A 111,557-nucleotide genomic window follows, 5' to 3' on the forward strand; every position below is an offset into this window, starting at 1 on the left:
CAGCACCAGGCCGGCCACCATGCCTGTATCCAGGGTCTGGGCCGCGGCCAGCGTCGCCATGACGCCGCCGAAGGAATGGCCGAACCAGAATGCCGGGCGCGGATTGTGGTGATGCACCGCGGCCTGAACCTGCGGGAGGTCCTGCCCGATGTGCTCCTGCAGGCCGCGGCGGCCGGGGGAGCCGGCGGCCAGGCCAATGCCGCGGCGCTCCACCAGCCAGGGTTCGTAGCCGGCGCGGCAGAGGAAGCCGGCCAGGCCCACGCCCTTGGGCGAAAGCCAGAAGTGGCGGTTGCTGAACATGCCCGGCAGCATCACCAGCGGCACGCCGCCGTCCTGTCCGGGCAGGCTGACGCGCAGCAGCGAGCAGTGGCCGCCGTCCGCAGCCAGGGGCAGCAGGGCCTGCACATGGAAGTCGCCCCACGGCGCGGTGCTCATCGGGTGCTGGTCTTGCCGGGCATATGTGATAACGTCCGTTATCAAATCATCCGGTAACGATCGTTGTCAATGTCAAAGCAGACACAGGCGCTGTCCGGCGGGTCGGGGCGCACCTACCGCGGCGTCAGCGAAGAGGCGCGCCGCGCGGAGCGCCAGCAGAAGCTGATCGAGACCGCCATCGAGGCCTTCGGCACCCGCGGCATCCGCCATGTCTCCCTGCGCGATATCTGCGCCGCCGCCGGCTACACGCCGCGCTACTTCTACGAGTCCTTCGCCGATCTCGACGAACTGATGGCGGCGATGGTGGAGGTGCTGCTGCAGCGCCTGGTCGATGAACTGCGGGGCGCCCTGCTGACGGGCCCGCGCGACGACCCCGCCCAGCTTGCGCGGCGGATGGTGCGCGCCTACCTGGAGTTCCTGCGCAAGGATGCGCGCGTCACGCGCATCCTGATGATCGAGATCTACGGCATCGGCCTGGACATGGACCGCCTGGCCAACCGCTTCATGCTGACCCTGGGGCCTGAGTTCGGTCCGCTGCTCGAACTGCAGAAGCAGTGGGACCTGCCGCGCCGTGCGAGCAAGGGCCTGGTGGCCACGGGCGTGCTCGGCGCCATGGTGTTCATCGGCACGCGCTGGGTGTCCACCGGCTTCGGTGCGCCGATCGAGGCCGTGACCGATAGCTGCATGGCCTTCCTGCGCGGCTGACCAGCGCCGCCGCGCCAGCCCCGGCTGTCGCCGGCACCAAGGCCGGCGGGCGGCGCAGGCGACAGACTGCGGGCCGTATCCATTGCAATGAGCCGTCCGCAGAACGGCCGGGGAGCCCGTCAATGAGCAGGAAGCAGTCCGGCCAGCCCGCGCTGGCGCCGGTGCGCAGCGGCTATCTGGCCTATGGCCAGTACCGCCTGGCCTATGAGACCTGGGGCGAGGCCGGCGGCGTGCCGGCACTGCTGGTGCACGGCATCCTGCTGGATGCCGGCATCAATCGCGGCATCGCCCGGCGCATGGCCGCCGAGGGTTACCGCGTGATCCTGCTGGACCTGCTGGGCCACGGCCGCAGCGACCGCACCACCGACCCCAAGGAGCATCGCGCCGAGTTCTATGCCGACCAGGTGATCGCCGCGCTGGATCATTTCGGCATCGACAAGGCCTTGGTCGGCGGCATGTCGCTGGGTTCGATCACCGCCCTGCATGTCGCGCAGAAGGCGCCGCAGCGGCTGCTGGGGCTGTTCCTGGAGATGCCGGTGATGGAGTGGTCCATGCCCTGGGCAGCCTTCCTGCTGGGCCCGGTGCTGATCGCTACGCGCTACGCGGAGCGGCCCTATGCCTGGATGGCCAGGCGCTTCGCCGCCATGAAGCGGCCGCGCAACGACCTGCTGGCGACGCTGCACAGCGCCGCCAGCCTGCCGCCGCGCAACGTGGCGGCAATCCTGCATGGCGTGCTGGTGGGGCCCCTGGTGCCGCCGGTGGCGATGCGCCGGGCCATTTCCGTACCGACCCTGGTGATCGGCCATGGCGGCGACAAGCTGCATGGCTACCGGGATTCCGAGTCCCTGGCGCGCCAGATTCCCGGGGCCCGGCTGCTGCCCGCCCGGCACATCCTGGAAATGCGCCTCCACCCCGAGCGGGTCTGGCCCGAGATCAGCGACTTCCTGCGGGAAGTCGCGCAGGGGCGGGCGGCCCCGGCCCCGCGGCGCAAGGGACGGCGCCGGCAGGGCTGACAGGCGCGGCTGTCGAGAAAGCCATTGGCCACTGTTGCATTGGTGGCAGAATCCCGGGGCATTACTACGAATGCGCCTCGAGCCTCTTCCGGCCGATGGACGCCCGGGAGGAGAACAACGATGAGAACCCTGTCGCGGGCCTTGCTGGCCCTGGGCCTGGGCTTTGCCGTGGCCCCGGTGCTGGCGGCGGTGCCTGCCGCCGAATACGCGACCCTGGGCGCCAGCCTCACGCCCGTGGGAGCCGAGCGCGCCGGCAATGCCGACGGAACGCTACCGGCCTGGGTGCTCGACCGTGGCCAGCAGGCCGCTGCCGGCAAGCTGATGGAACTGGGCGATGCCGAGCCGGGTGCGCCGATGTTCGTCATCACCATCGACAACATGAACCGCTTCCGTGACTGGCTCACGGAAGGGCACATGAAGCTGCTGCAGGAGTACAACACCTACTCCATGCGCGTGTATCCCTCGCGCCGCACGGTGCGCTGGCCGGAGACCATCGAGAAGGCCAGCCTGCTCAACGCCCAGCGCTGCAAGCTCGTCGGCAGCGACGACCCCGAAGGCTGCATGGCCGGCTTTCCGTTCCCGATTCCCAAGAGCGGCGCCGAGGCGATCTGGAACCACAAGCTGCGCTGGCGCGGAGAGACCCTGTCGCGCATCAACAACAACCTCGTGGTGGATCCCAAGGGCCAGTTCCAGGCCACGCGGGTGCGCGAGGACTTCCGCTTCAGCTACGCCAACCCGGGACGTCCGCAATTGCTGGATCCGAACAGCCGCGATCTCTGGCAGCTCGCCACCGAAACCCTGGCGCCGCCGCGGCTGGCGGGTACGGAACTGCTGATCCGAGAGCGCAGCGGTACCGGCACCGAGGGCCGCATGGCCTGGATCGCCAGCCAGAAGCAGCCGCGCATGCGCCGCGAACCCAATGCCTGCTGTGACAATTTCACGCCGGGTGCCGAGGGCCTGCAGTTCTACGACCAGATGGACATGTTCAATGGCACGCTGGAGCGCTACAGCTGGAAGCTGGCCGGCAAGCGTGAGCTGCTGATTCCCTACAACAGCCCGCGCAGCGTTGCCGGTGCCGACAAGGGGGATTTCAGCCGGCTGGTGAAGCCCTGGCATATCGACCAGGCCTGGCCGCACTACGAGCTGCACCGAGTCTGGGTGGTCGAGGCAGCGCTGAAGAAGGGCTCCGCCCATCCGGTGCGAAAGCGCATCTTCTACATCGACGAGGACAGCTGGCAGATCGCCGCGGTGGACCTGCTGGACGTCTACGACCAGGCCTACCAGTTCCAGGAGGCGCACCTCGGCTATGACCCGCAGCTCAAGGCCACGGTGGCCTCGGCGGAACTGGTCTACCAGTTCGATATCGGCCGTTACCTGGTGTCCGGGCTGGTGTCGCCCGGAGCCGGCGCGACGCCGGGAGCGGAGTACTTCACGCCGGAGGCGCTGCAGAAGCGGGTGAAGCAAAGCGACTAGGAGAGGTGCCATCCCGTTCTCCTCCGCCGGTGGGAGAAGGAGGCGGGCAGAGAGCGGACGGAAAAAAGGCGGGCCATCACTGGCCCGCCTTTTTCCTTCCTATGCCTGCGCAGCTGCTGCAAGAGAGGTCGAATCCGCCGCCCACTCGCTGCGCTAGTTAAGCGATGGGGCTGCCATCCATGGCGAGACATTGGCTCGCCCATTGCAGCCCCGCCCGGCCATCCGTGGCCGGGCGTTCGGCGACGCAGGCCTGCCCTTCAAGGCATCGCCAAAGCGCATCGCCTCATCCCTCCATGCGGCTCGGGGCTTACTGCACCTGCACCGGGCCCGCCAGCTTCTTGCCCAGCGCGCGGTTGTTGCGGTCGGTGACGCCGCTGCCGACGGTCACGGTGTAGCGGCCGTTCTTGGCCACCGGGAACACCAGCATCTTCTTGTTGCTAGCGCCCAGTTCCCACTTGCCGGACACGGCGTTGCCGGCGGCATCCTTCACCTTGATGTTCTGGTCGGCGCTGGCGGCGCTATCGAACGTGCCGTTGAACATCAGCACCACGGCCTTCTTGTAGGCGGCGGAGCCGGCGTACACCAGCGACAGCTCGTTGGGCGACTCGGCGCCCCACCAGGGGCCGACCGGCTTGGCCGGGGCCGGCTTCTTCTTTTCGGCCGGCTTGGCGGCGGGCTTGGGGGCTTCGGCGACCGGGGCAGGGGCCGGTTCGGCGGCCGGAGGCGGCTCGGCCGCGGGCGGCGGTTCCACGGCAGCCGGAGCAGGCTCGGCGGCCGGCGCCGGGGCGGCGGCGGCGTCCACGGCGCCCATGTCGCCGTTGCCGGCGTCGGAAGTGTCCGCGGGGGCCTCGGCGGCGGCCGGATCGGCGGAGGCCTCCACCGGCGCCGCTTCATCGGCGGCAGCCGTGTCTCCGGCAGGGGCGGCCTCTGCGGGCGCGGCGGCGGGCGCCTCCGCGGAGTCGATCGCGGCGAGATTCAGCTCGCTGGCGAAGACTTCCTCCACCGTCGGGCCTTGCTGCTGGCGCTTCTCCTCCACGTGACGCTGCGGCGCGATGGCATGCAGGACGAAGTAGGTTCCGGCGGTGATCGCGACGGAAACGACGCCAAGCGTCAGGGCTTTGTTCATCTGGTCCAACCCTCCAGAAATACGGTTTCGTTATGGGCGCCGCAAGGAATCAGCCGTGGAGCGGCTGGGGCGCGAATTATGACGAGCATCAGGTCGGAAAACTATCCGACAGCCGCCTGCGCGCCGTCAATGCGGCGGCGGAAAGCCCTGATTTCAACGGCGCAAAGCGGTGTCAGCGCGGCCAAGGACGCTACGGCGGCGATGGGTTAGCTTGGTTGTCTTGGCGGAGCTTTCTTGGCTCCCACCCCCTTCGTTACGGCAAAGCAATCAGGAGCAGCGATGAGCGATCGCTTGATGGAATTCACCCAGACCCCCTTCGGCAAGAGCCTGGCCAACCTGCTTGGCCTGCCGCAGCCGCCGCGCCTGAACCGCGCCAAGGCCGCCTGGGCCGACCGTCCGCTCGACGGCAAGTTCGTCACCGTGGGCTCCGGCAACGGCGCCGCCCTGGCCAAGCCCCTGCTGGAAACCCTGGCCGCCGCCGGTGCCGTGGTCCGCATCGTTCCGGAGCATGCCGGCCTGGCGCCCGTGAAGCAGGCCGCCGCCGAGCTGGGCATCGCCGTCACCGGCAATCCGGCGGCCGAGTCGGGCGCCCCGCGCAGCCATGCCCTGCTGTTCGATGCCTCCGGCATCGCCAGCGCCGAGCAGCTGCGCGAGCTCTATGACTTCTTCCAGCCGCTGGTGCGCAGCCTGCCGTCCAACGGCCGCGTCGTGGTCCTGTCGCGTGCCCCGGACGAGATCGAGGAGATCGGCCTGAAGACCGCTCAGACCGCGCTGCGCGGCTTCGTGCGCTCGCTGGGCAAGGAAATCGGCAAGAACGGCACCACCGCCAACCTGCTGGAAGTGGCCGACGGCGGCGCGGAATGGCTGTCGGCGCCGCTGCGCTTCTTCCTGTCCGAGCACTCGGCCTACGTCACCGGCCAGCTGCTGCGCGTGGGCAAGGGCCCCAAGGGCGGCGAGCCGCAGCCCCTGACCGGCTCGCTGGCCGGCAAGGTGGCCCTGGTGACCGGCGCCGCCCGCGGCATCGGTGCCTCCATCGCCGAGACGCTGGCCCGCGAGGGCGCCACCGTGATCGGCATGGATCACCCCTCGGCCGAGGGCGGCCTGGGGGAGACCATGTCGCGCATCGGCGGCCATGGCCTGGCGCTGGATGTGACCGCCCCGGATGCGGCCGACCGCATCGCCCAGGAGGTCGTCGGCAAGTTCGGCGGCCTGGACATCGTCGTCCACAACGCCGGCGTGACCCGCGACAAGATGCTGCGCAACATGTCCCCGCAGCAGTGGGACCTGGTGCTCAACATCAACCTGGGCGCCATCCTGCGCATCAACGAGGGCCTGCTGAAGAACGGTCTCAAGGACGGTGCGCGCATCGTCTGCATCTCGTCCATCGGCGGCATCGCCGGCAATGCCGGCCAGACCAACTACGGTTCGACCAAGGCCGGCGTCATCGGCTACGCCCAGGCCCTGGCCGCCACCATGGCCAAGCGTGGCGGTGCGATCAACGCCGTTGCCCCGGGCTTCATCGAGACCGCCATGACCGCCGCCATGCCGCTGGGCCCGCGCGAAGTCGGCCGCCGCATCAACTCCCTGTCGCAGGCCGGCCTGCCGCAGGACATCGCCGAGACGGTGGCCTTCCTGGCCTCTCCGGCGGCGGGCGGCGTGAACGGCTCGACGCTGCGGGTCTGCGGCCAGAACTGGATGGGCGCGTAAGGAACCCAATAGGCCTGCTGCGCGACCCGATCTTGCATCTGCGGTGCTCGCCGTACTTCAGTACGGCTGTGCTCCTCGCTGCAACCTCGGGCCGCTCGCGACGGCCTCTTGGGCTCCTTGGAGAGCGCGGTTGAGGCATGGGGAGGGCCGCAAGGCCCTCCCCATTTCTTTGCAAAGCCGTCACAATGCGCCGAATGCCACCTGGCTTCCTGGCCGGGCGGTAAAAAAGATAACGACTTCAATGCATTCCGGGCGGCTGAGACCGGAAGGCCCGATAATCTGCCGCATGACTCTCCAACGGATCGCCGAATCCAAGCTGCCGACCCCCTTCGCCGAGTTCCGCATCACCGTGTTCCAGTCCGACGACGGCAAGGAACATGTGGTGGTGTCGCTCGGCGAACTGGCGGGTGAACCGCCGCTGATCCGCATTCACTCCGAGTGCCTGACGGGGGATGCGCTGTTTTCGCTGCGCTGCGACTGCGGGGCGCAGCTGAACGCTGCGCTGCAGAAGATCGCCGAGGACGGGCGGGGCGCGGTGCTGTACCTGCGCCAGGAAGGCCGCGGCATCGGCCTGGGCAACAAGATCCGGGCCTACGCGCTGCAGGACAAGGGGGCGGACACGGTGGAAGCCAACCACCAGCTGGGTTTCCCGGCCGACGCCCGCGAGTATGGCCTCGCCATCGACCTGCTCAAGGAGCTGGATCTCTGCCATATCCGCCTGATGACCAACAACCCGCGCAAGCTCGACGCGCTGGAGCAGGCGGGGGTGACCATCGTCGAGCGGGTGCCGCTGGAAAGCGGCCGCAATCCGCATAACGAATCCTACCTGGCCACCAAGGCCGCCAAGCTGGGGCACCTGCTGGGCCTGCCGTGAACCACTCCGAGCCCTCCGATCTCGCTGACAAGCAGCTCGGCCTGCTGCGCGGGCTCGGAGCGTTCACGACGTCCACCTACCGCCTGACCAAGGGCTTTGCGCCGCTGCTGAAGCTGCTGGCGTCGGAGCCGGATGTCACCCGCGACGAGCTGACCCTCGCCATCGACAAGGCCTTCGAGGGCCTGTACCAGCACCCGCTGCTGCGCCAGACCGAGAAGCTGACCAGCTACCTGCGCAAGCGGCACCTGATCCCCAACGAGCAGTCCACCGAGGACCTGATCCGCTTCCTGGTGGAACAGGTGACGGCACGCTCGCCGGTACCGGTGCCCGAGGCGCTGGTGCAGGAGTTCTGGCTGTTCTTCAACGAGCTGTTCTCCTCGCCGGACCTCAAGGGCCTGGGCGAGCTGACGCTGGACATGGTGCGGCTGGTGCTGCGCACCTACGAGCCGCAGCTGGTGGAGATCGTCAACCTGCTCAAGGCCGGCCGCCGCTTCAACCAGTGGCAGCTCAACGAAATCCTGCGGCGCGCGGCGATCATCCGAAACGATGCCACCATCGTGCGGCGCCAGATCCGCGCGCTGCGCCACATCAAGCCGTTCTTCCAGGCCGACCCGCGCGACTTCGGCGCGCAGGCGCAGATCGTGGCGGCGATGGTGCGGGAGTTCGGTCCGTTCTTCATCAAGATGGCGCAGGTGGCGGCCGCCAACACGGACTTCCTGCCCGAGGAGATCGCCAGGGAGCTGGCGGTCTTCCACGAGGACGTGCCGGCCATGACCGAGGAGGAGGTGACCTCCGCCTTCCTGGAATGCTACGGCAAGCCGGCGCACAAGCTGTTCATGGACTTCGACCCGGCGCGGCCGGTGAAGTCCGGCTCCATCGGCAGCGTGTACTTCGCCAAGAAGCCCTTCATCGAGGACGGCAAGGAAGTCCTGAAGCCGGTGGTGATCAAGGTCGGCCGCCACAACATCGACCGCGAGTTCATCATCGGCAAGCTGGTGCTGGGCCTGGCGATCATGTCGTCGCAGTACTGGGCGCCGCATACCAAGCTGGCGCCGTTCCTGCGGGCGATGCAGGAGCAGATCGACGAGTTCGTCGCCGGCTTCGTGGAGGAGCTGGACTTCGAGAGCGAGGCTCGCCACCACCTGCGTTTCTACGAGCGCAGCCTCAAGTCCAACATGTGGAAGGTGCCCGCGATCTACCATCACACGCGGCGCATCATCGAGATGGAATACCTCTCCGACGCCACCAGCCTGACGCGCGCCCTGCGCCGCATGCCACTGTCGGAGCGCTGCCGCTTCCAGCGCCAGATCTCGGAGCGCCTGCTGTATACGCTGCTGTACCACGTGATGGTGCACGGCGAGATGCACGGCGACCTGCACCCGGGCAACATCATGATCGGCTCGGACGGTTCGCTGCACCTGATCGACTGGGGCAATGTCGTGCCGCTGGACGGCAAATGGAACCTGGTCTGGGACTACCTGGCCGGCGCCATCCTCGCGGATACCGACCTGCTGGCGGACACGCTGATCCGCGTCAGCACCCAGCCGGAGGCCAATGCCGTGCGCCGCGCGGAGATCAAGGCGCTGCTGGACGAGACGCTGGCCAAGAAGAACATCCGGCCGCTGACGCTCGGCAACTTCATCCCGGAACTGAAGCGGGAAGGGGCCGACGGCCTCTACCGCCGTGGCCAGGCGATCCTGCAACTGATGTCCAACACCCAGCATGCCGGCGTGGTGCTCAAGCGCGACTACCTGCACCTGTCGCGCGCGCTGTTCGCCGCCGCCGGCAGCTTCGGCTCGCTGTACGAGAACGAATCCAAGAAGAAGCTGGCCGCCGACGTGGCCCGCGGCCTGCTGCGCCTGCCGGTGACCTTCACGCAGGATCGCCTGTACGAAGAGAGCCGCAGCCTGCGGGCCCGTCTGGCCCGCGTGCTGCCGCTGCCCGGAATCATCAAGCAACGCCTGGCGCCGCCCGCGCGTCCGGCCCTCAACGCCCCGTAGTCCCAGTCCCCATGCTCTATTCGCTGGCGCGCAGCGCGCTGTTCCAGCTCGATGCCGAACGCGCGCACGAGCTGACGATTACTTCCTTCAAGCACTGGCCGCGCCTGGCCACGGCGCCCTTCGCCGGCCGCGCCCCGGACGATCCGGTGAAGCTGCTCGGCCTTCATTTCCCCAATCGCGTGGGCCTGGCGGCCGGGCTGGACAAGAACGGCGAATGCATCGAGGCCTGGGCGCGCCTGGGATTCGGCTTCATCGAGGTGGGGACGGTCACGCCGCGGCCGCAGCCGGGCAACCCGCGCCCGCGCATGTTCCGCCTGGTGGAGCAGCAGGCCCTGATCAATCGCCTGGGCTTCAATAACAAGGGCGTGGACTACCTGCTGCAGCAGGTGGCCAAGGCCGACTACCAAGGCATCCTCGGCATCAACATCGGCAAGAACGCCGACACGCCGATCGACCGCGCGGCGGACGATTACCTGATCTGCCTGCGCAAGGTCTATCAGGCGGCCAGCTACGTCACGGTCAACATTTCCTCCCCCAACACCAAGAACCTGCGCGACCTGCAGGACGAGGCCAAGCTGGAGGCCCTGCTCAAGACGCTGAAGGCCGAGCACCGGGAACTGGCGCAGCGCCACGGCAAGCACACGCCGCTGCTGGTGAAGATCGCGCCGGACGTCAGCCCGGCGCAGCTGGACCATATCGCCCGCCTGGCCGTGGAACTGGGCATCGACGGCCTGATCGCCACCAACACCACGCTGTCGCGCCCGGGACTGGAACGGGAAGCGCTGGCGAAGGAGCAGGGCGGCCTGTCGGGCGCGCCGCTGGAGAGCCTGGCCTGCGAGACCCTGCGCCAGCTGCGTGCGCGCGTCGGCAAGGACTACCCGCTGGTGGGCGTGGGCGGCATCTGCTCGGGCGAGGATGCCCGGGCACGGCGCCGGGCCGGTGCCGACCTGCTGCAGATCTATACCGGCTTCATCTACCAGGGCCCGCGGCTGATCGGCGACTGCGCCCAGGCATGAATGAGGGCCGGAAAAGGGCCCATCCGGAAGGGGTAGCTAGGAGAAATTGCCCATAACATGGGCAAGGTTGCCGCTGTCATCGGCAATACATTATATTCGACGAATAATCACTCCAAGTTGCGATAGTGCTTGGATTTTTTCTTTTCGGCGGTTCATAACAGGGGAAGAGCGATGCGCATGCGGATCATCAGCGCGGCGGCCTTGGCGATGTTCAGTGTCGCCCCGGCTTACGCGGTTACCACGGACGGCTACGAGATTCCGTATGTCGGAGCGTTCTATTCCTACGAGATCGGCGACAGCGCGCGCGATTCCGATGACGGCCAGGGCTTCCAGCTCAACATCGGCATGCCGATCGACTGGGGCAGCAACAATGCGCTCGAACTGAGCTTCCTTGATGTCGGCCGCGAGCGCGAGATCGACGGCAACAAGGACTACCAGTCGGCCCTGTCGCTGGACCTGGTGCACCACTACGGCGAGCCGCAGACCGGCGTGAAGTACGTGCCGCGCTTCAAGCCCTTCGTGCTGGCGGGCGTCAACCTGATCCAGGAAGACGTGCGCGGTGACGACCACGTCCACGGCGGCCTCAACGTCGGTGCCGGCCTGCTGTTCCCGCTGCCCTGGTACGGCCTGGGCATCCGCACGGAAGCCCGCGCCCAGGCGCAGTACAACGACGAGTCGGTCTCGGGCGAGGACTACCTGATCGACTACCGCTTCAACGTCGGCCTGCAGGTGCCGCTGACGCCGTTCTTCGCCGAGCGCAGCGAGCCGGTCGGCAAGCCGGGCGAGTGCGAGATTTCCGTGGTCGATCCGGTCACCGGCCGCAGCGACTGCGCCGTGGACACCGATGCCGACGGCATCTTCGACAGCGTCGACCAGTGCCCCGGCACGCCTCCGGGCACGCCGGTCAACACCAACGGCTGCCCGGTCGCCAGTACCGGCACCGACACCGACGGCGACGGCGTTCCCGACGTGGCGGACCGCTGCCCCGAGACCAAGCGCGGCCTGACCGTGGACGTGGCCGGTTGCGTGGTGGGCCAGACCATGACCCTTCAGGGCGTCAAGTTCCACAACAACTCCGCCGAGCTGACCGAGGATTCCCGCGGCATCCTCGACGGCGTGGCCCGTACCCTCAGCAGCCAGAAGAACCTGGCCGTGGAGATCGGCGGCCACACCGACGCCATCGGTACCGAGGCCTTCAACCTGCTGCTCTCGCAGCAGCGCGCCGAGTCGGTGCGCCAGTACCTGATCGGCCGCGGCATCGACAGCGGCCGCATGACCGCGCAGGGCTACGGCGAGTTCCAGCCGGTGGCTTCCAACGAGAACGAGGCCGGCCGCGAGAGCAACCGCCGCGTCGAGTTCAAGATCATCGTCGAGTAATCCTCTTCGATCATCTTCCGGTACCAGACCGCGTGCTACCCTCCGGTGGCACGCGGTTTTCCGTTTTCTGCCTCCCTGGAGAGGGGTGATTCATGTTCAAGCGCCTGCTTATTGCTACTGCACTGGTCCTCTCGGGATGTCAGGGCGGCTCCGACGAGATCGGCTCCGGCGGCGGCTCCTCCGGGGGCGTCGTCCGCTTCATCGTCCTGGGGGACTCGGGTGCGCCGCCCGAATCCGGCGACGTGGCCAAGATCGTCGAGAAGGTCTGCGCCCAGCGCGGCTGCGACTTTGCCGTGGGTGCCGGCGACAACATCTACGACCAGGGCGCCGACTCGGTCGATGACCCGATCTTCCAGTCCGCCTTCGAGGAGCCCTACAAGAACCTGGACTTCCCGTTCTTCATGGCCCTGGGCAACCACGACAACTCCAATTCGCCCCTGGGCGGCGGCGGCACCAACGAGCGCGGCGACCACGAGGTGGCCTATACCGCCAAGTCCTCGAAGTGGACCATGCCGGCGCGCTACTACACGCAGGGCTGGCCGCGCGGCAGCAGCAAGCCGGTGGTCGAACTGTTCGTGCTCGACTCCAGCCCGATCACCCATTTCTTCAATGACCTGAACCCGGCCTGGAACGGTGCCAACCTCGAGACCTACATCGCCGAGCAGAAGACCGACATGCAGGCGGCGCTGGCGGCGAGCAAGGCCACCTGGAAGTTTGCGCTGGCTCACCATCCCTACGTGTCCAACGGCATGCATGGCAATGCCGGCAACTACGAGGGCGGCGCCCAGCCGGACCTCTGCGCACTGGCCGGCCTGATCAGCCCCAGCTGCCGCGGTGCCGACTACAAGCTCTTCCTCGAGCAGACGATCTGCGACAAGGTGGACGTCTTCTTCAATGGCCATGACCACGAGCTGTACTGGCTCAAGCCGGTGGCCTCCTGCGGCAAGACCCACCACATCCTCTCCGGTGCCGCCTCCAAGCACCGCAGCATCCAGGACCAGGCGCGCAACGAGGCCTTCTATCAGGTCGGCGACACGCATGGCTTCTTCTGGGTGGAGCTGCGCGGCAACCGCTTCACCGGTGCGGCTTACCGCGTCGGCGCCGGCGGCATCGCCACCGACGTGGACGACAAGGGCGAGCCCAAGCCGGCCTTCGAGATGAGCTTCACCAAGTGAGGCTGCTGCTGGCCGCCTTGCTGCTGCTGGGCCTGGCGGCCTGCCAGCGCCAGCCGCCGCCGCAGGCCGTGGACGTGCCGGCGGCAGGCCTGCAGCTGCGCGTGCCGGCCGGCTGGCGGACGGATACCAGCCCCGGCAGCCTGTTCTTTGCGCTGCCGACGGAGCAGGGGCAGCTGGTCGGGCGCAGCTTCTTCCTGGTGGCGAGCGACCCGATGCGGCCGCAGCCCAGCGGCCGCCCGGCGAGCCTGGACAGCTATGTCCGCTACAAGGAAGAGCAGGGCAGGGCCCAGGCCCGCGCGTATCGCGTGGTGCATTCCGAGCGCCTGGCCCTGGATGGCGTCGAGGCGGAGCTGCGCGAGATCGAGCTGTCCGGCCAGATGGAACCGCGGCGCAGCCTCGCGGCCCTGCTGGTGCGCGGCCACGAGGGACTGCTGCTGGTAGGGTCGGCGCCGATCGATGATTTCCCCCGGCTGCGCCGCGACTTCGAGGCTGTGATCCGCAGCCTGCGCTGGCAGGCGCCGGCACCTTGACCGTGGGCGAGGACGACGAGATCGAGTCGCCCTGCGTGGGCGTCTGCCGGCTGGACCCGCAGCATGTCTGCGTGGGCTGCCATCGCAGCATGGACGAGATTTCCGAGTGGCCCTACGCCACCGATCCGCGCAAGCGCGAGATCCTGCGGCTGGCCCAGCTGCGGCTGGCGGGGCTGGAGCAGAAGCGCAAGCCGTTCTGGCGCCGATAACCCCCATTTCCCTGTGCGGCAGGGCAGAATCCGGGACATCTTCCGGAGTCTTTCCATGAGCACCCCGCAGCGCAGCGATTACGGCCACTTCCTCCAGATTCCCACCCGCTGGGGTGACCTGGATGCACTGGGTCACGTCAACAACACCAATTTCTTCGTCTTCGACGAGTCCGTGCGCCTGGACTACTTCGAGATGTTCAGCCGCGACAACCCGCGCTTCTGGAAGGAAGAGGGGCTGATCCTGGCCAATCTCGGCTGCGACTTCGTCGCGCAGCTGCACCACCCCTCGGTGGTCGACGCCGGCTTCCGCATCGCGCGCCTGGGCCGCTCCAGCATGAAGACCGAGGCCGGCATGTTCGTCGGCGAGAAACTGGTGGCTGTCACGCGCGGCACGCTGGTGTGGTTCGACTACACCCAGCAGAAGCCTGCGCCCATCCCCGATCATGTGCGTGCCGGCATCCGCTCGCGGGAGCGCGTCGCGCCGGAAGAGGGCTAGCCGCTCTCCGGGAACCGGAAAGAAAACGGCCCGCTTGCGCGGGCCGAATGGCTCAAGAGTACAGCGGGAAGCTTCAGATGCCGATGACGCCACCGTCGTCGCGGGTGACCACGACCGTGGACGAACGCGGGCGGGTGACGCCGCCGTCCGGCCAGTGGCTGAGCGGGGCTGCGAGGGAGCCGCTCTCACCCGGGTGCTGGATGTTGACGAACATGGTCTTGCCATCCGGCGTCATGGCGATGCCGGTGATCTCGCAGTCCTTCGGACCCACCAGGAAGCGGCGCAGGTCATTGGACGTGGGGTTCTTGCCCTTGTAGGTCGTCTGGCCCGCCACGGTGATGTCGCCGCCATCGCCCACGGCACCGGGCGCGGCCGCCAGCATCATGCAGTTGGTGGTGTCGGTGTAGGCGCCGTCGTCGGTCTGGATCCACAGCACGCCGCGCGGGTCGAACCACAGGCCGTCGGGGCTGGACAGGTCATTGTTGGCGCCGAGGTTGGAGAGGTTGACGTCGGCCGGATAGGTGGAACGCGAACCGAACAGGTAGATATCCCATTCGAAAGTCGTGGCCGCCGGGCTGTCGCCGTCCTCGTGCCAGCGGATGATGTGGCCGTTGACATTGCCGTTGAGGCTGCTGCTGGTGCTGCCGGTATCGGCGTCGTAGTTGCGCGGGTTGGCGGCGTTGACCGGCTGCGAGGCGGAACCGCGGTTGGAGTTGTTGGTGAGGGTCAGGTAGACCTCGCCGTTGATCGGGTTCACCGCGCCCCATTCCGGACGGTCCATCTTGGTCGCGCCCACGGCGTCGCCGGCCAGGCGCGTGTTGAGGCAGACGTCCGCCTGGTTGGCAAAGGGGTAGTTGGGGCTGGTGGCGTTCAGGCCGTTCTTGTCGAACGTCAGTTCCACCCACTCGCCGGTGCCGTTGGCATTGAACTTGGCGACGTACAGCTTGCCGCTGTCCATGTACTTGTCGCCCACCGCCATGCGGTCGGCCTTGTTGGCGTCCGCCGGATCCCAGTTCGCGGTGGAGACGAACTTGTAGATGTAGTCGCCGCGGTTGTCGTCGCCCATGTAGAACACGACCGGCTTGCCGGCCTTGACCGGACCGGGCCAGCAGCCTTCGTGGGCGAAGCGGCCCAGCGCGGTGCGCTTCTTCGGCGTCTTGGTCGTGTCGTAGGGATCGATCTCGACCACGAAGCCGAAGGTATTGATCACGTTGCGGTAGTCGGCGGTGGCGGCATCGCCGGTCACGCCGGTGATCCAGCGGGCGAACTGGTCGTCCGCGCCTGCGGTTTCCCAGAGGTGGCGGCCGGCCGCGCCCTGCGCGTTGCCGTAGCGGGCCAGCGAGGTGGCCTGCTTGGCGATATCGCCGGTGCGCTTGGAGTTGTCATCGGCCGCGCGGGCGAAATAGCCCGCCCAGTTCTCCTCGCAGGTCAGGTAGGTGCCCCAGGGCGTGTAGCCGTTGGCGCAATTGTTGACCGTGCCGCGGGTCTTGGTGCCGTTGGTCGAGAACTTGGTCACGACCTGCGAGTCGCCGCGCACAGGGCCTGAAAGTTCCATCTCGGTGAAGGTGGTGATGCGGCGGTTGAGGCTGCCCTTGGTCACCGCGAACTTGCCCGCCGCGTTCTTCTTGACCTCGATCACGGAAACGCCGTGGGCGTTCATTTCCTTGATGCACTCGTCGGGCACCGTGCGCTTGCCGCTGACGCGGGTTTCGCCGGCGGCGTGCAGGTAGGTCGTCGTCAGCGCCTCGTGGTTCATGCAGAGGATGCCGCGATCGGAGGCCTTCGGATCGGGGGTGGCACCGGTGGCGGCCAGGCCGAAGAAATACATGCCGTCGTGATGGTCGCCGGCGCGGTCCACGTAGGAGGCGCCCGTTTCGCTGCCGTTGTCGGCCCAGGCCGGGACGCCTTCCTTGATCGGATCGCCCAGCGAGTACAGCACCTGGGCGGTGTAGCCATCCGGTACCGTAAGCACGTCCGCCGTGCTCTTGGGCACGGGCACGAAGCTCAGCTTCGGCGTCGGAATCGGCTCCTCGACCGGGGGGGTAGCGGGTTCATCGTTGTCGTCGTCATCGCAGCCGGCGAGGCTCAGGCTGCCGAACAGCGCAGCGGTGGTCGCGGAGAGACCACCGAACAGCGTCTGGCGACGGGTAAAGCGCGTCTCCGCGATCTCCATGATGTGGGGGTTGGCGGAGGTATTGGTGACGACATCGTCGTCATGGTCATGGTGACTCATGCGCTGGCGTTCCTTGGCTTGGGGGTAGTGGCTGGGATAAACCGGCCTGAGCCTAGGCGGCTGATGTGACGCTCGTCTGACCGTTTTGTTACGTTTGCCTGCCCGTGCCGGGGGACAGGCGGCGGTTTTCGCCTAGAATGGCGCCATACGGAGGGTTTCATGATCAAGATCATGCTGGTGGACGACCATCGCCTGGTGCGGGCGGGCCTGAAGCGCGTGCTGCAGGAGGTGCCGGACATGGAGGTCATCGCCGAAGCCTCCAGCGGCGAGGAAGCCCTGGACCTGCTGCGCAGCCACACCCCGGACGTGGTCCTGATGGACATCAACATGCCGGGCATCGGTGGCCTGGAGGCCACCCGGCGCCTGCTGCAGAAGCTGCCGGCCGCCCGGGTGATCGTGGTGTCCATGCATCTGGAGGAGCCGTATCCCAGCCGCATGCTGGCGGCCGGTGCCGCCGGCTACATCAGCAAGGACTCCGCGGCCGACGAGGTCGTGGCGGCGATCCGCCGCGTCAATACCGGCGGCCACTACGTGGCCGCGGATGTCGCCGGCAACCTGGCGGCCTCCCTGGTCAAGGGCAACAACGGCGGTTCGCCCTTCGAGCAGCTGTCACAGCGAGAGACCCAGGTCATGCTGATGGTGACCAAGGGGTACTCCACCCAGGAAATCTCCGACCGGCTGCACCTGTCGCCCAAGACGGTGAGCACCTACCGCTACCGCCTGTTCGAGAAGCTGAACGTCACCAACGACGTGGAGCTGACCCGCATGGCGATGCGCTACGGCCTGCTGGACGAGAAGTCCTCGGAGCCCGCCGCCGGGGCCTGAGAGCCTTAAAATAGGGGCATGAAGCCCCAGACGGAGTCCTTCGACTCCCGCAGTTTCCTTTCGCAGCTCACCACCCAGCCGGGTGTCTACCGCATGTACGGTGCGGAAGGGGAGCTGCTGTACGTGGGCAAGGCGCGCAACCTGAAGAAGCGCGTCGGCAGCTATTTCCTGCGCGCCAGCGGCAATCCGCGCATCGAGAGCATGGTGTCGCAGATCCGCCGGATCGAGGTGACGGTCACCCGCACCGAGGACGAGGCGCTGCTGCTGGAAAACAACCTGATCAAGGAGCAGTCGCCGCGGTACAACATCTCGTACCGCGACGACAAGAGCTATCCCTACGTCCGCTTCACCGCCCACCGCTTCCCGCGCATCGCCTACTACCGCGGCGCCAAGATCGGCCAGGATCGCTACATCGGTCCGTTTCCCTCGGCCAGCTCGGTGCGCGACACCCTGGGCACGCTGCAGAAGCTGTTCCGCCTGCGGCCCTGCCGTGACACCTTCTACAACCACCGCGAGCGTCCCTGCCTGCAGCACCAGATCAAGCGCTGCAGCGCCCCCTGCGTGGGCCTGATCGGCGAGGAGGAGTATGCGCGCGACGTCGCCAATGCCCAGCGCATGCTGGAGGGCCGGGCCGACGAGCTGGCCAAGGATCTCGGGGCCGAGATGGAGCAGGCGGCGGAGGTGCTGGACTTCGAGCGGGCCGCGCGCCTGCGCGACCAGATCTCGGCGCTGCAGCGGGTACGCGAAAGCCGTGCGCTGACCGGCGGCGCCGAGGACCTGGACGTGATCGCCGTGGCGCCGCACGCCTCTAGCAGCTGCCTGGCGGTGGTCAGCGTGCGCGACGGCGTCAACCTGGGCCACAGCAGCCACTTCCCCCGGCATCCGCCGCAGGTGGAGCCGGAGGAGCTGCTGGAGAGCTTCCTCAGCCAGCACTACCTGGAGCAGCCGGCGCCACCGGAGATCCTGGTCAGCCACGAGCTGGAGGATGCGGAACTGCTGGAGGCCGCGCTGGCGCAGCGGGCGGGCCGCAAGGTCACCATCAATCGTCCGCAGCGGGGCCCCAAGCTGCGCCTGCTGGAAATGGCGCAAAGCACGGTGCAGCAGGCCCTGACCACACGCCTGACCGAGATGGCCAGCATGGACGAGCGCATGCTGGAACTGCAGCGCGCCCTGGACCTGGAGAGCCCGCCGCGGCGCCTGGAGTGCTTCGACATCTCCCATACGCAGGGGGAGCGCGCAGTGGCCTCCTGCGTGGTGTTCAACGACCAGGGGCCGCTGAAGTCGGCCTACCGCAAGTTCAACATCGACGGCATCACGCCTGGCGACGACTACGCCGCCATCAAGCAGGCCGTCGGCAGGCGCTTCGCCAGGGTCAAGAGCGGCGAGGTCCAGCGGCCGGACCTGCTGTTCATCGACGGCGGCAAGGGGCAGCTCAATGCGGCCCTGGAAGCACTGGACGAAACCGGGATCGAGGACCTGCGCATCGTGGCCATCGCCAAGGGGCCGACGCGCCGGCCGGGGCTGGAGGAACTGATCCTGCCGGAGCGGGAGTTTCCGCTGCGGCTGCCGGGCGATTCGCCGGCCCTGCACCTGATCCAGCGCATCCGCGACGAGGCCCATCGCTTCGCCATCACCGGCCACCGCGGCCGCCGCGAGAAAGCCCGCCTCGGATCCGACCTGGACAGCATCGAGGGCTTGGGGGCCACCCGGCGGCGCGCGCTGCTGAGGAGCTTCGGCGGCCTGGCGCAGCTCAAGCGCGCCAGCGTCGACGACCTGGCACGGGTGGAAGGCATCTCCCGCACGCTGGCGGAACGCATCTACGCCCATTTCCACTAGGGCCGGTTTTTTCACCCCGTGGCTTGCCGGCCAGGCGTTGGAGTCGGGTAATCTGTCGGACATGACAACCAGGACGACTGCGTGAAGCTCACCCTGCCTTTGGCCCTGACCCTGGGCCGCGTGGCCGCCATCCCGGTCGTGCTGGCCCTGTTCTACATTCCCGTGCATATCGCCGGGCATGAGGTCTCGCGGCAGCTCGCCACGGTCATCTACGCCGCCGCCGCCATCACCGACTGGCTCGACGGCTACCTGGCGCGCAAGTGGAACCAGACCAGCAAGTTCGGCGCCTTCCTGGATCCTGTGGCGGACAAGCTGCTCGTGGCGGTCTGCCTGGTGATGCTGCTCCAGGACCAGCCGGGCGGCATGCTCGCCGCCCTGGTGGCCGTGATCATCGGCCGCGAGATCACCATCTCGGCACTGCGCGAGTGGATGGCCGAACTGGGAGCCCGGACCCATGTGGCGGTGAGCTGGATCGGCAAGGTCAAGACCGGCTTCCAGATGACCGCCATCGGCATGATGATCTGGGAGATTCCTACCTTCCATCTGCCGATCTACCAGCTCGGCTACGGCCTGCTGTTCATCGCCGCCGTACTGACGATCTGGAGCATGGCGGTCTATCTGCGGGCGGCCTGGCCGCTGATGGCGGACAATAATTGAGCAATTTGGGACGTTTGAAGAAAACCCGCGCAAAAAGCTTGACTTGCCCTCACTTCTCTATAAAATGCGCGCTCTCAAGACGCGGGAATAGCTCAGTTGGTAGAGCGCAACCTTGCCAAGGTTGAGGTCGCGAGTTCGAGCCTCGTTTCCCGCTCCAGTTTCAAGAAAACCCTTGCAGCAATGCCGGGGTTTTTTAGTCTCAGCGGCTGGTAGAATCCCAGCCGTCCGGTGGCCAGGTGGCAGAGTGGTTATGCAGCGGACTGCAAATCCGCGTACGCCGGTTCAATTCCGACCCTGGCCTCCACCTTCTTCTTTTTCCGACCCTTCTTCTTACCGCCAGCAGTTGCCGTGGCGGTAGCTGCCTGCGCGCTCGCGTGAGCCCTGGCCATGTCGGCCAGCTTCGCGAACGCATCACGCGCAAACGTTGATTTGGCGCGGGCTGCGGACACATCGGCGAAAACCAACACCGGGTCCATCCCAGCAAGTTCGGCGATTCGAGGGATTAACTCCTCGTCAAAATCTGCCCGCCCTGTACGCCAGTTGCTGACGCGCGACTGAGACACCCCCAGCAGCTTTTTTACCGCGTAATCCGAGGGTAGGTTGTGACGCGCGCGAATGGCGTCGAGATAGCCAGCAGAGTTCATTTTCCGGTGCCTCCAACCGAAAACACAGCTAATGCAGGGTAGTTGAAGCAAGAAAGGGTCTTCAAGCAACAAAGGTGGTTGATAAATCAACCATAGTTGATCTAGCGTCCGCTCCAACCCGGGTAGCTCCCGGGCCAGCCACGCCTCCGGTGGAAAGGGGCCCCAAACGGGGCCCCGATCTGGACCGGGGAGGGCTGAACCAACCGGAGATGACGCGATGGACACTGTTGCAGCTACACCCCAGACCCAGCCTGAACAGCGCAAGCCGCTGTACCAGCGCTTCCCCGTCCTGACGATCGAGTCGGGCCCCGTGCAATGGTCGGTGTCGATCGGCTACAGCACCATCCAGCCGCCCGTGGCGCTGCAGACCGGAGGGTTGACGGCCATCCTGGCGCCGGACGTCGCCCGCGAGATCGCCCGCGCTCTGTACGCCGCGGCCGATGCCATCGACGCCGAGCGCGCCGAAACCACCCTGGGCTTCACCTCGTGAACGCCCTGGCCCTGTTCCCCAATCTCCCCGAGCCGGCGCCGCGCGCCCCGTGCACCCACGGCAGCCACCACTGGCTGCGCGTGGGTGACACCCTGATCGAAGGCGACACCGCCACGGGTCAGGTGCACGTGTCCGGCCCGATCCCCGCCGGCATCGCCGCCCAGGTCGCCATGGCCGTGCGCGCCGTCGGCACGTGCGTGGGGTTCTCGTCGTGATGGGCTCCCCCCACGTCCCCCTGTCCGAGTACGCCGCGTTCCGCCGTGCCGCCGCTGCACGTGCACGTGCCACCGAGAAGCGCCGCCGCGCCCTGGAACGTGCCGGCTGGTCCTTCGCCACGTTCACCGTGGGCGTGGTGACCGGGTTCCTGCTGCACGGGGTGACCCCGTGACAGGCGATCTGCTGGGGCTGTTGCTGTCGCTGGCCCTAGGGCTGGGCCTCGGCCTGCTGATCGGGCCTAGCCTTTCGAGGCGTGGTGATAGCCGACGCCCCCCACAAACCCCGCCGCCGCCGCCAGGGCATGGGTCACAACGTCCCAGCGACCCGAAAACATCGCCACCGCAATCACAGCAGCGACCACCCCAAGACCGAACATCTCTTTTCTGTGTGTCGCTCGGTCCTGCTTCTCGCCCCGGTCCGTCGCAATCCGCAGACGCTCTGTTTCTTCTCGCGCTTGCTGCGTTCGCTCTTTCTCTTGACGGACGTTACCGTCTGACACTATCCGCGCCCCCTCTACCACCATCATCCGGAACACCTCCACGTTCGGATCAATCTGCTGGGCAGGAGGCGGGGGAGACTGCTGGTCAAGATCGGTCATCGGTGGCTCCGGTTACGCCGGAGAGTTTGCCATGACCCCCGCCCAGATCGCCCACGACCGCGCCGCCCACCACGTGAAGGCACGGCACCGCCTGGACGCCATGGGCGACGTGCCGCCCGTGACCGACGCCGAGGGCACCCGCAACTACGCCGAAGCCTTCCTGCACGCTGCCTCCTGCAGCGAGTGCGCGTTCTGGTGCCGTGGGCAGGGCCAGTGCCGCCGCCATGCCCCCCGTGTCACACGGTCGGCCGGCGTCACAGAGTCCATCTGGCCCCGCACGGGTGCCGGCGACTGGTGCGGGGATTGGGCGCAGGCGTAATGGGCTATATCAATCCCCTGCTGAACCTTCCCGCCGGCAAGGCCCTGCTGCAACTGCCTGCCGAGGACCGCGCGCGAATCGAAGCTGTCATGCGCCAGCTACGTGACCAGGCGAACGCCGAGGCCGAGAACGCATGGCGCCGCCGCAAAGGTCCGATGGCCGCCTATTGGCGCGCCGTGGCCACGTACGCACGGCATATCGCGCACGCTCTGTCGTGAACCACCCCCAGCCCCGCACCGAATCCCGCGAACTGGCCCGCCTGATCCAGGCCCAGCGCTTGGACATGCAGCGCGATGCCTTCAACGGCATCGGCACCTCGCTGGCCAACACCGCGCGGCTCTACGCCACGTCCGGCTACACCCAGAAGCTCAAGCCCGGCTTCATGCCGGACAGCCCGTTCCAGCCCTGGGCACAGCACGCCCTCGACCGCTTCAACGAAGCCGACCGCTTCATTGCCACGTACGCGAAGGACAGCTACGAGAACTTCGCCGAGGTGGAGCGCTGCGAGGAGGAACTGGTCGACACCCTGGCCGAGCGCGAGAACCGCCGGCGCATCGAGCACGACCTGGCCCTGCGGATCGAATCCGCCGCCCGCAATCCCGCTGTGGATCGCGGCGTCGCCTCCCTGATGGACCTGCACGCCCAGCGCGCCAAGATGTGCCGCACCGAGGGCGTGTGGGGCGTCAACGGCGAGGGTGACAAGGTCATCGCCTGGAACTTCAAATGCGGCAGCACCAAGCTCTGCCCCGACGGCTCGCGCGAGAACACCCGCCGCGTGGCCGAGCTCTACACCCCGGAAATCATCCGCTGGCACCGCAGCCAGCGCGGCCGGCGCCTGTTCTACTGCGTCTTCACCCTGCCCAACTTCGACACGGGCAGCCTGGCCGTGGGCAACAAGGTGATCCAGCAGCGGTTCCGCGACTTCCTGGGCACCGTGCGGCCGATCCGTGACGTCGAGCGCGCCACGTTCGGCTACGGCCCCCGCAAACGGTCCATCAAGCACTGGCAGCCCGCCAAGCGCCTCAAGAGCCTGCCGGACGAGCACGGTAAGCGACACGTGCTCCCCTACGAGGGCCCAGGCATCCATGGCGCCCTGACGCAGCTGGAATGCCCCGTTTCGGCACGTGGCGACTGGAACGTGCACCTCAACGCCCTGCTGCTGGTGCAGGACGGCGAGGGCTTCGACTTCGACTACGCGACCGTGCGCGACATGTGGGGCGCCAACGTGCATATCGAGGCCGTGGAGCCCGACGAGCGCGGCCTGATCGGCACGATCCAAGAGTTGATCAAGTACCCGGCCCGCATGATCGCCGAGAAGTCCGCCGACAAGGCCGCTGACGGCTCCACAGCGCCGCCCATGATGGCCTGGACCGACACCCAGCTGGCCGAGTGGTTCGGCAGCACCGTGAAGCGCATTACGGACAAGAACGGCGTGGAGCGCTGGATCGGCACCCGCTGGATGGCCAGCTACGGCTGCCTCTATGGCCTCACCGAGCCCGAAGACACCGACGAAGAGCAACCTATCCAGTGGATGGGCCGCATCGCTTTTACCGATGCCGGTAGGTATTGGGTTGGCTCGACAAGGGAAAACAACTTTTCACGTTCGGAGAAGGTGCAAACAGCTTCCGAGCGTGCTTTCCAGCCGGTGAAGGGCTACCGGCTGCCGCAGATCGAGGGTCCACCTGGCTGGACCGTGAAAATCACCGAGGGCAAGACGGCCCGAACGTGCCGAGCTGCTGAAAAACTCAAACCGCCGCCCGCGTAGGAGGTCCAGCCGTGTCCGAGAACCTTGGTGTCATCCACTGCCCGCTGTGCGCCACGCGCGCCTACGTGCGCAAGTTCGCGCGCGGGCGCCGCCTCGGCCAGCTGTACATCGCCGCGCCGGAGTGCCACGGCAACTTCATGAACGAGGGGAAGCGCTTTCAGGCCTGGATCCTCGACAACGCCAAGATGGCCGACGCCGAGGGCAACCTCCCCGAGCTAGATCCGGCATCGCCGCCGCCGCCGATGCCGGCCGAGTTCCTGCCGCCGCCGCCGGAAGAGGCCCCGGAGCCGGCGGCCGCATCGAGCACCGCCACGGGCGACGAGGAAGTACTCCCGCGCCGCCCGGCTTCCTACTTCCCCCTGTTCAGCTGAGGAACCCATGAGCACCGAGAGCCAGACCCCGCCGCCGGCCGCGCCGACACCAACCCTGCCGTTCAGCAACACGGACGCACTGGACCTGCTGGAACGCGAAGCCGCCGGCATGCTCGCCGCCGACGGCGATGCGAGCTCGAGTCAGCCCGGCACCGCTCAGCCCGCCGCCCCCGACTTCGACAACGAAGCGCAGATGCTGGTGTCGTTCGGCCTGGACATGATCGCCCTGGCGGTCGGGCAGGGCACCCGCGTACAGATCAGCTACGACACCAAGACGAAGGCCGATGGCGCGAAAGCGCTGGCGCCGGTCCTGGCGAAGCACAACGGCGCCATGCCGGCCTGGCTGCGCCCCTACCAGCAGGAATTCCGCTTCGGCATGTGGTTTGCCGGTGTGGCCTTCCAGACCTACCTGCAGGTGCAGGCCGCGAAGGCCCAGCCGCCGCCGTCGACCCCCGCCGCCGATGGCGGTGCGTGATCGCCGATGCGCAAGCCCGACAACAGCCTGCCGGCGCAGATCGAGCTCGTAGCCGGGGCGCCGGAAACCGGCAAGAGCACCGAGGTGATAAAGCGGCTCAAGGGCGAGCGTGACGTCCTCGTCTGGGACTACAAGAACGAGTACCACGACGTGCCCGGCTTCATCGTCACCTACGACATCGCCGAGTTCGTGCGCCTGGCGCGCGGCCCTGGCCGTGTCGCCTTCCACGGATCGCCGGACCCCGACCTCTTCGAGTTCGTGTGCCGTGTGGTCTGGGAGCGCGGTAGCTGCCGCTTCGTTGCCGAGGAACTGTCGGCCGTCACGCGGCAGGGCAAGGCTGCGGCCGCTTGGCACCGCATCACCACGGCCGGGCGCGGCTACGGCATCCGGCCACTGGGCGTTACCCAGCGCGTGGCCGAGATCGATAAGACCCTGGTGGGCTGCCTGTCGTCCATCCACACGCGCCGGTTGAACACCGAGGCCGACCGGGTGGCCATGGCCAAGCTGCTCGACGTGCCCGCCGCCGACGTGGCCGCGCTGACCGGGTACCAGTGGATCGAGCGCAACATGCGGACCGGCAAGGTCACGTACAGCACCAAGCCGCAGGCCGTCCGCGCCGGCAACCCTCGCCGGAAACGCTGATGCGGTACCCGGGCGGCAAGGGCGGCGCGGGCGTGGTGCAGCGGATCATCTCGCTGATGCCCCCGCACCGCCGCTACATCGAGCCCTTCCTCGGCGGCGGCGCCGTGTTCTACGCCAAGCGCCCCGCCGAGGCCTCCATCGTCGCCGACGTGGATGCCGATCTGATCCGCTATCACCAGCTGCAGCGGCAGCCCTGCACCGAGTACCGGGTTGCCGATGCCCTCGACCTAGTGCCCTCGCTGAATCTGACGGTGTCGGATCTCGTTTACCTCGATCCCCCGTATCACCCGGCCACCCGGGCAAAGGCCAAGCTCTACAACCATGAGCTCGACGCCCATCACCACTCGTTGCTCCTGGCGATGCTGCAGGAATTGAAGTGCCACGTGATCCTGTCCGGCTATCGCTGCGCGGAGTACGATGCCGCGCTCGCCAGCTGGTGGAGCGAGGACTACCGGACCATGACCCGGGGCGGGCCACGTGTCGAAACCGTGTGGTGCAACTTCCTGCCCGGCGCCGCCTTCCACGACACGCGATACCTCGGCGGCAACTTCCGGGAGCGCGAACGGATCAAGCGGAAGCGCGACCGCTGGGCCTCGCGCTTCGCGGCGATGCCGGCAGCTGAGAGGGCCGTGATCGCTGAGGCCCTGGCCCTGGCCAATCAACAGCAGATCCTATCGACAGAGCCGGCGAGGGTGGCCAGTCATACCGCCTCGCCGTAGTCAACGGGGATATATATAACCCCCTTCCGCGCCGCCCCCGGCGCGCTGAATCTCTGGGCCGCAATCCTGCAACCCAACCGAGATTCACATGGACAAGAAAACCCTGATGGGTGTCGGCCTGACCGCCCTGGGCGTGCTGGTCGCGCTCTACCTGGCCAACAACACCCCGGTCGGCAACGTCGTCGCCAAGAAGGCCTGATCGACATGCGCCGCACGATCCCGCTCAACAACATCTCCGGCGTCGGCGTGAACCAGAAGGCCACGCTGCGGATCGTGGAGGCGCATGCCTTCCACGGCATCCTGTTCGACTTCACCAACGTCACTGCCGCGCAGATCGAAAGTCTGCGCGTGTTCTACGGCGACACGGAAGCCATGGCCTTCACCGGCCCGGACCTCGACGCCATCAACCAGTACTTCGAGCTCGCGCCCATGGGCGCCAACGGCCTGCTTTACGTGCCGTTCGCGGCGCCGGGCATGCTCGACCAGGCGGAAGAGGAAGGCACCGCGGTGCATGTCGGCGTGAAGTACGCCGATGGCACCGTCATTCCGAGCATCCGCGTCGAGATCAAGCTCGACAACACCGTGGTCAACCCGGGCATCCTCGCCATGGGCGTGGTCCGCGATGCGGTGGCCGGCCTAGCGCCCTGGTTCCCCTTCGTGCGACAGACCACCGTCGAAGCACAGTCGGGCGGCGTCAAGGCGTTCAACGATATCGTGGACACCAAGAGCGGCCGCGAAAGCTACTGCACGCAGGTCTTCTTCAAGACCAACCAGATCAGCAACCTGCTGGTGCAGCGCAATGGCGTCGACATGTTCGACCGCTCGGTGGTGATCAACGAACGCATCCAGGCCAACGGCGTCCGCACGCCGCAGGCCGGCTGGTTCGTTTTCGACACGCGTGAGAACGGCTACGGCAACATGGCCGACGCCCTGGACGCGGGCAAGGCGAACACGCTGATCTGGAAGCCGACGTTCGGCGCGGCGGTGACCGCTCCGGCCTACGTGTTCACCATCGGCCGTCTGAACTGAGGTCCGGCCCATGGGCGCCTTCGGCAGCATCTACGGCGGCAGCGGAAGCTTCGATTTCTCGCTGCCGCCGTTGGCGGAATCCACCGGCCTGCCGGTCGGCACCCCGCAGAACCCGGGCACGCAGCCGTCGTGGCTGCAGTCCGTGGGCGGCCTGCTGGACAAGCTGGGCGGCACCGCCGCCCAGCTGGCGCAGGCCGGCGTGTTCGGCGGCGGCAAGCCTGACCTGTCCCGCGACTACGCCGCCGATCAGGCGGCGCGGGAGCGGGACGGGCAGGGTGCCGGTTCCAGCTACAGCGTGGCCGTACCGCGACAGGTGCAGATCCCGTCCTGGCTGATCTTCGGGGGTCTGGCCCTGGCGGGCTTCGCCGCCTACAAGCTCGCGAAGTGAGCCCCCATGGATTTCTCGGGATTCATGGGCGGTGGCGGCGGCTACAGCCTGGACACCTCGTCCGCGCTGGGCTTCAACACCGGCCCTACCAACATCCAGACGGGCGCGACCTTCAACTTCGCCAAGCCCGCAAGCGCCACGGGCGTCTCGCTCGACTTTAACGTCGGCTGGCTGCTGCTGGGCGCCGTCGTCGTCGGCGGCATCGTCCTGGCCAAGATCAAGGGCGGTGCCTGATGGGTCTCTTCGGCGGCGGCAACAAGCAAAGCCAAACCACCAACGTCACCGACACCTCGGCCGGCGCCAGCGTCGCGGGCGACGCGGCCGGCCCGGTCTCTTCACTGTCGGTCAACGCCGGCAGCAGCAAAGAGAGCACCTTCAACTTCCTCGATCAGAACGCGATCGCCGGGTCTTTCGACTTCGCCAAGGCCGAGTCGGAGCGCAGCTTCGGCTTTGCCACGGCCGCGCTGGACAAGGCCACCCGCAGCTACACCACGACCGCCGATGCACTGACGTCGGCCTACAACCAGTCGCTCAACACCGTCAGCAAGGCGCAGACGCCAGCCGACGAGAAGACGCGGCAGCAGTTCATGTACCTGGCCCTCGGCGCCCTGGCGCTGGTGGCCGTGATCTTCTGGGCGCAGAACCAAGGGACCTCCTGATGGAAGCCGAATTTGGCATGCTGGACTACCCGCTCAGCCTCAAAGCGGGCGTGTGGCAGCGGCAGGACGTGAACGGTGATTACTTCCTGATCGTGGAAGCCACCGGCCCTGTGAAGTTGCGTTTCGATGACAGCGACATCATCCAGCGCCGTGTGGCGCAGGGCATGCCGGTCCGCTTCTACAAGAAAGTCTCGATCATGTCCGAGACGGATCAGGACGTCCTGATCGCGCTCGGATACACCGGCGGCGGCTTGGTGCCGCTCGACGGCCGCGCGACGCTGGATGGCGACGTCAACGTCACCTTCGCCAAGCCGACCCTGCGCCAGTCGCCGGATGATGTGGTGATCGCTGCCGGCGCCTCGGTGCAGCTGCTGGGCGTCGATGCGGATCGGCTCAATGCCATGGTGCAGCTGGACGAAGCCGCGGCGGGACCGATCCGCGTCGGCGACTCCGCCGTCGATGGCACCCATGGCCTGGTGGTGCAGCCTGATGACGCCGTCGAGTGCGGCGGCAGCCCGGCCGTGTGGGCTCACAACCCGAACGGCGTGGCGGTGACCGTGCATCTGGACGTGGAGCTCGCGCCTTGAGGCTCCACAAGTCGCCGACCCGGCCCGCGAAGGTGCTGGCCACCAAGCTCGCCGATCCGGCGCAGGGCCTCGGCGGCGATACCGTCAGCCTGTTCTGCGGCCTGACCGTGCGCGACGTCATGGCGCGCGTGGCCAACGTCGCCGCCCTGCTGGCGCTGCCGGTGTCGGTGCTGACGCCGGGCCGCTCCGTCCTCGTCTGGATGTGCGGCTACTACGCCGAAGGCGACGGCGGCGGCGGCGAGGTCTATTGGAGTTCCGCCTCGGTGGCTGCGCACAACGGCGGATCGGTGTTCAAGCCCGCCGCCGTGGGCGTCGGCGCCGGCCGCTGGCTGCGGCCCTGGAACGGCCAGTGGCACGCGGCGCAGTGGGGCGCGAAGGCCGACAACGGCGTGACCGACAACACGCCGATGCTGACCGCCGCCGAGGACGATATCGTCTCGCGCGGCATGGGCCGGCTCCAGCTCGGCGCCGGCTTCTACGGCGTGCGCGATCTGGAACACAAGGCCGGCGTGAACCTCGAAGGCATGGGGAAGAACGAGACCTATCTCGTGTTCAAGCCCAGCGGCAACGATGCCGCCGATGCCACGAGCTACGTCCTGCGCTGGATCGGCAGCGGCAGCAGCATCCGCAACTTCACCATTTCCGGCATCTCGCAGAGCCAGCGCCGCATCTGCAACGGCCTGCTGCTGCAATCCGACGCGGGCGGCCAGGCCCGCGACCTCCGCAGCATCCGCATCCAGAACCTCGCCGGCTACAAGGCCGGCGCCATCGGCGGTCCCTACGGCACGCGCAAGGAATACGCCCGCGCCGATATCACCGACGACAACGGCAATCACCTGCTGATCGGCGGCAATGCCCTGGTCACGCTCAGCGCCGGCAACGCCCTGTGGGATTTGCGCGTCAATGGCCTGGACGTGTCGGTCTGCGACGGCAACGGCACCGACTGGACCAGTCTGACCGACAGCAAAATCCATGACGTCCACGTCGGCAACTGCGTCAACCATGGCTGGATCGAAAGCGGCGCCAACGTGCACCGGTCCGGCATCAAGGTCTACCTGTGCCGCCGGCTCAACGTGCGCGACGACTACACCACGTCGCTGGACCTGGTCGTCCCGCACCAGGCCACGATCGGCACCGACGACGGCGCCGTGCTGCTGTCCGGCCGTCGCCTGTACGGCGACATGGAGATCCAGGAGAACGGCAGCAACGGCGTCCGCCTGGGAACGCTGACCAAGACCCTGTCGGACAGCGATATCAAGTTCGTGCTGGACGGCAACGGCGGCTACGACAGCGGCGCCTCGGCGCCGACGCAGTCGAACTACCGGCGCGTCGGCGGGATCCTCTACAACACCCACAACCTCAAGCTGTCGGGCGTGGCGGACGACTTCCGCGCGGAAATCGGCCTGGGCCGCCAGTTGCGTGGAATCTCGGTGCTGTCGGCGGCCTTCCGGCCGACCGTCACGAACGCCGCGAACATCGTGCTGGGCAACTGGTACCGCATCAAGGCCAATGCCGGCGGCGCCAACTTCATCCCGGCGCAAGTCGGCATCGCCGCGCCCAGCAACGCGGTCGGAACCGTGTTCCAGGCGCGGCGGCAGCATCCGTCTGCCGTGCTGGACCCGGCGACCACCTGTGGAACCGGCGGCGTGCTGGAAGCCGCGAACGACGGCCTCAACATCGACATGGTGATTGCCAACCAGTACGAGCAGGACCAGGGCACCGGCCCGGGCTACATCCTCGACTCGGTGGCCGGCGACTGGGGCGGCTGCATCAACGGCAAGCTCGTGGGCCGGAACCTGTCGCTGTCGCCGGTCGCGTCCGCCGATACGGCGATCTCGCTGACCGTCCAGGGCGAAGCCAATCCGCGCTGGACGCTGGCGGGCTCGAAGATCGGCGCCGGCCCTGGCACGAGCGCCATCGACGTGACGTTCGACCGCCTGGCCGCAGGCGTGATCGGCGCGCCGGCCACCTTCGGCATGCGCACCGGCAAGGCCACGACCGTCGCCCGCCCGAGTGCCGTCGCCTACGGCGAGGGCGTGGCGTTCTATGACCTCACGCTCAAGCTGCCGATCTGGTCTGACGGCGCCGTCTGGCGCGATGCCGACGGATCGGCGGTGTGACGTGCGCGGCCTGCTCGCTCTCTCGATCATCGCTGCCGCTGGCGTGGCGGCCTGGGGGATCGCCCGCCGACGAGATCTCGCCTCGTCGGCGCCGGCGAGCCCGGCCGAGCCTGCCAGCTGGGCGGCACCCCCGGCAGAAGCCGACCCCCTCACCTCGGCGCTCTACGCCGTGGAGGATCTCGTGACCGACTGGAAAGCCAAGGGCGCGAAGTACGCCTCGATCATCGCCGCCGCTGCCACCCGCCACGGCGTGCCCCCGGACCTGCTGATGCGCGTGGCGTATCAGGAAAGCCGCTTCCGCGAGGACATCATCACGGGCAAGACCCGCAGCAGCGCGGGCGCCGTGGGCATGTTCCAGTTCATGCCGGCGACGGCCCGGGATCTCGGTGTCGATCCGCTCAACGTCACCAGCGCCGCCGATGGCGCCGCCCGCTACCTCCGGCAGCTGTACCGCCAGTTCGGCAGCTGGTCCTGGGCGGTCGCGGCCTACAACGGCGGGCCCGGCAACATCAGCTACTTCCTGAAGAACGGCGCCTGGCCGAAGCGCAACGGCTCCGGCCAGATCATCGGCACCAAGGCCCGGCCCGCCGAGAACGTCAACTACGTGGCGCAGATCGGCGCCGATGTGAGCTTGGCGTGAACCTCCGCAGCGTGCCCGATCCGGTGTGGTACGCCCTGCTGGCCGCAGCGACGGCCGGCGGCGTCTACTGGCTCACGCGGCGCGCTGTGGGGTCTGTGGGCGAGAAGGTGTCCCAAGCTGGCAGCTGGGTGAACGACGCGATCATCCCCGGCCCTGATTCCCTCGGCACCTGGCTCTACGGTGTTTTCCACATGGAAGAAAACCTGCCTGCGGGGTACTCGACGCCGGCAACCCTCGCCAACGGCGGCGGTAAGGGAACGAGGTCGGCGCCTGCCGCCAATCTGCCTGGCTGGGCCGGCGGTGGGGCGCCGGCCCCGAGCCAGTCATGGACCGCTCCGCCGTCCTACGACTATGGCACCAGCGGGACCAGCGGCATCCCCTGGCGCTACGAATCCAAGCCGCTTCCTGATCCCTTCAACTTCAGCCTGGACTACATCCGATGACCCGACTCTTCACCGTCCTCAAGGGCTCCACGATCCTCGGCGCCGTGGGAACCTCGGCCTCCGTGGCCCCGCCGACCGATATCGTCAACGCCGTGGCGCAGCTGCTGCTGGCCGCCATCGGCTTCTGGGACTTGATCAAGCCGCTGGTGCAGCGCAAGGGCGCCCATGACGTTGGCTGATGGCCTGGACCTGCTGCTGCGCTTCCTGGCCACCGCCGCCGCCCTCGGCGTCGGCTATGGCGCCATCCGCGCCGACCTGAAGAACCTGCACAGCCAGGTCGAACAGGTGAAGGAAACTGCCGACACCGCCCACCGCCGCATCGACTCCCTGTTGATGCGGCGCGTGAAGTAGCTCCAGCTGGCATCGCCGCGCCCGACGGTGTGCCCGGGCGAATCGCTGGATTAGGCGATGCTCGATCGAACTGACGACAAAATCACAGTTCCAGCAGCAGACGCCCTTTAGGGGTGGTTCGCACCCTCCCGGCTTCCCCGGTACGCTCCCTCCATGGGAGAACAAAAACAGCAGCCGGCTCGGGCCTCCCGGCGCCGAGGGGCCCTGCGGACCGCCCCGATACCCCTTCCAATTCCTGCAGCACCGCCGTCCCCGACGTGGGAGGACGCGGTGCGTCGGTGGGCCCTGCAGGGCCAGCACCGCGCCGAGGGCACCGTCCGCCGCGAGCGGGGCATCCTGGCATGGCTGCGGCCGCACCTCGCCGGCTTCCGCCTGGTGGATATCAGCCGGCACACCATCGACGCGATTCGCGCCGCCAAGCTTGAGGAAGGCGCCGGACCTCGCAGCGCCAACTATGTCGCCGGCATCGTTCAGACGATCATGGCTGCCGCAGCTGATTGGGGATGGATCGAGCGGGCACCGAGAATCAAGCCGCTAAAGCTGCCGCCGGCCCGGGTGCGCTGGCTGACGCGAGAAGAGGCCAACGCCCTGTTGGACCAGCTGCGCCAGCCGCTGCGGGACATGGCCGAGCTCACGCTGTTGACCGGCCTGCGCTGGAGCAATGTCTCGGGCCTGAAGTGGACCCACGTCGATCTGCGGGCCGGCCTGATCGCGGTCAGCGCGAGGGAGATGAAGGGCAGGGCGGGTTTGTGCCTGCCCATCACGCCGCGCCTGCGGCGGATCTTGGACGGTCGGCGCGGCCAGCATGCTACGTGGGTGTTCAGCACCGCAGGGAAGCGCCTGCAGCGCCCTCCGCATGAGACGTGGTACGGCGCCCTACGGCGCCTGGGCCTCGAGGACTTCCGCTGGCACGATCTGCGGCACACCTGGGCCAGTTGGCACGCGCAGCGAGGGACGCCGATGCTGGTCCTGCAGCAGGCCGGTGGGTGGAAATCGGCGTCGATGGTGAACCGCTACGCCCACCTCGACACCCGGACCCTGGCGGTCCATGCCACTGCCTTTGAGGCCGAATTAGGCCCGGAATTTGCGCAAAACGGGGTTCAGGGCGAGCTATTCACCAGCAATCCGCATCCGGACGCTTTATAATTTATCTGCAGTTGTGGAGGCGTGTAGCGGCGCGGAATTCTTCGGATTTTGCGGCGCCGGAAGCGGCGGGATGGGCTACGATCTGCCTGCAAATCCGCGTACGCCGGTTCAATTCCGACCCTGGCCTCCATTACCTTTACCCGTTTTCCCTCTCTAAATCAGTGACTTGGCCTCAGTCGTCGATCGGCTGGCCATTACTGTGTCGACTTTCTGGCCGTTTATTCCGAGCTGTTTTGGCCGGTTTGATCGTTTCGTTGCCCTGCGGATACCCGCTTTCCATTGGAGAGCGAGCGTGGCGCGAAAGAAGACGGGAAGCATTAGGCATCGGGGGCCGCTGCAGTTCCGAGCGGCGGTCACGGTCGGCGGGCGGGAGAAGAGCAAGACGTTCTCGACCGCCGGGGAAGCTGAAGCCTGGATCCAGGGGTTATTGAAAGCGGATGCGGCGAATGCCGCCAACGCTTGGCTTGCCTCCCAGGAAGTAACGCTTCGCGCCGGGTTCAAGCGCTATCTGGCTGAAATCACGCCGCAAAAAAAATCGGCTGCAAGCGAAAAGCGCCTCATCGAGGCATTTCTAGCGCGGGAAGCCGTGTTGTGCGAGAAGCCGCTTTGCGACATCGCGCCGTCTGACATGAAAGCGCTTGTACAACGTCGCATGAAACCCTCCGATCCGGTCGAAAAGCCGATCACCGGCTCCACGATGAATCGCGAGTTGGCTCGCATCAGCCATCTGTACACCGTGGCCGTCGCTGAGTGGGAATACGTCGGCCTCGTCAATCCAATCACGCGGGGCATCCGTCGCCGGGAAAACAAGCCTAGGGAGAGGCGGCTGGAGATCGGGGAGGAGGAGAAACTCCTTGAGGCGGCTCGGTCCTACGAACTCGACTGCGCGCCAGAAATTCCGATCTCCGCAGTGATCCGGTTTGCACTGGGGAGCAGCATGCGGCTGAGTGAGATTGGCAGATGCGAATGGAAGCACGTCGATCTAGAGCAAGCGACCATTTTACTTCCCGCTACAAAGAACGGAAGCGCGCGCACGGTGGCATTGTGGCCGCACCTTGTGCGGTTGCTCTCAACACTTGCACGCCGGAACGACGGTTTGGTCTTCGGCCCCACGGAATCGATTCGGCTAATGTTCACGCGGGTAATGGCCCGAACTGACATTAAAGGGCTGCGCTTTCACGACTTGCGGCACGAGGCGATCAGCCGCTTCTTTGAGAGGACGAGCCTCTCGGACATGGAGATCGCCGCGATCTCCGGCCACAAGACCCTGAGCATGCTCAAGCGATACGCTCACCTGCGAGCGAATAAATTGGCCATGAAGCTGGCTACGTCCGAGGCCGCGGAGCCGCTGCCATTGACTACAGTGATGGGTGGCTCGCCCGTTCACTGATTGTGTATCGGCAATCAGTAGGGTCTTAGAGGGCGGTTAATCGACGTTACTTCCCCCTCATGGTGAAACTGGCTCAGAGCTGGATGCCTTGGGCTTCGACTCGAGCTCGGCCCTGAGGCGCTGAATCTCGGATGCCTGTTGGCTGATGAGTTTCTCGCCGGCGGACGCGCGATCCGCTACCTCCTGGTATTCGACAAGCAGCAACTGGAGAGCTTCTTCGCGCTCTGAGTCCCGCGCTGATTTCTCAACGTAGGCTTCAAGATGAGACCTATTTGTTGATTGCTCCTTTATTTTCATGGCCAGAATTTCAGCTGATGCTGCATTCCGAGTATCTTCTTCCAATTTTATGACCATTCGCCAGACCAGTTGCTCAATGAGGTCTCGGATCAACTCCGCGTTTCCAGCTTTCATGTGAACTAATAGGAGCACTTTCCTGCGAATTTCTTCACGGCACTCATGCATCCATTGAAGAATCGTCGAATTACTTCCTCTCTTTCCCACATGTTCGCGAACGGCAGAAATGGTCAGGGCGCGATTCTGCACCATTAGATCGAACACGGCGTTCATTACGGCTTCTTTCGACACTTCAGCGGGCCTGCCCATCTCGTACCTTCCGAATGCTTACGTACAATGCTTGTACGTAAGCGCGGTATCCGCGGTCTTAGAAACCCTCACGCCCCGTTTTGCTAGGGTGGAGACTGGTAATCCGGCGAAGCCAGCGCCACGGCAAAGGCATGAATGACCTGCGGTGGAAGCGGACGACCCGGGATTAAGGTCTTTCGACGACGATCAGAGCCTGGTACGCAGTTCCCGCTCGCGAGTGGCCAGATCCTCCGCGCGCGCCACGGCGGCGGTCGCCCTTTCCACAGCGGTATCGCGCTCGCGCTCCGCGGCATGCCGCAAGGCCCGCTCGGACTCCAAGCCCTTCTGCAGCGTGGCCCGCTCCGCTTCCGCGGCCTGGACACGGCCTACGAGATCCGAGAGGCGATCCTGCAGGGCCTCCAATGCGGCAGTCGCGGCGGCCCGATCCTTGTCGCTGGCCACCCGGCTGGTTCTCTCGGCCTCGACCTCGGCGCGCCGGGCATCGATGTCCTGCCGCAGCGCCTGGATCAAATCCTCGTTGCCAGACATCTGGAGGCGGGCCCGGGCCAGGTTCACCCGGCCCTGCTCAGCGGCGGCGCGCTCCTCATCGAGCCGCTCTTGCAGCTTCTCGGCGTGGGCGCGCAACTGCCCCGCTTCCCCGGCCATGCGCTCGCGCTCCACCTCCGCCGCGCGCAGATTGGACGTGGCGGTCTCGACCTCGGCGGTCAACCGCTCGGCTTCCCGGAGCAGGTCTTCAACCTCCTCGCGGGCAACCTCCAGCTCCGCAGCGGACTTCGCGACCGCATCTCTGCGGTGCTTGGTGACCTCTTCACGCAGGAGCTTCAGGAGCGCTGGCGTCAGCTCGGCCGATTCTGCCTCGTCTGCAGAGACCGCTTGTTCCCGGTATTTCTGCAGGTGCTGCTGGATGGAGACCCAGCCCTGCTTGATCACGGCGTGCACCGTCCGGACTGACACCCTCTCGCCCTTGCGCTTCAGTTCCTCCACAACCTGAACCACCAACTCATAAGAAACACTCATGTGCACCTCCGTGACAGAGGCCATAACGTTATGGATCACGTTATGGCCGATAACGTTATGGCCATTGCCATCACAGCCCTGCGGTATCCGCCGCGTCTGGATATGTAGTGGCACCAGTGCGGGGCTCAGTTGCCCCGCACCTGGCATGGCCACAACGCCGATCCGGGCGAGCACGGGTCCAGCCCCGCAGGCCGGCAACGCCGGCGATGCCCCGGCGTCGATGCGGCGCGGCCGTAGGCGCCGCTCGTCGGTGGGGCGTCGGGCTGGAAGCGCGCACAAGCACGGAGCGAACGGCGGCTCCGGTGGGAGAAACGCTCAGGCGGAGGGATGACGAGATGCAGAACGCTTACTGAACCCAGCGGCGTCGGGGCGAAACCCGCATCCGCTTCGTTTGTTGGTTCAGGCTGGCGTGCGCGGAGCGGCCAGGTACACAATCAGGAATGACCAAGCCCACCCATTGGAACGACGCCTTGGCCGAAGCCCTCAATGTCTTCGAGGACGCGCAGTACGCGGCCCGGTGGCTTGAAACGCCCAACGTTGCATTGGGCGGGGCAGCACCGAGGGATTTGCTAGACACGGAGAGCGGATGGCAGGTCGTGAAGCGAGCGCTTGCCGCCGTGGAATACGGCCATCCCCTCTAAAGCAGACTCCTGGCTGCGGCCCCGGGCTTCTTGTGTGCTGGCACTGGGCTCGGCCGCGCTCAAGTGTCGATGTTCTTCTGAAGCCGTACCAGCTCGGCCAGGGCTCTGGAAAAGCCGTCGCACTCGGCGAGCAAGTCTAGGGGGCGTACAAAACCGAGCGCCTGACACTCCCGTGTCAACCATGCCTGGGCGGCCTGAAGATCCCGGAACACGGTCATGGCGCACGACATTGCGGCTACAACCAGAAGATCGTCTGCCGGTTGTGCCTTGGGAAGGCTCGTGCCGGCATGAAGCTTCTCTTTCTCGGATGCCCAACGACCGCGCTCTTCGGAGGCCTCGCGGAGTTGGTCCATGAGGTCCAGGACCAATCCTGGCCGAGCCATCGCCTTGACCTTCACGAGCTGTTCTCCGGAAAGCTAGGGGCGGAGCCGACTACTTCCGGAGCGCCGCCTTTGAAGCGTCGCGGATCATCCGGATCGCTCGGGCGATGCGACGACCTCGCCTTAGCATCCAACTGCCGGCCAGGAAGATGCCAAGGGTGGGAAGCACGGTTGCGAGAGCAACCAAAGTGCCAGAACGGGCGATCTCTTCAGGGCTGCTAAGCAGCAGGACCAGCAGGTTGGATAGCAAGCCGATGCCGCTGAGGACCAGCGCCAGTACGCCGCCGAGGATCCAAAGGAAGGGCCCTTGATCCACATTGCCCACGCCGCGGGTGACGTTGATATAGCAGATTGCCCGCATGATCCCCGTGCGGTCAGGTTCCCCAACCAGCACTACATCATCGCCTGCGTATACCACTGGCGGCTGGCGACCAACGATTTGCACCTGACGGCCGCTGAGAGAAAAGACCGCAATGAATCGCGTAAAGACGGCCAGCGAGTCCCCACTGCCACTGCTGGAAACGCGGCTCGTCGCATGGACGTCCAGTGCTTTTCCCCTGAGCAATTCCATAGATTCCCCAAATGATCTTCGAGAAGCAGCAGGACGCTTGACGGGAACGGCAGCCTTGACCGGCGGCTAGAGCCCGTGACTCGCGAGCTGAGGCGCCACTAACCGCCCATGCTCAGATGTTTGCCGTGCTCGATCGCCAACTACTGAACGGACGGCTTCCCCCCAACCATGGGCGGATGCAGGAACTCCGGGATCACGATGTTCATGACCACCGGGTTGGGGTGAAACAGGTAAATGCCACGGATGCCGCAGACGAAGTAGAGGTGCTTCAAGGCTTCATCATCGAGCGGAAAACCCTGGATGCCATGATCCCCCAGCGTCAGATCGTGGGTGAAGCACACCAGTTCCTCAGGGGTGGAACACCAAATCGCCTCTTCCGCATGCGTAGAGTTGGGGAGCCACACCAGCCCCTCACAGTATTGGCCGCTGGTCTGCTCGGCGTATTCCAGGGCAGTTTCGAACGGCGTGGCGGTCGGCTCGTACACCCGAGTCCCTTCCCACGGCCGACGATTTTCATGGATCGCACCCCACCAGCGGCGTCGAACGAGATCCGGATTTCCCAACCGGTTTCCGTTCGCGATGTGGATAAGGTGCTTGTCGTACCGGCCTACCGGGCGATCCGCAGGCCTTTGCATTCTTGGGTCCATAGAGATTCTCTTTGAGAGGTCAGTGACGCTGGTGGGCGGAGTTCACCCGGGCGATAACGGCGGCGGATCCTCTGAAGTCCACCCGCACGTCGCGCATGCGATTGGCGTCGGGAAATCCCACGCGGAAGGTCACGGCCTCATTGCGAAGAGCGAGTTGGCCCATGATGTCAGTTCGCTCGATTAGGTATACCCACGTACCTGGCAGAGCGGGGTTCGGGCCCCCGCACCGCAGAAAGCTGCCCGGGGAACCTTTGCCGGTGGTGACCGTCAACGCCGGTGCCGTCACGGTCGCTAAGGCCGTTTCACCCGGCCGGCACTCCAGTGCAATTGCGAAAGACCAGGTGCAGGACATCCCGTCGATACAGGAGTAGGAGGCGATCTCTGTCACCCCGGCAACGCCCGAGGAAACCGGGGCAGCAGCCAAGTGCATCCTGTTTGGTGGCGAAGCAGCGAACTCCCACGCCGGGGCGGCATGTGCCTGGAGAGCCGCGCCAAGACATGCCAAAACGGTCCCCAAGACCCGCATCCCACGCATTCCTTCCTCCCAAGAATCTCCCAAAAAGGGAGCCGGGGGGTATCAAATCATTTTCATTGCTATATAGCAATAGACCATTGCTTCATCTGGAACGACGCTTTCCAGATGCCTGCTCCTCGCTTAAACCCCCATCCGATTAATTCCGTTCTGGGGATGTGCGTTCGCTTAGAGCGGACGCGATGCGGCTATTCCCAGGAGGAACTGGGTCAGAAGATCGGGCGTGATCAGGCGCTCATCAGTGAAATCGAAGGCGCTAAGCGTTCGGTGACCTTGGACGTAATCGGCCGCCTGGCAGATGCCCTGGGGGTACGCCCCGCAGATTTATTGGACGAAAAGTTTGGACGAAGATCAAAGTAGGAAGACCTAACTAAGAGGTTTGGTCCGATTGCTCGAGGATTCGAGGGCGAATGAAGGCAGGCGCCAGTCGGACGGAGAATTCCGAACAGGGCATATCGCGCTGCCGAACTTGCTAGAAGCAAAGATCGCTTAGGTCAGCCAAGGGTGGAATTACAGAATCTGGAAGTATTGGCTGCCAATTTACGATAACGGCTATTATCATAAGTGTAACAGTGCGTGCTCCTGCTCAATTTAAAAGTCTATTAAAAACAACATATTGTTGGGCGACCTCCAGGATTTAGAGGGCCAAGACAGGCAAGATCTGGCTCCGTTTAGGTATTACGTTTAGCCTTGATATCAGGCATTACACTAAATCCTGAATTATTGAAGCTCGCGCTAATTTGACCGCTGCCCCTTCGGAATGACGCTTCTTCACCTCCGACCTCATGGGGTCTTGGTGCGGATTCCAAATCACCGTGCTACTCAATTTCGGGGTAACTCCGCCGTCGAAAAACATTCAGTGGACGGCGAGGCGTGGCCTAGGCAGCACCAAGGGTACGGCGCACTCGACTCAGGTGGACTGGCGTAACCCCGAGATACGAGGCAACGATTTCCTGCGCGACCATGGCCTCGATGTGGCCGTGGTGCTTCTGGAACCATCGATACCGATCCTCGGCATCCAGCATGAGCAGCGTGTACTCGCGTTCCGATTTTTGCCGGTATAGATGCTCCATCACCGTAATGAAGAATCCGGCCCAGGCCAAGTCATTCGTGGTGAGGCTTCTCAGCTTGGCATAGGGTAGGCAAAGGACCACGCTGGGCGTCAGCGACCGGATCGTGGCGCGCGCCGGCCCTTTGCGGACCAGGTCTTCCATCGAACCAACGACGTCGCCCTCGCTGGCCAGCCATTTCGCCTTTCTCTTGCCGTCGATGCCAACGTAGAACTCGCCGATCACGCCCTCGAGGACGATGCCGGCGACCTGTGCTTCCTCGCCGGCCTCCAGAAGTGCCTCACCCTTGGACAGACCACGCTCGCTGGCGATCTCGACCAATGCGGTGACGTCTGGTGCCAACCTTCCCGTGTGCCGGGCGACCAGATCTCGCAGCACGGCTATGGATCGCTCCGAGCACCCCATGGGTCTCTTCTCCAACATATGTTAACGACGCCAAGACTAGTGGCTGCCACGATTCCTCGCCATTCCAACCGGAGACGTGAAGATGAGTCCCGAAGCCACTGTCAGGCGATTCCCCAATGCCGCTTGGCGCGGCCCCGAACTGGGCGACTCCGCCCGTTGGGTTACCGTTCTGACGCCAGCACAGCGGGCCGCAATCGCGGAGTTGGGGCTGAGCCTGGAGTCCAGGGGCATTTCCGAGATGGAGGCCCACAAACCAAGCTCCAGCGAAGCGGGCCAATGGGCCATCCTGCAGGATGCGATGCGTGATGTACGCAAGGAGCTTCGGGAAGGGCGTGGCTTCGTGCTGATGCGAGGATTTCCGGTGTCCGAGCTGTCCCCCCAAGCCACGAAGCTGGCCTACGCCGCACTGGGTTCAATGCTGGGTGCGGCGATGCCTCAGAACAAGCGAGGCGAACTGATCCACGACGTGCGGGATACCGGCGCCAGCAAGGTCGATCCGAACGTGCGCCTATCGATCACCAATGCGGAGCAGGACTTCCACACCGACGCAGCCGATCTGATCGGCCTGCTGTGTCTCCAGAAGTCCAAGTCGGGCGGCGTCAGTCGCATCGTCAGCTCGGTGACGGTGTACAACGAGGTCGCTGCGGTTCGCACTGACTTGGCGGCGCTGCTCTTCGAGCCCTGGTATTTCCACATGAAGGGGGAGCAGGCAGCAGGCGCCTTGCCCTATTTCCAGCTGCCCATCGCCCATGACATTGGCGGCCGGCTCTCCAGCTTCTTCATCGCCTGGTACATCCGGCACGCAGAGCAGCTCGAAGGCGTGCCGCCGCTGACGCCGGCTCAGCAGGAAGCGCTGGACCTCTACGAGGCTACCGCGAACCGCGCCGACCTATACCTGGACATGCACTTCGAGCCGGGCGACATTCAGTGGCTCAAGAACTCCGTGATCCTGCATAAGCGCAGCGAATACGAGGACTGGCCGGAACCGGAGCGCAAGCGGCATCTGCTCCGGCTGTGGCTGGCGGCGCCGGATTTCCAGGACGGCATCGTGGCGCTGAGGCAGGGTCACAAGGTGGCGGCATGAGCATCGACGTTCTGGTGATCGGCGCCGGTCAGGCCGGCCTGGCAGCCGCATGGCACCTGCAACGCGCGGGCGTTCCCTTCCGCATCGTCGAAGCCTCCACCCAGGTCGGCGGCTCCTGGCGGCACTACTACGACAGCCTGACGCTGTTTTCCCCGGCGGGGTACTCCAGTCTTCCCGGGATGCCGTTTCCGGGAGACCCAGAGCGATACCCCGTCCGGGACGAGGTTACGGGCTACCTGGAGGCCTATGCCGCCCGCTACGAGCTGCCGGTCGAATTCGGTCGAAGGGTCGCCAGCGTTGGCCGCCTGGACGCAGGTTTTGCATCCAAACTGGCGGATGGCGAGATCATCCATTCCCGAGCCGTTGTAGCCGCCTCAGGCGCCTTTGCGCGGCCCTACATGCCCCCAATCGATGGACTGGAGAGCTTCCGGGGGCGGGTGCTTCACGCAGCGCAGTACCGGTCGCCGGAAGGCTTCGAGGGCCAGCGCATCGTCGTGGTAGGCGGCGCCAATTCGGCGGTGCAGATCGCCGCAGAACTCGCGTCGAGGGCTACCGTCACCCTGGCGTCACGCCGTCCCATCCGGTTTGCCCCGCAACGTGTTCTCGGCAAGGACTTCCATTTCTGGCTGAATCTGACCGGCTTGGACCGGACCCGGTGGCTGGACGACCAGAGCACACCGGTTCTGGATACGGGCAAGTACCGCGGCGCCATCAAGTCCGGGCATCCCGACCAGCGTGGGATGTTTCTGAAAGTCGACTCAACCGGTGTTGAATGGTCCCCGGGCCAGCATGAGCCCGTTGACGTTCTGCTGTTCGCTACCGGCTACCGCCCTCAGGTGCCCTACTTGGACAGCCTGGGCGCTATCGATGCCGAGGGGCGACTGCTACAGCGCAAGGGCGTCAGTACGACCGTTCCGGGCCTGTACTACGTGGGATTCCCGAAGCAGCGCAACTTCGCTTCCGCCACGCTGCGCGGCGTGGGTCCGGACGCGGAGGTGGTCGTGCGCTCCCTGCGAGCGCAGCTCGCACCGGGGACTTCGCGGCATCAGCGCGAGCACCGCCGAATCTGCTGTGAGCCAGCCACCTAGATAGCGCGGCGCCCGCCCTGGAGGAATTCAGTAAACGCCCCAAGGCCGATGCGGTGCGTCGGCATCTGGCGGACATAGGTGTCGATAAGCTCCTCGCAGGGGTCTCGGTCGTGAAGGTACTGGAGAAACTCGAAGGCGATCGTAATGAGCCGATGGATCGTTCTTGATCGCAAATGGCGGCGATTCAGTTCTGCGTGATAAGCCAGCAGCACGGCATAAGAGCGATGATCCTGGCGTTGAGCCAGGAGGCGGTCGGCACTTCGGGTAACGCGCAGGTCGGCGATGGCCTCCCGCGACGGCACCGTGTAGCCGATCTCTTTCAGGAATTCGAGATAGACCCTGCTGTGCTTGAGCATCTGCGCATCGCAGCGGGACAAGAGGCCCGTTGCTGTCACGTCCAGACAGTTCGCAAACGTCGTGTCCAGGACCTGGAAAAATCGTAGGTGGCGCGGCAGTCGTCGGACGACCAATCTCGCGTCCTGTCGCTCAAGCTCCCGAGCCACGAAGTGTGAGAACATCAGCCGTACCCACCCCTGGTCGATCTGGGTGCAACAGGCCTGGACCAGGTCCTGGACCTGCTGGAACCACGCCCGCTTTCGGCAGGCGACCGCTTCCTCGACGTTCAGGTGATCGATACATGGCCGGCAGACAGGGTTGCCCTTCGCCGCGCGGCCAAAGACCAGCCGCGGCTCGCCGCAGACAGAGCAGGGAACCTTGTCTCGGGAGGACCGACGCATCGACTTCGACTAATGCAAGAGCTTCCCCTGGACCGGGAGGGGCCGTCACCCCAACCCGATCCAGGAGTCACCCTCAAGCCTCAGACACCAATCGGGCCGCCATCGTTCTTCGTGATGACGATCGTGGCGGTGCGGGGGCGCGTGATGGCCGTGCCGGTGACCGTGGCATCGTCGGTGGTCATCGACGGCCAGTTGCTCTGGAACGTGGTGAGCGTGCCGGACTCGCCCGGGTGCTGGATGTTGACGAACATGGTCTTGTAGTCCGGGGTCATGTCCACACCCGTGATCTCGCAGCCCGGCGTGCCGACCAGGAAGCGACGCACCAGGTCCGGCGTGGCCGCCTTGCCGGCGAAGGTCTTCTGGGCGCCGACCATTTTCTGGCCGCCATCGCCCACCTTACCCGGCACCGCCGCGAGCATCATGCAGTTGGTGACATCGGTGTAAGCGCCGTCGTCCGTCTGGATCCAGAGGATGCCGCGATTGTCGAACCAGAGACCATCCGGGCTGGAGAAGTCGTTCTCGGCCGTTAGTCCCGACAAGTTAACCGTGGCCGCCGGAGCATCGGCCTGGGCGCCGAACAGGTAGACGTCCCAGGTGAAGGTCGTCGCCGCAGCGTCGCCGGAGCTGTCGGCCAGGCGGATGATGTGCCCGTTGACGTTGCCGCGCTGGGTGGCAGCGCCCTTGGGGTCTTCGTAGCTGCGGGGGTTGGCGGCATCCACGGCCGGGCCGCCGGTGCCACGGCTGCTGTTGTTGGTCAGCGTCAGGTAGAACTCGCCGGTCTTCGGATTGACTCCACCCCACTCGGGACGGTCCATCTTCGTGGCGCCTGCCAGGTCAGCCGCCGTGCGGGTGTTGACGATGATCTCCGCCAGGCCGGAGAACTTGCCGGACAGCGCCGCGTTGTCCGGGGTCAGCGCCAGCCACTCGCCGGTGCCGTCGTCCTTGAAGCGCGCGGCGTACAGCACGCCGGAATCCAGGTACTTGCCGCCCATCGCCGGGCCCTTGGTGGCATCCGCCGGGTCCCAGTTCGCGGCGGAAACGAACTTGTAGGCGTACTCGTTGCGCGAGTCGTCGCCCATGTAGACCACGACCGGCCGTCCGGCCTTCACCGGGGCAAACCAGGAACCCTCGTGCGATGTGCGGCCCAGCGCGGTGCGCTTGCGCGGCGTGAAGGTCGGGTCGTAGGGATCGAGTTCCACGACGTAGCCGAAGTGGTTCGGTTCGTTGCGGAAATCCTCGGCGGCGCTGGCGCCGGTGATCGTCACATTGAAGCGCTTCTGCAGGTCGGTGCCATCGACCGGCGTGTCCCAGCCACGGTAGTTGAAGCCCTTGCTGTTCGGGGTGATGGCGTAGCGGGCAAAGGCCTGCGTGCGGACCGCATCGCTCTGCGCCGCGTCGTTGCCGCGGTTGAAGTAGGCGTTCCAGTTCTCCTCGCCTGTGAGGAAGGTGCCCCAGGGCGTCACACCGTGGCCGCAGTTGTTCATGGTGCCGAAGCAGGTGCGGCCGTTGGGCGAGAGCTTGGTCACGGCGAACACGCTGCCGGCGACGGGGCCGGTCAGGGCCATTTCGCTGTTGATGTGCCAGCGCTTGTTGAGGGCGGCGGACTTGTCGATCGCCCACTTCGTGGCACCCTTCTTGACCTTGATGACGGAAACGCCGTGAGCATGCTGGTCCTTGAGGACTTCGGCCAGCGGGCGCGGTCCGGTGGCGCCGGTGCGGTCCGGGGTGGGGCCGGCAGCGTGCAGGTAGATGTCCGTCAGAGCCTCGTGATTCATCGCCAGGATGCCTTCCGTCGAACTGGTCGAGCCCTTGGGGAAGGGGAAATAGGCCAGGGCGTCGTGATGGTCGCCAGCGCGCTTGTCGAAGTCACCCTGCGTGCCATCGTTGGTGTAGGCCGCCACGCCTTCCACGAGGGGGTCGCCCAGCGCGAACAGCACGTATGCGGAGTAGCCGGCCGGCACCGTTACCTTGTCAGCGAGGTTCTTGGGGACAGCCGTGAAGCCCAGCGGCGGGGTGGCCGCCGGAGTGCCCGTGTCGCCGGATTCGTCGTCATTGCTGTCGCAGCCGACCAGGCCGGTGCCGGTGAAGACCGCCGTGGTGGCAGCCAGGCCACCCAGCAGCGTCTTGCGGCGGGTCAGGCGGGCCGCCAGCAGCGATTCGAGCGTGGGATTGTTGGAGGTGTTGCTGCCGACGTCATCGGGATCGATGCCGTGTTTCACGAGGTCTGAGGTCATGTCCGGGTCCTTGCGGTGGCTGGGAAATAGCAGGCCGACGTTAGGAGCGGCTCATTGCACCGAGCGGAATCTTCCGTGAATTAATTTAGACAGTTTTGGAAATATTGACAGTAACTATTATTCGACCATAATCGAATAGTTAAACCACCGCCCGAGCACTCCATGGCCCATCGCAAGTTCAACGTCCTGTTCCTCTGCACCGGCAATTCGGCCCGGTCGATCCTGGCGGAGGCCGCCATGAACAACCTGGCGATCAGCAACGGCAAGTTCGTCGGCTACAGTGCTGGCAGCCACCCCAAGGGGGAGCCCAATCCGTTTGCCATCGAGCTCCTGAAACGCAGCCATATCTCGACCGAGGGCCTGCGCAGCAAGAGCTGGGACGAGTTCGCTGCACCCGGGGCGCCCGAGCTGGACTTCGTGTTCACGGTCTGCGATCAGGCTGCCGGCGAGCAATGCCCGTACTGGCCGGGCCAGCCGATGACCGCACATTGGGGCACACCAGACCCTGCGGCCGTCGAAGGCACTGACGAAGAGAAACGTCACGCCTTCGCCGATGCGTTCATCGTCCTGCGCCGCCGCATCGAGCTTTTCGCCAGCCTGCCCTTCGACAAGCTGGACCGTCTGGCCCTGCAGAAGCAACTCAAGGACATCGGAACGAAGTAAAACCTTCGTCGGCATGTCACCGACGTTGGTCACCATTGACTCTCCACCCCACAATGGAGAGAGCCATGTCCCCGATTCGCATCACCGCCGCTGCCCTCGTATTCGCCCTGCTGGCCCCGGTTGCCGCAGCCAAGGAAGCAAGCGCCCAGCACAGCAAGGAAGGCTTCATCACCTTCGTTGAGGATGGGCGCCTCTGGGTTTTCAAGGTAGGATCGCAGGAAGCTGAGGATTTCAAGGCGCACGGCGAGCCGACCAAGATGGCGACCAAGGTTGGCGCCGGTCCTGGCGGCATGACGGTCAAGTCCGCCGACCTGGAAACCCTCGACGCTTACCTGACGGCTCCCTGAGGATTCCTGTGGCGACCAAAAGTACGATGGACACAAAGGCGGCTTTGAAGGCGCTCGCGGGCTTGGCCCAGGAGTCGCGGCTTGCCATCGTGCGCAACCTGGTCGAGCGCGGGGCAATCGGCGCCTACGCCGGGCAGCTCGCCGAGGACCTGCAGTGCGCTCCGGCAACGCTGTCCTTCCATCTGAAGGAACTCTCTCATGCTGGGCTGATCGAGGCCCAGCATGAGGGACGTCATATCCGATACGTCGCCAGCTTCCAGGTCATGAATGGCCTGATCGAATACCTGACGCACAACTGCTGCGGCGGCCGCGCGGACTGTTTCCCGGGCAGCGCCTGCGAAAGCATCCCCAAGCCGAAGCCCAAGCGCGCTGCTGCGGCCCGCAAGGTTGCCGCGCCGCGCCGCAGGGCCGGATAGTCCTCCAGGAAGGTCCCCGATCCCTGCGGGCACCTGTCATATTCGATATTTCTCGAACTATTGACATTGAAACAATGATTCGACAACAATCGAATCATGAAACCCGAATCCGCCGTGACGCTCCTGGCTGCCCTGGCGCAGAACTCGCGCTTGGCGCTGTTCCGCCTGTTGGTCCAGAAAGGTCCTGAGGGCATGCCCGCCGGCGAAATTGCCGAGCATCTGGGCGTGGCACCCAACACCCTGTCTTTCCACCTGAAGGAACTGAGCAACGCCGGCCTGCTCAAGTCCCGTCAGGAGGGGCGTTTCGTCTATTACGCCCCCGACTTCAAGGCCATGAACGGCCTGCTGGCCTATCTCACCGAAAACTGTTGCGGCGGCGTAACGACCGCGCCCTCAAACTCCTGTAAGGAATGCTGATATGAAGCGCTTTCACGTCCACGTCTCGGTCAAGGACCTGACCCAGAGCATCGGGTTCTATTCCAAGCTTTTTGGAGCAGACCCGTCGGTGATCAAGCAGGACTACGCCAAGTGGATGCTGGAAGACCCGAGGATCAACTTCGCGATCTCCCAACGCGGGCATGCTGTGGGTCTCAACCACCTGGGCTTCCAGGTCGACTCGGAGCCGGAGCTGAAGGAGCTCCGCGAGCAGGTTGCGCTGGCGGACATTGCCGCCCTGGAGCAGACGGGCGCGGCCTGTTGCTATGCCAAGTCGGACAAGTATTGGGTCGAGGATCCGCAGGGCATCGCCTGGGAAACCTTCCATTCGCTCGGTAGCATTCCCGTGTTCGGGGAGGATGAGGCCGAGCAGGTCGCAGACAGCGCCTGCTGTGTTCCCCTGGCCCAGCAGCCGATGGACAAGCCTGCCGCCGCCTGCTGCGTTCCGAACGAAAAGCCGGCCGCCTCGAAGGCCACGGCCTGCTGCGGTTGATCGTCCGACCATGAGCCAGAACACTTCTCCGGAGCCGTTCCTGTGACCACGCTGTCGCGCAAACTTGTCGCCGAGGCGGTCGGCACGGCCATGCTGCTGGCTACCGTCGTGGGCTCCGGCATCATGGCGGAGCGCCTGGCGGGCGGAAACGTCGCCATTGCGCTTCTAGCCAATACGCTCGCCACGGGCGCGGCCCTCATCGCTTTGATCCTGACCTTTGGCCCCATCTCCGGCGCCCACTTCAATCCGGCGGTCACGCTGGCTGACGCCTCGCAGCGCGGCCTGCCCTGGAGCGAGGTTCCTGGCTACATCGTGGCTCAAGTCGTCGGTGCCTTCGCGGGCGTGTTCTCGGCGCATCTCATGTTTGGGGAGCCGGTCCTGATGGTCTCGACGAAGGTCCGCGCCGGCATGCCGCAGGCCTTCAGCGAGTTCGTGGCGACCTTCGGCCTGCTGGCCGTCATCTGGGGCTGTTCGCGCCGCCGGTCCGAGTCGGTGCCTTTCGCGGTGGCGGCCTACATCACGGCGGCCTACTGGTTCACGGCATCGACCTCGTTTGCGAATCCGGCAGTGACGCTGGCGCGAGCGGCGACGGATACCTTTGCCGGCATCCGCCCGGCGGACGCGCCGATGTTCATCCTGGCGCAGTTGCTCGGCGCTCTTGCCGCGACGGCCTTGTTCCGCTGGCTGGTACCGGCGCTTCCGGCCACCGCCCCTGACGTCGTCGTCCCCCACAACGAACGGAACTGAAAGTGAAGACCGCAATTTTTGCCTGCGTCCACAACGCGGGACGCTCACAGATGGCTGCCGCCTTCTTCAACCAGTTGGCCGATCCGGCCAAGGCTCGCGCGATCTCTGCCGGGACCAATCCGGGAAACCACGTGCATCCCGAGGTGCTGGCGGTGATGAAGGAGGTTGGGATAGATCTTTCTCACGCCCAGCCCACCAAGTTGACCCCCGAACTGGCGGCAGGGGCCTCGCTGCTGGTGACGATGGGCTGCGGCGACGAGTGTCCGTATGTGCCCGGCGCCCGCCGGGACGACTGGCCGCTGCAGGACCCCAAGGGCGGCACGCCGGAACTGGTGCGCGGAATCCGCGACGACATTCGCGGCCGGGTGGCGTCACTGCTGCAGTCCGAGGGCTGGGCCCGCAATGCCTGAGGAAAAGCCCATGAGCATCGATATCGTCATCTATCACAACCCGGACTGCGGGACCTCGCGCAACACGCTGGCGATGATCCGCAATGCTGGAATCGAGCCGCATGTCGTCGAATACCTGACGACGCCGCCCAGTCGGGCCTTGTTGGCCTCGCTCATCCAGCGCATGGGCATCCCCGTCCGGGACCTGCTGCGCGAAAAGGGTACTCCGTACGCCGAACTGGGTTTGGCCGATCCTTCACTTACGGATGACCAGCTGCTGGACGCGATGATGGAACACCCGATTCTCATCAACCGGCCAATCGTGGTTGCGCCGATGGGTGTCAAACTCTGCCGGCCCTCTGAGCTGGTGCTGGATCTGCTGCCGACCGCCCAGCAGACGCCCTTCTCGAAGGAGGATGGCGAGGTGGTCATCGATGCCGCCGGCCGGAGAACGACGCCGGGAACCAGGTCGTGAGCCGCGTTCGACTGCTGGCTGATCTAGACCATCTGCCGGCGCTGGATGCGCGCTTCGCGCATCAGCGGCCGGCACAGGAGCTCGGCGCGGAAGGGCATAAGCCGCGCATCCTGCTGCTGTACGGATCGCTGCGGCCGCGTTCGTTCTCGCGCTTTGCGACTGAAGAGGCAGCTCGGTTGCTGAATCAGTTCGGTGCCGAGACGCGGATATTCGATCCCGGCGATCTGCCGATGCCGGACCAGGTCGCGGGCGACAAGCACCCCGCGGTGCAGGAGCTGCGGGAGCTGTCGATGTGGTCCGAGGGCCAGGTCTGGTGCAGCCCGGAGCGGCATGGGCAGATCACGGGCGTCATGAAGGCCCAGATCGACCACCTGCCGCTCAACATGGGCGGTATCCGCCCGACACAGGGCCGCACGCTGGCGGTCATGCAGGTCAGCGGCGGCTCCCAGTCCTTCAACGCCGTCAACACCCTGCGCCTCCTGGGCCGATGGATGCGCATGTTCACGATCCCGAACCAGTCGAGTGTCGCCAAGGCCTACGAGGAGTTCGACGCCGAGGGGCGCATGCGTCCCTCGGCGTACTACGACCGGATCGTGGACGTGATGGAGGAGCTGGTCCGTTTCACCGTGTTGCTGCGGCCCCATGCGGGCTTGCTGGTGGACCGCTACTCCGAGCGCAAGGAAGAGGGCCGGCCGGTCGACATGGCGACGGACCTTTCGGCGATTGCCACGGCTCACCAGCGCTGAGCGGTCGCGATTCAGGAGCTGCTGCTCTGTCGTGAGCACGTTCCGCCGAGTGGGGAAGGCCCATGTCCTTAAACCGCCTTGGGACGGGCAGGTTGATCCATCAGCGATTTCGCATCGGCCAGAGAATCTGCCCCAGGTAGGTCGAGGGAATATCGTCATCCTTGAGGCCGACCTCGCCGCGCGCCGGGCTTCGCGGTGCGTCGTGATGGGTGCCGAACAGTAGGTCCCAAACGAGGAACACCTCGCCGAAGTTCACCTGCGCATCCTCGAACTCGCGCTTGTGGTGCCACCGGTGCATTTCCGCCACGCCGAGTACATGCCGGAAAGGCCCCAGCCGATAATCCAGATTGGCATGCTGGAATGCGAGATGGATGCTCATGATGCTGAGCCACGCTCCCAGGGCGATGGGTGTTGCGCCTAGCGCCAGCAGGGTGATCAAGCCGGGCCCCGCCAGGACCAGTGCCGACAGCGGATGGCGGCGTCCACCATTGAGCCAGTAGAGCCGTTCGGGCATGTGATGGATGGCGTGCAGCCGCCACAAGAAGCCGCTGATATGGCTGGCACGATGCATGGTGTAGAGGCCCAGGTCCATGATCGCGCCCGCCAAAAGGATCTGCGCCCACATGGGGACCGAGGTGGGCCACAAGCTGGGCAGTTCGGGGAGGAGCGCCCGCAGTCCGAAAGCGGAAGCGACGGCTCCCTGAATTAGCGCGTGGCTCACCAGCAGGTGCAGGACATCGACCCGGGTATCGCCCCCATGGTCACGGTTCCATGCCGGCTCATACGGTGCGAGTCGCTCCAGCACTGCCAAGGTGCCGATGCCGATGACCACGAGCAGGGGGAAGGCCGGCCAGTACGCGACGCCGCGACCGGCCAGTACGACCAGGAAAACGGCCAAGGTCCCCAGGATCAGGGGATAGGCGAGGTATCGAATTGCGGTCCGCATGGGGGCTCCTTGGATTCTGCGATGGGATGCAGACTACGCAGGAGCCGGGTACCGGGCTTGAACGTATTGGCTATCGCTTCGGCACGGCGCCCTGACGCGGCTGGGGCAGCTTTCCCGCAGACGAGCTGGCTGCCTACATGTGCGCCCCAGGACCGTGTCCACCGTGCATGAGCATCGCAACGAGCAAGAGCAAGAAGACCACCGCGGCCGCGAGGAAGCCTTTCACCCAACGGGGCAATCCAGCGATTGATCCAGCATCACGCCTATCGGTGCTGCGAGTGCCCAGCATCCGGGTACCGTATGGGGTGAGGCCGGCGGGCTTGTAGATAGCCAGGGCGGTAGTCACGAGCAGCACTCCAAGGCCTCCCGCGGCATGGACCAACAGCGAGAGCTGCAGGCCGGCGAAATCCTGTAACGAGACGGCGGTCTGAGCGGCGGCCGAGAGTGCGCTGATCGGTGTCAGCTTCAGCAGAAGTACGGCGGTGGCAAACGCCGTGAGCAGGAGTTTGATCGTCACCCAGTAGTGCCGGAACAGCCCCCATGCGGTGCCCATGGCTTGCATCAGCCCTGTCACCAGTGAGGTCGCGGCGAGCGGCAGGATGACGAACCAGGCCGTGATCCCCATCATCAGGCAGGCCGCCCGCACCATGGCGGGATCCTGGTTGGACAGGCTCACCAGCGAGTGCGCCAGGAACACGGCCAGCGCGCCGGCCCAGCCGATCGACGCGGTGACGTGGAAGGTCAGCATCAGCTTGCGGATGTTGGACGTCATGATCATGGCGGTTCGTTCCAGTGCCGAAAGGCGGTGGGGGACTCAGGCGTTTGCGCGCAGGGTCAGAAGAGGGTGCAGCAGGACATTCGGTGCAATCCCGAACGTGCTGCGAAAACTGCGCGACAGGTGCGCGGAGTCGGAAAAGCCACTGGCATGGGCGGCCTCAGTGAGATTGAGGCCACTGGCGATGGCGGCCAATGCGTGTTGCAGGCGCAGCCAACGCAAGTACGGACGCAGGGGCATGCCGGTGTGCGCGCGGAACAGGTGTGCGAAGCGGCCAGACGACAGGCCGGCCTTTTTCGCCAGTTGAGCGCCGGACAGGGATTCGGGCAAGGGCCTGGGAAGCGCGCCAAGGCAATCCTGGATACGCGAGTCCGTGAAGGGCTGCTCCGATGCCGCCGGGGCAGATCCCAGCAGACTAGCGATAGCGCGTTCCAGCATCCCATGCGTGTCGTCTGACAGTAGTTCGACCAAGCGTTGGCACTGAGCTTCCATCAGGGCGCGCGATCCGGGACCGCACCACTGATCGAGTCTTCGCCCCTGGCTCGACTCTCGTTCCAGATAGAGCAACAGCAGCGGATTCGGCCCGCTGGTGAGCTGGTGGGGATGATCGGCAGGAATGACGATCCCGGGAGCCCGGACCAAGCTCCCCGTTCCCACCCGTAGCTCGACGGCATCCGTCAGGCCTATCGCGAGCTGAACGGCGTGATGGCGATGGAGGGAGTGATCCCCGGCGGTACCGCTGAATAGCGCCCACCCGGGCTGAATGCTGGCCTTGCCTGTCCACATGGCGGCATCTTCATCATCCAATGCCGGCTATTCAAGGAGCTATTTCGGCCGAACCTTACCCGTCGGAGCAGGCATGGTTGCCGGGACCTTCGAGGTCTCAACGACATGCCGCTGATTGTCTGAAGTGAACTCCGGGACTGGGCTCCGCCTTTGATTGCGGGCTGCCGACAAGCGAGGACGGGTAACCGCTTGAAAATCATTGCGGAACGCCGCAGTGGGACTTAGAGTCATAGGCGTCATGAAAACGGGCCGGACATGGTTGAGCGTGCTGCTGGGGCTGGTGCTCCTGCTGCAGGGCTATGCCGTGTCTGCAGCGCCCCGGGCAAACCTCATCAAGGCACTCGACGCCGACATGGCCATGCAGATGGACATGCCTTGCCATGGCCAGAAGGCCGATGCCGAAAAAGTCGGCAAGCCTTCCTGTTGCAACGCCGACTGCCCGGACATGACCACCTGCGCGCTGGGGCACATCGCTTCGCCGGTGACCCTGACGCTGGATCCTCCTCGCGGCGACATCGCTGAGCCCAGTCTGTTTGTCGTGCGTGAAATTGCGCGCGCGCAGACATCCTTATTGCGACCTCCCATCCTCTCCCTCGGCTGATGCATAGCCGCAGCTCGGGCATCGCCTGAGCTGTTCCGGGCCGCTGCGCGGCCTATTGGTGGAGAGAGTGCATGTATCCCTTGTGTCGCCGCGCCCCTGCGCGGTACCGATGGCCGTCGGCGGTCGCCGCGGTCCTGCTGGTGTCGGCTGTCCTGCCGTCCTGGGCCGAAGCCGACGACGCCGCGCTGGCGCTCGGTGAAGTCGAGCGCCTGGCCGTGTCCGGCCAGCCTATCCTGGTCGGCCTGGAAGCCCAGGCACGCGCCGCACGGGAAACGGCGGTGGCCGCGCGCCAGCTGCCGGATCCGCAACTCGTGACGGGCATCCAGGACGTTCCCGTCAACACCTCCGATGCCTGGTCCCTGCGGCGCGATTCCGACACGCAGATCCAGGCCGGCCTGATGCAGGAGTTTCCGCGGGCGGAAAAGCGCCGCCTGCGGGGCGAGCTATCCGAACGCGAAGCAGGGCGCCTGCAGGCTGAGCATCATCTGGCCTGGCGCACGGTCCGGCGGGACGCGGCCCTGGCCTGGCTGCAGGTCTGGAAGTACGACCAGACCCTGCGTTTGACGCGGGATAGCCTGCGGGAAGCCGAGACCCAGATGCAGGCCGTCGAGATCGCGCTGCGGACCGGCAGCGCCACGCAAGCTGAGTTCCTGACCGCCCGACAGGAAGTGGACCGCATGAAGGATGCTGCCGCCGCCGCCGAACAGAGCATGGCGCACGCCCGCAATGGGCTCTCGCGCTGGATCGGTGACGAAGCGTTCCGCCCCGTGGCCGCGGATCTGCCTGAGCTGCCGGCATTGCCGTCCTTGGACGTGGTGCTGGAGCGCGTGCGACAGCACCCGCACCTGGCCGGTGCCGCGGCGCAAGTCGCCCTGACTCAGACCAGTGCTGACTTGGCTTCCGCCGCCTACAAGCCGGACTGGCGGGTCGAAGTCGGCTACGGATACCGGCCGGAGTTCTCCGAGATGGCCATGCTGCAGGTCGGCATCGACCTGCCGGTCTTCACCCGCAACCGTCAGGACCGCGCCGTCGCCGCGGCTCATGCTCAGCAGGAGGCCGCGACCGCGGCGGTCGATGATGCCGCTCGGCAACTGCTCTCGGAAGCGCGTCTTAATCACCAGGATTGGCAACGGCTGATTGCGCGCCTGAAGGCCTACGACGAGGGCCTGCTGCCGCAGAGCAGTAGTCGCATCACTGCTTCGCTCGCGGGCTGGCGGTCGGGACGCGGGCTGCTGCGCGACGTGATCGATGCTCGCCGCGGCGCCCTGGAGCTGCAGATGGCGCGCCTGGACCTGCAGTCCGACCTCGCCATGCACACCATCCAACTCAGCTATCTCGGTGCCTTCGAGGACGCCTCGGGTGCTGGAGACCCCAACCATGAATAAGAAGATATTGATCGCTCTGACTCTCGTGCTTGCGGCAGCCGCCGGCTTCGGCTGGTGGTACGCACGGGAGGGAGAAGGGCACCGCCACGAGTTGGTGAAGAAGGTGGATGCCCAGGGCCAGGCGTATTGGACCTGTCCGATGCATCCGCAGGTACGCCAGGATCATCCGGGCAACTGTCCGATCTGCGGCATGAAGCTGGTGAAGCGGGAGGACCAGCCCACTGCCACGCTTGCCAAGTCCTCTGCCACCGAGCGCCAGGTGCTGTATTGGTACGACCCCATGAAGCCGGAGGTGCATTTCGACAAGCCCGGCAAGTCGCCCTTCATGGACATGGACCTGCTGCCGAAGTATGCCGAGGAGACGGCCATGCCAGACGGCGCAGGCGTGACTATCGAGATCGACCCGCGCATGGCCCAGAACCTGGGCATGCGCACCGCGCCGGTCGAGCGTGGCACCTTCTGGCAGCGTATCGATGCCGTCGGCAGCGTCGCGGTCGACGAGCGTCGTATCGTGTCCGTGGAAGCACGCGCGGCCGGCTGGGTCGAGCACCTGGAGGTCCGGGCGGTCGGCGATACCGTGCGGCGCGGTCAGGTCGTGGCCGGCGTCTATGCTCCCGACCTGCTGGCGGCGCAGGAGGAACTGGCCCTGGCCCGCAAACTGGGCGACCCGACGTTGATCGATGCCGCCAGGACCCGGCTCAAGCTGTTGGGCGTCGGAGGTGGTTCGGGTGGTCCGCAGCGCCAGGTCGGCATCGTGGCGCCGCAAGGCGGCGTCGTCATTGAGCTGATGGTCCGCGAAGGGGGGCAGGTGACCCCGGGAATGCCCCTGATGAGGCTCGCCGACCTGTCGAGCATCTGGATCTTGGTCGAGGTCCCCGAGACGCAGGCCGGTTGGGTGGCCGTGGGCAAGCCCGCGGAGGCGCGCCTGAAGAGCCAGCCGGAGCGGGTGTTCGAAGGGACGGTCGACTATGTGTATCCGATGCTCGATACCCAGACCCGAACGCTCAAAGTGCGCCTGGTGTTCGACAATCCCGACCTGGCGCTCAAGCCCGGCATGTTCGCCGACGTAACCCTCTTCGGCGGAGCGAAGCGCGATGTCGTCATGGTCCCGAGCGAAGCGGTCATCCGTACCGGGGATCGCAGTGTCGTGCTGGTGGCCGAGGCTGCCGGCCGCTATCGGCCGGTTCACGTCGAGCTGGGCCCCGAGCGGCAAGACCAGACGGTGATCCTGTCGGGACTTTCAGAAGGGCAGCAGGTGGTCGTCTCCGGCCAGTTCCTGCTGGACTCCGAGGCCAGCCTGCGCGGGGCTTACCAGCGCATGGGCGGTCCGGCCAGCACCGATAAGGCTGCCATGGCTCCGGAGCCGGCACCGTGATCGCCCGCCTGATCCATTGGTCGGTCCACAACCGATTCCTGGTGCTGCTGGCGACGCTGCTGGTGACTGCCTGGGGACTGTACTCGGCGGCGCGCACGCCGCTCGACGCGATTCCCGACCTGTCCGACACCCAGGTGATCGTCCGCACCGTCTATCCCGGCCAGGCGCCGCAGGTCGTGGAGGACCAGGTCACCTATCCGCTGACGACGACCCTGCTATCGGTGCCGCACGCCAAGACGGTCCGCGGCTACTCGCTGTTCGGCGAGTCCTTCGTCTATGTGTTGTTCGAGGACGGCGTCGATCTCTACTGGGCGCGCTCGCGCGTGCTGGAATACCTGTCCCAGGTCCAGGGCCGCCTGCCGGCAACGGCGCGTGCGGCGCTGGGCCCCGACGCGACCGGCGTCGGCTGGATCTACGAGTACGCCCTGGTCGACCGCACCGGCAAGACCGACATCAGCCAGCTGCGCGCGCTGCAGGACTGGTTCCTCAAGTACGAACTGAAGACCGTACCGAACGTGGCCGAGGTCGCCACGGTCGGCGGCTTCAACCGCCAGTACCAGATCGTGCTCGATCCGGACCGGCTGCGTGCCTATCGCCTGCCGCTGGAAACGGTCGTCACCGCGGTGCAGGACGCCAACGGCGAATCGGGTGGCTCGGTGCTGGAGCTGGCCGAGACCGAGTACATGGTGCGTGCCAGGGGCTACCTGAAGTCGCTCGACGACTTCCGCGAGATCCCGGTGGGACTCGGGGACAACGGCACGCCGATCCTGCTGCGCGACGTCGCAACCGTGCAGTTGGGTCCAGAGACCCGGCGCGGCATCGCCGAACTGGACGGGGAGGGCGAGGTCGTCGGCGGCGTGATCGTGCTGCGCTCCGGCGAGAACGCCCAGTCGACGATCGTGGCGGTCAAGGAAAAGCTTGAAGTTCTGAAAGCCAGCCTGCCCCAGGGCGTCGAAGTCGTGGAGACCTACGACCGTTCTGCGCTGATCGACCGGGCCGTGGAGAACCTGTCTCACAAGCTGCTGGAGGAGTTCCTGGTCGTGGCGCTCGTCTGCGCCCTGTTCCTCTGGCACCTGCGCTCGGCGCTGGTGGCCATCATCACCCTGCCGATCGGTATCCTGGCGGCATTCATCGTCATGCATGCCCAGGGCATCAACGCCAACATCATGTCGCTGGGCGGCATCGCCATCGCGGTCGGCGCGATGGTCGATGCAGCGGTGGTCATGATCGAGAACGCCCACAAGAAGCTGGAGCAGTGGCGACATGCGCACGGAGGGCAGGATCCCGCCGGCGCAGAGCGGTTGAAACTGATGGCGGACGCCGCCGGCGAGGTGGGACCGGCGCTGTTCTTTTCGCTATTGATCATCACCCTGTCCTTCGTACCGGTCTTCACGCTGGAGGCCCAGGAAGGCCGGCTGTTCGCGCCCCTGGCCTATACCAAGACCTACGCGATGGCCGCCGCAGCCGCGTTGTCGGTCACGCTGATCCCCGTCCTGATGGTCGCCTTCATCCGCGGGCGGATCGTCGACGAGACTGCCAACCCTCTGAACCGTGCGCTGATCGCCGTGTACCGCCCGGTGATCGACAAGGTGCTGGCGCATCCCCGTGCGACGCTGGTAATCGCTCTGGTCGCCGCCCTGGCGACGCTGTGGCCGGCCACGCGTCTCGGTAGCGAGTTCATGCCGCCGCTGGACGAGGGCGACCTGCTGTACATGCCGACGGCGCTGCCGGGGCTGGCAGTCGGCAAGGCTGCCGAGGTGCTGCAGCAGACCGACCGCATCCTGAAGACCTTTCCCGAGGTGCAGCGGGTGTTCGGCAAGATCGGACGCGCCGAGTCGGCGACCGACCCCGCGCCACTGGAAATGGTGGAGACCACGGTCCGGCTCAAACCGCACTCGGAATGGCGGGAGGGCATGACCACCGAGAAGCTGATCGAGGAGATGGATGCAGCGCTGAAGATTCCAGGCATGGGCAATGTCTGGGTCCAGCCGATCCGCAACCGCATCGACATGCTCGCGACCGGCATCAAGTCGCCGGTGGGCATCAAGATCGCAGGCCCCGATCTGGCGGTGATCGAGCGGGTCGGCGCCCAGATCGAGACCGTGGTGAAGCAGGTCCCCGGCACCGTCTCGGCCTTCTCCGAGCGGGTTTCGGGTGGGCGCTACATCGAGGTCGTTCCTGACCGCCTCGCGGCGGCTCGCTACGGCATGAGCATCGCCGATGTGCAGCGCATCGTTTCCCTGGCCATCGGCGGCGAGAACATCGGCGAGACGGTCGAGGGCCTGCAGCGCTTTCCGATCAACCTGCGCTATCCGCGGGCCCTGCGGGACTCGGTGCAAGATCTGCGCGACTTGCCGCTGGTGACGATGCGCGGCGAGACGATCACCCTGGGCAGTCTCGCGACCGTGCAGATCACCGACGGTCCGCCGATGATCAAGTCGGAGAACGCCCGCCCGAACGGCTGGATCTACGTCGACATCCGCGGCCGCGACCTCGGGGGCTATGTCGCCGAGGCCCGCAAGGCCGTGGCTGAGCAGGTGCAACTGCCGCCCGGCTACTCGGTCGCCTGGTCGGGCCAGTTCGAATATCTCGAACGGGCCACCAAGCGCCTGCAGGTCGTCGTACCGTTTACGCTGGCAATCATCTTCCTGTTGCTGTACTTGACCTTCCGCAGCGCCGCGTCCGCGGCACTGATCATGGCGACCTTGCCCTTCGCCCTGGTCGGCGGATTCTGGCTGATCTACCTGCTGGGCCATCATCTGTCGGTCGCCTCCGGCGTCGGCTTCATTGCCCTGGCCGGCGTCGCCGCCGAGTTCGGCGTGGTGATGCTGATCTACCTGGACAACGCCATCGGCGAGCGGCAGGAGCGCGGCCAGATGCGCAGCCAGGCCGACCTGCGCGAAGCCCTGATCGAGGGGGCCGTGCTGCGGGTGCGTCCGAAGGCCATGACCGTCGCGGTCATCATCGCCGGCCTGCTGCCCTTGTTCATCGGGGCGGGCACCGGCAGCGAGGTGATGCAGCGCATCGCGGCGCCGATGGTGGGTGGCATGATCACCGCGCCCCTCTTGTCGATGATCGTGCTCCCAGCGGCATACCTGCTGCTCCGTGGACGTCGGCTACCGAAGGAAGGGAGTCCATGACAGGCCTTCGCCGGAACGGGACAGCAACCGCCCGGTCCAAATCCTGTAGGCCGGGCAGGAGTAACCGCGTGCGCCGAGGAGTCTGGGCCGTTCTGATCGTCATGGCGACGCTGCTGCCCTGGCGGGTCGCGCTGGCCTGTGCCCATGACGCCGCATCCATGCAGCAGCGTTGCTGTTGCACCGACGCCATGGCGCCGTGCCCGCAGGTCAGCAGCGGCGTCGGCAAATGCTGCAAGCAGGTCGTCGCTCTGCAGGCTCAGGTGAGGGACGCCGAAGCCGACGCGCTTCCGACCTTCTCCGGCGACAAGACGCCCGCTCCGCCACCGTTGTCGCATCTTGCGCCCGACTGGATTGGGCATCCACCGCCATTGAAGGCTCCCGGCACGTCTCCGCCGGGCCTTGCTGGAACCCGCACCTACCTGGTTACGGCCCGCCTGCGACTGTAGGAGCGGCGAGGGCCCGCGCGCCAGCGGGCCTGGATTCACCTCGACGACAAAGACCGGCATGCCTGACATGCCTTGCATTCCTGTTGCCCGAAGAGGTCATCCATGAACACTGCAGTCATCCCGATCCGCCGGCTCGTCCTGGGCCTGGTCGCGATCATCAGCCTGGTCCAGGCGGCACAAGCCGCACCGACCTACGGCCCGCGCAACACCCTTCACGCCAGCGCGGAGGCGACGCCTTGCCCGGCGCCGGCGCCGGCGGTTACGCGGCAACTCTGGGACGGTGCCAACAAGCGCCGTGTCGAGGTCACCGTCCTGGCGCCCTGCGACATCGCGCCGCAGACCCCACCGACGAACTGGGTCGGCCCTCGGGGCACGATCCCTGTCGCCCCGTAAGTTTCCTCTCAAGGAGATCATCATGAACACCCATCTGCTTGCTGCACGCATCACTCGCTCCATGGCCGCCGCTGCGTTGCTGGGGGCGGCTTCTGCCGGTGCCTGGGCACATCCGGCACAGGAACCCCCGGCACCCGGAAGCTTCGAGGCCATCATGAGCGTCAAGGACCCGGGCAACTACGGTCTAAAAGCCGCCGGTGATGCCCCGATATCACCGCGCAGCGAGGGGCTTCCTGGATCGTTCGAGGCGGTGATGTCCGTCAAGGACCCCGCGCATTGGCGTCCAAAGGCCAGCGTCGAACATGAAAGCTGCCCGACCCAGTCCGCGTCGCCCGGTTCCTACGAAGCCGTCATGGCGGTGAAGGATCCGGGGCACTTCGGTCCTGCGCCCTGTCGGCGTTAGGAGGTCATGGGCAAACCAACGGGGCGCCACAAGGCGCCCTGTTTTCTTCAGGGGTCCGCCGACGTCGCCGAGCCAAGGGTTGCAGTCTGCAGGGAAGCGCAGCGTCAGGCCCGCAAATCTCACGCTCCACGAATGGATGGCTATCCAGGGTTTTCGGCCATAAGACGCTGAGGCACAAGGCCCTTTCAGCCATGGCATGCCAACTGCCCCGATATGGCCGACAAACAACCGTGAACGTGGGAGTGACCGCCATGCCCGATGTCGAAGCGCCTTCAATCCAGCTCTGTATCGAGGCCTCCCTCGAATGCCACCGCCTGTGCGCCGAGGCCGCGTTGCGACCGCAATCGGCCGGCATCCGAATCGGCTCAGACCCTGCCGCGACCTTGCTCAACTGTGCGGAACTCAGCCTGGTGACCGCGCACTTTCTGATGGCCAGGGCACCTGAGCAGCACGCGGTGGTCCAGGCCTGCGCGACAGTGAGTCGCGCCTCTGCCGAGGCGCTTCAAGACCTGACGGGTTTGCAGGACTGCGTGCAGATTTGTCAGGTACTGGCCGAGAGTTGCCTGCAACTACTTCGTCTCCCGGCCCCGCCGAGGAGGGCCGTAGCATGAGCCCCACTTTCGCCGTGCGCTGTGCGCGACTCTTGTGGGTTGCCGCATTCGTAGCGCTGGTCGGCGCCTGGATCACGGATCTGTTCGGTCCGCTGCTGGGATTGAGCTCTGCTCATCTCTTCGCAGACGCCACGGTCCTCGCGTTGCTATCGCTGGGCATGTTTGCCGACGCGTGGTGGCATCGCCAGGGAACGTAGCTGGACGCACTCCCGGTTCACATTCAAAAGATCGTTTGCCACGACCCGACCGGGTCATTTCACCCACGAAGCACCATCATGAAGAAGTCCAATATTTTCACCAGACAGACCATTGCACTCGCGCTTGGCGTGGTCTTTGCGCTCGGCGGCGCGCCCGCGGTTGCGGAACAGCCTTCGATGTTCAAGGCCACTGACCCCGGCAATGGCTACCAATTGGCCGCAGCCGATGCCACCAAGCCCGCGGGGGCAAAAGGCGGCGGAGGCATGAAGGATATGGGCGGCATGAAGCCGATGGACGGTATGTCCATGACTGGCGATGCGGACTATGACTTCGCAACCAATATGCGAAAGCACCACCAGATGGCCGTGGAAATGTCCGAAGCCGAGCTCAAGGAAGGCAAGCATCCGGAGATGCTGGAGATGGCCAAGAACATCATCGCCGCGCAGAAGAAGGAAATCGCCGAACTGGATCGCTGGCTCGCCGCGCACAAGAAGCCGAAGTAGTCCTGGCGCAGCAGTGAAAGAAGCCCCCGCCGGCCCGGATAGCACGACGCTGCCGGGCCGGTCTTAGCCCCAGGAATGCGCGCGGCGGCTCGCGATCGGCGCGTACAAAAAGTGGACTCCACCATGTGCACTGAGAAGGTCCGGAGCCGAAAAACCATGCCAGAGACGTCCCTGAAGCCGATGCCGGCTGGCCAACGCCACGGCCGGATACTTCAAAGTCGCTTCCGGCCACATCCCCTGTTGGCGGGCGCACATCTACAAACCATCGCGACCCTGTTGCGGCCCGCACCTAAGCTGGCCCTTCGACGCGAGCGACTGGAATTGACTGATGGAGATTTCGTGGATCTGGGCTGGAGCGGGGACCATAACGCCAGTGGTCCTTTGGCGGTGCTGGTACATGGGCTTGCAGGCGGCTTTGAGTCCAAGTATCTGTTGGGTACCGCCTGCCAACTGATCACGAAAGGTTGGCGCACGGTGATCTTGCAGCTGCGCGGCGCGGGGCCGGAGCCGAACCGCTTGCACCGCTGCTACAACCAGGGTGATACCGAAGACCTGCGCTATTTCTGGCATCTGTTGCGCAAGCGAGAGCCTGAGGCGTTCATCGCTTCGCTGGGCTGGTCGCTGGGCGCTAACGTCACCCTCAAGGCACTGGCGGAGGAGGGTCCGTTGGCCCCGATCAATATCGCAGCAGCAGCCTCGGTGCCCTTCATTATCCGACCGTGTGCAGAGCGCCTGCGCACCGGCTTCTCTCGCGTTTATCAGAAGCGTTTGCTCGACGCGGTGAAAATCGCTTTGCGGCGCAAGCATCGCCAGGTTCCGCTATCGGCTCTGGTCAATCTGTCCGCCGCACTAGCGGCGCAGGATTTCATCGAGTACGACGAGGCCTGCACGGCGCCCCTGGCCGGTTACCGCAACGCGGAGGACTACTACGCGAACGCCTCCTGCGGACAATTTCTAAAGGATATTCAGCGCTCGACCCTCGTGGTGCATGCGCTGGATGATCCCTTCATGACGGCCGATATCGTTCCCAATGTGGAAGCCTTGTCGCCCCAGGTGACACTGGAATTGGCGCACAACGGCGGGCATGTAGGTTTTGTGAGCGCCGGCACGCTGGGCCGGCCGTACTGCTGGCTCGAACGCAGACTGGCGGAATTTCTGCACGCTGGGTTTGAACGTCAAGCAGCCCCGCAGCCTCGCGCCCGGGATGTGAAGGGCTGGACGGGAGGCGACTTCAATCGTCTGTGGGCCTGTAGCGAGGATACCCGCGCACCTGAGGCCTCGGTGGGCCTGCGGCTTCGCTAGGAAACCCGTCGCGAGCCCGGGCTTCTGCCCGGCCTGCGGCTAACGCAACGGAGCGGCGAGGCTGAGCATGCCCTTGAGCCCCGTGCCGAACCGAGCCAAGGCGGTGCGGTGTTCGCGCAGGGCGCCGTAAGGCAGATAGTGGAGCTTCAGATCGGAAACCCGGCTGAAGGCCGGCCGACCCAGTTGTGCACGCACCTGCTCCTGCCGATCGTCGGGGGCAACGAGGAAATAATTGCCGGACGCCGGTTCATCGAAGGAGAGCGCGAGGTCCAGCATGCGCACGATGCCTGAATAGATACTGGTCGTGTGCTCGACCTCGAAGGCCGCGGCAATCCGCTCCTGGTCGGGGTCGATCCACAGCACATCGATCAGCCGGATCGATTCAGCACTGCCGGCCGCGGCGATCCTGGGGGGCAAAGTGTCGACGCAGCCATCGGCCAGGCGGCCGCCGCCGTAGGGCCTTGAACGGTCGTTTGCGGCGATCCAGACCAGATAGCCCAGCGCCTGACCCAGGTCCCTCAGCCAGCCCTGCACCTCGGTATGGGTGAGATCGCCCTCGGCCGCTGTCAGAAGCGCGCTGCTGACACGAGCCGACTGCTCGCGCACCAGTGCGAGGTCCGCCCGCCATTGGGCGATCAGCTCCTCTTCGCCACCGATCGCCGGCGCCGTATAGCGGCCGGAACCGATATCGAACAGCAGCCCGCCGATGGCGCCGAGGTCATTGGAAAGCAGCTGACGGTACCGCTGGTTGAATTCGAGGATGCCCCGGCGCATGGCCAGGTATTCCTCCCAGCTGCCGAGTTTGGCCTGTGCTCCGGTCAGCAGGTTGTAGCCGCGCACGATCGCGGTGTTGAAGGGCGGTATCAGGGTGGGATGCAGGAAGTACAGAAGGTTTGCGGCCGCGGGTCCCAGACCCTTGATGTGCTGCGCGTCCAGTTGCTGGATCGCCGCCAGCACGGGTTCTTCAGTCTGGCAGCAGGCGCAGCTGTGCAGGAAGCGCCCGAAGGCGCGCTGATTGTCCGGGTTCTCGTAGATGTCCGGGATGCGCAGTTTCGGCTTCCAGAGAAAGGCATGATCGGCGCCCCGGAAAATCTGGCGCTGTTCCGCGATGCTGCTGACCACCGTCTCCAGCGAGGATCCCCGGTAGGCGTTGCCGAAGCGCCCGGCATCGATTTCTTCGACGACCGCGGCAAGGCCCCGCCGGATGGAGCGGAAGTTCTTCAGTCGCTCCTCCCACAGGAACCAGCTTCGGTAGGTTGCGGCGGGGTCTTCACGCCAGACCTCCAGCATTTGCCGGGTCGCGGCAGCAATGTCTTCGGGTGCAAGTAAATTCATTGAGGAGCGCGTTGTCGGAAGGAAGCCTGCAGTCTGCAAGTGGCTGCGGCAGAACCGCTCCATTTTGCAGGGAGCGGCGTGGGACCACGGTCCAGAGATTGCGGGCCAAGCACCTGAAGGGGTTGTCCTTCTGGAGCAGGCATGGCTGCTGCACCCGAAAGGCGGCGGGCCTTCGCGGTCCGCCGACCACTATTCTTAATTGGAGACAATGACATGGCCCACGAACAATTCCGAGAATGCATTGAAGCCTGCCAGGCCTGCGCCGACGCCTGCGATCACTGCGCAACCGCCTGCCTGCAGGAGCCCGACGTTCGGGAGATGGCCCGCTGCGTCGCGCTCGACATGGACTGCGCGCAGGTCTGCCGCTTTGCCGCTTCGGCGATGGCTCGCGGCAGTGAGTTCGCCGGTGCGATCTGCCAGCTCTGCGCGGAGATTTGCGAGGCCTGCGGCGAGGAATGCGAACGCCATTCCCCTGACCACTGCCAGCAGTGCGCCGAGGCCTGTCGGCGCTGCGCGGAGGCCTGCCGACAGATGGCGAGCAAGGCTCCGGCACGCGGCTCCGAACAGGGCACGGCCACCGCCGCCCACTAGTCGACGCAGGCGGACGACAGGGCCCGGCAAGGCGGCGTCGCTTGCCGGGCGCTTCGTCGGGAACCAGAGGGGGTGGACCGCTGAAGCCGGCGTCGGCATGGCGGCGTTCATCGGACCTTGGCCTGGTAGCTGTCAGGCCCCAGCAGCGCGGCGATGATGGAGGCGCGACCCGTAGCGCGGCCCTTCGCCTTGCCGGCGTGCTGCCGCAAGCGGTCCCGGATGGCGGTGAGATCATGAATGCGGCGCTCGATCTCGCGAACCCTCGGTTCGATACCCGATTCCAACTTGCCGCTGAGGTCACCCTGATGCTCAAGACGCAGGATGTCGGCAATTTCGTCCAGGTTGAAGCCCAGGGCCCGCACGCGCCGGATGAACCGCAATCGATCGACGTCATCCGCGCCAAAGTTGCGATATCCCGATGTCGCTCGACGCGCCTTGGGCAAAAGCCCCAGGCGTTCGTAAAACCGGATCGTGTCGACCGTGGTGTCCGTGAGCTTGGCGAGACGGCCGATGGTGACGCGCGGTAAGGCCTGAGCATCGTCGGAAGTCGGCAGCGCAGAGAGTCCACCCGATCGTCGCGGCGGCGTGCCTCGTCGGTGCGCGCTCATGGCGCCGCCGGTCCGTGTTTAGCGAATACCGACGGCGGGGCCTCATCGCTGAACAGCAGGACCTCGTAGGGGTCGACGCGATCCCCTTGCTCCATGCCGGGAGATCCGATCGGCATGCCCGGCACCGCGAGCCCCTTGGCCTTGGGACGCTCGGCCAGCAGCCGTCGGATTTCTTCCGCGGGCACATGGCCTTCGATGAGGTATCCCCGCACGATAGCCGTGTGACAGGACGCCAGGTCAGTAGGCACACCCAGCCGGGTCTTGAGTGGATTCATAGCGTTTTCATTGCGCACGTCGACCGAGAAGCCCGCGTTCCGGAGGTGCTCGACCCATTTGGAACAGCAGTGGCAGGTGGGGCTTTTGTAGACGACCACGTCATCCGCGGCCGCGGCCGCGGCCGCGGGCGGCGCGGATAGCTGCCGGTAGGCCCCGCCAATGAGGAACAGCGCGGTGAGGCCAGCGGCGAGGGCGACGAGGAGGGGACGGCGATCCCGGTGGGCGGTGCGTGGATTCATGATTGGCATCTCATAAGGACTACAGGAATCGCCATTGCCAGTTCAGCCGTCCGAGAAAAGTGGTCTTGAGTTGCGGTCCATCCAGGTCCTGGTACACCGGCGCGCCGACCTCCAGAAACACACGCTGTTGCTCGGAGCGGGGGCTCTGGCCTGGCCTCAGGTCAAAGCCGACCAGGAAATCCAGCCGCTTGCCGCCCTGCAGGGACGGATCCTTGGTCGGCTCGTCCGCGGGATCGAGTTCCGCATCGGCGCCGCGGATGTTCTCGACGCGGCGGGCCTCGACGCGCGCCGAGGCATTGGCCACCTCGTTGAGGCGACGGATCATCCACAGGCCCAGCCGATAGTCGTTGCCGAGTCGATAGCCGTTGTCGTTGTCGCCGACACGAAGAGTCGGCAGGAACTCCGCGCCCCAGCCCCATTGCGCGGCCTGTCCCAGGTAGGCGACTCCAGGACTCAGGGAAACGGTGCCGGCGCCCAGCTGCATGGGGTATTCCAGGCGCATGCCGTTCATGCGCTCGTCGATCGAGCCGGTCGGCAGGCTGAGGCCGGCATTGAGCACAACGCGATGGCGCAGATCGGGCTGCGCATAGACGACGTACTGCGCACGCAGTCCGACATCGCCGATGCCGCTGGTGCGTTCGTTGAACCGCTCGCCGTCGGCGGTGAGATGCTCCATCGACTTGACGAGGTAGGGCAGCGTTGCCATCAGCGCCAGATCGTCGGTCGCCGCGTACATCAGCATGCCCATATGCATCTGCATGCTCATCTTGGTGGGCGCGGCGAAGTAGTTCTGCAGGATTTCACCCTCGCTAATCCGCCCGGTGCCATCAAGGTTTCGGTTCATCCGCTCGTAGCCGTATTCGTAGGCCGCCATCCATTTGCTGCCATGACCCAGCATGAACGCCGCCGGCTGTAACCCATGGGTCATGGTGGCCATTTGGTCCATGTTCCGTGACGGCACGGGAATGACGGGATAGGTCGCGGGTTCCGGTGTGGAACGATCCTGTGCGAGTGCCGGAATGGTGCTGACCAGCAACGCGATCAGCAGGGAGGCCTGCGAGTATGGCTTCATGTTTTTCTCCTCCTGGACGACTGATGAGTCAAATACACCGAGACGGGGGCATCGAAGCCCTTGAGGTGCTGCGGCTCTGCGTGCAGCAGGAAGGCATTGGCATGGTCCTGCTGGCTTGCACGCGCGTGGTTCATGACCGCTTCGGTTGCGGCAATGCCGCCCGGAGGGGCGAGCTTGAGCAGGCGTGCCGCGGTGTGCACAGCCGTGCCGATGAAGGAAAGTCCACGGCGTTCGCGGCCGCCAATCCGGCCAATAACCAGCGGACCGAAGTCCAGGGCCATGCGCACCTCGGGGAGGTCGGGGCGGGTTACGCGGCGTTCGGCGAGCGCATCACGAATGGCGAAGGCCGCGGGTAGGCTCTCCGTGGGACTGGCGAAGTACAGCATGGCACCGTCACCTTCGAAGTCATGGACATCGCCGCAGTGGCTTACGGCGATTTCCGTCACGATCTCCATGAAGGCCTGCACCAGGCCGAGTACCTGCTCGGGGGCATGGGTCGCGAACAGGCGCGTGGAGTCGACCATGTCGACGAACAGCACGGCCAGGTCTCGGCGGGCGGGCAGGGCCAGGCCTCTCAGGAATGCGGCTTCCGCAATGAGATCGCCCTGCGGTTCCTCGGCCAGGACCGTCCACCCGGCAATCTGACGCCGGGCTTCGGGGGCGAGCACCGCAGTGACGCCGCCGCCGGCAAGCCAGGCGGGCCATCCGCCGTCCAGGACCGCGATGTCGCGGTATCCCGCCGCGTCGAGCCAACGTGCGACGCGAGTGCTCGAAGCCTGTCCGTTGCACAGGCAGTAGACGACGATCGGCGTCGAGCGCGGCAGATCGGGAAGCTGTGGCGGCTGCTCGTCCATATGGATCGGAACCGCATGCGGCAGCGCCAGCGGCTCACGTCGAAACGCGTCACGGCGCCGGGCATCGAGCAGCAGCGGCGCGGGAGAGTGCCGAAGCCGCTCGCTCAACGCTGCGGGCGTGATGCGGCCGATGCTCAAGTGGCCTCCGGCCAGAGCTGTGCCGAACGCAGCCGCAGCGCATTGGCCACGACCGACACGGAGGACAGGCTCATCGCGGCACTGGCGAGCATGGGCGACAGCAGCAGGCCGAAAAACGGATACAGCACACCGGCCGCGATAGGCACGCCCAGGGCGTTGTAGACGAAGGCCAGGAACAGGTTCTGGCGAATGTTGCGCATCGTGGCGCGGGACAGGGCCACGCTGCGCGCGATGCCGCGCAGGTCGCCCTTGAGTAAGGTAACGCTGGCAGACTGCATGGCCACATCGGTGCCCGTGCCCATCGCGATGCCGACATCGGCCGAGCTCAGCGCCGGAGCATCGTTGACGCCGTCACCCGCCATGGCAACGCGGCGGCCTTCGCGCTGCAGGCGTTGCACGACGCCGGCCTTGTCCTGGGGCAGGACGTCGGCGATGACCTCGTCAATGCCGAGTTCTTGGGCGACCGCGCGTGCGGTGCGCTCATTGTCTCCGGTCAGCATCAGGATTCGCAGGCCAGCGGATTTCAGGGCCGTAACGGCCTCTGGCGTGGAGGCCTTGATCGCGTCGGCGACAGCAATGATGCCGGCGGGCCGGCCGTCGATGGCCACGAATACTGCGGTCTGTCCCTTGAGCCGGGCCAGTTCCGCGGGGCTGATCAGGGCTTCCGTCGGAATCCGGCGAGCTTCAAGCAGACGCTGGTTCCCCACGAGGACCTTGCGATCGCCGACGGTTGCCCAGACGCCGAGTCCCGGATCGGAGCCGAACTCCGTGGCTGCAGGGATGGACCCCGAAGTGTGTTGCGCGGCCGCTTCGACGATCGCGCGACCCAGGGGATGTTCGCTCAGCGCCTCCGCGGCGGCAGCCAGGGAAAATACTTCCGCCTCGGAGAACCGACCCACGGGCAGCACCGAGCGCAGGCTGGGTTTGCCTTCGGTCAGGGTGCCTGTCTTGTCGACGACGAGAGTGTCGATCTTCTCCAGGCGCTCCAGGGCGGCGGCGTCCTTGATCAGGACGCCTGCCTGGGCGCCGCGACCGATCCCGACCATCACCGACATCGGCGTCGCCAGGCCCAGCGCGCAAGGACAGGCGATGATCAGGACGGATACGGCGACCACCAGCGCCGTCGCCAGCTGCGGCGGTGGGCCTGCCAAGGCCCAGATCACCGCGGCGGCCACGGCCACGGCGATGACCGCCGGCACGAACCAGGCCGAAACCACATCGGCCAGGCGCTGGATCGGCGCACGCGACCGTTGTGCCTCCGCGACCATCTGCACGATCTGCGCGAGCAGGGTGTCCTTGCCGACGCGGGCGGCGCGCACCAGCAGGCTGCCGCGGCCGTTGATGGTGCCGCCGGTGACACTGTCCCCGGCCTGCTTGCGAACCGGATCGGGTTCACCGCTGATCATCGACTCGTCGACATGGCTCTCGCCCTCGACGACTTCGGCATCCACCGGAATCTTTTCGCCCGGCCGCACCCGCAGGCGGTCGCCCGTTTGCAGGTGCCGCGCATCCACATCCGACTCGTTGCCCTGGTCGTCGACCCGGTGGGCGGTCTTGGGCGCCAGTTCGAGCAGGGAGCGAATGGCGCTGGAGGTTTGCGAGCGTGCGCGCAGCTCCAGGACCTGTCCCAGCAACACCAGGACCGTGATGACCGCGGCGGCCTCGAAGTAAAGCGGCACCGCACCGCCTGACATGCGGAACGTCTCGGGCAGAAACCCCGGCACCAGGGTCGCCACGATGCTGAAGGCGTAGGCCGCGCCGATGCCCAGCGCGATGAGCGTGAACATGTTGAGACTGCGCTGACGGATCGACTGCCAGCCGCGGACGAAGAAGGGGGCGCCCGCCCAGAGAACCACCGGCGAGGCCAGGATGAGCTGGCTCCAGCTCCACAGCCCGTGCCCCAGGCGGCGCATCAGGTCCAGGCCGGGAACGAACTCGGCCATCGACAGGACCAGCAGGGGCAGGGTCAGGGCGAGCCCGATGCGAAAGCGCTTGCGCATATCGCGCAATTCGCTGTCGTCCTGCTCCAGCGACGGCGCTTCCGGTTCCAGGGCCATGCCGCACTTGGGGCAGCTTCCCGGTCCCGGTTGACGCACTTCGGGGTGCATGGGGCAGGTATAGATCACGCTGCTGTCGAGCCGCGGAGCATGCGAGGGAGAGCCATCACCGGCGGGCGGTGACGGCGGCGCCAGATACCGGGCCGGATCGGCGATGAACTTCTGGCGGCAGCGTTCGCTGCAGAACACGAAGACCTTGTCCTGGAATTCGTGGCGCAGCGCCGTGACCCGGTTCACCTTCATGCCGCAAACCGGATCGCGTGCCATCGGCGTGCTTCCGGAGTCTCCACAGCAGTCGCTCATGGCTCTATCCCCGCGCTCAGGTCGAAGGCGCCGCGACGGCAGCGTAGTCCTGCGAGGACCAGTGGACGTGCTGCACCCGCCAGCCCTGAGGGGTCTTGCGCAGCAGGATCGTCTCGGTACTCAGTACGTCGATGGGCCGGCCCTTGGACGACTGTCCACGGATGCGGTACTCCGAGTTGACCCAGGCACTGTCGCCGCTGCTGCCGGAAACGCGCTTGAGCAGATCGATCTTCGAGGCCTTGAGGAAGGCCGCATCCGCGCCGGCGTGCAAGGCCAGGAACTCGTCGCGCGAGCGCTCGGCGCCGCCGCCCTCGTAGACCAGCAGGTCGTCGGTCAGCCAGTACGAGAGGACCGCCCGATCGCCCGCCTTCAAGGCCGATCGGAAGGCTTCCACGGCCTTCTCGGCCTCCGGCGCGGCCGATCCAGCCTCCGGCATCTGCATTTGCGACATGTCCATGCCGCCATGGCCACCGTGAGCATCGCCGCCCGATGGAGGCGCCGCAGCCGGCGCCGCGTCGTCGTGATCCATGCCCGAATCCCCTTCGCCCCGCGCCGTGAGGATCTGGTATTGCTCCGGGGTCAGCGAGGGCAGCTTCTGGAGAAACGCCACCATCGCCCAGATGCGCTGATCGTCGTGCGTCGCGCCCCAGGCCGGCATCGCGGTCATCTTCAGACCGTGCTTGATGATCCAGAACTGGCGGGCGGCGCTGGCCTTCTCGTCGCCGTGGTCGTGCTCATCCTGTCCTTCCCCGTGCATGCCGGCCGGCATGGCCAGGTTGGGAGGCTTCGGATACAGGCCGATCGACATGTCCGATTCGCTCTTCCCCGGCTTCAGGTGACAGCCGGCGCACATGTCGTTGTAGTCCGCGCCGCCGGCCAGCAGCATCTGCGAGTCGTCGAGCGCCGGTACAGATATGTTCTTGGTGCGAACCGCGATCGAGCGCTCGCGCAGGGTCTCCAGGGCCAGGTAGACCGGCCTGGTGTGAGCGTCGTCGGCCCCGATGGGGTAGGCCCCGGAGTAGATGAAGCCGATGGCGCCGAGTACGCCGACGACCAATAGCAGGAGCAGGGGTTTGAGGAATTTCATGACCAGGCCTTTGGGAGATCAGCCGCCGTGTTGGGAGTGGTCCATCTTCGGCATGGCCGGCGTCGCTGCCGGCTCCTGCCGCGGTCCATACGGATCACGCCGCGGCGGATTGCCGAAGTCGGGATCACTGGAGATACGCCGTGCGATCTTGTCGGGTGGATTGCGGTACCAGCCCGGATCGCGGTAGTCCCCGGCCGGCTGGTTGTCCCGCACCTTCACGACCGTGAACATGCCGCCCATCTCGATGGGGCCGTACAGTCCTTCGCCGGTCATCATCGGCAGCGTGTTCTCGGGACCCTTCAGGCCCATGGCCACATGGCCACCGTGCTCGGCCATGCCGTAGCGGCCCATGGCCCCATAGCCGGGCAGCATCTTGCGGATGTCGGCTTCCACGCCGGACTGGTCGACGCCGACCAGGTTGGGGATGCCATGTCCCATCGGCCCCATCGTGTGATGCGCCATATGGCAGTGGAAGGCCCAGTCACCGGGTTCGGTAGCGACAAACTCGATGTCGCGGATCTGTCCGACACCTACGATCTCGGTCACCTCGCGACGCCATTGCGCCTCGGGCCAACGACCGCCATCCGAGCCGGTGACCCAGAACGGATTGCTGTGCAGGTGTATCGGGTGATTCCACATCGACAGGTTGGCAATCCGGATGCGCGCTCGCTCGCCGGTGCGCATCACCAGGTTTTCGATCGCCGGGAAGGTCTTGCTGTTGAAGGTCCACAGATCGAAGTCCTGCATGATGCTGGGGTCGGGGCGATAGGTGCCCGGGTGCAGTGCCCAGTTGTGCAGCAGGAAGGTGTAGTCGCGGTCGATCTGGACGCCTTCACCGTCCTTGGGATGGATGATGAACATGCCCATCATGCCGAACGCCATCTGCGTCATTTCGTCGGCATGCGGGTGATACATGTGCGAGCCGTGCTGCTTGAGCGTGTACTCGTAGACGAAGGTCTCGCCCGGCTGGATGTGCGGCTGGTTCAGACCGCCGACGCCATCGAAACCGTTCGGCAGGTCGATGCCATGCCAGTGCACGCTGGTCGGCTCGCCCAGGCGATTGGTGACGAAGATGCGCACGCGATCGCCCTCGACCGCCTCGATCGTCGGCCCCGGGGTCGTCCCGTTATAGCCCCAGCACTTGGCTCGGGAGCCTGGCGCGAACTCGTGCTCGATCTCCTCGGCGACCAGGTGGAACTCCTTGACGCCGCCTTTCAACTTGTACGGCAGGGTCCAGCCATTGAGCGTGCGCACCGGTAGGTAGCCCTGCGGATGCCGCTTGATCGTGGCGGGCACCTTCAGCCCAGGGGCAGGGGTGCTGGCCGTCCCGGCGCCGCGCATGCCCGGCATGTCGGCCATGTTGTGGCCCTCGTGTTGGGCGAGGGCGGGAGCGCTGGCCAGAAGGCCAGCGCCACTCGCGCCCATCATCTGCAGCAGGTCGCGTCTCGTGACCATCAGTGGCCTCCGTGACCGTCAGCAGGCGGCTTGCCGCGACCCGACTTCTGGTCCATGCCCTTCATCTGGGAATGGTCCATGCCACCCATGCCGTCGGCCGGCTTCTTCTGGCCCATGCACTTCTCGTGCATCGCCTTGGCCACCGGGTCGTTCATGTCCATCTTCGACATGTCCATGTTCTTCATCGAGGCGCAATCGGGGCCGGCCTTCGCGGCGGCGGCTTCCTTGGCGTGCTCGGCCGGATCGTGGGCCCAGCTGCCCTGCGCAAACAGAACAGCGGCGGCGACCAGGGTGCTGCGGAAAAGCGTGTTCATCGGGTAACTCCTACGTGAGAAACGCCGGGGGGCGTCGGGGGAAAAGGTTTCAGTGGGCATGCGGCTGCTCCTGGATCACGGGTTGCTCGACATCCTTACGTCGCCTGGGCGGCGCCGGCATTTCGTGCTTCATGCCGGGCATCGGCATGTCGCCCATGTCGTGGTCGCCGCTTTGGGCGTCCTTGGCGGGCGTGGAGGATTGGCCGTGCTGGCTGTGGTCCATCGGCATCGCCGGGCCCTTGCCAGGCTTCATGCCGTGACCGGCGTGGCCGGAATTGGAAGGCGCGGAATCGGGTTGCGAGGACTTCATGCCCGGCATTCCTGGCATGGACTCCATGCCCTCCATCCCTTCCATATCGTCCATCCCTTCCATGCCATCCATGCCCGGCATGCCCATCTTCGAGTGGTCCATCGCAGCAGCGCCCTTGGGGCGCGTCAGCTCGGCCGGATCGAGTGTCGCCTCGACCGGCTGGTCGCTGCTGGGCAGCCTGCGCCCGACGGCCTGGGTGAGTTCGGCGCGGGCGATCCAGTAGTCCCGCACGGCTTCCAGATAGCCGGCATAGGCTTCGTACTCCTGCTGCTTGGCGACGAGCAGTTCGAAGATGCCGACCAGCATGTAGTTGACCTCTTCCTGCATGCGGGCCACGACGGCCTCGCGCTGCGGAATCAGGGCATCGCGGTAGCGCTCCGCCCGGGTCTTGGCCGAAACGAGCTTGGCGTAGGCCAGCTTGACCTCGTTGCCGCTGTCGAGAACCGCCTCGTCGAGACTGGCTTCGGCCTGGGCGAGCGAGGCCTGCGCTGCCGCGACGCGACCGCCGCCCCAGTTGAAGAGCGGCAACTCCAGTTCCAGCGTCGGGCCGACATTGATCGAGCCGTCGAAGTCCTTTTCGCGCTCGGCGCCGATCTGGATGCCATTGATCAGGCGGGTGCGGCGCTCCAATCCGAACCGGGCAGCCAGGGCTTCGGCATTCTTGCGGGCACTCGCGACGTCCAGCCGCGACTCGGCAGCGAGCTTGGACAGGGCATCGAGCTCGTCCTCGCGCGGCAGCGGTTCGGCCAGGCGGGCTTCGAGCGCCCAGACGTCCTGGGAGGATGAGAGGCCCATCAAGCGGTGCAGCTTGCTGCGCGCCTCGATGGCTTCGGCTCTGGCGGCGAGGGCGTCAAGCTCCGCCTGGCTGGCCGAGGCCTGTTCCATGGCCAGTTCGCGGCGGTTGATGTTGCCGGCATCGAAGAAGCGCTGACCGAGACCCGCCGAGGCGCGTGCGGCCTTCGCGACCGCTTCGCGCATCTGCGCCAGCTGTTCGGCACCCACCGCCTCGTAGTAGGCCGCCTCGACTTCGCTTGCCAGATTCAGTGTCCGGGAGGCGAGGGACAGCTTGGCGCTTTCGAACTGCGCGCCGGCAAAGCGGGAGTTGGCTGGCAGGAACAGCAGGTTGACGAAATTCACGGCGATGCCGAGCGTGAGGCTGGCGTTGGCTGCCGTGGGGTCGCCAGGTGAGAGGCGCACCGCGCTCAGGACCGGATTGGCCAGGCGCCCGGCGTCATAGACCTGCGCGGCGGCGAACCCCAGCTCGGCGGTATCGCGGCGCAAGCCGGGGTTGTTGAGCAGGGCCAACTGGACCGCGATCTCCGGGGTCAGCGGTCGGTCCAGCGCCTGTCGCGTAAAGGCGGCCGCATCGCCGCCACTCGGCGCCGATCGACCATGCGAGCGGGCCAGGTCGGCGACGTCGGAGCGTCCCCAGTCCGAAGGAATGCTGGCGCAGCCACTGAGCAGCGCTGCGGAAAGCGCTGGTACATAGAGATATTTTCGGGGAACCACAAATCCTCCCAGGAATCCATGAGCATTGATCCGCGGCGCTCGGGCCACGGCATAGCCACGGGGTTGCGGGCAGGGGTCGCCTGCGCCGCAAACGCGGCTTCAACTCAGGACATACTGGGGGGACGGATCAGGGCGAGGATATGCGCGCCCGAGGGCGCGACAGACGCCGGAGCGGCGTGCTGACTCCCGACGGGAATGTCGAGAGTGGAGGGAGAGAAGATCGCCGCGACACCGGGGCAGGCGCCGCTGCAGCCTACCTTGGCGCAGTCGCAGCCGCACTCGCAGCCAGGGACCTTGATGGTTTTGGTCTCGCCATCAGCGGCGGCCATCATATGGCCGGCGTGTTCTGCCTGCTGCTGCATCATGGCCGCGTGGTCGTGATGCATGGCCGCATGATCCGACGGCATCGCCTGTGCGGCCGGAGCCGACATAGCGCCCGGCGGGTGCCTGCAGGACATGCCCACGACGCCGGCCATCGCCTGGAACGAGAACGTCCAGGCGAGCAGTACGGCCAGAAAGGGCTTGAGCAGGCGCATCGTCATAGTGTCTTACCAGCGCTTAGTCGCTGGCAAGTGGGGAAAGTTCATCATCTGCCTGAACATTAAAGGCTTGAGTCTGGAGCCGACTCCGGGGTTATAGGGCCCGAGCTGGCTCGCCCGGGCCCCACTGCGTCAGAACTTGTACTCGAAGCCACCCTGCACCAGACGTGGCGCACCGGTCAGGATGCCTCGGGTTCGATCGACGATGTAGTCCTTGTCGGCCAGATTCTTTCCGGTGATGAAGAGGCTCAGACCCGCGACCGATGGCACCCGGTAGTTCGCGGCCGCGTTCCAGATCAGGCTGCTGTCGATCTTCCCGATCTGGCCGGTTCCATCCGCCGGGGCCTGCTCTGAATTGGCGAAGTCACTGAACTGGTCGTCGATGAATACGCCCTCTAGGCGCAGGTCAAAGCCAGCCGTGTGTTCATAACCGATGGTTCCGGTTATGAGGTTCCTGGGCGCATACGGCAGCCGCTTGCCGGCCGCGCTGCCCGGAACCGGATCGCCGGCCGCGCAGGTGGCTCCGGAGGCGACGACGCAGCGCAAGGGAGTTTCCGACTTCGCCGTGGGCAAGAGCGTGTAGGCGATCTCCATGAAGGGGCGCTGGCTCCAGCCAAGCAGTCGACCGATCTCAGCGCGGCCGGAGAATTCAATGCCCTGGTACAGCGTTTCTCCCACTGCCAGGGGGGTGCTGCCGCCCGCGATCGAGCCCACGGCGATCTGCCGGCGGAAGTCGGTGCGGAATGCGGTGAGCTCCAGGGCCACTCCGGCAACCGGTCGCGCGCGCAGGCCGAGCTCGTAGTTGACGCTTTGCTCGGCGTCCAGATCCACGCTGGTGCCGCTATTGCTGACGATGTCCTCGGTACGGGGCGGGGCGAAGCCGCGATGCACGCTGGCATACGCCGTGTAGGCATCGTTGACCTGGTAATTGAGACCAAGGGCAGGCAGCAGCTCGGTCAGGTCGGAGTCACCGCTGGCACCGGTCAACCGATTCTTGCGCTCGTATCGGACGTTCTCCAGTCGCAGGCTGGGAATCAGCGACAGCTTGCCGAAGCCAAAGCGGTTCTGGATGAAGGCAGAGTACGCGTCGGTCCGCCGCTCGTTGCTCTCGGCAGTCGCGCCGGTGCGGGCGGTGGGCGATGTACCGTTCAACTGCAGGCGGTCCTGGTATTCAAAGTGCGCGCGCACCCCGGCCTGCAGTTCATTGTTCAGACCAAACAGCCCGTGACTGAGGCGGTATCGGGGTTCGACGCCGTAGGTGTAGTAGTCGCGCAGGCGTCCCTGAGCGCTGGCACAGGTATCCGGGTCGACCACGGTGCCGGCACGCCGGGCCGCAGTGAAGGCCGCGCCGCACTGGCCATCCGTGGTGCTGGAAGCCTGTCGCCACCAGTCTCGCGAGAAATCGGCCCAGTACACCTGGGTAGTCAGAGACGAAGCGGGATTGATGGTCCAGCGCTCGCTCAAGGACAGCCCCATCCGCTCAGCGTCGAACTCGTCATTCTTGAACGGGTTGTAGCGGGCTCCGAAATTGGCGTACTCGGCGTCCGTCAGGCCCGAGTAGGTGACGGTCGAATCTTCGGTGTAGTAGTTCGCCCGGGCAATCAGCTGGTGCTCGGCCGACAGGTCAAAAACGCCCTTCAGGTTGAGATCGTTGAGCTCGGTATCCGTATTGTCGCGCGCGCCCTGGCCCTGTTTGCGCACGTAGTCCAGCAGCAAGCCCTTGCCGCCGACGAAAGCATGGCCATTGAAGTAGTCCCGGCTTCCTCCCGTCAGGGCGACGCCGGCAGACAGTTCCTGCGGTGGAATGGGGGTGATGTAGTTGATGACGCCGCCGATGGTCTGCGGGCCATAGAGGTTCATGGTCGAACCCTTCAGGACTTCGATGCGATCGAACCGGTCGACGGGAGGATGGTAGTAGCTCGCGTTGTCGCCGTAGGGCGCATAGGCCAGCGGTATCCCGTCTTCCAGGAGCAGGATCTTGGTGGAGCGCGTCGGGTTCAGGCCGCGAATGCCGATGTTGGGACGCAGTCCCAGCCCCTCCTCATCGCGCACGTTCACACCGGGGGCTTTTCGGAGTGCCTCATTGGTCGTGAAGACCCGGGAGGCTTCCAGGGTCTCCGAGTCGATCGTGGCATTGCTGCCCGCCAGGGCATCCGCCTCCAGCGGCGAGCCGACGACGGTGACTGCTTCCAAGACCACGGGCGCCGCCCGTCCGGCGGCCGACTCGATCGGCTCTGCTGCGACCGGGTTGGCCGTAAATGCGGCCGACGCCAAACCCCACGCCATCTTGTGTTTCATGTTTGTTGTCCAATGGTTGTTCATGGCGGCGCGGAGAATATACGAGAACGATTGTCATTCGCACCGGTGAAGTGAACTCCAAGGTTTTGAGGGCTCGCCGAACGAGTGCTTGACCTTCCCACCATGGGAAGCTGGAAAGTGTCACCGTCCGATCCGCGGATAACGAACAGATGGAGAATTTCATGTACCAGTTCCACGTCCCCAACATGACCTGCGGCCACTGCGTTGCGCGTGTCACCAAGGCCTTGCAGTCCGCCGACCACCGCGCGCAAGTCCAAGTCGACCTGGCCAGCAAGACCGTCAGCGTCGAATCGACGGAAAGCGACGCCGCACTGCGCAAGGCACTTGGCGACGCCGGCTACCCGGTGCACTGACCCAGCCCTGGAGGCGCTCAGCGAGAACAGTTCGCGGCGCCTTGACCTTGCCATCGTGGCAACCTTTAGCTTGTCCGCATATCAGCGAGATTGATCATGAATACGTCCACAGCATCCGAACTCTGGCAGTTCCAGATCGAGGGCATGACCTGCGCCTCCTGTGTCAGCCGGGTAGAGAAGGCCCTGCTGAAAGTTCCGGGCGTCCGGGAAGCCACGGTCAATCTGGCAATGGAAAATGCCACGGTCAGTGCCGCTCCGAGCACGTCGATCGAGTCCCTGCAGAACGCGGTACGTGACGCGGGGTACGGGATCGCCGAGAACACGGTGGAACTCGCCATCGAAGGAATGACCTGCGCCTCCTGCGCCGGGCGCGTCGAGAAGGCGCTGCGCGAGATCCCCGGCGTGCTCGACGCCTCGGTGAACCTTGCGACCGAGCGGGCGACCGTCCGGGTCAGCGGCGAAACTCCCGTATCGGCCCTGACAGCGGCGGTTGAACATGCCGGCTATGCCGCCAGCCCGGCGACGCAAGCTGCGCCGTCGAAGTCCGGTAAGGGTGGATGGCCTGGCTGGGCGCCGGTTGCGGCGGCCGCAGTCCTTTCGGCGCCGCTGTTGCTTCCGATGATCGGCATGATTTTCGGACAGCACTGGATGCTGCCCGGCTGGATACAGTGGGCGCTGGCCACTCCCGTGCAGTTCCTGCTCGGCGCCCGGTTCTATCGAGCGGCTTGGAAGGCTCTGAAGGCGGGCGCCGGCAACATGGACCTGCTGGTGGCCATCGGGACCAGCGCGGCCTACGGCTTGTCGGTGTACCAAATCCTGAAGGGACGTCCGGCGGATACCCTGTATTTCGAAGCCTCGGCTGTCGTGATCACGCTGGTGCTACTCGGCAAGTGGCTGGAAGCGCGCGCCAAGCGGCAGACGACCGAGGCCATACGGGCGCTGCAGGCCCTGCGTCCGGAAATCGCGCGTGTGCGCCGCGGAGGTGAAGATCGGGAGGTGCCGCTGGCACAGGTTGCGATCGGCGATCTCGTCGTGATCCGGCCCGGCGAACGCATTCCGGTTGATTCCAAGGTGTTGGAGGGACGCAGCCACGTCGACGAGTCCCTGATCACCGGCGAAAGCATGCCGGTGGCCAAAGAGCCCGAGAGTCGTCTGACCGGCGGCGCGGTCAATGGCGAAGGCCTGCTGGTCGCCGCGACCATCGCCGTGGGCGCCGAATCCACTCTGTCCCGGGTGATCCGCATGGTGGAATCGGCCCAGGCCAAGAAGGCGCCGATTCAGAAGCTGGTCGATCGAGTCAGTGCGGTGTTCGTTCCCGTCGTGCTGGTGATCGCATTGGCCACGCTGCTGGGCTGGGGTCTGGCATCAGGCGACTGGGAAGCGGCCATCCTGCATGCCGTCGCCGTGCTGGTGATCGCCTGTCCTTGCGCTTTGGGCCTGGCGACCCCTACGGCCATCATGTCCGGCACTGGCGTGGCCGCGCGCCACGGCATCCTCATCAAGGATGCGGAAGCCCTGGAAATGGGCCACCAGGTCGATACCGTCATCTTCGACAAGACCGGTACGCTGACGGCCGGCCAGCCGGAACTGGTCGCGCTGAAAGCCTTCGAGGGTGACGAAGCGGCGAGCCTGGCCATCGCGGCCGCGTTGCAATCCGGCAGCGAGCACCCGCTGGCACGAGCGGTTGTGGCGGCCGCCGCCCAGAAGGACCTGATCCCGGCGCAGGTCACCGAGTTTCGCGCCTTGCCGGGCAGGGGGCTGGAGGGCGTTGTATCCGGACGCCGCCTGGTGCTCGGCAGCACGCGTCTGATGATCGAACTGGGTCTGCCCGAGACCCTGCTGCAGGAACACAGCAGCGCCCTGGAGGCCCAGGGGCGCACGATCTCCTGGCTGGCGGAAGCCGCGCAGGCGCCGCAGCTGATCGCGCTGCTGGCGTTCGGGGATCCGCTGAAGCCGACAGCTCGGTTCGCCGTTGACGTGCTCCGTCGTCAGGGCATACGTACCGTCATGCTGACCGGCGACAACTGGGGCAGTGCGCGGTTGGTCGGCCAGCAGTTGGGACTCGATCAGGTGCGTGCCGAAGTCCTGCCTGCAGCCAAGGCGCATGAGGTCCAGAGGGTGAAGGAGCAGGGCGGCCGCGTGGCCATGGTCGGCGATGGCATCAACGATGCCCCGGCGCTTGCAACAGCCGACGTCGGCATTGCCATGGCAACCGGTACGGATGTGGCGATGCACACCGCCGGCATCACGCTGATGCGGGGCGATCCCGCCCTGGTATCGGCAGCGATCGAGATTTCGCGAAAGACTTACGGGAAGATCCGCCAGAACCTCTTCTGGGCTTTTCTGTACAACGTGGCCGGCATTCCACTGGCCGCCTTCGGCCTGCTGAGCCCCATGGTTGCCGGCGCCGCGATGGCCCTCAGCAGCGTCAGCGTCGTCGCCAATGCCCTTACACTGGCCAGATGGCGTCCCGAAGACCAGGGACGGGGAGACTAGGATGCGCCGTTCAAAGCCGACTCTGGAGACCGCTGAAGCGCTCAGCAGCGGGTATCACAACATCGGCCAGGCCGCCGAGGCGACGGGCGTGACGGCGAAGATGATCCGTCACTACGAGTCGCTCGGCCTGCTGAGCCGGGTCGAGCGGACGCTGTCCAACTACCGCATCTACTCCGATCGCGATCTGCATGTGCTGCGTTTCATCAAGCGCGGCCGCAGCCTCGGCTTTTCGATGAAGGAAATCGAGGCCTTGCTGGGGCTATGGCAGAACAGCCGCCGCAAGAGCATAGAAGTGAGACGCCTGGCCGCCCGGCATATCGAGGAGCTCGATGCCAAGATCGCCGAGATGCAAGGCATGCGCGACACGCTGACGCACCTGGTCGGTGCCTGCCATGGCGATCACCGACCGGATTGTCCGATTCTTGAGGATCTCGGGCGTTCGCCATTGGTTTGATTGCTTGAACTAGCCTTCGTCACGCATCCAGGTAGCCGAAGAAGCACGAAGTCATAAGCGTCGAATCCGCCAAAATGCGCGTAAAGCCAGGCTTGAGGCTCCTTCAGCTTTCCGACGAGGGTGCTGTATGGCATGCGCAGGCCTCACCGTGTGCTGCGGACACCAACTCTTGCAAGATGCCGCAGTTACTGGCTGTATGGCCGGCTTCGCAATGAGTTCGAAGAGTCGTCAGCTGCTTTTCCAAGGCGCGCATCGACTTTAGCCTGGCCCGGACCCGGATTAGTTGCTCGTCGATCAGCCGGTTGATGTCCCCACAATCCGCCTGCGGCTGGTCAACAAAGCCTAGTAGGCGCTGAACATCCGCCAGCGGCATGTCCAAGGCCCGGCAATGCCGGATAAAGGACAACCGCTCCAAGTGGACAGGACCATAGGCCCGATAGCCGTTGGCCTGTCTTTCCGGGGCTTGCAAGAGGCCGGAGCGCTCGTAGTAGCGAATGGTCTCGGTGTCCACGCCGGTGGCTTCACTCAGTTCGCCGATCCGCATGCCGCCTCTCCGGAAAAGTGAGCCCAATACTAGCCCCTTGACCCTGTAGCGGCTACAGGGTGTTCAATGGCGCCCAGATTCATTGGAGACCGCCATGGGCGATTCCTGCTGCGCCAGCAATTCCTGCCAGAGCGAGGTGACCCCGCGCTACCGCCGGGCGTTGTGGATCGCCTTGGCCATCAACGCGGCGATGTTCGCGGTCGAGTTGGGAGCCAGTTGGACTGCCGGATCCGTCTCCCTGCTGGCCGATGCGGCCGATTTTCTCGGGGACGCGGCCAACTACGGCATCTCCCTGCTGGTGCTGTCCATGGCCCTGGTATGGCGTTCACGGGCTGCCTTGGCGAAGGGCGCAACCATGGGGCTCTATGGGGTCCTCGTGCTGGCCCAGGCTGCCTGGAATGGATTCAACGGCGTCGTGCCGGGGGCGTACACCATGGGTGTCGTGGGCGCCCTGGCGCTGACCGCCAATCTGTCCGTGGCGGTCATGCTTTATGCCTTCCGTGATGGCGACGCCAACATGCGTTCAGTGTGGCTGTGCTCGCGCAACGACGCCATCGGCAACATCGCCGTGATCCTCGCCGCCGGCGGTGTGTTCGGGCTCGGTGCCGCCTGGCCGGACTTGATGGTCGCCGTGATCATGGCGGGTCTGGGCCTGTCGGCGGCCCGCTCCGTCATGACCCAGGCTCGCGCCGAACTGAAGGAGATCGCCCATGTCGCTCACGCCTGAAATCACCTGGATGGCACTGCTGGCCGTCCAGACCTTGCACCTGCTGCATCATCTGCTGGCCAAGCGCCACATCAGTATTGTGGAGGTGTTGGCTGGAGCCGCACTGCTCATCCCGATTCCGGCAGGAGCGGCGGCCGGACTGCTGCTGATGATCCTCCACGTGGGCCTGATCCTGGTCCAACTGGTCGGCAGCCTCTGGATTCGGCGCCTGTCGCCGGGTTGCGGCGACGAAAAGAGCCTCTGGGCGACCCTGGGCTGATCCCGACTTAGGAAGCCGACATGAGCGACAACTGCGGCAAGCCGGGTGACCCCTGCAAGATGGCCGCGCAAGCCAATCGGTCTGCGCTGCGCAAGGTGCTGGCCATCAATCTCTTCCAGTCGTTGGCCGGCGGGGGCGTCGGTGCCTGGGCACAGTCCACAGCTTTGGTCGGTGCTGCCCTGGACAATCTCGGCGACGCCGGCGTCTACGGCATCTCCCTGTATGCCGAGGGCCGCAGTGCCGCGCACAAGGCCCGTGCGGCACGCATCAGTGGCTGGCTGCTGGTCGGCTTCAGCCTGATGCTGGCGTTCGAGGTGCTGCGCCGTTTTTTCTCTGGTGCCGAGCCCATCGGCGTTGCCATGATGATCTGGGCGGCCTGCAATGCAGCCCTGAATCTGGTGTGCCTGAAGCTGCTGCGTAGCCACCGGAGGGAGGGCGCGCACTTTGCGGCCTCGTGGATTTTCACCAGCAATGACACGCTGGTGAACCTGGGTATCGTGGCCTCCGGCGCCCTCGTGCTCTGGCTCGAATCACCGCTTCCCGATCTGGTGATCGGCTTGCTCGTGGCTGCGATCGCCTTCCGCGGTGGCCGCGAAATCCTCGAGATCGCCGAAGAAGCGTCCAAATCCTCTTCTACCTCTTAAAAGAACAATACCGTGATGCGCCTGCGCTCCCTGCTTGCTCTGCTGCTCCTGTGGCCCCTGATGTCGCTGGCAGCCGGCGATGCCCAGACCACCTGGCGTCTGCTCGACTACATCGCCGTCGACTATGCCGGCGCGGTGGACAAGAGCGGGAATGTGGCCGATGCGGCCGAATACGCGGAAATGAGTGAATTCGCCGATTCGGTGAATCGTCAGCTCGGCACGCTGGCGACAACGCCGGCACAGCCAACGCTGGTCCAGGATGCGCAGGGGCTGAAGTCTGCCATCGACGCCAAGGCCGATCCCGACACTGTCGCCAAACTGGCGCGCGCCCTGGGCGCGAAACTCCTGGAAGCCTACCCGGTGCCTCTGTCACCGAAGGCCGCGCCGGACCTCGAAAAAGGGCTGGCTCAGTACGCCACACTCTGCGCGGGTTGTCATGGCTCCAGCGGCCATGGCGATGGGCAGCTCGCCGCCGGCATGGATCCGCCTCCAGTGGACTTCACCGCCATCGACCGGGCGCGGGAGCGCAGCATCTTCGCGCTCTACCAGGTGATCAGCCAGGGCCTGGAAGGTACGGCAATGCCCTCGTTCGCTCAGCTGCCGGATACCGAGCGCTGGGCGCTGGCCTTTATTGTCGGGCAGTTCGCATTCCCGCAGGGGCAGGTGGAGGCTGGCGCACGGCTCTGGCAGCAAGCATCGACTCATGAAGCCATTCCCGATCTGGCTGCACTGGCCACCTTGACGCCCGCTACATTGGAGGCGCGGCTGGGTGCTGAACAGGCGCGGGCTGTGACGGCATACCTGCGTCGTGATCCGTCTGTTCTGTTGCGGTCCACTGAAGGCTCTCTGCAGCTCGTGCGCGACCGCTTGGAGCAGGCGGTCGTTGCCTATCGGGCGGGGGAACGTGATACCGCCTCCCAGGCAGCTGTTTCCGCTTACCTCGATGGATTCGAGCCCGTGGAGCCGATCCTCGCCGTCAAAAATCCCGAGTTGATGCGCACCCTCGAAATGGCGATGACCGAACTGCGGGGCCGGATTTCGGCCGGCGCACCGGCAGACGAGGTAGCGGGGCGGGTCAAGGAACTGCAATCCCGGCTCGGCGCTGCGGAGCAGGCCCTCAAGGACTCCAGTGCGGATGCCGGCTCGGCCTTCGTCGGCGCCTTCACCATCCTGCTGCGCGAGGGACTGGAGGCGCTGCTCATCGTGGTCGCCATCATTGCTTTCCTGCGCAAGGCTGGCCGCACCGAGGTACTGCCTTACGTCCACGCCGGCACCGGCGTAGCGCTGCTGGCGGGTGTGGCCACCTGGGGGGTGGCGACCTACCTGATCGATATCAGCGGTGCCAGCCGCGAGCTGACTGAAGGCGTCGCGGCCTTGTTCGCGGCGGCGGTGCTGCTGTTCGTCGGTATCTGGATGCACGGCAAGAGCCAAGCCGGGGCATGGCAGCGCTATGTCAAAGAGCAGATCGGTGCAGCCCTGTCGCGCCGCTCGGCCTGGTTCCTGTTCCTGCTTGCCTTCGTCGTGGTTTATCGCGAGGTCTTCGAGACCATCCTGTTCTATGTCGCGCTTTGGAGCCAGGGAGCCGAGCGAGCGGTCATCGCGGGCGCCGTAGCGGCCGTCGCCGCATTGGCGGTGATCGCCTGGCTGATGCTGCGCTATTCGCGCAAGCTGCCCGTAGGTACCTTCTTCACAATCAGCGCCGTGCTGATGGCCATCTTGGCGGTCATGCTCACCGGCAAGGGCATCGCCGCCCTGCAGGAGGCCAACATGATTTCAGCCCGGCTGCTGGACCTGCCGCGCTTTGACTGGATTGGGTTCTATCCCACCTTGCAGGGCCTTGTGGCTCAGGTGGCCTGTACCTTGGTGCTGGCGGCTGGCTTTGCCTACAACCGTCGCCAAGCCGTCGCCTGATGCCGGTACGCATGCCCGCCATGGAGTGCAAGGCCTTGAGTTTTCTGGAGACCAGAATGGGGACAGGCCAGTACGCGGAACTCAGATACTGGGGCTACGTACTAAGCGGGCAGGTCGTCACGACTGTCTTTGACGGCCCGGGATCGATCCTCGGCCAATTTTGCTAGAGTAGCTCTCATGACCCACGCTCCGACACTCCAACGGCTGCTGACGCTGATGTGCGTCCTGCTGTTGATCGTGCGCGTCGCGGGGCCTCATCTGCACCTATGCTTTGACGGGCAGGAAGCGCCTGCCAGTGTCCATTTCCTGGACGTTGGCTTGCACCATACGGCCAGTCACGGTGCCCCACACCGGGACACAGATGTGTCCCTGGCGGTGGACGGCGTCTCCAAGACCGGCAAGCAAATCAGCTTTGATGATTTGCCGATTGTGTTGCTCGCGGCACTGCTGGTCTGGATTCTCTTCCAGACTCCGCGCCGGTTCGTTCTCCCCCTGCTGCCGGCACTCATTCCGGCAAGCCCCGCCTTCCTGCGGCCGCCCTTGCGCGGACCTCCCCAGCTGACCTCCCTCTGAAGTCTTGAGGTGTTCCCGCGCGCGCGTCATTGCGCTGCTGCGGCGTCATTGGGGCATTCGCGCGTCTGAACGCGCGGTGCCGATGGGAGGTTTCAATGAATCGTTTTTCCGCACGTGCCATGGGCGCGTGTCTCTTCACCCTGGCCGCCTTCGCGCCGGGGACACAGGCCGCTGACGGCCTGACGTTGCGGCAGGCTGTTGATGCCGCTTTGGGTGGCAATCCCGAGCTGCAAACCTTTGCGTTCCAATTCCAGGCCCTGGAAGCCCGCAGCCGGCAGGCCGCACTGCGGCCGGCACCGGAGCTTTCGATCGACGTCGAGAATGTGCTCGGCACCGGTGCCGTAAAGGGCACGGACGCCGCCGAGTACACCTTTGCGCTGTCGCAGGTGATCGAGCTTGGCGGCAAGCGCGACGCGCGCATCGCTGCAGCCCAGGCGGGCCGTAGCGCTGCGGATCTGGAGCGCCAGGCACGCCAGCTGGATGTGCTGGCGGAGGTCACCCGCCGTTTCATCACGGTGGCTACCCAGCAGGAGCAATTGCAGCTGGCCCGCAAGGCCACCCAGCTGGCGCAGCGCACCGTCAACGGCGCTCAACGTCGCGTCGATGCCGCCAAATCTCCCCATGCTGAACTGGACCGGGCACGCATCGCCCTGGACCGGGCCAAGCTGGACGAACGTCGCGCAGAGACCGAACTGGACACCGCCCGGCGACAGCTGGCGGCCACCTGGGGCGAATCCAAGCCGGTCATCAACGGGCGGCTGATGGGTGAGGTGCAGGCTGATTTGTTTTCGCTGCCGTCTCCTGACGCCTATGAGGCTCTATCGGCGCGCCTGGCTTCCAGTCCTGACTTCCTGCGGTTCGCCTCGGAAGCCCGCCTGCGTGACGCAGAGCTGCGCCTGGCCGCCACGACGCGCAAACCTGACCTGACGCTGGGCGGTGGCTTCCGCCGTTTCCAGGAGGGCGGCGACCAGGCTTTCGTGGCGTCCGTGTCCATTCCGCTGTTTGGTGGCCGCCGAGCCGAGAGCTTCATCGCCGAAGCCCAGGCCAACCGCGACCTCGTGGGTGCCGAACAGCGTGTGGCCGAGGTCAAGGCCCGCGCGATGCTCTATGAGCTGCATCGCGAGCTGACCCGGGCGGTGGCCGAAGCACAGTCGCTGCGGACCGACATCCTGCCGCGCACCGAAGAAGCCCTGCGTGAGACCGAGTACGCCTTTGAGCGCGGTCGTTACAGCTACCTGGAGCTGGTGGACGCCCAGCGCGAGTACCTGGACTTGCAGGCCAGCCTGATTGAGGCCAGCGCCAACGCCCATTCCCTGCGAGCCGAAATTGAGCGCCTGACCAACGCGCCCCTGGCGGCATCGACCCCTTGAAACGAATTGAGATCCTGAAATGAATTCCAAGCTGATTATGTTGACGCTGCTGCTGCCCTTGGCGCTCTCCGCCTGCGGTGGCTCCGAACCCGCCTCGGCGGAGGCAAAGCCCGAAAGTGCCGAGAAGTCCGGCAAGCACGCAGAAGGCGAAGCCGGCCACAAAGAAGGTGAGGAAGGGCACGAGGAGGGTGAAGGCGGTCATGAAGAGGGCGTTTTGGCGTTGACCCCTGAGCAGATCAAGGCGGCCGGTATCGAGCTGGCCCAAGCCGGACCCGCCACGATCCGCGAGACCCTGCCGCTGTACGGTGTCGTCGCACCCAACGCCGAACGCGTACGTGAAGTCGCTGCGCGCTACCCGGGCGTCATCCGCAGCGTCACGACTGCGATTGGCAGCACCGTCCGCCAGGGCCAAAGCCTCGCAACGGTCGAAAGCAATGAGAGCCTGGAGACCTACACCGTGACCGCACCGCTGTCCGGGGTTGTCACCGCGCGCAACGCCAACCCCGGCGAGCAAACCGGCGAGAAGGCCTTGTTCACGGTCGCGGATCTGTCGACCGTCTGGGTTGAACTGTCGCTGTTCCCGCGTGACGTGGCCAAGGTCCGAGTTGGCCAGGAGGTCCGCGTGAAGAACTCCGACACCAACCTGAATGCCACCGGCAAGCTGGTCTACGTGGCGCCCTTCGGCAGCAGCAACAACCAGACGCTGACCGCACGCGTGCTTCTGGACAACGCCGAAGGCCGCTGGTCCCCGGGCCTGTACGTGACGGCGGACGTCACCCTGGCGGAGTCGCCGGTAAACCTGGCCATTCGCAACGAGGCGGTCCAGAACATGGAAGGCCGCAACGTCGTATTCGTGGCCGAGGGCAAGGGTTTCGAGCCGCGTCCCGTGAAGCTCGGCCGCAGCGACGGCGAGACCTCCGAGGTTCTGGGCGGAGTCCGCGCGGGCGAAACCTATGCCACGCACAACAGCTTCATCCTGAAGGCTGAGCTCGGCAAGGGCGAAGCTGAGCACGGCCACTGAGCATGCGCGCTATGAATCTCCGCCATGTCCGAAGCCAATACCGGCGCCTGCGCGCCGGCTCTGAAAGGATTTCCCCATGATTGACGCACTTCTGCGTTTCTCCATTGCGCGTCGCTGGGTCGTGATGTTCCTGGTGCTCGCGGTTGCCGCCGCGGGTGCCTGGAGCTACCAGCGCCTTCCCATCGATGCCGTCCCCGATATCACCAACGTCCAGGTCCAGATCAATACCCAGGCCGAAGGCTATTCACCGCTGGAAGTCGAGCAGCGCATTACGTACCTGGTCGAGACCGCGATCGCCGGCTTGCCGGGAATCGAGTACACCCGCTCGCTGTCTCGTTACGGCCTGTCGCAGGTGACGGTGGCCTTCGACGATGGCACCGACATCTTCCACGCCCGGAACCTGATCAACGAGCGTCTGCAGACGGCCAAGAGCCAGCTGCCCGACGGCATCGAGCCGGAGATGGGTCCGATCGCCACGGGTTTGGGGGAAATCTTCCTCTACACCGTCCACGCTGACGAAAAGGCCCGGCAGGCCAATGGCCAACCCTGGGATGCCACGGCCCTTCGTACGCTGCAGGACTGGGTGATCCGGCCGCAGTTGCGCCAGGTAAAGGGTGTTACCGAGGTGAACACCATCGGCGGGTTCGAGAAGCAGTTCCATGTCACGCCTGATCCCGCGCGAATGCTGGCCTACGGCCTGACCTTCGATGACGTCGTCCAGGCGCTGCAAAAGAACAACGCCAATGTCGGTGCGGGCTACATCGAGAAGAACGGCGAGCAGTACCTCATCCGCTCCCCGGGCCAGGTCGCCGACATCGCCGCCATCGAGCGCGTGATCGTGGCTGACCGGGACGGCGTGCCGATCACAGTACGCGATGTGGCCGAAGTAGCCTTCGGCAAGCAGCTGCGCACCGGTGCCGCGACCCGCGACGGCGAGGAAGCGGTGTTGGGCACCGCGGTCATGCTGATCGGTGGCAATAGCCGCACGGTTTCCAGCGCGGTGTCCGCCAAGCTGGCGGAAATCGACAAGACGCTGCCCGAGGGCATCACCGCCGAGCCGGTCTACGACCGTACAGTGCTGGTCGACAAGACCATCGCAACCGTCCAGAAGAACCTGCTGGAAGGCGCCATCCTGGTCGTGGTCGTGCTGCTGCTGATGCTGGGCAACGTACGCGCGGCGCTGCTGACCGCCATGGTGATTCCGCTGTCGATGCTGATGCTCATGACCAGCATGGTCGAGACCAAGGTCAGCGCCAACCTGATGAGCCTGGGCGCGCTGGACTTCGGCCTGATCGTCGATGGCGCGGTCATCATCGTGGAGAACTGCATCCAGCGCCTGGCACATCGTCAGCATCACCTCGGGAGGCTGTTGACCCTAGAGGAACGCTTCCAGACCGTCTTCAGTGCGACCCGCGAGGTCTTCACGCCGAGCTTGGTCAGCGTGCTGGTCGTGATCCTGGTGAACCTGCCGATCCTGGCTCTGACGGGTGTCGAGGGCAAGATGTTCCGCCCGATGGCCCTGGCCGTGATCATGGCGCTGCTGGCTGCCCTGGCGTTGTCGCTCACCTTCGTGCCGGCGGCTGTTGCGTTGTTCCTGTCGGGGAAGATCGAGGAGAAGGACAACCGTCTCGTCGCGGGTGCCAAGCGCCTCTATACCCCTGTCCTGGATGCTGCACTGCGTCTGCGTGTGCCGTTCCTGGCGGGCGCGGTGCTGTTCGTCGCCCTCTGTGGCTGGATGGCCTCGCGTATGGGTTCGGAGTTCATCCCGAGCCTTGACGAAGGTGATCTGGCGGTCCAGGCCCTGCGTATCCCGGGGACCAGCCTGTCGCAGTCTCTGGAGATGCAGTTCCAGCTGGAGAAGGCGGTCAAGGCCATGCCGGAGGTCAAGACCTACTTCTCGCGCGTGGGTACGGCCGAGGTCGCAACCGACCCCATGCCGCCCAACATTTCCGACGGCTACATCATGCTGAAGGAGCGCAAGGACTGGCCCGATCCGGGCAAGACCAAGGCGGAGCTGGCTGAAGAGATCGAAAAGCGCCTGGAGGGAATCCCCGGTAATGCCTTCGAGATCAGCCAGCCGATCCAGTTGCGCTTCAATGAGCTGATCTCCGGTGTGCGCTCCGATCTCGGCATCAAGGTCTACGGCGACGACCTGGATCTGTTGCTGCAGAACGGCAACGCCATCGCCAAGGTGCTGAACGCCATACCGGGCGCCGAAGGCGTGAAGGTCGAGCAGGTGGCCGGTCTGCCGGTCCTGTCGATCGAGCCCAAGCGCGAGGCGCTGTATCGCTACGGGCTCAATGTCGCCGACGTCCAGGACGTTCTGGCAGCGGCTACGGGCGGCGAAGAGGCGGGCCAGCTCTTCGAGGGCGATCAGCGCTTCTCCCTGATCGTCCGACTGCCGGAGCGTCTGCGCAATGACCTGGGAGCGCTGGAACGGTTGCCGGTGCCACTTGCGCGCGGTGGCTATGTGCCGCTGGGCGAGGTTGCGACGCTCAACCTCGCCCCGGGCCCGAACCAGATCAGTCGCGAGAACGGCAAGCGCCGCCTGGTGGTTTCCGCCAACGTGCGGGGCCGCGATCTCGGCGGCTTCGTGACGGAGGCCGAGGCCAAGATCGAGCAGCAGGTCAAGCTGCCGCCGGGCTACTGGCTGTCCTACGGTGGCACCTTCGAGCAGCTTCAGTCGGCAACCCAGCGCCTGACCGTGCTGGTGCCGATCACGCTGGTGATGATCTTCGCCCTGCTGATGATGACCTTCGGATCGGCCAAGGATGCTGCCCTGGTGTTCAGCGGCGTGCCGTTGGCCCTGACCGGCGGCGTCATCGCCCTCTGGCTGCGCGGCATCCCGCTGTCGATCACGGCCGGTGTCGGCTTCATCACGCTATCGGGCGTGGCGGTGCTGACCGGCGTGGTCATGGTGGCGGCTATCCGTGACCGGCTGGCCAACGGCATCGACATCGAGACCGCCATCCGCGAGGGCGCGATGATGCGACTGCGCCCGATCCTGATGGTGGCCCTGGTGGCCGCCTTGGGCTTCCTCCCGATGGCCCTGAACACCGGCACAGGCGCCGAGGTCCAGCGCCCGCTGGCGACCGTGGTCATCGGCGGAATCATTTCTTCGACGCTACTCACGCTGCTGGTGCTGCCGGGCTTGTACCGGATGGCCTGGCGGCCCCGGCCGGAGCCGGTTGACGGTTCGGCGCGCATTCAGGAGTCCCATGCATGAAACTGATCAAGGCCTTTATCCACCACGTCCGGACGCCGGACGTGGTTCAGGCGCTCGCCGACGCGGGGTTTCGCAACATCACGCTGCAGGACGTGAAGGGCATCCTCAAGCCCCTCAGTGACGACGAGCGGGAATTCTCCCGAGATGCCGCGGGACCTGTCATCTCCGAAACCCGGCTTTCGCTGGTCTGCGAGGACAGCGACGTGGAAGCTGTCACTTCCATCATCCAGTTCGTCGCGAAAGTGGGGCCCCATATCTCCGGCTGGGTTTACGTCAGCCCGGTGGATATGGCCTTGCCCATTGGAGGGGATTAATGAGCAAGCAACCCTTCTTTTCCCGCTGGCGAATCTGGATCACGCGTCTGTTCTGCGTGGCGATTGTCGGGCTGTTTTTAGTCTCGTTGCCTGCTTGGCATGACCAGGAAAGCTTGATGGCTCACCTGATCACACCGCTGGGGCTGATTCTAGCCTCCATCGGTGCGATCGGGCGCCTCTGGTGCAGCAGCTACGCGGCAGGCAACAAGAACGCCAGGCTTCTCAGGGAGGGACCGTACTCGCTGACCCGCAATCCGCTCTACGGCTTTTCCTTCCTGGGAGGCTTGGGGGTCGCGATCACGACGGAAACCTTCACGATTCCGGCGCTGTTCGTGGCGGGCTTTGCCTTGTACTACCACTTTGTGATCACGGAGGAGGAAAAGCGGCTGCAGGTTGACCATGGAGAGGACTATGCGACCTATCAGGTTATGGTCCCGCGCTTCATTCCGCGCACCACTGCCTACGTGGAGCCACAGCGCTGGGAGATCAGCCCATCGGCGCTTCGCCGGTCGATGGGCGAAGTGATCTGGTTTGTCATCGCCGCAGTGTCGATTCATGCGCTTCACGATTTGCGCGGGGTGCTGAGCCTGCCGACGCTCCTGGTTCTTCCATAGGGACGCAAGCGTAGCGATACGTTCTGGGCCGCGGCCGTAGAGAACGCGGGTGCGGCCCCACTTTTTCTGGATGCAGTCCCGTATGCGGCCGCTGGGCACGACGGGATTGCCGATGTTGAGTCTAGGAGCTGATATGTCACATGACCATGCAAAGGGTGAGAAGCATGCCCCTGGCGACAGTGTCGAACATGATCACGCCATTACTGCCTCGGACGCCCGCCTGAAATGGGCGCTCACCTTGACCGCGGGCTTCATGGGGCTGGAGGTGGTCGCAGGCTTGTGGAGCGGATCCCTGGCTCTGCTGGCGGACGCCGGGCATATGCTGACTGACGCCGGTTCGCTCGCGCTGGCGCTATATGCAGCCAAAGCCAGCCGACGCAGCCCGGATGACCGCCGCACCTACGGCTATGGCCGTGCTCGCGTGCTGGCGGCTTTCGTCAACGGGCTATCGTTGCTGCTGATTGCGGCCTGGATCGCGATCGAGGCGGCGCAGCGCCTTCAAGAGCCGGTACCGATCTTGGCAGGGCCGATGCTGGGCGTAGCCCTGGGCGGCTTGGGCGTGAATGTTCTGGCATACCTCATTCTTCGGGGTGGATCCGACCTGAACAGCCGCGGAGCCTTGGCTCATGTTGTTGGCGACCTATTGGGGTCAGTTGCCGCCATTGGGGCCGCCGTGATCATCCTGACGACGGGCTGGAGCCCTGCAGATCCGCTGCTATCGGTCGTCGTTGCCGTTCTTATCGTGCGCACCGGCTGGCGCATCACAAGCGAATCGGCACATGCACTGCTCGAAGGGAGTCCTGTCGGCTACGACGTTGATCGTGTGCGGAAGTCCCTCCTCAGAACCATTCCCGGACTCTTGGACGCCCACCACGTGCATGCCTGGACGGTCGCGGCTGACGATATCTATGTTTCCCTGCATGTGAGGGCATCAGCGGGACTGTCCGTGGATGCTGTTATCGCTGATGTTCGGGAACACCTGCATGCGGAATTCGGGGCTCGGCACGTTACCGTCCAGGTTGAATTTGAGCGCTGCGCATCGCCGGAGCACTGACATGGCCAAGAAGATTCGGCCGCGGGAACGTCCTCGGGGCTGGAAAGGGGTATCCAGGACGGTGAAGGTGTGGGTGGTACTCGCCCTTGCCTGCAGTGTGCTTGCGGGAATCCTGGCACAGTGGCCCCGGTGGTTCCCCATTGATCCCATGCGGCAGGTCACCATCTATCGCACGCATGGCTGTCGCTGCGCCTTCACTTGGGCACGGGATCTGGAATCCAAGGGATACGTCGTCACGATGTATGAGCCCGAAACGCTCAAGACCATCCGTGGGGCCCTGAAGACTCCACCATCTCTACGGGGATGCCATGTGGGACGGTACATGGAGTATTTCGTCGAGGGGCATGTGCCCGCCGAAGCGCTGGGAGTGCTGGCGCGCCAGCACCCTGCCGGGCTTGGGGTAGGGGCAGAATCGGCTGCAGCTCGACATGAGCCTCCGTCATCCACGCAGGCAGGCGGGACCCCAGGGGTCATTCTTTACGACCAGAACGGAAATGCCCATCCCTGGTGGAGCGGACTCGGCGCCTGACTTTGTTTCCGAAAGAGGGCTGACCAGGGAGGCGAGGGCGACCTTGTGGGGTGGACAGCCGCGAGGAGGGCCACCAATCCGTCGTAGTGCCGACATGCCCCCACGGCAGTGAAGTAGCCCTCACGCGATTACTTCATGTACGAACGAAAAATCTTGATCAGGTCGTCCAGCTCGTCGGCATGGCCGCCATCCACCGGCACCAGATGGGTGCGCAGATGGCCCTCGACGACTTCCATCATGAGCCCGTTGATGCCGCCGCGCACCGCGGCGATCTGCTGCAGCACGCCGCTGCATTCGGAGCCTTCCTCCAGCGCCAGTTCCAAACTCTTGAGCTGACCCTGAATACGCCGAACCCGGTTCAGGAGCGGTTTTTTGTTCTCGGAGGTATGCGCCATGGGTGATCGTCCTATATACTGGGGGTGAGTATATTGAAACCGCAGGTCCAGGCCAAATGTCGACACACACCCATGCCTTCAACGAAGGCAACCCTCTGGCGGAGAGCCGCACGCGTTGGGCGGTAGCACTGACCTCCCTGATGATGGTGGTCGAGATCGCCGGCGGCTGGTTCTACAACTCGATGGCGTTGCTGGCCGATGGCTGGCACATGAGTTCCCACGCTCTTGCGCTCGGCTTGGCGGCACTCGCTTACTCGCTGGCCCGCCGGCTTGCCAATGACCATCGCTTTGCGTTCGGCACCTGGAAGATCGAAATCCTGGGCGGTTTCACCAGTGCGCTGCTACTCCTGCTCGTGGCGTTCTCGATGGCCTATCAATCAATCGAGCGTCTGTACTCACCCACTCCAATTCACTACGACCAGGCGATCGTCATTGCCTTTGTGGGCCTGGCGGTCAATCTGGTCTGCGCAAAGCTCCTGCATGCCGGCGGGCATCAGCAGCATGGCCATGATCACGCGCACGATCATGGACACAGCCATGGCCATGACCATGGCGCGCACGACCTCAATCTCAGGTCCGCCTACCTCCATGTTGTGGCCGACGCGATGACCTCGGTTCTGGCCATCGTCGCGCTTTTTGGCGGAAAGCTGTGGGGGGCCGACTGGCTCGACCCCACGATGGGCATCGTCGGAGCGGTGCTGGTCGGCACCTGGGCCATTGGCCTGCTGAAGTCCACCAGCCGTGTGCTGCTCGATGCGGAGATGGATGCGCCCGTGGTCGAGGAAATCCGCGAGGTGATTGCCCAAAGCCCGGTCAAGGCCTCGATCTCCGATCTGCATGTCTGGCGCGTGGCCACGGGCAAGTACGCATGCATCCTGCGGCTTTCGGTCGATGGCCATGCGACGGCCGAGGAGTTCCATCGGCAACTCGCGGTGCATGAAGAACTGGTCCACGTCACGGTCGAGATTGCCGCGGCGTGAGGACCACCATGCCCAGCTCTGACGTCAACGGCGGTTTTCGCCCTGCGGCAGTCCAGCCTGCTGGCCACCTTCAATCGAAATCGACTATTGTCTGCTGATGTTCGCGCGCCTCGTCCCCATCCTGCTGTCGCTGTGCCTGCTGGCGGGCCTTAGTGGCTTGGGCCCGCATGTGCATTGGCATGCGCACGGGCATGATGAGGCACACAGCTACGTTGTTTCTGCGCTGGATATCGACCATGCCCAGGCCCACGCCGAGGGCAGCCAGGATGAGGACAGCAGTAAGCTGGGGACCCGCGCTTCCCCGGATCTGCCCCAGCTTGGACCGGCACCCAGTGCCGTTCTGTCCATCGACGTCGATGGCGTCCCCGGCCTGTTGCCCCTCCTTGCGGAGCAGCGTGTAACAGGGCCACCCCGATTCCTGCTGCCTCCCAGCCAGGCCCCTCCCCAGGCTTTCTCGACCGTTTAGCGCGCCGCGCCCTCTGAAGGACGCGGCGTACATCCGCGTTCCTGGAAGAGGACTTCCCCGTGTACCTTTCCGTTGTCTGGCGTCCTGCCGCTCTTGCGGCGGCGCTCACGCTCGTCGCGCCTGTGCTGGCTGCCGAGCCCCTTACTTTGCGCGATGCCCTGCAGCGAGCAGAAGCTTCGCATCCCGACCTGCAAGGATTTGATGCGGAGCGCTCAGGCGGCGCCGCCCGCCGCAGCCTGGCGGAGCGATCCCCCACGCCCGAGATCAGCGTCCTCCTGGAAGATGCCTTCGGCAGCGGAGCCCGCAGCGGCCTCGATAGCGCCCAGTGGACCCTGAGCTTTTCCCAGGCCCTGGAGTTGGGCGGCCAGCGGTCCAGCCGCCTGGGCGCGGCTGACTCCCGGGCCGCGGCCCTGACGGCCGACCAGGAAGTGCGCCGCCGCGATGCCCTGGCTGAGGTCGCCCAGCGCTTCTTCGAGGCCGCGGGAGATCGCGAGCGTCTTCTCCTTGCCGAAGAGAAGGTCGAACTGGCCCGCAAAGGCCTGGCGGCAGCAGACGCTCGAGTGAGCTCTGCTCGCGCCCCTGTAGCCGAGCGTGCGCGTGCCCAGGCCGCTCTTTCCCAGGCGATCCTGGAACGAGAGCACGCCGAGCACGAGGAAATGAGCGCCCGGGTCGCACTGGCAGTCTCGATGGGCTCTCCCGAGCCGGACTTTGGCGAACTCAAGGCGTCCTTGTTCGATCTGCCCCCGCTGCGCCCGCTGCCGGAGTTGCGGCAGCGTTTGAAGCAAAGCCCGTCGGCGCGGGCTCGCCTGGCCGAAGCCGCGGTGCTGGATGCCGAGCGCCGGGCAGCCTTGGCGGCTGCTGGACTGCGGCCGACCTTCACCGGCGGCGCACGCCGCTATGAGGACGGCAACGATGTCGCCGCAGTCGTCGGCTTTAGCCTGCCGCTGCTCGCGGGACGTCGGGCCCGGGACGAGGCCGCGCTCATCTCCTCGCGCCAGGAGCAGACTCAAGCCGAAGGCCAGGCTGCTCTGCTGCGAGCTGAAGAGCAGTTGTTCGAGCGCTACCAGGAACTCGGCCATGCCAAGGAAGCCCTGCGCTTGATCGACTCCGAAGTGCTGCCTGCTCGCCAGGAAGCACTCAAGCAGACCCAGTACGCCTATGACCGAGGGCGCTACGGCTACCTCGAACTGTCGCTGGTGCTCCAGGAGCTTGCCGACGCCCGTCGTGCCCGTCTGGACACCGCCCTCCGCTATCACTCGCTGCTCGCCGAACTCGCACGCATTACCGGCGACCGTCTCATCGAAGGAAACACCCCATGAATCGCCAAACGACCTGCATCCTGATCGCGCTTGGCCTGGCGCTGGGAGCCTGCAACCCCAAGTCCGCCGAACCCGCCGCCGAGCACGGTGGCGAAAAGGCCGCGTCAGCGGAGTACGAACGAGGCCCCAACCGCGGCCGCATGCTGCGTGACGGTGACTTCGCCCTCGAACTCCAGATCTTCGAGGACGGCGTGCCACCCGAGTATCACGTCTACCTGTACCGGAACGGCAAGCTTCTTCCGCCGACCACGGCCAAGGTGGTTGTCGAACTGACCCGGCTGGGCAACAAGCAGAATCGTTTCACCTTCACGCCGAAGGAGGGCTACCTGATCGGCAGCGGCACGGTTACCGAGCCTCATTCCTTCAGCGTCGTGGTGACGGCGGAGGAGGGCGGTAAGACCCATCGCTGGGCCTTCGACAGCTTTGAAGGCCGTACCACCATTTCGGCCAAGAACGCCCAGGATGCCGGCGTCCGGACCGAAGCCGCCGGTCCCGCAACCATCGCGGAGGTACTGAAACTCACGGGCCGCGTGGTTCCCAACGCCGAACATGTGCGTGCTGTCACCGCACGCTTCCCCGGCACGATCCAGAAGGTGTCCAAGTCGGTCGGCGATGCCGTGCAGGCGGGGGACCGGCTGGCCGTGGTCGAGAGCAACGACAGCCTGCAGAGCTACAACGTGACCTCGCCGATTTCCGGCGTCGTGCTGGAGCGCGATGCCAACCCTGGCGAGTTTGCGGGGAACGGGCCGCTGTTCGTGATCGCGGACTTCACCAAGCTGTGGGTCGAACTCGCGGTCTTCCCGCGCGACCTTGCCAAGCTCCGCGTTGGGCAGCCCGTGACCCTGTCCGGGGTCGATGGCGGGGACGTCCAGGCTTCCGGCCGGATCGTCCGAATCGCCCCGGCGGAGGGAGCCGGTCGCGGCACCTTGAGCGGCGTATACACCGCGAGAGTCCAGCTGGACAACGCTTCCGGCCAGTGGACTCCCGGACTCTTTGCCCGCGGCGAGGTGCGCATTGGTGCGGCTGAAGTGCCCCTGGCGGTGAAGCGTAGCGGGCTGCAGGCGTTCCGTGACTTCACGGTGGTCTTCGAGCTGATCGGGGAAACCTACGAAGTGCGCATGCTCGAGCTCGGTCGACAGGACAGCACCCACGTGGAGGTTCTTGGCGGCATCGAGCCCGGCGCCCGATACGTTTCCGAAAACAGTTATCTGATCAAGGCCGACATCGACAAGTCCGGCGCCAGCCACGACCACTGAGATTGACCATGCTCGAACGCATACTGAGTCTATCCATCAGGCAGCGCATCCCAGTGCTGCTCATCGTCCTGGCCACGGCGTTGTTCGGCATCTGGAGCTACCAGAAGCTGCCGATCGACGCCGTGCCGGACATCACCAACGTCCAGGTCCAGATCAATACGGAGGCTCCGGGCTATACGCCGCTGGAAGCCGAGCAGCGCGTCACCTTCCCGCTGGAGACCTCGATGGCAGGGCTCGCGCGGCTCAAGTACACGCGATCCTTGTCCCGCTATGGCCTGTCGCAGGTCACCGTGATCTTCGAGGAAGGAACGGACCCGTTCTTCGCCCGTCAGCAAGTCGCCGAACGCCTGCAGGGGGTCTCTGGCCAGTTGCCTCCCGGCATCGAGCCGTCGATGGGCCCCGCGGCGACCGGCCTCGGCGAAATCTTTATGTACACCGTCGATGCCGCGCCTGGTGCGCGCAATGCAGATGGCTCGCCGCTGACGGCGACCGACCTGCGTCAGGCGCAGGACTGGATCGTGCGGCCCCAGTTGCTGCGGGTCGCAGGCGTCGCTGACGTCAACTCCATCGGCGGCTACGAGCGGCAGTACCTGGTACAGCCGAATCCAGCCACACTGCTGGGCTACGGCGTCAGTCTCGAAGAACTGTCTGCGGCCCTGGAGCGGAACAACGCCAATGCCGGAGCCGGCTACATCGAGCGCTTCGGCCAGCAGATGCTGCTGCGCATCCCCGGTCAGGTGGGCGCCGGCAACGCCGCACTGGATGACCTCCGGAGCATCGTCATCAAGACGGTCGGCGACGCGCCGGTGCGTGTCGGCGATGTCGCCCATGTGACGACGGGCGGCGAGCTGAGGACCGGTGCCGCTACGCAGAACGGGCATGAGGTCGTCCTGGGCACCGTGCTGATGCGGGTCGGCGAGAACAGCCGGACCGTGGCCAGTGCCGTGGCGGACAAGATCCAGGAAATCCAGTCGTCGCTGCCGTCGGGCGTTCAGGTCGTCACGGCCTACGACCGCACCTGGTTGGTCGACAAGACGCTCAAGACGGTGCAGAAGAATTTGGTCGAAGGCGCGCTGCTGGTGATCGTGGTGCTGTTTCTGCTGCTGGGCAACATCCGGGCGGCGCTGCTGACCGCCATGGTCATCCCGGTGACGATGTTGCTGACCATCACCGGCATGGTGAAGGCGGGTGTCTCGGCGAACCTGATGAGCCTGGGCGCCCTGGACTTCGGTCTGATAGTGGATGGCGCGGTGATCATCGTCGAGAACTGCCTGCGGCGATTGTCTCTGGAGGCGGCTCCCGGACGGGAAATGCCACGCAAGGAGCGGCTGCAGATCGTTTTCGAGGCGACCAGTGAGGTGATCCGACCGGCGTTGTTCGGGGTGTTCATCATCACGGCCGTCTACCTGCCGATCTTTGCCCTCAGCGGGGTCGAAGGAAAGATGTTCCACCCGATGGCCCAGACCGTGGTCATGGCCCTGGTCGCTGCCATGGCGCTGTCGGTCACGGCGGTTCCCGCGGCCGTCGCGCTGCTGGTACCCGCGCCCCAGCCGCACTCGGAAACCCGCTTCGCGCGGTTCGCCGAGCGCGTCTACGTGCCGCTGCTCGACGCCAGCCTGCGGGCGCGTGTCGCCGTGGCGGCTGCGGCGGCTGTACTGGTCCTGGTGATGGGCTTTGCGGCCTCGCGCATGGGGTCGGAGTTCCTGCCTAACCTGGACGAGGGTGACATCGCCATGCACGCCCTGCGCATCCCGGGCACCAGCCTGACGCAGGCGGTGGGCATGCAGGCCCAGCTGGAATCTGCCGTGAAGCAGCTGCCGGAGGTCGAGCGCATCGTCGCCAAGATCGGCACGGCAGACATCGCCACGGATCCGATGCCGCCGTCGGTCGCCGACAACTTCATCATCCTCAAGGACCGGAGCGAGTGGCCGGATCCGCGCAAGCCGAAGGCGCAGGTGGTCGCCGATCTGGAGGCCGTGGTGCGCCCGATTCCGGGCAACAACTACGAGTTCACGCAGCCGATCCAGATGCGCTTCAACGAGCTGTTGTCCGGCGTGCGAGCGGACGTTGCGGTGAAGGTCTACGGCGATGATCTGGAGGTGCTGGCCGGTATTGGCAAGCAGATCGAGGGGATCGTCGGGGGCGTCCGCGGCGCCCAGGACGTGTCGCTGGAGCAGGTCACCGGCTTGCCGGTGTTGAGCGTGCAGCCCCGGCGCGAGGCCCTGGCGCGGTATGGCCTGGACGTCGCCGCCCTGCAGTCGGTCGTGGCGTCGGCCTACGGTGGTGAAACGGTGGGCCTGGTGTTCGATGGTGATCGCCGGCACCCGCTGGTGATCCGCCTGCAGGAAGAGCTGCGCAAGGATATCGATGCCCTTGAGCGTCTTCCGGTGCCGCTTCCGGCTGGCGGCTATGTCCCGCTGGGGGAGGTGGCCGATCTGGAGCTGGCGCCAGGCCCCAACCAGGTGAACCGCGAGAACGGCAAGCGCAGGGTCGTCGTGACGGCTAATGTCCGTGATCGGGACCTGGGCGGATTCATCGCCGAGCTTCAAGCCGCGGTGTCCCGCGACGCGGAGCTACCGCCGGGTTACTGGATCTCCTATGGCGGCACTTTCGAGCAGCTGCAGTCGGCCAGCCAACGCCTGGCGATCGTCGTACCGATCACGCTGGCCTTGATCGTCGGCCTGCTGTGGCTGGCCTTCGGGTCGATGCGCGATGCGCTGCTGATCTTCACGGGTGTGCCCTTGGCGCTGACCGGCGGCGTTGCCGCGCTGATGCTGCGCGACATTCCGCTGTCGATCTCGGCGGGGGTCGGATTCATCGCACTCTCCGGGGTCGCGGTGCTCAACGGCCTGGTCATGGTCAGCTTCATCCGCAGCCTGCGCGAGAATGGCGTGGGTCTGGACGAGGCCATCCGCGAGGGTGCCCGCACCCGTCTGCGTCCGGTGCTCATGACGGCCCTCGTGGCGGCCCTGGGCTTCGTGCCGATGGCCTTCAATACCGGCATCGGCTCCGAGGTCCAGCGCCCGCTGGCGACGGTCGTCATCGGCGGCATCATCAGTTCCACACTGCTGACGCTGCTGGTGTTGCCGGCGCTGTACCGCCTGGCTCATCGCAAGGAGGCGGGGCCGGCTACCCACCCTGGGAGAGTGGCCCATGTTTGACGTGCTGCGGCACCGCACCTATAGGCACCTGTTCCTGGCGCAGGTCGTGGCGCTGGTGGGTACCGGCCTGGCGACGGTGGCCCTGGGGCTGCTGGCCTTCCGGCTGGCGGGCGAAAATGCGGGGGCGGTGCTCGGCACCGCCCTCGCCATCAAGATGGTCGCCTACGTGGTGATTGCCCCGATCGCCGGGGCCTACGCCACGCGGTTCCCGCGAAGGAGGCTGCTGGTCACGCTCGACGTGGTCCGGTTGCTGGTCGTGCTGGTGCTGCCCTGGGTGGATCAGATCTGGCAAATCTACCTGCTGATCTTCGTGCTCCAGAGCGCCTCGGCCGCCTTCACGCCGACCTTCCAGGCCACCATTCCGGATGTGCTGCCCAAGGAGGAGGACTACACCAAGGCCCTGTCCCTGGCACGGCTGGCTTATGACCTGGAGACCTTGCTGAGCCCGGCCCTGGCGGCGGTGCTGCTGACGGTCATCACCGACCAAGGCTTGTTCATGGGGACCGCTGTCGGGTTCCTGGGATCGGCGGTGCTGGTCCTTTCGGTGGCCTTGCCGCGGCCGGTGGCCAAGGCGGCGGTGACCAGCATCACCCGCAAGCTCACCCAGGGCATGCGCATATTCCTCGCCACGCCCCGCCTGCGCGGCCTGCTGGCCTTGAACCTCGCGGCGGCTGCTGGCGGCGCGATGGTCATCGTCAACACCGTGGTGATTGTGCGGGGCGAGCTGCAGAAGTCGGATCACGCCGTGGCCCTGGCCCTCGCTGCTTTCGGCGCGGGGTCGATGATCATGGCCTTTGCGCTGCCGCGATTGCTGGAGCGCTATCGAGATCGCAGCGTGATGCTGGCGGCGGCCGGCTGCATGACGGTTCTGCTGGTGGTCCTGGCCATTGCCTGGTCGCTGGCGGAGCGCGCGCATTGGGCGCTCCTGTTGGGAGGCTGGGCACTGCTGGGAAGCAGCTATGCGGCCCTGGTCACCCCGGGTGGGCGTCTGCTGAAGCGCTCATCCAGGGAGGAGGACCGGCCGGCACTGTTCTCCGCACAGTTCTCGCTGTCCCATGCCTGCTGGCTCGTCACCTATCCCCTGGTGGGATGGCTGGGAGCCCAGGCGGGGATCGGGGTGACCCTATGGACCATGGCGGCGATCGCCGCGATAGGCTGGATCGCGGCGGCACGGTTCTGGTCCGCCGACGACAGCGAAGTGCCGGTGCACCGGCATGACGATCTGCCGTCAGACCACCCGCATCTTTCCGAGGGCAAGCATAGCGACCAAGGCCATAGCCATCCTTTCGTGATCGATGAAGTGCATCGGAGGTGGCCGTCCTGAGACCACTGGAGCGCGAGAGAAGCGGCCGGTCGGCCGCTGACGCCAAGACGCTGGGGAGCTACACCACAGCAAAATTGACCAACAGCACTCGGCCCCGCCGCTGCGCCCCATGACAACCGAATCAGGTTTCCACCAGCCAACAGGAGAGTTCTGTAGATAGTATTCACTGAAAAGGTGCCATCAAAGGCGGGGAAGGGAACTTGGCCAGAATCCGATATGTCCAGATCAGGAACTTCCGCTCGATCAAATCCCTGGACTGGACACCAGGGCCGGGCATCAACTGCCTTATCGGCCCCGGCGATGCCGGCAAGTCGACGGTGCTCGACGCCATTGAAGCCTGCCTCTCACCGCGTCGTGTAATCACCTTCGCGGATACGGACTTTTACGGGCTCGACATCACGCAACCGATCGAAATCACGGTAACCCTCGGCGAGCTGTCCGATGAGCTGAAGGACATCGATCTCTATGGCGACTACCTGCGTGGATTCGATGAAGTGGTCGATGTCGTGGACGAACCCCACAGTAGTCTTGAAACTGTCCTCTCCCTTCAGCTGAAAGTGGACGCTGATCTGGACCCCACTTGGCGGCTTTACTCTGACCGGACCGCCGCGATGGATCCGGTGAGGAATCTTCCCTGGAAAGCCCGACTCGAGTTGAGCCCGATCCGTTTGGGCGGGCATCCCAATTCGAACCTTTCATGGGCTCGTGGCTCCGTGCTCAACAAGCTCTCGGAGGAGCGGGCGGACATGGGCGCGGAACTGGTCAAGGCCGCCCGAGATGCCAGGTCCAGCTTCGGCGAGGCCGCAGCCGCGCAGCTGAAGTCGACGCTGCAGGCTGTGACGGCCACCGCCCAATATTTGGGCATTCCCATCGGGGGGGAGGCGAAGGCGCTGCTGGACGTCCACTCTGTCTCGTTCGCCGAGGGGGCGATTTCGCTACACACGGCTGCGGGGATTCCCCTCCGTAGCCTTGGCACCGGCTCCAATCGGCTGTTGCTGGCCGGCTTGCACCGGACCGCAGCGGCCCGCGCCAGCGTCGTTTTGACGGATGAAGTGGAGTACGGATTGGAGCCCCATCGGCTCACACGCTTGCTGCATTCCCTCGGGTCAAAAGAAGCGCCGCCGCCGCTGCAGGTCTTCATGACGACGCACTCCCCGGTGGTCGTTCGTGAACTGAGCGGAATTCAGCTGCACGTCCTGCGCAATCTCGGTACCCGGCACCGTGCTTTCGAGGTGGGGGATACTGACGATATTCAAAGCACGGTTCGATGTGACCCCGAGGCTTTCCTGGCACATACGGTTTACGTCTGCGAGGGGGCCAGCGAAATCGGCCTCCTCCGAGGACTGGACCTGTACTTCACCTCAAACCATGGAACCTCTCTACTGGCGAGGGGCGCTGCATTCGTAAATGCTGCAGGCGGTAGCCCCGAGTTGTGTCTCAAACGCGCCGCAGCCATTCGGAAGCTGGGCTACACGACAGTGGCCTTCATTGACAACGATAAACCCGCAGCGCCGGCTGACCTCGAAGCCTTCAAGCAGCTAGGAGGCATCGTGGCGACTTGGCCTCCAGGCCTTGCGCTCGAGGACGTGCTGTTCCGGACGTTCCCGGCGCAGACGATCAGCGAAATGATCGATTGGGCAGTGGAGGAAATTGGCCTGGAGCGGGTGAACCAGACGTTGACGAAGGCCGCCGGCGGGAAGCCTACAACCATTGACGAAATCCGCGAGGGCTTCCGGATTCTCGGGGAGTATTCGCCAGATGCTCGCGCGTTGCTGGGGGCTGCGGCCAGGACACGCAAGCAGGGATGGTTCAAGTCCATCAGCAAGATGGAGGCGATCGCCAGGCAGTTCCTCGGCCCGCGCTGGGATACCTCGCCCGTGTTTAAAGCTTTGATTGATCATCTCTGGCAGGCGCCGGGCTGATCGCGTGCTCGCCGCTCAATTGCTCGACGTCCCTCGCGGTAGCATCACCGCACCTGCCGGCTGCGGCAAAACGCAACTGATCGCCGACATGCTGAAGTACCAAGCACCGGGAAAGCCGGCATTGGTGCTGACGCACACCAACGCCGGCAGGGCAGCGCTGGAAATTCGCATCAAAAAGGCTGGCGTCCCTGGCGGCGCCGCACGGGTCTCGACGATTGACAGCTGGGCCATCGGCTTGGCTCGCAAGTTTCCTCGTCGCTGTGGATTGCCACTGCAGGTGGTCAACGTCGAGAACCCCCGGACCGACTACGTCACGATCCGCAATGCCGTTGCCACCATGCTCGCTGCCGGGCACCTCGACGATGCCCTCAAGGCCACTTATTCCCGGCTGCTGGTCGATGAATACCAGGATTGCGGCCTCGAACAGCACGCCATCGTGACCGCGGTGGCGAAGTCACTGAAGACCATCGTCCTCGGAGATCCTCTGCAGGCGATCTTCCGGTTCGGGGGTCCCATCGTCGATTGGATTCAGCATGTTCATACCGCTTTCCCCCCGGTCGCCGAGCTGGACACTCCCTGGCGATGGATCAACGCCGGGACCGAACAGCTGGGCCAATGGCTGCTCTCACTCCGGCCGGCCCTGGTCGCGCGACAGCCCATTGATTTTCGGACAGCGCCGGCGGAAGTGACCTGGGTTCCCCTCAGCGGGGACTCCAACCACATGCACCAGCAGCGCATGGCTGCCGCGCAGACGCGCGCAGACGCCCGCGATGCCTGCGTTTTGGTCATCGGTGAGGCTGCAAATCCCAGAGGTCAACGACTCATCGCGTCCGGAACTCCGGGCGCCGTTACTGTTGAGGCCGTGGACCTGCGGGACCTCACGCAGTTCGGCCGCGACTTCGACCCGGCGGACCAGAACTCGGCCACCACGCTGGTGAAGTTCGCGGCCGACATGATGACGAACCTGTCCCAGGCTGAACTGCTGCGGCGGGTGGGGTCGCACCTCACGGGCAGGGCAAAAACGAAGCCGACGATCCTGGAACAGGCGGTGCTGGACTATGCGGCGGCACCTTCGTTCGGGAGCGCGGCAAGCACCCTGCGCCGCTTGGCGGACGGCCCTCGTGTCCGGATCTTTCGACCCGAGGCATTCCGGCCCTGTGTGGCGGCCATGGATGCGGCCCATCAGGGCAGGTTGTCATTCTACGAGGCGGTGGTTCGTGCCCGTGAACGGAATCGCTTCCTGGGCCGCGCGGTCCGCGGTCGATCGGTGGGCAGCACCCTGCTACTCAAGGGGCTGGAGGCTGACGTCAGCGTGGTTCTGTATCCCGAAGGCATGGATGGCCCCCACCTCTACGTCGCACTCACCCGAGGCGCACGACGTCTGGTCGTGTGCTCCCGATCGCCCGTTATCACGCCGGCCGTCGCCTCATGAGCGACCCAGCCAACGATCGGCAGTTCAAGAGACGGAATCACTTTGTCCCTCGGAGCTATTTGAAGCAATGGGCTGGAGATGACGGTCGGCTCTGGGTCTACCGGCTGTTGGTGCCCCATGAGCGGGTGCCCCTCTGGAAGCCCGCGAGCCCGAAGGCCGTCACCGTCCACGACCACCTTTACACCAAGGTTGTTTCAGGAACCGAGTCCGACGAGATCGAGCGCTGGCTGGACGCCGAGTTCGAGGGTCCCGCCGAACGCGTACTCGATAAAGTTTCCCGAGAGGAACGTCTCACGGCTGACGACTGGCACCGGTTGGTCCGCTTTCTGGCGGCCCAGGACGTGCGAACGCCCGCGCGGCTGATGGAATCGATCAAGCGCTGGCAGGCGCAGCTGCCGGGCATGCTGGAAGACGTGATGCGCGAAGCGGTTGCCAAGATGGAGGCCGCTCAAAAGCAGGGAAAGCGTTTGGAAGTGGAACCGCGCGAGGACAGCGAGCTTCTGGGCGGCAAGCTGACGACCTCGATTGCTGCCGGCGCCGGCATGGGCACGATGCGTTACGAGATGATCGCCGGGCGCAACCTCTGGCTGTTTCATATCAAGCATTTGCTGACACGCACCGCCCAGCATTTGCATCGGCATCGCTGGACGATCCTACGCGCGCCTCCGGGCATGGAGTGGCCGACCAGCGATGATCCGGTGATTCGCCTGAACTTCAACAACTCCGAAAACTACGACTTTGGCGGAGGGTGGGGCAGCAAAGGTTCTGAGATCTTCATGCCGCTCAACCCTCGGCATCTGATGTATACGCACATCGGAGAGCGGCCTCCGGAGAAGTGGTCTGTCGTCCCGGACGATCTGGTGGATTGGTTCCTTCGCTTCATCGTGGAGCATGCTCATCGACATGTTCTGGCTCGCACTCCCGACCACCGGCTACCGGTGATCCGGCCTCGAAAGGTCGATCGCGAGCAGCATCGACATGAAGAAGAGCAGTGGCGTTTATGGCATGAGGAGCAAACTGCGGCGGAGACCCGCCTGCACCCGGGTCGCTGACGGGTTGGCCGGTTGATCAGTCGACCGTCGGCGCAGGGTCCGGTTCTACGAGCAGCTGCGCCGCGTAATCGGCGATGGCCTGTTCGTCGCTCTCGACAAAGCACCCGAACTCCTGAGCCAAGTTGACCTGATTGGAGTTCAGCAGCCGTGCCAGGGGCCCGTCGGTGAAGAAGGCATCGCAGTAGCCCACGGCGGGGGCGGCGTGGGTAAAGTCGTAGATGTCATTTCCCGAGAGCTTCTGTCCACGGTTCCAGCGGACCGCGGCATAGCACTTGGCCTTGATGTAGGGGGTCGGCAGTCGAAGGCCGACCTGCAACGGCGCCGCGGTGATGGCGTTGGCCACGATGCTGAAGCCATGCTGCGCATGCCGCTCCCACTCATCGGGCGTTGGTGCCGCCGTCGAGCCCGAGAAATGCTGATACTGCCGATGCCGCACGTCCGCAATGGTTTCGCGCATCAGATCAACGACGCCCACCATCTCGTCGATCACGGCCTTCTGGAAGGTCCGCAGTTCATGCTCGTGCTCGCGGTTGAGCGCGTTGAGCCGGTCGGCCACGTCTGCCAGGTCATCGACCGGGTCCTCAAGATTCTTGAGGGAGTCCAGCAGCTGTTCGAATGGGATCGTCCAGCCACGGTCGATGAATGCCTTCTGGATAACGCGCTCGGTTTCGGGCGGGAAGGGCGTCTGCTGCGGATAACGCGCCCCCAGCACGAACATCGGACAAGTCCAGGCCAGTTCCTTGAGGGGATGCACCAGAATATCCGGCGTGCCCAAGTGCAGGAAGTGGGCCAGTTCGGTCCGGCAACGCAGTTCCTCGTCCGTGAGCGCCACGCCCTGGCCGAGACGATCGATTAGGCGTGCCGTCGCTTGCCGCGTGCCGAGGTCTTTTTGCTTGAGCACTTCCAGGGCAATGGCATCGCTCAGCGGAAATACCGCGAGGTGCCGGTCGGCCAGGGCGGTGAAGCGCTCCAGCAACTGGGTGTGCACGGGATGGCGCGGCCGCCCCCGTTCGGCGTCCCGCAGATGGAGCCAGAAGCGAACGTCGAGGTAGATCTTGCGCGTGTTCGCCAGTGCCTGGCCCAGGGCCTTCGATCGGCGTTGCAGGTGCAGTTCGGCCGACACCTCCGGATGGGCTCGGTGGAAGCTGAACATATCGGCGTTGGACGGCGACGAGGCGGTCATTCCGGGGTCGCCGTCCCTGGCCGGGGTCTTTGGCCGAGCAGATTGCCGACCGCGTTGGTCGCCAGCTCACCGCTGCGGTAGTAACCCATCACCGTTTGGACCGTCCGGTGCTCGGTCATGGCCATGACATCACCGATCGGGATGTCGTTGCGGCCGGCCTCGGAGACGAAGCCGGACCTCATGCTGTGGCCCGCCCAGTCGCCCTCCAGACCCGCGAGCGTCGCGCGCTTGCGCACGATGTTGGCGACGGACTCTGCGGTCAGGGCAGGGCCCACCCGTGTCTTCCACAGGCGCCGGAAGATGGCCCCCTCGGTTACGGCGCTGGCCTCGAGCCATGCCCTCAGGGCCTCGGCCGCCGGGCCACGGATCGGCTTGTCCGGCTGGGCTTGCGAGCCGTCCTGGTTGGTCTTGGAGCGATGCAGGCGATAGCTGTAGTTGCCGCCATCGGCCTTGGCCAGGCGCTCGACGATGGCGTCGGCCACCTCGGAGCGCCGGCGGCCGCCGCTGGCCCAGGCGAAGAGCAGCAATGCGCGATCCCGGATGCCTTCGAGCGAGTCGTCGCAGGTGGCCAGCATGGCCTCCAGCGGTTCCCGGGTCGCGGCGGTCTTCTTCGTGACGATTTCACCCCGCTTGGAGGCCGCGCGTTTGGCGCTCGACAGCACCTGGCGGACCTGCGGGTCTTCGCAGGGGTTGGGCTGCCGGCGCAGTTGGTGCAGCTTCGACAGCACCGCCAGCCGGTGGACCACGGTGTTCATCTTCAGCGGTCCGGCCTGGCGCTTGAAGTCGCTCCGGACCAGCAACTCGTCGATCGCCGGCGGCAGTTCGCAGACCGGCTGATCGATCGGGCCGCGGGCCAAGTGATCGACCAGGAACTGCAGCACGGTCGGCACGGCGACGGGCAGGGCCAGTGCTTGGCCGTAGCGGGCTTGTGCCCAGGCACACCAGTAACGCAGCGCGCTGCGGTAGCTGCGAACGGTATTCTCGGCCTGGCCCGCAACCAGGATTTCCTCGGCGGCGCGGCGCGCGGCATCGCCGAGTTCCGACGGGGAGATCAGCGCAGCGGGCTCGATGACCGTCGCTGGGGCATTTTTGAGCCTACGTTTACGGGGTGACGGGTTTGCAGCCATGGTGATGTAAAATATACATACTATGTAGTAAATTTAACGAATGACATGCCGTATTCGTGATAAACATCTCTTATCACGAGTACAAAAGCAAGGGTAGGGGTTTGAGAATCGGGAGACCCCAAATGGGAATTTTGACCACAACATCGGCGCCAGCCGCCGGCCAGGACCGTCCGTGCGCGGTGTAACGATCGACGACATCACCCGCGCCGCGGACCAGCTCCTCGCCGACGGCGAACGGCCCACGATTGACGGCATCCGGCGCCTCCTCGGCACCGGCTCGCCCGCGACAGTGAACGCGCTGCTGAAGCAGTATTTCCAGTCGCTGCAGGCGCGCTTGAACCTGCCGGCGCCGATCGCGACGGCGGCCGCCGAGCTCTACGAGCAGGTGCAGGCCACCGCCCGCGAGGAGCTCGAGAAGGAGCGAGCGGCAGCCGAGGGCGAGCTGGCTGCGGGCCGTGAGGCCCTGGCCCAGGAGCGTCGGGACTTCGAAGTCGAGCGCACGGCGTTCCATCAGCGGGTGGCCGACCTGAACGCCGATCTCGAACGTCACCGGGAGCAGCTCAAAGCCACCTCAGCCAAGCTCGCCAGCACCGAGAAAGAACTGGGGAGCCAGACGACCCGCGCGACCACCGCCGAGGCCCAGGCCCGCGCCTCCGAGGCCGAGCGCGAACGCGCCGCCCAGAAGCATGCTGGCGAACTGCAGCGACTACGCGACCAGGCTGAGGGCAACGAGCGTCATCTGCTGGGTCGCATCGACGAACAAAAGGCCCAGTTGCAACGCCTGGTGCAGGACCGGGAGCGTGAAACGGCGGCCGCTGCCAAGCATGCGGCAACTCTTGAAACTTCGGTTTCGGAGGCCGCCAAGCTGAATGCCTCGCTCCGGGCCGAGCTGACGACCACCCAGCGCGACCTCGCCAAGCGCCAGGACGCTGTGGTAGCCGCCGAGAACGCCCTGCAGCGGGCCCAGGAGCAGGCCACCAAGGATCAGGCGCTGCGCCACGCTGAGCTGGATCGGGCGCGCGCCGAGATCGAGCAGTTGACGGCCGCGCTTGAGCAACACAAGCGGGATCGCGATGAAGCCCTCCGGGAAGCAGCGAAGCTCGATGGGAAGCTTTCGGCGCTGCAGGGCCAGTTGGAAGAAGCCAGAGCAGAAATCCGGCGGCTGCAGAAGGCCAAATCCAGTGAGCCGGGCAGCGCTTGATTCTCAACGAGTGGTACGCTGGTCACTCCCAATGTTCGGCGCGCAAACATCAACGAAGTACGGCCAGTGAGAGTTCTGGATTCCCTGAAGGCTCAAGCCAAGCAGCTCAAGCAACAAACCTTGACGGTGTACTTCGCCGCGCGTGATCCCCGCACGCCATTTCATGTCCGTCTAGTGGCTCTGGTTGTGGCGGCATATGCCCTCAGCCCGATCGACCTCATCCCGGATTTCATTCCCGTCCTAGGCTACCTTGATGACCTAGTGTTGATCCCTCTGGGTCTGGCCCTGGTCGTCCGGCTCACTCCCCCAGAAATCCTAGAGTCGGCCCGGGTGCAAGCACGGCAAGCCGCGAGCAGGCCCGTCAGTTATACCGCCGCAACG

General features: G+C 65.5%; 119 protein-coding genes and 2 tRNA genes (2 of these 121 cut by a window edge). 89 read left to right on the plus strand and 32 right to left on the minus strand.

Going from position 1 to position 111,557, the window contains the following annotated elements:
- Positions 1-435 carry the beginning of an alpha/beta fold hydrolase gene (locus C3942_RS16720; RefSeq protein ID WP_104231505.1) on the minus strand. 438 nt of this gene lie to the left of the window's left edge, so the window shows 435 of its 873 coding nt (coding positions 1-435); its start codon is at positions 433-435; the stop codon falls past the left edge of the window.
- A gap of 69 nt (positions 436-504) precedes the next feature.
- On the opposite strand from C3942_RS16720, the gene C3942_RS16725 reads away from it, so the two are divergent.
- From C3942_RS16725 to C3942_RS16735, 3 genes are all read left to right on the plus strand, one after another.
- Entirely contained in the window at positions 505-1,140 is a 636-nt protein-coding gene (locus C3942_RS16725; RefSeq protein ID WP_104231506.1) for a TetR/AcrR family transcriptional regulator, read from the plus strand.
- Positions 1,141-1,262: 122 nt separating this feature from the next.
- Complete coding sequence (locus C3942_RS16730; protein ID WP_104231507.1) at positions 1,263-2,153, plus strand: alpha/beta fold hydrolase; 891 nt, start codon at positions 1,263-1,265, stop codon at positions 2,151-2,153.
- Positions 2,154-2,273: 120 nt separating this feature from the next.
- A complete protein-coding gene (locus C3942_RS16735; protein WP_104231508.1) occupies positions 2,274-3,626 on the plus strand; it encodes a DUF1329 domain-containing protein in 1,353 nt (450 codons plus the stop codon).
- Positions 3,627-3,933: 307 nt separating this feature from the next.
- Here the strand turns inward: C3942_RS16735 and C3942_RS16740 are convergent, their stop codons facing one another.
- The gene (locus tag C3942_RS16740) at positions 3,934-4,752 is read right to left on the minus strand and encodes a hypothetical protein (RefSeq protein WP_104231509.1); all 819 of its coding nucleotides are present in this window, start codon (positions 4,750-4,752) and stop codon (positions 3,934-3,936) included.
- A 279-nt stretch (positions 4,753-5,031) separates the two neighbouring features.
- Here C3942_RS16740 and C3942_RS16745 point away from each other — a divergent pair, with 279 nt between their 5' ends.
- From C3942_RS16745 to C3942_RS16785, 9 genes are all read left to right on the plus strand, one after another.
- Complete coding sequence (locus C3942_RS16745) at positions 5,032-6,459, plus strand: 3-oxoacyl-ACP reductase (RefSeq protein WP_104231510.1); 1,428 nt, start codon at positions 5,032-5,034, stop codon at positions 6,457-6,459.
- Positions 6,460-6,745: 286 nt separating this feature from the next.
- Positions 6,746-7,333: a GTP cyclohydrolase II gene (gene ribA / locus C3942_RS16750; RefSeq protein ID WP_104231511.1), complete on the plus strand. Its 588-nt coding sequence runs from the start codon at positions 6,746-6,748 to the stop codon at positions 7,331-7,333.
- On the plus strand, positions 7,330-9,333 hold the full coding sequence (locus tag C3942_RS16755; protein ID WP_104231512.1) for an AarF/UbiB family protein: 2,004 nt from the start codon (positions 7,330-7,332) through the stop codon (positions 9,331-9,333). The genes ribA and C3942_RS16755 overlap by 4 nt, the downstream gene beginning before the upstream one ends.
- A gap of 11 nt (positions 9,334-9,344) precedes the next feature.
- Positions 9,345-10,349: a quinone-dependent dihydroorotate dehydrogenase gene (locus C3942_RS16760; protein WP_104231513.1), complete on the plus strand. Its 1,005-nt coding sequence runs from the start codon at positions 9,345-9,347 to the stop codon at positions 10,347-10,349.
- A 177-nt stretch (positions 10,350-10,526) separates the two neighbouring features.
- On the plus strand, positions 10,527-11,726 hold the full coding sequence (locus C3942_RS16765) for an OmpA family protein (RefSeq protein ID WP_165797496.1): 1,200 nt from the start codon (positions 10,527-10,529) through the stop codon (positions 11,724-11,726).
- A 92-nt stretch (positions 11,727-11,818) separates the two neighbouring features.
- Positions 11,819-12,901 (plus strand): metallophosphoesterase, encoded by a 1,083-nt coding sequence (locus C3942_RS16770; RefSeq protein ID WP_104231515.1) that lies wholly within the window; start codon positions 11,819-11,821, stop codon positions 12,899-12,901.
- Complete coding sequence (locus C3942_RS16775) at positions 12,898-13,431, plus strand: hypothetical protein (protein WP_104231516.1); 534 nt, start codon at positions 12,898-12,900, stop codon at positions 13,429-13,431. The genes C3942_RS16770 and C3942_RS16775 overlap by 4 nt, the downstream gene beginning before the upstream one ends.
- A 2-nt stretch (positions 13,432-13,433) precedes the next feature.
- On the plus strand, positions 13,434-13,640 hold the full coding sequence (locus C3942_RS16780) for a DUF1289 domain-containing protein (RefSeq protein ID WP_104231622.1): 207 nt from the start codon (positions 13,434-13,436) through the stop codon (positions 13,638-13,640).
- A 55-nt stretch (positions 13,641-13,695) separates the two neighbouring features.
- A complete protein-coding gene (locus C3942_RS16785; RefSeq protein ID WP_165797497.1) occupies positions 13,696-14,136 on the plus strand; it encodes an acyl-CoA thioesterase in 441 nt (146 codons plus the stop codon).
- Positions 14,137-14,209: 73 nt separating this feature from the next.
- Here the strand turns inward: C3942_RS16785 and C3942_RS16790 are convergent, their stop codons facing one another.
- The gene (locus C3942_RS16790) at positions 14,210-16,369 is read right to left on the minus strand and encodes a PhoX family protein (RefSeq protein ID WP_104231518.1); all 2,160 of its coding nucleotides are present in this window, start codon (positions 16,367-16,369) and stop codon (positions 14,210-14,212) included.
- 159 nt (positions 16,370-16,528) lie between these two features.
- On the opposite strand from C3942_RS16790, the gene uvrY reads away from it, so the two are divergent.
- The 8 genes from uvrY (at position 16,529) to C3942_RS22395 (ending at position 21,209) form a co-directional block, all read left to right on the plus strand.
- Complete coding sequence (gene uvrY / locus C3942_RS16795; protein ID WP_104231519.1) at positions 16,529-17,194, plus strand: UvrY/SirA/GacA family response regulator transcription factor; 666 nt, start codon at positions 16,529-16,531, stop codon at positions 17,192-17,194.
- A gap of 18 nt (positions 17,195-17,212) precedes the next feature.
- Positions 17,213-19,030 (plus strand): excinuclease ABC subunit UvrC, encoded by a 1,818-nt coding sequence (gene uvrC / locus C3942_RS16800; RefSeq protein WP_104231520.1) that lies wholly within the window; start codon positions 17,213-17,215, stop codon positions 19,028-19,030.
- 81 nt (positions 19,031-19,111) lie between these two features.
- Positions 19,112-19,687, plus strand: a complete 576-nt coding sequence (gene pgsA, locus C3942_RS16805) for a CDP-diacylglycerol--glycerol-3-phosphate 3-phosphatidyltransferase (protein WP_104231521.1) — start codon at positions 19,112-19,114, stop codon at positions 19,685-19,687.
- Between the two features lie 81 nt (positions 19,688-19,768).
- Positions 19,769-19,844, plus strand: a tRNA-Gly gene (locus C3942_RS16810).
- Positions 19,845-19,917: 73 nt separating this feature from the next.
- A tRNA-Cys gene (locus C3942_RS16815) sits at positions 19,918-19,991 on the plus strand.
- A gap of 557 nt (positions 19,992-20,548) precedes the next feature.
- The gene (locus C3942_RS16820) at positions 20,549-20,821 is read left to right on the plus strand and encodes a hypothetical protein (RefSeq protein WP_104231522.1); all 273 of its coding nucleotides are present in this window, start codon (positions 20,549-20,551) and stop codon (positions 20,819-20,821) included.
- Positions 20,818-21,036 (plus strand): hypothetical protein, encoded by a 219-nt coding sequence (locus C3942_RS16825; RefSeq protein ID WP_104231523.1) that lies wholly within the window; start codon positions 20,818-20,820, stop codon positions 21,034-21,036. The genes C3942_RS16820 and C3942_RS16825 overlap by 4 nt, the downstream gene beginning before the upstream one ends.
- A complete protein-coding gene (locus tag C3942_RS22395; protein ID WP_165797498.1) occupies positions 21,033-21,209 on the plus strand; it encodes a hypothetical protein in 177 nt (58 codons plus the stop codon). Before C3942_RS16825 ends, C3942_RS22395 begins: the two co-directional genes overlap by 4 nt.
- 66 nt (positions 21,210-21,275) lie before the next feature.
- Here the strand turns inward: C3942_RS22395 and C3942_RS16830 are convergent, their stop codons facing one another.
- Positions 21,276-21,635, minus strand: coding sequence for a hypothetical protein (locus C3942_RS16830; protein ID WP_104231524.1), 360 nt, complete (start codon positions 21,633-21,635; stop codon positions 21,276-21,278).
- 31 nt (positions 21,636-21,666) lie between these two features.
- Between C3942_RS16830 and C3942_RS16835 the strand changes: the two genes are divergently transcribed.
- From C3942_RS16835 to C3942_RS16925, 19 genes are all read left to right on the plus strand, one after another.
- On the plus strand, positions 21,667-21,954 hold the full coding sequence (locus C3942_RS16835) for a hypothetical protein (RefSeq protein WP_104231525.1): 288 nt from the start codon (positions 21,667-21,669) through the stop codon (positions 21,952-21,954).
- Positions 21,954-22,172 (plus strand): hypothetical protein, encoded by a 219-nt coding sequence (locus C3942_RS16840; RefSeq protein ID WP_104231526.1) that lies wholly within the window; start codon positions 21,954-21,956, stop codon positions 22,170-22,172. The genes C3942_RS16835 and C3942_RS16840 overlap by 1 nt, the downstream gene beginning before the upstream one ends.
- On the plus strand, positions 22,169-23,719 hold the full coding sequence (locus C3942_RS16845; RefSeq protein WP_104231527.1) for a hypothetical protein: 1,551 nt from the start codon (positions 22,169-22,171) through the stop codon (positions 23,717-23,719). Before C3942_RS16840 ends, C3942_RS16845 begins: the two co-directional genes overlap by 4 nt.
- 11 nt (positions 23,720-23,730) lie before the next feature.
- On the plus strand, positions 23,731-24,090 hold the full coding sequence (locus C3942_RS16850) for a hypothetical protein (protein ID WP_104231528.1): 360 nt from the start codon (positions 23,731-23,733) through the stop codon (positions 24,088-24,090).
- 7 nt (positions 24,091-24,097) lie between these two features.
- Positions 24,098-24,565 (plus strand): hypothetical protein, encoded by a 468-nt coding sequence (locus tag C3942_RS16855; protein WP_104231529.1) that lies wholly within the window; start codon positions 24,098-24,100, stop codon positions 24,563-24,565.
- A 6-nt stretch (positions 24,566-24,571) separates the two neighbouring features.
- Positions 24,572-25,207 (plus strand): hypothetical protein, encoded by a 636-nt coding sequence (locus C3942_RS16860; RefSeq protein ID WP_104231530.1) that lies wholly within the window; start codon positions 24,572-24,574, stop codon positions 25,205-25,207.
- Positions 25,207-25,926 carry a DNA adenine methylase gene (locus tag C3942_RS16865; RefSeq protein WP_104231531.1) on the plus strand — a complete coding sequence of 240 codons (720 nt, stop codon included), beginning with the start codon at positions 25,207-25,209 and terminating at the stop codon, positions 25,924-25,926. The genes C3942_RS16860 and C3942_RS16865 overlap by 1 nt, the downstream gene beginning before the upstream one ends.
- A 204-nt stretch (positions 25,927-26,130) precedes the next feature.
- A complete protein-coding gene (locus tag C3942_RS16870) occupies positions 26,131-26,955 on the plus strand; it encodes a major capsid protein P2 (RefSeq protein WP_104231532.1) in 825 nt (274 codons plus the stop codon).
- A gap of 10 nt (positions 26,956-26,965) precedes the next feature.
- Complete coding sequence (locus C3942_RS16875) at positions 26,966-27,343, plus strand: hypothetical protein (protein ID WP_104231533.1); 378 nt, start codon at positions 26,966-26,968, stop codon at positions 27,341-27,343.
- Between the two features lie 6 nt (positions 27,344-27,349).
- On the plus strand, positions 27,350-27,577 hold the full coding sequence (locus C3942_RS16880) for a hypothetical protein (protein WP_104231534.1): 228 nt from the start codon (positions 27,350-27,352) through the stop codon (positions 27,575-27,577).
- The gene (locus C3942_RS16885; protein WP_104231535.1) at positions 27,577-28,002 is read left to right on the plus strand and encodes a hypothetical protein; all 426 of its coding nucleotides are present in this window, start codon (positions 27,577-27,579) and stop codon (positions 28,000-28,002) included. Before C3942_RS16880 ends, C3942_RS16885 begins: the two co-directional genes overlap by 1 nt.
- Complete coding sequence (locus C3942_RS16890) at positions 28,002-28,589, plus strand: hypothetical protein (protein ID WP_104231536.1); 588 nt, start codon at positions 28,002-28,004, stop codon at positions 28,587-28,589. The genes C3942_RS16885 and C3942_RS16890 overlap by 1 nt, the downstream gene beginning before the upstream one ends.
- The gene (locus tag C3942_RS16895; RefSeq protein WP_104231537.1) at positions 28,586-30,709 is read left to right on the plus strand and encodes a putative phage tail protein; all 2,124 of its coding nucleotides are present in this window, start codon (positions 28,586-28,588) and stop codon (positions 30,707-30,709) included. Before C3942_RS16890 ends, C3942_RS16895 begins: the two co-directional genes overlap by 4 nt.
- Before the next feature lies 1 nt (position 30,710).
- On the plus strand, positions 30,711-31,349 hold the full coding sequence (locus C3942_RS16900; RefSeq protein WP_165797499.1) for a transglycosylase SLT domain-containing protein: 639 nt from the start codon (positions 30,711-30,713) through the stop codon (positions 31,347-31,349).
- Positions 31,346-31,792, plus strand: coding sequence for a hypothetical protein (locus C3942_RS16905; protein WP_104231539.1), 447 nt, complete (start codon positions 31,346-31,348; stop codon positions 31,790-31,792). The genes C3942_RS16900 and C3942_RS16905 overlap by 4 nt, the downstream gene beginning before the upstream one ends.
- Positions 31,789-31,971: a hypothetical protein gene (locus tag C3942_RS16910; protein ID WP_104231540.1), complete on the plus strand. Its 183-nt coding sequence runs from the start codon at positions 31,789-31,791 to the stop codon at positions 31,969-31,971. Before C3942_RS16905 ends, C3942_RS16910 begins: the two co-directional genes overlap by 4 nt.
- Entirely contained in the window at positions 31,958-32,143 is a 186-nt protein-coding gene (locus C3942_RS16915) for a hypothetical protein (RefSeq protein WP_133164331.1), read from the plus strand. Before C3942_RS16910 ends, C3942_RS16915 begins: the two co-directional genes overlap by 14 nt.
- A 270-nt stretch (positions 32,144-32,413) precedes the next feature.
- Positions 32,414-33,289 carry a tyrosine-type recombinase/integrase gene (locus tag C3942_RS16920; protein ID WP_114409771.1) on the plus strand — a complete coding sequence of 292 codons (876 nt, stop codon included), beginning with the start codon at positions 32,414-32,416 and terminating at the stop codon, positions 33,287-33,289.
- A 292-nt stretch (positions 33,290-33,581) separates the two neighbouring features.
- Entirely contained in the window at positions 33,582-34,679 is a 1,098-nt protein-coding gene (locus C3942_RS16925; RefSeq protein WP_104231543.1) for a site-specific integrase, read from the plus strand.
- A 57-nt stretch (positions 34,680-34,736) separates the two neighbouring features.
- Here the strand turns inward: C3942_RS16925 and C3942_RS16930 are convergent, their stop codons facing one another.
- Positions 34,737-35,246 carry a DNA-binding protein gene (locus tag C3942_RS16930; RefSeq protein ID WP_165797500.1) on the minus strand — a complete coding sequence of 170 codons (510 nt, stop codon included), beginning with the start codon at positions 35,244-35,246 and terminating at the stop codon, positions 34,737-34,739.
- A gap of 222 nt (positions 35,247-35,468) precedes the next feature.
- Positions 35,469-36,473: a DNA-binding protein gene (locus tag C3942_RS16935; RefSeq protein ID WP_133164332.1), complete on the minus strand. Its 1,005-nt coding sequence runs from the start codon at positions 36,471-36,473 to the stop codon at positions 35,469-35,471.
- Positions 36,474-36,739: 266 nt separating this feature from the next.
- On the opposite strand from C3942_RS16935, the gene C3942_RS16940 reads away from it, so the two are divergent.
- Entirely contained in the window at positions 36,740-36,940 is a 201-nt protein-coding gene (locus C3942_RS16940) for an MbcA/ParS/Xre antitoxin family protein (protein ID WP_104231546.1), read from the plus strand.
- 59 nt (positions 36,941-36,999) lie between these two features.
- Here the strand turns inward: C3942_RS16940 and C3942_RS16945 are convergent, their stop codons facing one another.
- The 3 genes from C3942_RS16945 to C3942_RS16955 form a co-directional block, all read right to left on the minus strand.
- Positions 37,000-37,338, minus strand: a complete 339-nt coding sequence (locus C3942_RS16945) for an antitoxin Xre/MbcA/ParS toxin-binding domain-containing protein (protein WP_104231547.1) — start codon at positions 37,336-37,338, stop codon at positions 37,000-37,002.
- 34 nt (positions 37,339-37,372) lie between these two features.
- Entirely contained in the window at positions 37,373-37,891 is a 519-nt protein-coding gene (locus C3942_RS16950; protein WP_104231548.1) for a hypothetical protein, read from the minus strand.
- 140 nt (positions 37,892-38,031) lie between these two features.
- On the minus strand, positions 38,032-38,526 hold the full coding sequence (locus tag C3942_RS16955) for a hypothetical protein (RefSeq protein ID WP_133164333.1): 495 nt from the start codon (positions 38,524-38,526) through the stop codon (positions 38,032-38,034).
- Positions 38,527-39,226: 700 nt separating this feature from the next.
- On the opposite strand from C3942_RS16955, the gene C3942_RS22995 reads away from it, so the two are divergent.
- Entirely contained in the window at positions 39,227-39,430 is a 204-nt protein-coding gene (locus C3942_RS22995; protein WP_104231551.1) for a helix-turn-helix domain-containing protein, read from the plus strand.
- Between the two features lie 518 nt (positions 39,431-39,948).
- On the opposite strand, the gene C3942_RS16970 is transcribed toward C3942_RS22995, so the two are convergent.
- A complete protein-coding gene (locus C3942_RS16970; protein WP_165797501.1) occupies positions 39,949-40,518 on the minus strand; it encodes a Crp/Fnr family transcriptional regulator in 570 nt (189 codons plus the stop codon).
- Positions 40,519-40,627: 109 nt separating this feature from the next.
- On the opposite strand from C3942_RS16970, the gene C3942_RS16975 reads away from it, so the two are divergent.
- Both C3942_RS16975 and C3942_RS16980 read left to right on the plus strand, forming a co-directional pair.
- Positions 40,628-41,629 (plus strand): TauD/TfdA family dioxygenase, encoded by a 1,002-nt coding sequence (locus C3942_RS16975; protein WP_104231553.1) that lies wholly within the window; start codon positions 40,628-40,630, stop codon positions 41,627-41,629.
- The gene (locus C3942_RS16980) at positions 41,626-42,717 is read left to right on the plus strand and encodes a flavin-containing monooxygenase (RefSeq protein WP_104231554.1); all 1,092 of its coding nucleotides are present in this window, start codon (positions 41,626-41,628) and stop codon (positions 42,715-42,717) included. The genes C3942_RS16975 and C3942_RS16980 overlap by 4 nt, the downstream gene beginning before the upstream one ends.
- On the opposite strand, the gene C3942_RS16985 is transcribed toward C3942_RS16980, so the two are convergent.
- Complete coding sequence (locus tag C3942_RS16985; protein ID WP_104231555.1) at positions 42,714-43,454, minus strand: hypothetical protein; 741 nt, start codon at positions 43,452-43,454, stop codon at positions 42,714-42,716. The genes C3942_RS16980 and C3942_RS16985 overlap by 4 nt on opposite strands.
- Positions 43,455-43,534: 80 nt before the next feature.
- Complete coding sequence (locus C3942_RS16990) at positions 43,535-45,688, minus strand: PhoX family protein (protein ID WP_104231556.1); 2,154 nt, start codon at positions 45,686-45,688, stop codon at positions 43,535-43,537.
- Positions 45,689-45,850: 162 nt separating this feature from the next.
- On the opposite strand from C3942_RS16990, the gene C3942_RS16995 reads away from it, so the two are divergent.
- From C3942_RS16995 to arsH, 9 genes are all read left to right on the plus strand, one after another.
- Positions 45,851-46,351, plus strand: coding sequence for an arsenate reductase ArsC (locus C3942_RS16995; RefSeq protein WP_104231557.1), 501 nt, complete (start codon positions 45,851-45,853; stop codon positions 46,349-46,351).
- A 65-nt stretch (positions 46,352-46,416) separates the two neighbouring features.
- On the plus strand, positions 46,417-46,698 hold the full coding sequence (locus C3942_RS17000) for a hypothetical protein (RefSeq protein ID WP_104231558.1): 282 nt from the start codon (positions 46,417-46,419) through the stop codon (positions 46,696-46,698).
- A 26-nt stretch (positions 46,699-46,724) separates the two neighbouring features.
- A complete protein-coding gene (locus C3942_RS17005) occupies positions 46,725-47,114 on the plus strand; it encodes an ArsR/SmtB family transcription factor (protein ID WP_104231559.1) in 390 nt (129 codons plus the stop codon).
- 96 nt (positions 47,115-47,210) lie between these two features.
- Positions 47,211-47,531 carry an ArsR/SmtB family transcription factor gene (locus C3942_RS17010; protein ID WP_104231560.1) on the plus strand — a complete coding sequence of 107 codons (321 nt, stop codon included), beginning with the start codon at positions 47,211-47,213 and terminating at the stop codon, positions 47,529-47,531.
- 1 nt (position 47,532) lies between these two features.
- Positions 47,533-48,042 (plus strand): ArsI/CadI family heavy metal resistance metalloenzyme, encoded by a 510-nt coding sequence (locus tag C3942_RS17015; RefSeq protein ID WP_104231561.1) that lies wholly within the window; start codon positions 47,533-47,535, stop codon positions 48,040-48,042.
- 42 nt (positions 48,043-48,084) lie between these two features.
- Positions 48,085-48,789 carry an MIP/aquaporin family protein gene (locus C3942_RS17020; RefSeq protein ID WP_165797502.1) on the plus strand — a complete coding sequence of 235 codons (705 nt, stop codon included), beginning with the start codon at positions 48,085-48,087 and terminating at the stop codon, positions 48,787-48,789.
- A 2-nt stretch (positions 48,790-48,791) separates the two neighbouring features.
- On the plus strand, positions 48,792-49,199 hold the full coding sequence (locus C3942_RS17025; RefSeq protein WP_104231562.1) for an arsenate-mycothiol transferase ArsC: 408 nt from the start codon (positions 48,792-48,794) through the stop codon (positions 49,197-49,199).
- Between the two features lie 10 nt (positions 49,200-49,209).
- Positions 49,210-49,653 carry an arsenate reductase (glutaredoxin) gene (gene arsC, locus C3942_RS17030; RefSeq protein WP_104231563.1) on the plus strand — a complete coding sequence of 148 codons (444 nt, stop codon included), beginning with the start codon at positions 49,210-49,212 and terminating at the stop codon, positions 49,651-49,653.
- A complete protein-coding gene (gene arsH, locus C3942_RS17035; RefSeq protein ID WP_104231564.1) occupies positions 49,650-50,399 on the plus strand; it encodes an arsenical resistance protein ArsH in 750 nt (249 codons plus the stop codon). Before arsC ends, arsH begins: the two co-directional genes overlap by 4 nt.
- A 100-nt stretch (positions 50,400-50,499) precedes the next feature.
- On the opposite strand, the gene C3942_RS22725 is transcribed toward arsH, so the two are convergent.
- From C3942_RS22725 to C3942_RS17050, 3 genes are all read right to left on the minus strand, one after another.
- A complete protein-coding gene (locus C3942_RS22725) occupies positions 50,500-51,345 on the minus strand; it encodes a sterol desaturase family protein (RefSeq protein ID WP_165797503.1) in 846 nt (281 codons plus the stop codon).
- Positions 51,346-51,478: 133 nt separating this feature from the next.
- Complete coding sequence (locus tag C3942_RS17045) at positions 51,479-52,123, minus strand: hypothetical protein (protein WP_104231565.1); 645 nt, start codon at positions 52,121-52,123, stop codon at positions 51,479-51,481.
- A gap of 36 nt (positions 52,124-52,159) precedes the next feature.
- On the minus strand, positions 52,160-52,927 hold the full coding sequence (locus C3942_RS17050) for a helix-turn-helix transcriptional regulator (RefSeq protein WP_133164334.1): 768 nt from the start codon (positions 52,925-52,927) through the stop codon (positions 52,160-52,162).
- A 238-nt stretch (positions 52,928-53,165) separates the two neighbouring features.
- On the opposite strand from C3942_RS17050, the gene C3942_RS17055 reads away from it, so the two are divergent.
- The 11 genes from C3942_RS17055 (at position 53,166) to C3942_RS17100 (ending at position 63,263) form a co-directional block, all read left to right on the plus strand.
- Positions 53,166-53,507 carry a hypothetical protein gene (locus tag C3942_RS17055; RefSeq protein WP_133164335.1) on the plus strand — a complete coding sequence of 114 codons (342 nt, stop codon included), beginning with the start codon at positions 53,166-53,168 and terminating at the stop codon, positions 53,505-53,507.
- Between the two features lie 140 nt (positions 53,508-53,647).
- A complete protein-coding gene (locus tag C3942_RS17060; RefSeq protein WP_165797504.1) occupies positions 53,648-54,892 on the plus strand; it encodes a TolC family protein in 1,245 nt (414 codons plus the stop codon).
- The gene (locus C3942_RS17065) at positions 54,885-56,267 is read left to right on the plus strand and encodes an efflux RND transporter periplasmic adaptor subunit (RefSeq protein WP_165797505.1); all 1,383 of its coding nucleotides are present in this window, start codon (positions 54,885-54,887) and stop codon (positions 56,265-56,267) included. Before C3942_RS17060 ends, C3942_RS17065 begins: the two co-directional genes overlap by 8 nt.
- Positions 56,264-59,407, plus strand: coding sequence for an efflux RND transporter permease subunit (locus C3942_RS17070; protein WP_104231570.1), 3,144 nt, complete (start codon positions 56,264-56,266; stop codon positions 59,405-59,407). Before C3942_RS17065 ends, C3942_RS17070 begins: the two co-directional genes overlap by 4 nt.
- 101 nt (positions 59,408-59,508) lie before the next feature.
- A complete protein-coding gene (locus C3942_RS17075) occupies positions 59,509-59,853 on the plus strand; it encodes a hypothetical protein (protein ID WP_133164336.1) in 345 nt (114 codons plus the stop codon).
- Positions 59,854-59,955: 102 nt separating this feature from the next.
- Entirely contained in the window at positions 59,956-60,246 is a 291-nt protein-coding gene (locus tag C3942_RS17080) for a hypothetical protein (protein WP_104231572.1), read from the plus strand.
- A 22-nt stretch (positions 60,247-60,268) separates the two neighbouring features.
- Positions 60,269-60,649 carry a hypothetical protein gene (locus C3942_RS22100; protein WP_133164337.1) on the plus strand — a complete coding sequence of 127 codons (381 nt, stop codon included), beginning with the start codon at positions 60,269-60,271 and terminating at the stop codon, positions 60,647-60,649.
- Between the two features lie 251 nt (positions 60,650-60,900).
- Entirely contained in the window at positions 60,901-61,260 is a 360-nt protein-coding gene (locus tag C3942_RS17085; RefSeq protein WP_104231573.1) for a four-helix bundle copper-binding protein, read from the plus strand.
- Positions 61,257-61,457 carry a hypothetical protein gene (locus C3942_RS17090; RefSeq protein ID WP_104231574.1) on the plus strand — a complete coding sequence of 67 codons (201 nt, stop codon included), beginning with the start codon at positions 61,257-61,259 and terminating at the stop codon, positions 61,455-61,457. Before C3942_RS17085 ends, C3942_RS17090 begins: the two co-directional genes overlap by 4 nt.
- Positions 61,458-61,535: 78 nt before the next feature.
- A complete protein-coding gene (locus C3942_RS17095) occupies positions 61,536-61,961 on the plus strand; it encodes a DUF305 domain-containing protein (protein WP_207766127.1) in 426 nt (141 codons plus the stop codon).
- Between the two features lie 180 nt (positions 61,962-62,141).
- Complete coding sequence (locus tag C3942_RS17100; protein WP_104231626.1) at positions 62,142-63,263, plus strand: hydrolase; 1,122 nt, start codon at positions 62,142-62,144, stop codon at positions 63,261-63,263.
- A gap of 39 nt (positions 63,264-63,302) precedes the next feature.
- Here the strand turns inward: C3942_RS17100 and C3942_RS17105 are convergent, their stop codons facing one another.
- On the minus strand, positions 63,303-64,598 hold the full coding sequence (locus C3942_RS17105) for a type II restriction enzyme NmeDI-related protein (RefSeq protein ID WP_104231575.1): 1,296 nt from the start codon (positions 64,596-64,598) through the stop codon (positions 63,303-63,305).
- A gap of 213 nt (positions 64,599-64,811) precedes the next feature.
- Here C3942_RS17105 and C3942_RS17110 point away from each other — a divergent pair, with 213 nt between their 5' ends.
- On the plus strand, positions 64,812-65,189 hold the full coding sequence (locus tag C3942_RS17110) for a four-helix bundle copper-binding protein (protein ID WP_104231576.1): 378 nt from the start codon (positions 64,812-64,814) through the stop codon (positions 65,187-65,189).
- Positions 65,190-65,296: 107 nt separating this feature from the next.
- Here C3942_RS17110 and C3942_RS17115 read toward each other — a convergent pair whose 3' ends face one another.
- From C3942_RS17115 to C3942_RS17165, 11 genes are all read right to left on the minus strand, one after another.
- Positions 65,297-65,797: a MerR family transcriptional regulator gene (locus C3942_RS17115; protein WP_104231577.1), complete on the minus strand. Its 501-nt coding sequence runs from the start codon at positions 65,795-65,797 to the stop codon at positions 65,297-65,299.
- The gene (locus tag C3942_RS17120) at positions 65,794-66,312 is read right to left on the minus strand and encodes a DUF411 domain-containing protein (RefSeq protein WP_104231578.1); all 519 of its coding nucleotides are present in this window, start codon (positions 66,310-66,312) and stop codon (positions 65,794-65,796) included. The genes C3942_RS17115 and C3942_RS17120 overlap by 4 nt, the downstream gene beginning before the upstream one ends.
- A 19-nt stretch (positions 66,313-66,331) precedes the next feature.
- Entirely contained in the window at positions 66,332-67,384 is a 1,053-nt protein-coding gene (locus C3942_RS17125) for a transporter (RefSeq protein ID WP_104231579.1), read from the minus strand.
- Positions 67,381-68,376 carry a rhodanese-like domain-containing protein gene (locus C3942_RS17130; RefSeq protein WP_104231580.1) on the minus strand — a complete coding sequence of 332 codons (996 nt, stop codon included), beginning with the start codon at positions 68,374-68,376 and terminating at the stop codon, positions 67,381-67,383. The genes C3942_RS17125 and C3942_RS17130 overlap by 4 nt, the downstream gene beginning before the upstream one ends.
- A complete protein-coding gene (locus tag C3942_RS17135; protein ID WP_104231581.1) occupies positions 68,373-70,736 on the minus strand; it encodes a heavy metal translocating P-type ATPase in 2,364 nt (787 codons plus the stop codon). Before C3942_RS17135 ends, C3942_RS17130 begins: the two co-directional genes overlap by 4 nt.
- Positions 70,737-70,752: 16 nt before the next feature.
- Positions 70,753-71,823, minus strand: coding sequence for a c-type cytochrome (locus C3942_RS17140; RefSeq protein ID WP_104231582.1), 1,071 nt, complete (start codon positions 71,821-71,823; stop codon positions 70,753-70,755).
- Between the two features lie 18 nt (positions 71,824-71,841).
- A complete protein-coding gene (locus C3942_RS17145) occupies positions 71,842-73,278 on the minus strand; it encodes a multicopper oxidase family protein (protein ID WP_243393644.1) in 1,437 nt (478 codons plus the stop codon).
- A complete protein-coding gene (locus tag C3942_RS17150) occupies positions 73,278-73,592 on the minus strand; it encodes a hypothetical protein (RefSeq protein WP_104231583.1) in 315 nt (104 codons plus the stop codon). Before C3942_RS17150 ends, C3942_RS17145 begins: the two co-directional genes overlap by 1 nt.
- Positions 73,593-73,641: 49 nt before the next feature.
- Positions 73,642-75,459 (minus strand): TolC family protein, encoded by a 1,818-nt coding sequence (locus tag C3942_RS17155; protein ID WP_243393645.1) that lies wholly within the window; start codon positions 75,457-75,459, stop codon positions 73,642-73,644.
- A 56-nt stretch (positions 75,460-75,515) separates the two neighbouring features.
- Positions 75,516-75,947 (minus strand): hypothetical protein, encoded by a 432-nt coding sequence (locus tag C3942_RS17160; RefSeq protein ID WP_133164338.1) that lies wholly within the window; start codon positions 75,945-75,947, stop codon positions 75,516-75,518.
- A 135-nt stretch (positions 75,948-76,082) separates the two neighbouring features.
- On the minus strand, positions 76,083-78,248 hold the full coding sequence (locus C3942_RS17165; RefSeq protein ID WP_165797506.1) for a TonB-dependent receptor family protein: 2,166 nt from the start codon (positions 78,246-78,248) through the stop codon (positions 76,083-76,085).
- A gap of 182 nt (positions 78,249-78,430) precedes the next feature.
- Between C3942_RS17165 and C3942_RS17170 the strand changes: the two genes are divergently transcribed.
- The 3 genes from C3942_RS17170 (at position 78,431) to cueR (ending at position 81,572) form a co-directional block, all read left to right on the plus strand.
- Positions 78,431-78,622: a heavy-metal-associated domain-containing protein gene (locus C3942_RS17170; protein ID WP_104231629.1), complete on the plus strand. Its 192-nt coding sequence runs from the start codon at positions 78,431-78,433 to the stop codon at positions 78,620-78,622.
- Between the two features lie 96 nt (positions 78,623-78,718).
- A complete protein-coding gene (locus C3942_RS17175) occupies positions 78,719-81,118 on the plus strand; it encodes a heavy metal translocating P-type ATPase (protein ID WP_104231586.1) in 2,400 nt (799 codons plus the stop codon).
- 1 nt (position 81,119) lies between these two features.
- Positions 81,120-81,572, plus strand: coding sequence for a Cu(I)-responsive transcriptional regulator (gene cueR / locus C3942_RS17180; RefSeq protein WP_104231587.1), 453 nt, complete (start codon positions 81,120-81,122; stop codon positions 81,570-81,572).
- A 103-nt stretch (positions 81,573-81,675) separates the two neighbouring features.
- On the opposite strand, the gene cadR is transcribed toward cueR, so the two are convergent.
- On the minus strand, positions 81,676-82,116 hold the full coding sequence (gene cadR, locus C3942_RS17185) for a Cd(II)/Pb(II)-responsive transcriptional regulator (RefSeq protein ID WP_104231588.1): 441 nt from the start codon (positions 82,114-82,116) through the stop codon (positions 81,676-81,678).
- A 94-nt stretch (positions 82,117-82,210) separates the two neighbouring features.
- Between cadR and C3942_RS17190 the strand changes: the two genes are divergently transcribed.
- From C3942_RS17190 to C3942_RS17245, 12 genes are all read left to right on the plus strand, one after another.
- Positions 82,211-82,843: a cation efflux transmembrane domain-containing protein gene (locus C3942_RS17190; protein WP_104231589.1), complete on the plus strand. Its 633-nt coding sequence runs from the start codon at positions 82,211-82,213 to the stop codon at positions 82,841-82,843.
- Positions 82,827-83,102: a hypothetical protein gene (locus C3942_RS17195; RefSeq protein WP_104231590.1), complete on the plus strand. Its 276-nt coding sequence runs from the start codon at positions 82,827-82,829 to the stop codon at positions 83,100-83,102. Before C3942_RS17190 ends, C3942_RS17195 begins: the two co-directional genes overlap by 17 nt.
- A gap of 20 nt (positions 83,103-83,122) precedes the next feature.
- Positions 83,123-83,746 (plus strand): cation efflux transmembrane domain-containing protein, encoded by a 624-nt coding sequence (locus C3942_RS17200; RefSeq protein WP_243393647.1) that lies wholly within the window; start codon positions 83,123-83,125, stop codon positions 83,744-83,746.
- A 15-nt stretch (positions 83,747-83,761) separates the two neighbouring features.
- On the plus strand, positions 83,762-85,657 hold the full coding sequence (locus C3942_RS17205) for a cytochrome c/FTR1 family iron permease (protein ID WP_243393653.1): 1,896 nt from the start codon (positions 83,762-83,764) through the stop codon (positions 85,655-85,657).
- Between the two features lie 177 nt (positions 85,658-85,834).
- On the plus strand, positions 85,835-86,230 hold the full coding sequence (locus C3942_RS17210) for a hypothetical protein (protein ID WP_104231592.1): 396 nt from the start codon (positions 85,835-85,837) through the stop codon (positions 86,228-86,230).
- 95 nt (positions 86,231-86,325) lie between these two features.
- Complete coding sequence (locus C3942_RS17215; RefSeq protein ID WP_104231593.1) at positions 86,326-87,600, plus strand: TolC family protein; 1,275 nt, start codon at positions 86,326-86,328, stop codon at positions 87,598-87,600.
- Between the two features lie 19 nt (positions 87,601-87,619).
- Positions 87,620-88,621, plus strand: coding sequence for an efflux RND transporter periplasmic adaptor subunit (locus tag C3942_RS17220; protein ID WP_104231594.1), 1,002 nt, complete (start codon positions 87,620-87,622; stop codon positions 88,619-88,621).
- A 76-nt stretch (positions 88,622-88,697) separates the two neighbouring features.
- The gene (locus C3942_RS17225) at positions 88,698-91,847 is read left to right on the plus strand and encodes an efflux RND transporter permease subunit (protein ID WP_104231595.1); all 3,150 of its coding nucleotides are present in this window, start codon (positions 88,698-88,700) and stop codon (positions 91,845-91,847) included.
- Positions 91,844-92,161 carry a P-II family nitrogen regulator gene (locus tag C3942_RS17230; protein WP_104231596.1) on the plus strand — a complete coding sequence of 106 codons (318 nt, stop codon included), beginning with the start codon at positions 91,844-91,846 and terminating at the stop codon, positions 92,159-92,161. Before C3942_RS17225 ends, C3942_RS17230 begins: the two co-directional genes overlap by 4 nt.
- Positions 92,161-92,775, plus strand: a complete 615-nt coding sequence (locus C3942_RS17235) for a methyltransferase family protein (RefSeq protein ID WP_104231597.1) — start codon at positions 92,161-92,163, stop codon at positions 92,773-92,775. The genes C3942_RS17230 and C3942_RS17235 overlap by 1 nt, the downstream gene beginning before the upstream one ends.
- A gap of 133 nt (positions 92,776-92,908) precedes the next feature.
- Positions 92,909-93,829 (plus strand): cation diffusion facilitator family transporter, encoded by a 921-nt coding sequence (locus C3942_RS17240; RefSeq protein WP_104231598.1) that lies wholly within the window; start codon positions 92,909-92,911, stop codon positions 93,827-93,829.
- A gap of 1 nt (position 93,830) precedes the next feature.
- Positions 93,831-94,358 carry a DUF411 domain-containing protein gene (locus tag C3942_RS17245; RefSeq protein ID WP_165797507.1) on the plus strand — a complete coding sequence of 176 codons (528 nt, stop codon included), beginning with the start codon at positions 93,831-93,833 and terminating at the stop codon, positions 94,356-94,358.
- A gap of 128 nt (positions 94,359-94,486) precedes the next feature.
- Here the strand turns inward: C3942_RS17245 and C3942_RS17250 are convergent, their stop codons facing one another.
- Positions 94,487-94,753, minus strand: a complete 267-nt coding sequence (locus C3942_RS17250) for a metal/formaldehyde-sensitive transcriptional repressor (protein ID WP_104231600.1) — start codon at positions 94,751-94,753, stop codon at positions 94,487-94,489.
- Between the two features lie 56 nt (positions 94,754-94,809).
- On the opposite strand from C3942_RS17250, the gene dmeF reads away from it, so the two are divergent.
- Positions 94,810-95,733, plus strand: coding sequence for a CDF family Co(II)/Ni(II) efflux transporter DmeF (gene dmeF, locus C3942_RS17255; protein ID WP_104231601.1), 924 nt, complete (start codon positions 94,810-94,812; stop codon positions 95,731-95,733).
- 70 nt (positions 95,734-95,803) lie between these two features.
- Here dmeF and C3942_RS17260 read toward each other — a convergent pair whose 3' ends face one another.
- Positions 95,804-96,232 carry a hypothetical protein gene (locus tag C3942_RS17260; protein ID WP_104231602.1) on the minus strand — a complete coding sequence of 143 codons (429 nt, stop codon included), beginning with the start codon at positions 96,230-96,232 and terminating at the stop codon, positions 95,804-95,806.
- Positions 96,233-96,258: 26 nt separating this feature from the next.
- Between C3942_RS17260 and C3942_RS17265 the strand changes: the two genes are divergently transcribed.
- From C3942_RS17265 to C3942_RS17295, 7 genes are all read left to right on the plus strand, one after another.
- Positions 96,259-97,518 carry a TolC family protein gene (locus C3942_RS17265; RefSeq protein ID WP_104231603.1) on the plus strand — a complete coding sequence of 420 codons (1,260 nt, stop codon included), beginning with the start codon at positions 96,259-96,261 and terminating at the stop codon, positions 97,516-97,518.
- Positions 97,515-98,774 (plus strand): efflux RND transporter periplasmic adaptor subunit, encoded by a 1,260-nt coding sequence (locus C3942_RS17270; RefSeq protein ID WP_104231604.1) that lies wholly within the window; start codon positions 97,515-97,517, stop codon positions 98,772-98,774. Before C3942_RS17265 ends, C3942_RS17270 begins: the two co-directional genes overlap by 4 nt.
- Before the next feature lie 8 nt (positions 98,775-98,782).
- A complete protein-coding gene (locus C3942_RS17275; RefSeq protein ID WP_104231605.1) occupies positions 98,783-101,935 on the plus strand; it encodes an efflux RND transporter permease subunit in 3,153 nt (1,050 codons plus the stop codon).
- On the plus strand, positions 101,928-103,259 hold the full coding sequence (locus C3942_RS17280; protein WP_104231606.1) for an MFS transporter: 1,332 nt from the start codon (positions 101,928-101,930) through the stop codon (positions 103,257-103,259). Before C3942_RS17275 ends, C3942_RS17280 begins: the two co-directional genes overlap by 8 nt.
- Positions 103,260-103,459: 200 nt before the next feature.
- On the plus strand, positions 103,460-105,181 hold the full coding sequence (locus C3942_RS17285) for an ATP-dependent nuclease (RefSeq protein ID WP_104231607.1): 1,722 nt from the start codon (positions 103,460-103,462) through the stop codon (positions 105,179-105,181).
- 4 nt (positions 105,182-105,185) lie between these two features.
- Positions 105,186-106,613, plus strand: coding sequence for a UvrD-helicase domain-containing protein (locus tag C3942_RS17290; protein ID WP_104231631.1), 1,428 nt, complete (start codon positions 105,186-105,188; stop codon positions 106,611-106,613).
- Positions 106,610-107,665: a DUF4238 domain-containing protein gene (locus tag C3942_RS17295; RefSeq protein ID WP_133164339.1), complete on the plus strand. Its 1,056-nt coding sequence runs from the start codon at positions 106,610-106,612 to the stop codon at positions 107,663-107,665. The genes C3942_RS17290 and C3942_RS17295 overlap by 4 nt, the downstream gene beginning before the upstream one ends.
- Positions 107,666-107,681: 16 nt before the next feature.
- Here the strand turns inward: C3942_RS17295 and C3942_RS17300 are convergent, their stop codons facing one another.
- Positions 107,682-108,848 carry a hypothetical protein gene (locus C3942_RS17300; protein WP_133164340.1) on the minus strand — a complete coding sequence of 389 codons (1,167 nt, stop codon included), beginning with the start codon at positions 108,846-108,848 and terminating at the stop codon, positions 107,682-107,684.
- Positions 108,845-109,975 (minus strand): site-specific integrase, encoded by a 1,131-nt coding sequence (locus C3942_RS17305; protein WP_104231610.1) that lies wholly within the window; start codon positions 109,973-109,975, stop codon positions 108,845-108,847. The genes C3942_RS17300 and C3942_RS17305 overlap by 4 nt, the downstream gene beginning before the upstream one ends.
- 172 nt (positions 109,976-110,147) lie before the next feature.
- Here C3942_RS17305 and C3942_RS17310 point away from each other — a divergent pair, with 172 nt between their 5' ends.
- Complete coding sequence (locus tag C3942_RS17310; protein WP_104231611.1) at positions 110,148-111,176, plus strand: DNA-binding protein; 1,029 nt, start codon at positions 110,148-110,150, stop codon at positions 111,174-111,176.
- Between the two features lie 66 nt (positions 111,177-111,242).
- On the plus strand, positions 111,243-111,557 hold the 5' portion of the coding sequence (locus C3942_RS23000; protein ID WP_104231612.1) for a YkvA family protein. 75 nt of this gene lie beyond the right edge of the window; the window shows 315 of its 390 coding nt (coding positions 1-315); the start codon lies at positions 111,243-111,245; the stop codon falls past the right edge of the window.

It is taken from the genome of Solimonas fluminis, from assembly GCF_002930645.1.
In the GTDB taxonomy this organism is placed as follows: Bacteria; Pseudomonadota; Gammaproteobacteria; order Nevskiales; family Nevskiaceae; genus Solimonas_A; species Solimonas_A fluminis.

What these genes read in the sequence shown, in the direction of transcription:
- C3942_RS16725 (WP_104231506.1), top strand. Translation starts at nt 505, where the DNA reads ATGTCAAAGCAGACACAGGCGCTGTCCGGCGGGTCGGGGCGCACCTAC.
- C3942_RS16730 (WP_104231507.1), top strand. Translation starts at nt 1,263, where the DNA reads ATGAGCAGGAAGCAGTCCGGCCAGCCCGCGCTGGCGCCGGTGCGCAGC.
- C3942_RS16735 (WP_104231508.1), top strand. Translation starts at nt 2,274, where the DNA reads ATGAGAACCCTGTCGCGGGCCTTGCTGGCCCTGGGCCTGGGCTTTGCC.
- C3942_RS16740 (WP_104231509.1), bottom strand. Translation starts at nt 4,752, where the DNA reads ATGAACAAAGCCCTGACGCTTGGCGTCGTTTCCGTCGCGATCACCGCC.
- C3942_RS16745 (WP_104231510.1), top strand. Translation starts at nt 5,032, where the DNA reads ATGAGCGATCGCTTGATGGAATTCACCCAGACCCCCTTCGGCAAGAGC.
- ribA (WP_104231511.1), top strand. Translation starts at nt 6,746, where the DNA reads ATGACTCTCCAACGGATCGCCGAATCCAAGCTGCCGACCCCCTTCGCC.
- C3942_RS16760 (WP_104231513.1), top strand. Translation starts at nt 9,345, where the DNA reads ATGCTCTATTCGCTGGCGCGCAGCGCGCTGTTCCAGCTCGATGCCGAA.
- C3942_RS16765 (WP_165797496.1), top strand. Translation starts at nt 10,527, where the DNA reads ATGCGGATCATCAGCGCGGCGGCCTTGGCGATGTTCAGTGTCGCCCCG.
- C3942_RS16770 (WP_104231515.1), top strand. Translation starts at nt 11,819, where the DNA reads ATGTTCAAGCGCCTGCTTATTGCTACTGCACTGGTCCTCTCGGGATGT.
- C3942_RS16785 (WP_165797497.1), top strand. Translation starts at nt 13,696, where the DNA reads ATGAGCACCCCGCAGCGCAGCGATTACGGCCACTTCCTCCAGATTCCC.
- C3942_RS16790 (WP_104231518.1), bottom strand. Translation starts at nt 16,369, where the DNA reads ATGAGTCACCATGACCATGACGACGATGTCGTCACCAATACCTCCGCC.
- uvrY (WP_104231519.1), top strand. Translation starts at nt 16,529, where the DNA reads ATGATCAAGATCATGCTGGTGGACGACCATCGCCTGGTGCGGGCGGGC.
- uvrC (WP_104231520.1), top strand. Translation starts at nt 17,213, where the DNA reads ATGAAGCCCCAGACGGAGTCCTTCGACTCCCGCAGTTTCCTTTCGCAG.
- C3942_RS16820 (WP_104231522.1), top strand. Translation starts at nt 20,549, where the DNA reads ATGGACACTGTTGCAGCTACACCCCAGACCCAGCCTGAACAGCGCAAG.
- C3942_RS16830 (WP_104231524.1), bottom strand. Translation starts at nt 21,635, where the DNA reads ATGACCGATCTTGACCAGCAGTCTCCCCCGCCTCCTGCCCAGCAGATT.
- C3942_RS16835 (WP_104231525.1), top strand. Translation starts at nt 21,667, where the DNA reads ATGACCCCCGCCCAGATCGCCCACGACCGCGCCGCCCACCACGTGAAG.
- C3942_RS16840 (WP_104231526.1), top strand. Translation starts at nt 21,954, where the DNA reads ATGGGCTATATCAATCCCCTGCTGAACCTTCCCGCCGGCAAGGCCCTG.
- C3942_RS16855 (WP_104231529.1), top strand. Translation starts at nt 24,098, where the DNA reads ATGAGCACCGAGAGCCAGACCCCGCCGCCGGCCGCGCCGACACCAACC.
- C3942_RS16860 (WP_104231530.1), top strand. Translation starts at nt 24,572, where the DNA reads ATGCGCAAGCCCGACAACAGCCTGCCGGCGCAGATCGAGCTCGTAGCC.
- C3942_RS16865 (WP_104231531.1), top strand. Translation starts at nt 25,207, where the DNA reads ATGCGGTACCCGGGCGGCAAGGGCGGCGCGGGCGTGGTGCAGCGGATC.
- C3942_RS16870 (WP_104231532.1), top strand. Translation starts at nt 26,131, where the DNA reads ATGCGCCGCACGATCCCGCTCAACAACATCTCCGGCGTCGGCGTGAAC.
- C3942_RS16875 (WP_104231533.1), top strand. Translation starts at nt 26,966, where the DNA reads ATGGGCGCCTTCGGCAGCATCTACGGCGGCAGCGGAAGCTTCGATTTC.
- C3942_RS16880 (WP_104231534.1), top strand. Translation starts at nt 27,350, where the DNA reads ATGGATTTCTCGGGATTCATGGGCGGTGGCGGCGGCTACAGCCTGGAC.
- C3942_RS16885 (WP_104231535.1), top strand. Translation starts at nt 27,577, where the DNA reads ATGGGTCTCTTCGGCGGCGGCAACAAGCAAAGCCAAACCACCAACGTC.
- C3942_RS16890 (WP_104231536.1), top strand. Translation starts at nt 28,002, where the DNA reads ATGGAAGCCGAATTTGGCATGCTGGACTACCCGCTCAGCCTCAAAGCG.
- C3942_RS16910 (WP_104231540.1), top strand. Translation starts at nt 31,789, where the DNA reads ATGACCCGACTCTTCACCGTCCTCAAGGGCTCCACGATCCTCGGCGCC.
- C3942_RS16915 (WP_133164331.1), top strand. Translation starts at nt 31,958, where the DNA reads ATGACGTTGGCTGATGGCCTGGACCTGCTGCTGCGCTTCCTGGCCACC.
- C3942_RS16930 (WP_165797500.1), bottom strand. Translation starts at nt 35,246, where the DNA reads ATGAACGCCGTGTTCGATCTAATGGTGCAGAATCGCGCCCTGACCATT.
- C3942_RS16940 (WP_104231546.1), top strand. Translation starts at nt 36,740, where the DNA reads ATGACCAAGCCCACCCATTGGAACGACGCCTTGGCCGAAGCCCTCAAT.
- C3942_RS16950 (WP_104231548.1), bottom strand. Translation starts at nt 37,891, where the DNA reads ATGGAATTGCTCAGGGGAAAAGCACTGGACGTCCATGCGACGAGCCGC.
- C3942_RS16955 (WP_133164333.1), bottom strand. Translation starts at nt 38,526, where the DNA reads ATGCAAAGGCCTGCGGATCGCCCGGTAGGCCGGTACGACAAGCACCTT.
- C3942_RS22995 (WP_104231551.1), top strand. Translation starts at nt 39,227, where the DNA reads ATGTGCGTTCGCTTAGAGCGGACGCGATGCGGCTATTCCCAGGAGGAA.
- C3942_RS16975 (WP_104231553.1), top strand. Translation starts at nt 40,628, where the DNA reads ATGAGTCCCGAAGCCACTGTCAGGCGATTCCCCAATGCCGCTTGGCGC.
- C3942_RS16980 (WP_104231554.1), top strand. Translation starts at nt 41,626, where the DNA reads ATGAGCATCGACGTTCTGGTGATCGGCGCCGGTCAGGCCGGCCTGGCA.
- C3942_RS16985 (WP_104231555.1), bottom strand. Translation starts at nt 43,454, where the DNA reads ATGCGTCGGTCCTCCCGAGACAAGGTTCCCTGCTCTGTCTGCGGCGAG.
- C3942_RS16990 (WP_104231556.1), bottom strand. Translation starts at nt 45,688, where the DNA reads ATGACCTCAGACCTCGTGAAACACGGCATCGATCCCGATGACGTCGGC.
- C3942_RS16995 (WP_104231557.1), top strand. Translation starts at nt 45,851, where the DNA reads ATGGCCCATCGCAAGTTCAACGTCCTGTTCCTCTGCACCGGCAATTCG.
- C3942_RS17000 (WP_104231558.1), top strand. Translation starts at nt 46,417, where the DNA reads ATGTCCCCGATTCGCATCACCGCCGCTGCCCTCGTATTCGCCCTGCTG.
- C3942_RS17005 (WP_104231559.1), top strand. Translation starts at nt 46,725, where the DNA reads ATGGACACAAAGGCGGCTTTGAAGGCGCTCGCGGGCTTGGCCCAGGAG.
- C3942_RS17010 (WP_104231560.1), top strand. Translation starts at nt 47,211, where the DNA reads ATGAAACCCGAATCCGCCGTGACGCTCCTGGCTGCCCTGGCGCAGAAC.
- C3942_RS17015 (WP_104231561.1), top strand. Translation starts at nt 47,533, where the DNA reads ATGAAGCGCTTTCACGTCCACGTCTCGGTCAAGGACCTGACCCAGAGC.
- arsC (WP_104231563.1), top strand. Translation starts at nt 49,210, where the DNA reads ATGAGCATCGATATCGTCATCTATCACAACCCGGACTGCGGGACCTCG.
- C3942_RS22725 (WP_165797503.1), bottom strand. Translation starts at nt 51,345, where the DNA reads ATGCGGACCGCAATTCGATACCTCGCCTATCCCCTGATCCTGGGGACC.
- C3942_RS17045 (WP_104231565.1), bottom strand. Translation starts at nt 52,123, where the DNA reads ATGATCATGACGTCCAACATCCGCAAGCTGATGCTGACCTTCCACGTC.
- C3942_RS17065 (WP_165797505.1), top strand. Translation starts at nt 54,885, where the DNA reads ATGAATAAGAAGATATTGATCGCTCTGACTCTCGTGCTTGCGGCAGCC.
- C3942_RS17075 (WP_133164336.1), top strand. Translation starts at nt 59,509, where the DNA reads ATGGCGACGCTGCTGCCCTGGCGGGTCGCGCTGGCCTGTGCCCATGAC.
- C3942_RS17080 (WP_104231572.1), top strand. Translation starts at nt 59,956, where the DNA reads ATGAACACTGCAGTCATCCCGATCCGCCGGCTCGTCCTGGGCCTGGTC.
- C3942_RS22100 (WP_133164337.1), top strand. Translation starts at nt 60,269, where the DNA reads ATGAACACCCATCTGCTTGCTGCACGCATCACTCGCTCCATGGCCGCC.
- C3942_RS17085 (WP_104231573.1), top strand. Translation starts at nt 60,901, where the DNA reads ATGCCCGATGTCGAAGCGCCTTCAATCCAGCTCTGTATCGAGGCCTCC.
- C3942_RS17090 (WP_104231574.1), top strand. Translation starts at nt 61,257, where the DNA reads ATGAGCCCCACTTTCGCCGTGCGCTGTGCGCGACTCTTGTGGGTTGCC.
- C3942_RS17095 (WP_207766127.1), top strand. Translation starts at nt 61,536, where the DNA reads ATGAAGAAGTCCAATATTTTCACCAGACAGACCATTGCACTCGCGCTT.
- C3942_RS17100 (WP_104231626.1), top strand. Translation starts at nt 62,142, where the DNA reads ATGCCGGCTGGCCAACGCCACGGCCGGATACTTCAAAGTCGCTTCCGG.
- C3942_RS17105 (WP_104231575.1), bottom strand. Translation starts at nt 64,598, where the DNA reads ATGAATTTACTTGCACCCGAAGACATTGCTGCCGCGACCCGGCAAATG.
- C3942_RS17110 (WP_104231576.1), top strand. Translation starts at nt 64,812, where the DNA reads ATGGCCCACGAACAATTCCGAGAATGCATTGAAGCCTGCCAGGCCTGC.
- C3942_RS17115 (WP_104231577.1), bottom strand. Translation starts at nt 65,797, where the DNA reads ATGAGCGCGCACCGACGAGGCACGCCGCCGCGACGATCGGGTGGACTC.
- C3942_RS17120 (WP_104231578.1), bottom strand. Translation starts at nt 66,312, where the DNA reads ATGAATCCACGCACCGCCCACCGGGATCGCCGTCCCCTCCTCGTCGCC.
- C3942_RS17125 (WP_104231579.1), bottom strand. Translation starts at nt 67,384, where the DNA reads ATGAAGCCATACTCGCAGGCCTCCCTGCTGATCGCGTTGCTGGTCAGC.
- C3942_RS17135 (WP_104231581.1), bottom strand. Translation starts at nt 70,736, where the DNA reads ATGAGCGACTGCTGTGGAGACTCCGGAAGCACGCCGATGGCACGCGAT.
- C3942_RS17140 (WP_104231582.1), bottom strand. Translation starts at nt 71,823, where the DNA reads ATGAAATTCCTCAAACCCCTGCTCCTGCTATTGGTCGTCGGCGTACTC.
- C3942_RS17145 (WP_243393644.1), bottom strand. Translation starts at nt 73,278, where the DNA reads ATGGTCACGAGACGCGACCTGCTGCAGATGATGGGCGCGAGTGGCGCT.
- C3942_RS17150 (WP_104231583.1), bottom strand. Translation starts at nt 73,592, where the DNA reads ATGAACACGCTTTTCCGCAGCACCCTGGTCGCCGCCGCTGTTCTGTTT.
- C3942_RS17160 (WP_133164338.1), bottom strand. Translation starts at nt 75,947, where the DNA reads ATGCGCCTGCTCAAGCCCTTTCTGGCCGTACTGCTCGCCTGGACGTTC.
- C3942_RS17165 (WP_165797506.1), bottom strand. Translation starts at nt 78,248, where the DNA reads ATGAAACACAAGATGGCGTGGGGTTTGGCGTCGGCCGCATTTACGGCC.
- C3942_RS17170 (WP_104231629.1), top strand. Translation starts at nt 78,431, where the DNA reads ATGTACCAGTTCCACGTCCCCAACATGACCTGCGGCCACTGCGTTGCG.
- C3942_RS17175 (WP_104231586.1), top strand. Translation starts at nt 78,719, where the DNA reads ATGAATACGTCCACAGCATCCGAACTCTGGCAGTTCCAGATCGAGGGC.
- cueR (WP_104231587.1), top strand. Translation starts at nt 81,120, where the DNA reads ATGCGCCGTTCAAAGCCGACTCTGGAGACCGCTGAAGCGCTCAGCAGC.
- cadR (WP_104231588.1), bottom strand. Translation starts at nt 82,116, where the DNA reads ATGCGGATCGGCGAACTGAGTGAAGCCACCGGCGTGGACACCGAGACC.
- C3942_RS17190 (WP_104231589.1), top strand. Translation starts at nt 82,211, where the DNA reads ATGGGCGATTCCTGCTGCGCCAGCAATTCCTGCCAGAGCGAGGTGACC.
- C3942_RS17195 (WP_104231590.1), top strand. Translation starts at nt 82,827, where the DNA reads ATGTCGCTCACGCCTGAAATCACCTGGATGGCACTGCTGGCCGTCCAG.
- C3942_RS17200 (WP_243393647.1), top strand. Translation starts at nt 83,123, where the DNA reads ATGAGCGACAACTGCGGCAAGCCGGGTGACCCCTGCAAGATGGCCGCG.
- C3942_RS17205 (WP_243393653.1), top strand. Translation starts at nt 83,762, where the DNA reads ATGCGCCTGCGCTCCCTGCTTGCTCTGCTGCTCCTGTGGCCCCTGATG.
- C3942_RS17210 (WP_104231592.1), top strand. Translation starts at nt 85,835, where the DNA reads ATGACCCACGCTCCGACACTCCAACGGCTGCTGACGCTGATGTGCGTC.
- C3942_RS17215 (WP_104231593.1), top strand. Translation starts at nt 86,326, where the DNA reads ATGAATCGTTTTTCCGCACGTGCCATGGGCGCGTGTCTCTTCACCCTG.
- C3942_RS17220 (WP_104231594.1), top strand. Translation starts at nt 87,620, where the DNA reads ATGAATTCCAAGCTGATTATGTTGACGCTGCTGCTGCCCTTGGCGCTC.
- C3942_RS17225 (WP_104231595.1), top strand. Translation starts at nt 88,698, where the DNA reads ATGATTGACGCACTTCTGCGTTTCTCCATTGCGCGTCGCTGGGTCGTG.
- C3942_RS17230 (WP_104231596.1), top strand. Translation starts at nt 91,844, where the DNA reads ATGAAACTGATCAAGGCCTTTATCCACCACGTCCGGACGCCGGACGTG.
- C3942_RS17235 (WP_104231597.1), top strand. Translation starts at nt 92,161, where the DNA reads ATGAGCAAGCAACCCTTCTTTTCCCGCTGGCGAATCTGGATCACGCGT.
- C3942_RS17240 (WP_104231598.1), top strand. Translation starts at nt 92,909, where the DNA reads ATGTCACATGACCATGCAAAGGGTGAGAAGCATGCCCCTGGCGACAGT.
- C3942_RS17245 (WP_165797507.1), top strand. Translation starts at nt 93,831, where the DNA reads ATGGCCAAGAAGATTCGGCCGCGGGAACGTCCTCGGGGCTGGAAAGGG.
- C3942_RS17250 (WP_104231600.1), bottom strand. Translation starts at nt 94,753, where the DNA reads ATGGCGCATACCTCCGAGAACAAAAAACCGCTCCTGAACCGGGTTCGG.
- dmeF (WP_104231601.1), top strand. Translation starts at nt 94,810, where the DNA reads ATGTCGACACACACCCATGCCTTCAACGAAGGCAACCCTCTGGCGGAG.
- C3942_RS17260 (WP_104231602.1), bottom strand. Translation starts at nt 96,232, where the DNA reads ATGTACGCCGCGTCCTTCAGAGGGCGCGGCGCGCTAAACGGTCGAGAA.
- C3942_RS17270 (WP_104231604.1), top strand. Translation starts at nt 97,515, where the DNA reads ATGAATCGCCAAACGACCTGCATCCTGATCGCGCTTGGCCTGGCGCTG.
- C3942_RS17275 (WP_104231605.1), top strand. Translation starts at nt 98,783, where the DNA reads ATGCTCGAACGCATACTGAGTCTATCCATCAGGCAGCGCATCCCAGTG.
- C3942_RS17280 (WP_104231606.1), top strand. Translation starts at nt 101,928, where the DNA reads ATGTTTGACGTGCTGCGGCACCGCACCTATAGGCACCTGTTCCTGGCG.
- C3942_RS17295 (WP_133164339.1), top strand. Translation starts at nt 106,610, where the DNA reads ATGAGCGACCCAGCCAACGATCGGCAGTTCAAGAGACGGAATCACTTT.
- C3942_RS17300 (WP_133164340.1), bottom strand. Translation starts at nt 108,848, where the DNA reads ATGACCGCCTCGTCGCCGTCCAACGCCGATATGTTCAGCTTCCACCGA.
- C3942_RS17305 (WP_104231610.1), bottom strand. Translation starts at nt 109,975, where the DNA reads ATGGCTGCAAACCCGTCACCCCGTAAACGTAGGCTCAAAAATGCCCCA.